The 112782-nt window shown below is 67.8% G+C and carries 99 protein-coding genes, 2 tRNA genes and 2 rRNA genes (2 of these 103 running past the window's edge); 64 read left to right on the forward strand and 39 right to left on the reverse strand.

Annotation, left to right across the window (positions count from 1 at the left end; genetic code table 11):
• The 3 genes from RSD66_RS01785 to RSD66_RS01795 all read left to right on the forward strand — a co-directional run.
• A 23S ribosomal RNA gene (locus tag RSD66_RS01785) occupies positions 1–1652 on the forward strand (it extends 1129 nt beyond the left edge of the window).
• Positions 1653–1728: 76 nt separating this feature from the next.
• Positions 1729–1843 (forward strand): 5S ribosomal RNA (rrf, locus tag RSD66_RS01790).
• Between the two features lie 57 nt (positions 1844–1900).
• A tRNA-Met gene (locus RSD66_RS01795) sits at positions 1901–1977 on the forward strand.
• Positions 1978–2207: 230 nt separating this feature from the next.
• Here the strand turns inward: RSD66_RS01795 and RSD66_RS01800 are convergent.
• Positions 2208–3548 (reverse strand): sigma-54-dependent transcriptional regulator, encoded by a 1341-nt coding sequence (locus RSD66_RS01800; RefSeq protein WP_415288772.1) that lies wholly within the window; start codon positions 3546–3548, stop codon positions 2208–2210.
• A gap of 14 nt (positions 3549–3562) precedes the next feature.
• The gene (locus RSD66_RS01805) at positions 3563–5383 is read right to left on the reverse strand and encodes a sensor histidine kinase (protein WP_415288773.1); all 1821 of its coding nucleotides are present in this window, start codon (positions 5381–5383) and stop codon (positions 3563–3565) included.
• A gap of 250 nt (positions 5384–5633) precedes the next feature.
• Here RSD66_RS01805 and RSD66_RS01810 point away from each other — a divergent pair, with 250 nt between their 5' ends.
• From RSD66_RS01810 to RSD66_RS01850, 9 genes are all read left to right on the forward strand, one after another.
• Complete coding sequence (locus tag RSD66_RS01810) at positions 5634–6989, forward strand: dicarboxylate/amino acid:cation symporter (RefSeq protein ID WP_346525453.1); 1356 nt, start codon at positions 5634–5636, stop codon at positions 6987–6989.
• Positions 6990–7045: 56 nt separating this feature from the next.
• Entirely contained in the window at positions 7046–10081 is a 3036-nt protein-coding gene (locus RSD66_RS01815; RefSeq protein ID WP_415288774.1) for a TonB-dependent receptor domain-containing protein, read from the forward strand.
• An 18-nt stretch (positions 10082–10099) separates the two neighbouring features.
• Positions 10100–11422, forward strand: coding sequence for a hypothetical protein (locus tag RSD66_RS01820; RefSeq protein ID WP_415288775.1), 1323 nt, complete (start codon positions 10100–10102; stop codon positions 11420–11422).
• Between the two features lie 124 nt (positions 11423–11546).
• Entirely contained in the window at positions 11547–12788 is a 1242-nt protein-coding gene (locus RSD66_RS01825) for a putative DNA modification/repair radical SAM protein (protein ID WP_415288776.1), read from the forward strand.
• On the forward strand, positions 12788–14215 hold the full coding sequence (locus tag RSD66_RS01830; RefSeq protein WP_415288777.1) for a UdgX family uracil-DNA binding protein: 1428 nt from the start codon (positions 12788–12790) through the stop codon (positions 14213–14215). Before RSD66_RS01825 ends, RSD66_RS01830 begins: the two co-directional genes overlap by 1 nt.
• A 73-nt stretch (positions 14216–14288) precedes the next feature.
• Positions 14289–15317: an Ldh family oxidoreductase gene (locus RSD66_RS01835; RefSeq protein WP_415288778.1), complete on the forward strand. Its 1029-nt coding sequence runs from the start codon at positions 14289–14291 to the stop codon at positions 15315–15317.
• A 131-nt stretch (positions 15318–15448) separates the two neighbouring features.
• The gene (locus RSD66_RS01840; protein WP_119412495.1) at positions 15449–16378 is read left to right on the forward strand and encodes a dihydrodipicolinate synthase family protein; all 930 of its coding nucleotides are present in this window, start codon (positions 15449–15451) and stop codon (positions 16376–16378) included.
• A 12-nt stretch (positions 16379–16390) separates the two neighbouring features.
• Complete coding sequence (locus RSD66_RS01845; RefSeq protein ID WP_415288779.1) at positions 16391–17389, forward strand: 4-hydroxyproline epimerase; 999 nt, start codon at positions 16391–16393, stop codon at positions 17387–17389.
• An 84-nt stretch (positions 17390–17473) separates the two neighbouring features.
• A complete protein-coding gene (locus RSD66_RS01850) occupies positions 17474–18142 on the forward strand; it encodes a GntR family transcriptional regulator (protein WP_035303194.1) in 669 nt (222 codons plus the stop codon).
• A gap of 39 nt (positions 18143–18181) precedes the next feature.
• Here RSD66_RS01850 and RSD66_RS01855 read toward each other — a convergent pair whose 3' ends face one another.
• Positions 18182–19060 carry a TSUP family transporter gene (locus tag RSD66_RS01855; RefSeq protein ID WP_415288780.1) on the reverse strand — a complete coding sequence of 293 codons (879 nt, stop codon included), beginning with the start codon at positions 19058–19060 and terminating at the stop codon, positions 18182–18184.
• Between the two features lie 98 nt (positions 19061–19158).
• On the opposite strand from RSD66_RS01855, the gene RSD66_RS01860 reads away from it, so the two are divergent.
• From RSD66_RS01860 to ligD, 3 genes are all read left to right on the forward strand, one after another.
• Complete coding sequence (locus RSD66_RS01860) at positions 19159–20328, forward strand: M24 family metallopeptidase (protein WP_415288781.1); 1170 nt, start codon at positions 19159–19161, stop codon at positions 20326–20328.
• The gene (locus RSD66_RS01865; protein WP_415288782.1) at positions 20325–21575 is read left to right on the forward strand and encodes an NAD(P)/FAD-dependent oxidoreductase; all 1251 of its coding nucleotides are present in this window, start codon (positions 20325–20327) and stop codon (positions 21573–21575) included. The genes RSD66_RS01860 and RSD66_RS01865 overlap by 4 nt, the downstream gene beginning before the upstream one ends.
• A 63-nt stretch (positions 21576–21638) precedes the next feature.
• The gene (ligD, locus tag RSD66_RS01870; protein ID WP_415288783.1) at positions 21639–24173 is read left to right on the forward strand and encodes a DNA ligase D; all 2535 of its coding nucleotides are present in this window, start codon (positions 21639–21641) and stop codon (positions 24171–24173) included.
• Positions 24174–24176: 3 nt separating this feature from the next.
• Here the strand turns inward: ligD and RSD66_RS01875 are convergent, their stop codons facing one another.
• Complete coding sequence (locus tag RSD66_RS01875) at positions 24177–25022, reverse strand: Ku protein (RefSeq protein ID WP_415288784.1); 846 nt, start codon at positions 25020–25022, stop codon at positions 24177–24179.
• Positions 25023–25232: 210 nt separating this feature from the next.
• Here RSD66_RS01875 and RSD66_RS01880 point away from each other — a divergent pair, with 210 nt between their 5' ends.
• The 8 genes from RSD66_RS01880 to mnhG all read left to right on the forward strand — a co-directional run bounded on the left by RSD66_RS01880 (position 25233) and on the right by mnhG (position 35730).
• Positions 25233–27755: a TonB-dependent receptor gene (locus RSD66_RS01880; protein WP_415288785.1), complete on the forward strand. Its 2523-nt coding sequence runs from the start codon at positions 25233–25235 to the stop codon at positions 27753–27755.
• Positions 27756–27766: 11 nt separating this feature from the next.
• Positions 27767–29446, forward strand: a complete 1680-nt coding sequence (locus tag RSD66_RS01885) for an alkaline phosphatase D family protein (protein WP_415288786.1) — start codon at positions 27767–27769, stop codon at positions 29444–29446.
• 196 nt (positions 29447–29642) lie between these two features.
• The gene (locus RSD66_RS01890; protein ID WP_415288787.1) at positions 29643–32597 is read left to right on the forward strand and encodes a monovalent cation/H+ antiporter subunit A; all 2955 of its coding nucleotides are present in this window, start codon (positions 29643–29645) and stop codon (positions 32595–32597) included.
• Complete coding sequence (locus RSD66_RS01895; RefSeq protein WP_003169848.1) at positions 32594–32938, forward strand: Na+/H+ antiporter subunit C; 345 nt, start codon at positions 32594–32596, stop codon at positions 32936–32938. Before RSD66_RS01890 ends, RSD66_RS01895 begins: the two co-directional genes overlap by 4 nt.
• The gene (locus tag RSD66_RS01900; RefSeq protein WP_415288788.1) at positions 32935–34530 is read left to right on the forward strand and encodes a monovalent cation/H+ antiporter subunit D; all 1596 of its coding nucleotides are present in this window, start codon (positions 32935–32937) and stop codon (positions 34528–34530) included. The genes RSD66_RS01895 and RSD66_RS01900 overlap by 4 nt, the downstream gene beginning before the upstream one ends.
• A complete protein-coding gene (locus RSD66_RS01905; protein ID WP_029673695.1) occupies positions 34527–35024 on the forward strand; it encodes a Na+/H+ antiporter subunit E in 498 nt (165 codons plus the stop codon). The genes RSD66_RS01900 and RSD66_RS01905 overlap by 4 nt, the downstream gene beginning before the upstream one ends.
• On the forward strand, positions 35021–35302 hold the full coding sequence (locus RSD66_RS01910) for a K+/H+ antiporter subunit F (RefSeq protein WP_003169845.1): 282 nt from the start codon (positions 35021–35023) through the stop codon (positions 35300–35302). Before RSD66_RS01905 ends, RSD66_RS01910 begins: the two co-directional genes overlap by 4 nt.
• On the forward strand, positions 35299–35730 hold the full coding sequence (gene mnhG, locus RSD66_RS01915) for a monovalent cation/H(+) antiporter subunit G (protein WP_415288789.1): 432 nt from the start codon (positions 35299–35301) through the stop codon (positions 35728–35730). Before RSD66_RS01910 ends, mnhG begins: the two co-directional genes overlap by 4 nt.
• On the opposite strand, the gene RSD66_RS01920 is transcribed toward mnhG, so the two are convergent.
• From RSD66_RS01920 to RSD66_RS01940, 5 genes are all read right to left on the reverse strand, one after another.
• On the reverse strand, positions 35690–35986 hold the full coding sequence (locus RSD66_RS01920; protein ID WP_415288790.1) for an HPr family phosphocarrier protein: 297 nt from the start codon (positions 35984–35986) through the stop codon (positions 35690–35692). The genes mnhG and RSD66_RS01920 overlap by 41 nt on opposite strands.
• On the reverse strand, positions 35983–36387 hold the full coding sequence (locus RSD66_RS01925) for a PTS sugar transporter subunit IIA (RefSeq protein ID WP_024355210.1): 405 nt from the start codon (positions 36385–36387) through the stop codon (positions 35983–35985). Before RSD66_RS01925 ends, RSD66_RS01920 begins: the two co-directional genes overlap by 4 nt.
• A 77-nt stretch (positions 36388–36464) precedes the next feature.
• Positions 36465–36920, reverse strand: coding sequence for an HPr kinase/phosphorylase (locus RSD66_RS01930; protein ID WP_415288791.1), 456 nt, complete (start codon positions 36918–36920; stop codon positions 36465–36467).
• The gene (locus RSD66_RS01935) at positions 36917–38527 is read right to left on the reverse strand and encodes an ATP-binding protein (RefSeq protein WP_415288792.1); all 1611 of its coding nucleotides are present in this window, start codon (positions 38525–38527) and stop codon (positions 36917–36919) included. Before RSD66_RS01935 ends, RSD66_RS01930 begins: the two co-directional genes overlap by 4 nt.
• Positions 38496–39203 (reverse strand): response regulator transcription factor, encoded by a 708-nt coding sequence (locus RSD66_RS01940; protein WP_415288793.1) that lies wholly within the window; start codon positions 39201–39203, stop codon positions 38496–38498. The genes RSD66_RS01935 and RSD66_RS01940 overlap by 32 nt, the downstream gene beginning before the upstream one ends.
• A 209-nt stretch (positions 39204–39412) precedes the next feature.
• On the opposite strand from RSD66_RS01940, the gene RSD66_RS01945 reads away from it, so the two are divergent.
• A complete protein-coding gene (locus RSD66_RS01945; RefSeq protein ID WP_415288794.1) occupies positions 39413–41137 on the forward strand; it encodes a hypothetical protein in 1725 nt (574 codons plus the stop codon).
• A 12-nt stretch (positions 41138–41149) separates the two neighbouring features.
• Here the strand turns inward: RSD66_RS01945 and RSD66_RS01950 are convergent, their stop codons facing one another.
• The 9 genes from RSD66_RS01950 to RSD66_RS01990 form a co-directional block, all read right to left on the reverse strand.
• Positions 41150–42373: an NAD(P)/FAD-dependent oxidoreductase gene (locus tag RSD66_RS01950; protein ID WP_415288795.1), complete on the reverse strand. Its 1224-nt coding sequence runs from the start codon at positions 42371–42373 to the stop codon at positions 41150–41152.
• Positions 42374–42411: 38 nt separating this feature from the next.
• Positions 42412–42720: a GNAT family N-acetyltransferase gene (locus tag RSD66_RS01955; RefSeq protein WP_119412510.1), complete on the reverse strand. Its 309-nt coding sequence runs from the start codon at positions 42718–42720 to the stop codon at positions 42412–42414.
• A gap of 27 nt (positions 42721–42747) precedes the next feature.
• Complete coding sequence (gene polA, locus RSD66_RS01960; RefSeq protein WP_415288796.1) at positions 42748–45642, reverse strand: DNA polymerase I; 2895 nt, start codon at positions 45640–45642, stop codon at positions 42748–42750.
• 51 nt (positions 45643–45693) lie between these two features.
• Entirely contained in the window at positions 45694–46749 is a 1056-nt protein-coding gene (gene obgE / locus RSD66_RS01965) for a GTPase ObgE (RefSeq protein ID WP_119412512.1), read from the reverse strand.
• 60 nt (positions 46750–46809) lie between these two features.
• On the reverse strand, positions 46810–47928 hold the full coding sequence (gene ald / locus RSD66_RS01970; RefSeq protein WP_415288797.1) for an alanine dehydrogenase: 1119 nt from the start codon (positions 47926–47928) through the stop codon (positions 46810–46812).
• Between the two features lie 142 nt (positions 47929–48070).
• Positions 48071–48208, reverse strand: coding sequence for an entericidin A/B family lipoprotein (locus RSD66_RS01975; RefSeq protein WP_024355200.1), 138 nt, complete (start codon positions 48206–48208; stop codon positions 48071–48073).
• Between the two features lie 47 nt (positions 48209–48255).
• Complete coding sequence (locus tag RSD66_RS01980; RefSeq protein ID WP_415288798.1) at positions 48256–49941, reverse strand: sensor histidine kinase; 1686 nt, start codon at positions 49939–49941, stop codon at positions 48256–48258.
• Positions 49942–50021: 80 nt separating this feature from the next.
• On the reverse strand, positions 50022–50630 hold the full coding sequence (locus tag RSD66_RS01985) for a sigma-70 family RNA polymerase sigma factor (RefSeq protein ID WP_003169827.1): 609 nt from the start codon (positions 50628–50630) through the stop codon (positions 50022–50024).
• Entirely contained in the window at positions 50627–50833 is a 207-nt protein-coding gene (locus RSD66_RS01990; RefSeq protein ID WP_024355198.1) for a NepR family anti-sigma factor, read from the reverse strand. Before RSD66_RS01990 ends, RSD66_RS01985 begins: the two co-directional genes overlap by 4 nt.
• 196 nt (positions 50834–51029) lie before the next feature.
• On the opposite strand from RSD66_RS01990, the gene RSD66_RS01995 reads away from it, so the two are divergent.
• Entirely contained in the window at positions 51030–51821 is a 792-nt protein-coding gene (locus RSD66_RS01995) for a response regulator (protein WP_415288799.1), read from the forward strand.
• 71 nt (positions 51822–51892) lie between these two features.
• Here RSD66_RS01995 and RSD66_RS02000 read toward each other — a convergent pair whose 3' ends face one another.
• Complete coding sequence (locus RSD66_RS02000) at positions 51893–52198, reverse strand: hypothetical protein (protein WP_415288800.1); 306 nt, start codon at positions 52196–52198, stop codon at positions 51893–51895.
• Between the two features lie 348 nt (positions 52199–52546).
• Here RSD66_RS02000 and RSD66_RS02005 point away from each other — a divergent pair, with 348 nt between their 5' ends.
• Together RSD66_RS02005 and RSD66_RS02010 are read left to right on the forward strand one after the other, a co-directional pair.
• Positions 52547–53569 carry an NADP-dependent oxidoreductase gene (locus tag RSD66_RS02005; protein WP_415288801.1) on the forward strand — a complete coding sequence of 341 codons (1023 nt, stop codon included), beginning with the start codon at positions 52547–52549 and terminating at the stop codon, positions 53567–53569.
• Between the two features lie 17 nt (positions 53570–53586).
• Positions 53587–53994, forward strand: a complete 408-nt coding sequence (locus RSD66_RS02010; RefSeq protein ID WP_024355194.1) for a MaoC family dehydratase — start codon at positions 53587–53589, stop codon at positions 53992–53994.
• Positions 53995–54151: 157 nt separating this feature from the next.
• Here RSD66_RS02010 and RSD66_RS02015 read toward each other — a convergent pair whose 3' ends face one another.
• Positions 54152–54940: a SapC family protein gene (locus RSD66_RS02015; protein ID WP_415288802.1), complete on the reverse strand. Its 789-nt coding sequence runs from the start codon at positions 54938–54940 to the stop codon at positions 54152–54154.
• A gap of 152 nt (positions 54941–55092) precedes the next feature.
• Here RSD66_RS02015 and RSD66_RS02020 point away from each other — a divergent pair, with 152 nt between their 5' ends.
• From RSD66_RS02020 to RSD66_RS02030, 3 genes are read left to right on the forward strand one after another with little or no spacing between them, the layout of a single operon-like run.
• A complete protein-coding gene (locus RSD66_RS02020) occupies positions 55093–55587 on the forward strand; it encodes a Fur family transcriptional regulator (protein WP_024355192.1) in 495 nt (164 codons plus the stop codon).
• A 5-nt stretch (positions 55588–55592) separates the two neighbouring features.
• Entirely contained in the window at positions 55593–56480 is an 888-nt protein-coding gene (locus tag RSD66_RS02025; protein WP_415289556.1) for an alpha/beta hydrolase, read from the forward strand.
• A 34-nt stretch (positions 56481–56514) separates the two neighbouring features.
• Positions 56515–57339: a hypothetical protein gene (locus RSD66_RS02030; RefSeq protein ID WP_415288803.1), complete on the forward strand. Its 825-nt coding sequence runs from the start codon at positions 56515–56517 to the stop codon at positions 57337–57339.
• 3 nt (positions 57340–57342) lie between these two features.
• Here the strand turns inward: RSD66_RS02030 and RSD66_RS02035 are convergent, their stop codons facing one another.
• Together RSD66_RS02035 and secA are read right to left on the reverse strand one after the other, a co-directional pair.
• A complete protein-coding gene (locus RSD66_RS02035) occupies positions 57343–58506 on the reverse strand; it encodes a class V aminotransferase (protein WP_415288804.1) in 1164 nt (387 codons plus the stop codon).
• Between the two features lie 151 nt (positions 58507–58657).
• Complete coding sequence (secA, locus tag RSD66_RS02040; RefSeq protein ID WP_119412521.1) at positions 58658–61510, reverse strand: preprotein translocase subunit SecA; 2853 nt, start codon at positions 61508–61510, stop codon at positions 58658–58660.
• A gap of 276 nt (positions 61511–61786) precedes the next feature.
• Between secA and RSD66_RS02045 the strand changes: the two genes are divergently transcribed.
• Genes RSD66_RS02045 through RSD66_RS02060 form a run of 4 tightly spaced genes read left to right on the forward strand, consistent with a single transcriptional unit; the run spans position 61787 to position 64720 of the window.
• On the forward strand, positions 61787–62719 hold the full coding sequence (locus RSD66_RS02045) for a peptidyl-prolyl cis-trans isomerase (RefSeq protein ID WP_415288805.1): 933 nt from the start codon (positions 61787–61789) through the stop codon (positions 62717–62719).
• Complete coding sequence (gene argJ, locus RSD66_RS02050; RefSeq protein ID WP_415288806.1) at positions 62716–64104, forward strand: bifunctional glutamate N-acetyltransferase/amino-acid acetyltransferase ArgJ; 1389 nt, start codon at positions 62716–62718, stop codon at positions 64102–64104. The genes RSD66_RS02045 and argJ overlap by 4 nt, the downstream gene beginning before the upstream one ends.
• Complete coding sequence (locus RSD66_RS02055) at positions 64101–64517, forward strand: (deoxy)nucleoside triphosphate pyrophosphohydrolase (protein ID WP_003168254.1); 417 nt, start codon at positions 64101–64103, stop codon at positions 64515–64517. The genes argJ and RSD66_RS02055 overlap by 4 nt, the downstream gene beginning before the upstream one ends.
• Positions 64518–64543: 26 nt before the next feature.
• On the forward strand, positions 64544–64720 hold the full coding sequence (locus RSD66_RS02060; RefSeq protein WP_024355184.1) for a Flp family type IVb pilin: 177 nt from the start codon (positions 64544–64546) through the stop codon (positions 64718–64720).
• A gap of 3 nt (positions 64721–64723) precedes the next feature.
• On the opposite strand, the gene RSD66_RS02065 is transcribed toward RSD66_RS02060, so the two are convergent.
• Positions 64724–65620, reverse strand: coding sequence for a methyltransferase domain-containing protein (locus RSD66_RS02065; protein WP_415288807.1), 897 nt, complete (start codon positions 65618–65620; stop codon positions 64724–64726).
• Here RSD66_RS02065 and RSD66_RS02070 point away from each other — a divergent pair.
• The 7 genes from RSD66_RS02070 to RSD66_RS02100 are packed head-to-tail and all read left to right on the forward strand — an operon-like array spanning position 65619 to position 69822.
• Positions 65619–66425, forward strand: coding sequence for a ComF family protein (locus RSD66_RS02070; RefSeq protein ID WP_415288808.1), 807 nt, complete (start codon positions 65619–65621; stop codon positions 66423–66425). The two genes, RSD66_RS02065 and RSD66_RS02070, sit on opposite strands and share 2 nt — an antisense overlap.
• A gap of 36 nt (positions 66426–66461) precedes the next feature.
• Complete coding sequence (grxC, locus tag RSD66_RS02075; protein ID WP_024355181.1) at positions 66462–66719, forward strand: glutaredoxin 3; 258 nt, start codon at positions 66462–66464, stop codon at positions 66717–66719.
• A complete protein-coding gene (locus RSD66_RS02080) occupies positions 66720–67559 on the forward strand; it encodes a carbon-nitrogen hydrolase family protein (RefSeq protein ID WP_415288809.1) in 840 nt (279 codons plus the stop codon).
• On the forward strand, positions 67556–68005 hold the full coding sequence (locus RSD66_RS02085) for a DUF1178 family protein (protein WP_415288810.1): 450 nt from the start codon (positions 67556–67558) through the stop codon (positions 68003–68005). Before RSD66_RS02080 ends, RSD66_RS02085 begins: the two co-directional genes overlap by 4 nt.
• A 6-nt stretch (positions 68006–68011) precedes the next feature.
• Positions 68012–68821, forward strand: coding sequence for an AraC family transcriptional regulator (locus RSD66_RS02090; protein WP_415288811.1), 810 nt, complete (start codon positions 68012–68014; stop codon positions 68819–68821).
• A gap of 42 nt (positions 68822–68863) precedes the next feature.
• Positions 68864–69334, forward strand: coding sequence for a DUF6265 family protein (locus tag RSD66_RS02095; RefSeq protein WP_119412529.1), 471 nt, complete (start codon positions 68864–68866; stop codon positions 69332–69334).
• Positions 69289–69822 carry a GNAT family N-acetyltransferase gene (locus RSD66_RS02100; protein WP_415288812.1) on the forward strand — a complete coding sequence of 178 codons (534 nt, stop codon included), beginning with the start codon at positions 69289–69291 and terminating at the stop codon, positions 69820–69822. Before RSD66_RS02095 ends, RSD66_RS02100 begins: the two co-directional genes overlap by 46 nt.
• Here the strand turns inward: RSD66_RS02100 and RSD66_RS02105 are convergent.
• Together RSD66_RS02105 and ubiG are read right to left on the reverse strand one after the other, a co-directional pair.
• Entirely contained in the window at positions 69809–70354 is a 546-nt protein-coding gene (locus RSD66_RS02105; RefSeq protein WP_415288813.1) for an AAA family ATPase, read from the reverse strand. The genes RSD66_RS02100 and RSD66_RS02105 overlap by 14 nt on opposite strands.
• Positions 70351–71181, reverse strand: coding sequence for a bifunctional 2-polyprenyl-6-hydroxyphenol methylase/3-demethylubiquinol 3-O-methyltransferase UbiG (ubiG, locus tag RSD66_RS02110; RefSeq protein WP_415288814.1), 831 nt, complete (start codon positions 71179–71181; stop codon positions 70351–70353). The genes RSD66_RS02105 and ubiG overlap by 4 nt, the downstream gene beginning before the upstream one ends.
• A 45-nt stretch (positions 71182–71226) precedes the next feature.
• Between ubiG and RSD66_RS02115 the strand changes: the two genes are divergently transcribed.
• The 6 genes from RSD66_RS02115 (at position 71227) to RSD66_RS02140 (ending at position 78240) form a co-directional block, all read left to right on the forward strand.
• Positions 71227–72516 carry an aspartate kinase gene (locus RSD66_RS02115; protein WP_024355173.1) on the forward strand — a complete coding sequence of 430 codons (1290 nt, stop codon included), beginning with the start codon at positions 71227–71229 and terminating at the stop codon, positions 72514–72516.
• Between the two features lie 62 nt (positions 72517–72578).
• Positions 72579–74858: a phosphoenolpyruvate--protein phosphotransferase gene (gene ptsP / locus RSD66_RS02120; RefSeq protein ID WP_415288815.1), complete on the forward strand. Its 2280-nt coding sequence runs from the start codon at positions 72579–72581 to the stop codon at positions 74856–74858.
• A gap of 98 nt (positions 74859–74956) precedes the next feature.
• Positions 74957–76087, forward strand: a complete 1131-nt coding sequence (locus RSD66_RS02125) for a helix-turn-helix domain-containing protein (protein WP_415288816.1) — start codon at positions 74957–74959, stop codon at positions 76085–76087.
• Between the two features lie 80 nt (positions 76088–76167).
• Entirely contained in the window at positions 76168–77304 is a 1137-nt protein-coding gene (gene ispG / locus RSD66_RS02130) for a flavodoxin-dependent (E)-4-hydroxy-3-methylbut-2-enyl-diphosphate synthase (protein ID WP_415288817.1), read from the forward strand.
• A gap of 20 nt (positions 77305–77324) precedes the next feature.
• On the forward strand, positions 77325–77627 hold the full coding sequence (locus RSD66_RS02135; protein WP_415288818.1) for a DUF333 domain-containing protein: 303 nt from the start codon (positions 77325–77327) through the stop codon (positions 77625–77627).
• Positions 77628–77643: 16 nt separating this feature from the next.
• Positions 77644–78240, forward strand: a complete 597-nt coding sequence (locus RSD66_RS02140) for a glutathione S-transferase N-terminal domain-containing protein (RefSeq protein WP_119412535.1) — start codon at positions 77644–77646, stop codon at positions 78238–78240.
• Between the two features lie 3 nt (positions 78241–78243).
• Here the strand turns inward: RSD66_RS02140 and RSD66_RS02145 are convergent, their stop codons facing one another.
• The 3 genes from RSD66_RS02145 to RSD66_RS02155 form a co-directional block, all read right to left on the reverse strand.
• A complete protein-coding gene (locus tag RSD66_RS02145; RefSeq protein ID WP_415288819.1) occupies positions 78244–78936 on the reverse strand; it encodes a hypothetical protein in 693 nt (230 codons plus the stop codon).
• Positions 78937–79001: 65 nt separating this feature from the next.
• Complete coding sequence (locus RSD66_RS02150) at positions 79002–79772, reverse strand: sulfite exporter TauE/SafE family protein (protein WP_024355168.1); 771 nt, start codon at positions 79770–79772, stop codon at positions 79002–79004.
• Positions 79773–79860: 88 nt separating this feature from the next.
• Positions 79861–80478, reverse strand: a complete 618-nt coding sequence (locus tag RSD66_RS02155; protein ID WP_415288820.1) for a response regulator — start codon at positions 80476–80478, stop codon at positions 79861–79863.
• Between the two features lie 198 nt (positions 80479–80676).
• Here RSD66_RS02155 and prfA point away from each other — a divergent pair, with 198 nt between their 5' ends.
• Positions 80677–81744, forward strand: coding sequence for a peptide chain release factor 1 (gene prfA / locus RSD66_RS02160; RefSeq protein WP_415288821.1), 1068 nt, complete (start codon positions 80677–80679; stop codon positions 81742–81744).
• Between the two features lie 10 nt (positions 81745–81754).
• Here prfA and RSD66_RS02165 read toward each other — a convergent pair whose 3' ends face one another.
• Positions 81755–83023, reverse strand: a complete 1269-nt coding sequence (locus RSD66_RS02165) for a YihY/virulence factor BrkB family protein (protein ID WP_415288822.1) — start codon at positions 83021–83023, stop codon at positions 81755–81757.
• A 78-nt stretch (positions 83024–83101) separates the two neighbouring features.
• Between RSD66_RS02165 and prmC the strand changes: the two genes are divergently transcribed.
• The 5 genes from prmC to RSD66_RS02190 all read left to right on the forward strand — a co-directional run bounded on the left by prmC (position 83102) and on the right by RSD66_RS02190 (position 87911).
• Entirely contained in the window at positions 83102–84010 is a 909-nt protein-coding gene (gene prmC, locus RSD66_RS02170) for a peptide chain release factor N(5)-glutamine methyltransferase (RefSeq protein ID WP_415288823.1), read from the forward strand.
• A gap of 271 nt (positions 84011–84281) precedes the next feature.
• The gene (locus RSD66_RS02175; RefSeq protein WP_415288824.1) at positions 84282–85172 is read left to right on the forward strand and encodes a DUF4167 domain-containing protein; all 891 of its coding nucleotides are present in this window, start codon (positions 84282–84284) and stop codon (positions 85170–85172) included.
• A gap of 81 nt (positions 85173–85253) precedes the next feature.
• Complete coding sequence (locus tag RSD66_RS02180) at positions 85254–86600, forward strand: ATP-binding protein (RefSeq protein ID WP_415288825.1); 1347 nt, start codon at positions 85254–85256, stop codon at positions 86598–86600.
• Between the two features lie 85 nt (positions 86601–86685).
• Positions 86686–87423 (forward strand): DUF4893 domain-containing protein, encoded by a 738-nt coding sequence (locus RSD66_RS02185; protein WP_415288826.1) that lies wholly within the window; start codon positions 86686–86688, stop codon positions 87421–87423.
• Positions 87424–87506: 83 nt separating this feature from the next.
• Complete coding sequence (locus tag RSD66_RS02190) at positions 87507–87911, forward strand: hypothetical protein (protein ID WP_119412544.1); 405 nt, start codon at positions 87507–87509, stop codon at positions 87909–87911.
• 61 nt (positions 87912–87972) lie between these two features.
• Here the strand turns inward: RSD66_RS02190 and RSD66_RS02195 are convergent, their stop codons facing one another.
• The 3 genes from RSD66_RS02195 to RSD66_RS02205 all read right to left on the reverse strand — a co-directional run bounded on the left by RSD66_RS02195 (position 87973) and on the right by RSD66_RS02205 (position 92664).
• Positions 87973–89625, reverse strand: coding sequence for a serine hydrolase (locus RSD66_RS02195; protein WP_415288827.1), 1653 nt, complete (start codon positions 89623–89625; stop codon positions 87973–87975).
• 70 nt (positions 89626–89695) lie between these two features.
• Complete coding sequence (locus tag RSD66_RS02200; protein WP_346524131.1) at positions 89696–91606, reverse strand: BCCT family transporter; 1911 nt, start codon at positions 91604–91606, stop codon at positions 89696–89698.
• Positions 91607–91788: 182 nt separating this feature from the next.
• A complete protein-coding gene (locus RSD66_RS02205; RefSeq protein ID WP_415288828.1) occupies positions 91789–92664 on the reverse strand; it encodes an isoaspartyl peptidase/L-asparaginase family protein in 876 nt (291 codons plus the stop codon).
• A 109-nt stretch (positions 92665–92773) separates the two neighbouring features.
• Here RSD66_RS02205 and RSD66_RS02210 point away from each other — a divergent pair, with 109 nt between their 5' ends.
• Complete coding sequence (locus RSD66_RS02210) at positions 92774–93775, forward strand: NADPH:quinone oxidoreductase family protein (RefSeq protein WP_415288829.1); 1002 nt, start codon at positions 92774–92776, stop codon at positions 93773–93775.
• A 169-nt stretch (positions 93776–93944) separates the two neighbouring features.
• Here the strand turns inward: RSD66_RS02210 and RSD66_RS02215 are convergent, their stop codons facing one another.
• Complete coding sequence (locus RSD66_RS02215) at positions 93945–94349, reverse strand: YkvA family protein (RefSeq protein WP_415288830.1); 405 nt, start codon at positions 94347–94349, stop codon at positions 93945–93947.
• Between the two features lie 54 nt (positions 94350–94403).
• On the opposite strand from RSD66_RS02215, the gene RSD66_RS02220 reads away from it, so the two are divergent.
• The 7 genes from RSD66_RS02220 (at position 94404) to RSD66_RS02250 (ending at position 102971) form a co-directional block, all read left to right on the forward strand.
• Positions 94404–95186, forward strand: a complete 783-nt coding sequence (locus RSD66_RS02220; RefSeq protein ID WP_415288831.1) for an SDR family oxidoreductase — start codon at positions 94404–94406, stop codon at positions 95184–95186.
• 269 nt (positions 95187–95455) lie between these two features.
• Positions 95456–95530 (forward strand) — tRNA-Gly (locus tag RSD66_RS02225).
• Between the two features lie 116 nt (positions 95531–95646).
• Entirely contained in the window at positions 95647–96222 is a 576-nt protein-coding gene (locus RSD66_RS02230; RefSeq protein ID WP_147399881.1) for a hypothetical protein, read from the forward strand.
• Positions 96223–96412: 190 nt separating this feature from the next.
• Positions 96413–99250 (forward strand): TonB-dependent receptor, encoded by a 2838-nt coding sequence (locus RSD66_RS02235; protein WP_415288832.1) that lies wholly within the window; start codon positions 96413–96415, stop codon positions 99248–99250.
• A 189-nt stretch (positions 99251–99439) separates the two neighbouring features.
• Positions 99440–100852: a dihydrolipoyl dehydrogenase gene (gene lpdA, locus RSD66_RS02240; protein ID WP_415288833.1), complete on the forward strand. Its 1413-nt coding sequence runs from the start codon at positions 99440–99442 to the stop codon at positions 100850–100852.
• 137 nt (positions 100853–100989) lie between these two features.
• Complete coding sequence (locus RSD66_RS02245; RefSeq protein WP_415288834.1) at positions 100990–102078, forward strand: DUF5694 domain-containing protein; 1089 nt, start codon at positions 100990–100992, stop codon at positions 102076–102078.
• A 101-nt stretch (positions 102079–102179) separates the two neighbouring features.
• A complete protein-coding gene (locus tag RSD66_RS02250; protein WP_415288835.1) occupies positions 102180–102971 on the forward strand; it encodes an SDR family oxidoreductase in 792 nt (263 codons plus the stop codon).
• On the opposite strand, the gene RSD66_RS02255 is transcribed toward RSD66_RS02250, so the two are convergent.
• The 4 genes from RSD66_RS02255 to fsa all read right to left on the reverse strand — a co-directional run bounded on the left by RSD66_RS02255 (position 102958) and on the right by fsa (position 106383).
• On the reverse strand, positions 102958–104007 hold the full coding sequence (locus RSD66_RS02255) for a pepsin/retropepsin-like aspartic protease family protein (protein WP_415288836.1): 1050 nt from the start codon (positions 104005–104007) through the stop codon (positions 102958–102960). The two genes, RSD66_RS02250 and RSD66_RS02255, sit on opposite strands and share 14 nt — an antisense overlap.
• Positions 104008–104091: 84 nt before the next feature.
• Positions 104092–105021, reverse strand: coding sequence for a tyrosine recombinase XerC (locus RSD66_RS02260; protein ID WP_415288837.1), 930 nt, complete (start codon positions 105019–105021; stop codon positions 104092–104094).
• Positions 105003–105704, reverse strand: a complete 702-nt coding sequence (locus RSD66_RS02265) for a DUF484 family protein (protein ID WP_415288838.1) — start codon at positions 105702–105704, stop codon at positions 105003–105005. Before RSD66_RS02265 ends, RSD66_RS02260 begins: the two co-directional genes overlap by 19 nt.
• Positions 105705–105729: 25 nt before the next feature.
• Positions 105730–106383, reverse strand: a complete 654-nt coding sequence (fsa, locus tag RSD66_RS02270) for a fructose-6-phosphate aldolase (RefSeq protein WP_415288839.1) — start codon at positions 106381–106383, stop codon at positions 105730–105732.
• Between the two features lie 159 nt (positions 106384–106542).
• On the opposite strand from fsa, the gene RSD66_RS02275 reads away from it, so the two are divergent.
• The gene (locus RSD66_RS02275) at positions 106543–108723 is read left to right on the forward strand and encodes a primosomal protein N' (RefSeq protein ID WP_415288840.1); all 2181 of its coding nucleotides are present in this window, start codon (positions 106543–106545) and stop codon (positions 108721–108723) included.
• Positions 108724–108897: 174 nt separating this feature from the next.
• Here RSD66_RS02275 and RSD66_RS02280 read toward each other — a convergent pair whose 3' ends face one another.
• A complete protein-coding gene (locus tag RSD66_RS02280) occupies positions 108898–109686 on the reverse strand; it encodes a glutaminyl-peptide cyclotransferase (protein ID WP_415289557.1) in 789 nt (262 codons plus the stop codon).
• Between the two features lie 26 nt (positions 109687–109712).
• Positions 109713–110540, reverse strand: a complete 828-nt coding sequence (locus tag RSD66_RS02285) for a TerC family protein (protein ID WP_415288841.1) — start codon at positions 110538–110540, stop codon at positions 109713–109715.
• A 332-nt stretch (positions 110541–110872) separates the two neighbouring features.
• Between RSD66_RS02285 and RSD66_RS02290 the strand changes: the two genes are divergently transcribed.
• Positions 110873–111427: a F0F1 ATP synthase subunit delta gene (locus RSD66_RS02290; protein WP_119412558.1), complete on the forward strand. Its 555-nt coding sequence runs from the start codon at positions 110873–110875 to the stop codon at positions 111425–111427.
• 67 nt (positions 111428–111494) lie between these two features.
• On the forward strand, positions 111495–112782 hold the 5' portion of the coding sequence (gene atpA, locus RSD66_RS02295) for a F0F1 ATP synthase subunit alpha (RefSeq protein WP_025976884.1). The gene runs 245 nt beyond the window's last position; 1288 of the gene's 1533 nt are visible here — the first part of the coding sequence; its start codon is at positions 111495–111497; its stop codon lies off the right edge, out of view.

The raw sequence follows: 112782 nt of genomic DNA on the forward strand, positions 1-112782 counted from the left end.
ACTGATCAAGCGATCCTGCGCGGAAAATGTAACGGGGCTAAAGCCATGCGCCGAAGATATGGGTTTGCAGTTTACTGCAAGCGGTAGCGGAGCGTTCCGTAAGCCTGTGAAGGTCAACCGTGAGGTTGGCTGGAGGTATCGGAAGTGAGAATGCTGACATGAGTAACGATAAACAGTGTGAGAAACACTGTCGCCGAAAGACCAAGGGTTCCTGCGTAAAGCTAATCTGCGCAGGGTTAGTCGGCCCCTAAGGCGAGGCTGAAAAGCGTAGTCGATGGGAAGCAGGTAAATATTCCTGCACCAGCTGGAAGTGACGGATGGCATAAGTCGTCGGGGCTTATTGGATTGTTCCCGGCGGTGGCGTTGTCCCTGGAAATAACTCCAGCAGAGACCGTACCCGAAACCGACACAGGTGGTCAGGTAGAGTATACCAAGGCGCTTGAGAGAACTGTGCTGAAGGAACTCGGCAAATTGCACGCGTAACTTCGGAATAAGCGTGACTCACCCTGGGCAACCAGGACTGAGTGGCACAAGCCAGGGGGTAGCGACTGTTTAGCAAAAACATAGGGCTCTGCGAAGCATCAATGCGACGTATAGGGTCTGACGCCTGCCCGGTGCCTGAAGGTTAAAGGGAGGAGTGAAAGCTCCGAACTGAAGCCCAGGTAAACGGCGGCCGTAACTATAACGGTCCTAAGGTAGCGAAATTCCTTGTCGGGTAAGTTCCGACCTGCACGAATGGCGTAACGACTTCCCCACTGTCTCCAGCACAGGCTCAGTGAAATTGAATTCCCCGTGAAGATGCGGGGTTCCCGCGGTCAGACGGAAAGACCCTATGAACCTTTACTATAGCTTCGCCTTGGCGTTAGCGACCGTATGTGTAGGATAGGTGGGAGGCTATGAAACCGGGGCGCCAGCTCTGGTGGAGCCATCCTTGAAATACCACCCTTACTGTCGTTGACGTCTAACCGAGGGCCGTTATCCGGTCCCGGGACATGGCGTGGTGGGTAGTTTGACTGGGGCGGTCGCCTCCCAAAGTGTAACGGAGGCGCGCGATGGTTAGCTCAGACCGGTCGGAAATCGGTCGTCGAGTGCAATGGCATAAGCTAGCCTGACTGCGAGACTGACAAGTCGAGCAGAGACGAAAGTCGGCCATAGTGATCCGGTGGTCCCGCGTGGAAGGGCCATCGCTCAACGGATAAAAGGTACTCTAGGGATAACAGGCTGATTTTGCCCAAGAGTCCATATCGACGGCAAAGTTTGGCACCTCGATGTCGGCTCATCACATCCTGGGGCTGGAGCAGGTCCCAAGGGTACGGCTGTTCGCCGTTTAAAGTGGTACGTGAGCTGGGTTCAGAACGTCGTGAGACAGTTTGGTCCCTATCTGCCGTGGGTGTTCGAAGCTTGAGAGGATCTGTCCCTAGTACGAGAGGACCGGGATGGACATACCTCTGGTGGACCTGTCATGGCGCCAGCCGTGCAGCAGGGTAGCTAAGTATGGAATAGATAACCGCTGAAAGCATCTAAGCGGGAAACTAACCTCAAAACAAGGCTTCGCTGAGGATCGTGGAAGACTACCACGTTGATAGGCCAGGTGTGGAAGCGCGGTGACGTGTGAAGCTTACTGGTACTAATAATCCGATCGGCTTGATCGTTTCTCAGCAAAACTCATTCGGTTTTTACTTGCCGAAATCAAAGACAATATCTTCTCATTCATGTGTGTCGGGTTGACCCGGTGGCTCTGTCGGAGGTTCCCCACCCGATCCCATTCCGAACTCGGTCGTTAAGCCCTCCAGAGCCGATGGTACTTCGTCTTAAGGCGCGGGAGAGTAGGTCGTCGCCGGGTCTACCCGACACACATGAATGATATCTCGAACCCTTCTTCCTTTACTCACCGCCTTGCCGCGGGATGGAGCAGCCCGGTAGCTCGTCAGGCTCATAACCTGAAGGTCGCAGGTTCAAATCCTGCTCCCGCACCCAAGAACAACTAAACCCCCGTAGCGTAAGCTGCGGGGGTTTTCTGCTGTTGGGTTCCGCTCAGAAGCGCCGAGTTGCCTTGCTACGATCTACGCAAGGCGTCAGCGGCGCCTGACGGATGCAAAATTCCTGACCTGGAAATCGTTGTTCTTTAATAGGTGGCTTCGAATGAGGCGCGGTAACGCAGAGGCCAAGTCTGTCGCGGGCGGGCGCGAACCGATGGTGCAGCCTGCTCAGCTTCTGCGAAAATCGGCCGGCTTCAGGTTGTGACGTTTCAGCTTGTCGTAGAGGGTCTTGCGGGGAATCCTCAGTTGCGCCAACGCCTCGCTGACGTTGCCGCCCAGGGCTTCAAGCGTGTCCTGCAGTATGCGTTTTTCGAAATCAGCGATGCGGTCGACAAGGCCGCGCGCGGCCCCGGCGGCTTGGTCTTCGCGGCCTTCAAGGCCAAGGGCGAAGCGTTGGGCGAAGTGTGACAACTCTCGGATGTTGCCCGGCCAGGGGTGTTCCAGCAGGCGGGAGCGGACTGCGTCCGTGATGACGGGCGGTTCAGCATCGGGGCCCACCGGGGCGCGCGCCACCAAGCTGGCGAACAGCAGGGGGATGTCGTCGCGGCGCTCGCGCAGAGGCGGCACGCGCAGGCGCACGACATTCAGCCGATAGTAAAGTTCTTCGCGAAGTCGACCGCTGACGAGGGCCTGATCGAGGTCCCCCGTCGCAGAGGCCAACACGCGAATGTCGACGGCGCGGGGTTCCGACGCGCCGATCGGGTGGATTTCGCGCTCTTCCAGCACGCGCAGCATCTTGACCTGAGCAGCGGTCGGCATGCTTTCGACGGCGTCCAGAAACAGCGACCCGCCGTGTGCGCGCTCGACGTGGCCGACGCGGCGACGCAAGGCCCCGGCGAAGGCGCCCAGCTCATGACCGAACAGCTCGCTCTCGATCAGTCCGTCCGGCAGGGCGCCGCAGTTGACCGCCACGAAGGGATGCAGTCGGCGGCGGCCGCCGTTGTGCAGGGCGCGGGCCACAGCCTCCTTGCCCACGCCGGTCTCGCCCTCGATCAGCACGTCCATGCGGGCGTCGGCGATCTGGGCGATGGTGGCGCGCAGCGAGCGGATCGCCGGGCTGTCGCCCAGCAGCGGCAACTCCAGCCCCGCCTCGGACGACAGGGCGACAAGGCGTCGGTTGTCCAGCACCAGGGCGCGCTTTTCCAGCGCGCGCGTCAGGCTTTCGGACAGGCGCTCAAAGGCGAACGGCTTGGCGACGAAGTCATAGGCCCCGCCGTGCATGGCGGCGACCGCCTCGGCCACGTCGCCGTGCCCGGTGATCAGGATGACGGGCAGGGCGGGATCAAGGGCCTGAAGCCGGTTGAGCGCCTGGCGGCCGTCCAGCCCCGGCATCCGCAGGTCGGTCACCACCACGCCGGGGAAATCGGCGTCGATCTCTGTCAGCGCCGCCTCGGCGGAACGATAGGCGCGCACGCTCAGGCCTTCGACCTCCATCCTTTCGGTCAGGGCGTTGCGGAAGTCGTCGTCGTCCTCGATCAGGGCGACGGTCTCAAGACGCGGGAACTCCATGACGCGCGCCTCCATCACGCGGCTTTCAGGCTGATGACGAAGGCGGCGCCGAGGGTGGCCGGACGCAGGTCCAGCTCGCCCCCGAACCCGGCCACGATGTCGCGGCAGATGACCAGACCCAGCCCCAGACCATTGGCCTTGCTGGTCACAAAGGGGGTGAAGAGCTGGTCGCGGATGTCGTCGGCCACGCCGGGGCCGTTGTCGGCGACGCGCAGTTCGACATGGTCTGCGACCCGCTCCATCGTCAGGGTGATCTGGCCGTCGGCCCGGCCCTCCAGCGCCTCGGCGGCGTTCTGCATCAGATTGACGATGACCTGCTCCAGGCGGAAGCGGTCGGCGACGACCAGCAGATTCGCGCCGCGCGGACGCGTCAGGCGGACGCCGCCCTGGCGCAGTCGTCCGCCCAGCAGCAGCAGGGCGCCGTCAATCGCGTCGTTCAGCGACACCGTGCCCAATTGCGGCTCGGCCTTGCGTGAGAAGGCCCGCAACTCCTGTGTGATGGCGCCGATGCGGGCGGTCAGATCGCCGATGCGGCCCAGAGCCCGCGCGGCCTTGGCGCCCTGCTCACGCTGCAGATAGGCTGAGGCGGTCTCGGCCTGGGTGCGGATGGCGGCGACGGGCTGGTTGATCTCATGAGCCACGCCGGCGGCGATCTGGCCCAGAGCCGCCAGCTTGCCCGCCTGCACCAGTTCGTCGCGCAGCGCCTCGCGGCTGGCTTCGGCGCGCATCCGTTCTTCGATCTGGCGGTTCAGGGCGGTGTTGGCCTGGCGCAGGTCGTGGGTCCGCTCTTCGATGCGGCGCTCCAGTTCCAGCCGAGCCGCCTCAGCGGCGCGCTGCCGCGCTGCGGCCTGCTGGCGACGACGCAGCAGCACAGCGGCGACGCCGAAAAGGAGCGTGGCGATCAGGGCGGCCAGGGTCCGGGCGTTGGCGACGTTCGTCTCTATGACGCCCCGGTCGGGGGTCAGCAGGTGCAGCGTCCAGCCCGGCGTCATGGTGTCGATGCGGGCGTGCATCCACTGGCGATCGGCGCCGTCCAGTGGCGCCTCGACCAGTCGAGTGGCCCCATCCTGCGGCGTGGAGAAAGGCAGGGGCGTCAAGGCGCCGTCGGCCAGGGTCTGGTCCGCCAGCGTCAGGCGGCGGCTTTCGGCGTCCATCGGCCGCAGGGTCCGGAACCGCCAGCTCGGGATGCTGGTGATCAGCACCACCCCGCCCGGATCGACCACATAGGCGGGCTCGCCCGAGGCGCGCCATTCGGCCTCAAGGGCGTCGAACTCGACCTTGACCACCACGACCCCGATCGGGAGGCCCGCATTGACGACGCGCCGCGCCAGGAACAGGCCGGGTTTGCCGCTGACCGTGCCTAAGGCGAAGAACTCGGCCGAGCCGTCGCGCATCGCCTTGATGAAATAGGGACGAAAACTGTAGTCGGCGCCCACGAAGCTGACCGGATGGTTCCAGTTGCTGGCGGCGCGGGTCACGCCGTCCGCGCCGATGACGTAAATGGCCGAGGCGCGGATCTGATCGGACAGCGCCTCCAGCCGCTCATTCAGCGGTTTTGCGTCGAAATGCGGGGTCGTCAGCAGCCGGGCGACATCGGCGTCGGTCGCCATGGCCGGGGCCAGGGCGCGGTATTTCTCCAGTTCGCTGCGCAGGACGGCGGCGTGCAGGGCGGCTGCGGCTTCGGACTGACGAGCCAGCTCGGCCGAAGCCTCCGTCCGCGCGGTTTCGCCCAGCCCATAGGCGCCCGCTGTCGCCGCGATCAGCCAGCCGAGCGTCAGGGCGACCCACAGTCCGATCTGTCGCCGGTCAGGTCGATCATCGGGAGCAGGCGGCATGGTGCGGTTCATGCCTTAAATGTGCGATATTCCGCACTTTTGAGCCAGGGATCAGGGCGATAAATCGCACATATTGGTCCCGTCCAGATCGTGTTTCTGTAGTAAGTTTATAAAAAACAATAGATTATATTGCGTAGGGGCGGGCATTTTCTCTCGTCTATGTCGTGGCCACACTGAGGTCGAAGCGTGGCGAAGATCGCGCCGAGAGGAAATCCGCGAGCCGTATGCTCGCCATCAGGAGCGACCTTCTTTGTCCCCCATCGCGTCACAGACGGCGGCGGTCGTTCGCCGCCCCTTCTATCAGCATCTCTATTTCCAGGTGCTGGTCGCCATCGTGCTGGGCGGCGCCATCGGCCACTTCTGGCCGAACGTAGGCGAAAGCCTGAAGCCGCTGGGCGACGCCTTCATCAAGCTGGTGAAGATGGTGATCGCGCCGGTGATCTTCCTGACCATCGTTACCGGCATCGCCGGGATGCGCGACATCGGCCGCGTCGGCCGGGTGGCGGCCAAGGCCTTTGGCTATTTCCTGGTCTTCTCGACCCTGGCGCTGATCGTCGGCCTGATCATCGCCAACGTCGTGCGTCCGGGCCACGGCCTGAACATCGATCCGGCCACCCTGGATAAGGGCGCGGTGGCTCAATACGCCCAGGCGGCGCATGAAAGCACCATCGTCGGCTTCCTGACGGGCATCATTCCCGACACCGTGGTCAGCGCCTTCTCGACCGGCAATATCCTGCAGGTCCTGTTCGTCTCCATCCTGTTCGGCATCGCCCTGGCCATGATCGGCGATCTGGGCAAGCCGGTGATGACCTTCCTGGAGTCGGTCAGCGCGGCCTTCTTCAAACTGGTCGCCATTCTGATGAAGGCCGCACCGATCGGCGCCTTCGGGGCCTTCGCCTTCACCATCGGCGCCTACGGCATCGCCTCGGTCGCGAACCTGTTCGCCCTGATCGCCACCTTTTACCTGACGTCCGCCATCTTCGTGGTCGGGGTGCTGGGCCTGGTCGCCATCGCCAACGGCTTCAACATCCTGAAGCTGATCCGCTATCTGAAAGAAGAGTTGCTGCTGGTGCTGGGCACCTCCAGTTCCGAGGCCGCCCTGCCCAGCCTGATCTCCAAGATGGAGCGGGCGGGCGCCGCCAAGTCGGTGGTCGGCCTGGTCGTGCCGACCGGCTATTCGTTCAATCTGGACGGCACCAACATCTATATGACGATGGCGGCCCTGTTCATCGCCCAGGCGCTGAACATCGACCTGAGCCTGCAGGATCAGATCCTGTTGCTGTTGGTGGCCATGCTGTCGTCCAAGGGGGCGGCGGGCATTACGGGGGCGGGCTTCATCACCCTGGCGGCCACCCTGTCGGTGGTGCCTTCGGTGCCGGTGGCGGGCATGGCCCTGATCCTGGGCATCGACCGCTTCATGAGCGAATGCCGCGCCCTGACCAACTTCATCGGCAACGCGGTGGCCACCATCGTCGTCGCCCGCTGGGAAGGCGAACTGGACCGCGATGCGCTGAAGGCCGCGCTGGACGGCGGGCCTCAACCTCTGGCCGCCGCCCCTGATCCCGCCGCCGGACCGGGCGACGACCTGGTGCTGGCCGACGACTGACCCTGAACCACGACCTCAACGACATGATCGCCGCACACGGCGACTGGGAGAGAGACATGAGAAACCCATCCAAGATCGCCCTGATGGCGACGACCGCATCGACCGTCCTGTTCGCCGGGGCCGCTTTGGCCCAGGAGGCCCTGCCCGCCGAGCCCACCCAGGTGGAGGACATCGTCGTCGTCGGCACCAACATCCGCGGCGCGCGCACCACGGCGGCCCTGCCGGTGGTGGTGGCTGACCGCGAGCAGATCGAGGCCACTGGCGCCACGACCGGCGACGAGCTGATGCGCACCATCCCTCAGATGGGCGACGTCCTCTTCGATTCCGCCAACAACCCCCAGACCTCGAACTCGGCGCGCGGCGATGTGAACTCGGTCAACCTGCGCTCGCTGGGCGTGGGCAACACCCTGGTGCTGCTGAACGGCCGCCGCCTGGTCCAGCACCCGACCAGTCAGGGCACGTCGGACACCGGCACGGTGCCGGTGCTGAGCTACAACTCCAACGCCATCCCTGTGTCGGGTCTGGAGCGGCTGGAAGTCCTGCTGGACGGCGCCGCCGCCATCTATGGCGCGGACGCGGTGGCGGGCGTGGTCAACACCGTGCTGCGCGACAACATCGACGGCCTGACGGTCAGCGCCCGCTATGGCGGGGCCGAAGGCACACAGATGCGCGACACCGAGTTCAACCTGTTCACGGGCAAGAACTTCGATCGCGGCAACGTCTCCCTGTTCGCAAACTACGCCCAGCGCACCGCCCTGTGGGCGTCGGATCAGGACTTCACCCGCTCGGATGATCTGCGTCCTCTGTTCGCCGACCATCCCGATTTCGCTGACGTCCAGTCGCTGGACGGCCGCTCGTCGCACACGCCGTGGGCGCGCCTGTCGGTCGGCTCGCGCCCGGTGATCCGCTCGAACGGCGTGGCGGTGACCAACACCGCCGGAGCCTTCCGCTTCCAGCCGTCCAGCTTCGGCTGCGGCGTGGACATGGGCGGCGACATCTGCCTGTCCAGCGGCAACCACAACTTCAACACGACCAACCGCGACATGCGGTACGACACCCGGCATGAGACGACGGTCCGTCCGTCGGTCGAGCGGCTGAACCTGTTCCTGACGGGACGTTACGACCTGACCGACAGCGTCGAGGCCTTCGGCGAGGTCGGCTATTACAGCGCTCACAGCCGCGCCGTGCAGCCGCCGGTGGTCAACCTGAACCAGATCTGGATTCCGGCCAGCAACTACTACAACCCGTTCGGCCCCATGACCTTCGCCGACGGCACGCTTAATCCGAACCGCCTGCCGGGTCTGACCGGGGTTCCGGCTGAGGGCCTGCCGGTTCTGATGACCAACTACCGCTTCGTCGACACCGGCTTCCAGGTGGTGAAGGTCGACAACTATCAGGCCCGCCTGCTGGGCGGCCTGCGCGGCGAGTGGCGCGGCTTCAACTGGGAGACGGCGGTCGTCTACTCCGAGGCCGAGGCCAAGGACGTCTCGCCCAACGTCAATATGACGGCCCTGCAGAAGCAGTTGGCCCTGTCGACGCCCGACGCCTACAACCCCTTCAGCGGGGGCTGCGTCGCCACCACCAGCTACGGCGACTGCTCGCCCAGTTCGCAGGCGGCGATCGACGCCATCGTCTTCGACCTGCGCCGGGTGTCGCGCACTACCCTGACCATGGCGGACTTCAAGCTGTCGCGCGGCGATCTGTTCCAACTGCCGGGCGGGCCGGTCGGCATGGCCTTCGGCGGCGAGGCGCGCCGCGAGACCCAGAAGGACGACCGCGACGCCAATCTGGATGGGACCTTTACCTTCACCGACATGGTCAGCGGCGAGACCAACCTGTCCAACGTTTCGGCCGTCAGCCCCAACCCCGACACCTCGGGCAGCCGCGAGGTCTTCTCGACCTATGTCGAGTTCGCCGTGCCGGTGGTCTCGCCCGAGATGAACATTCCTCTGGTCTATCAGCTGGATGTGCAGCTGGCGGGCCGTTACGAGCACTATTCCGACTTCGGCTCGGTGGCCAAGCCGAAGATCGCCGCAGCCTGGGACGTGGTTCCGGGCGTGCGGGTCCGCGGCTCCTATTCGCAGGGCTTCCGCGCGCCGAACCTGGAGCAGACCCACGCCACGGAATACGCCCGCCTGGCCAGCGGCACGGACTATGTCCGCTGCGAGGCTGACCTGCGCGCCGGCCGTATCAGCAACTTCTCCCAGTGCGCGCAGAACACCTCGGGCGCCTCTCTGCTGGTGGCGGGCAACCCGGACCTGGAGCCGGAAGAGAGCACCAACACCTCCTACGGCCTGGTGCTGCAACCGTCCTTCATCCCCGAGCGTTTCGGCGCCTTCACCTTCACCATCGACAAGTGGCGGATCGAGCAGGAGAAGATCGTCGGCCTGCTGGGCGCCCAGACGGCGCTGGCGCTCGACTATCTGAACCGCGTCGAGGGCGGCTCCAATCCGCTGGTCAACCGTCGCGCGCCGACGCCTGAGGACATCCTGCTGTTCCAGGGCACGGGCCTGACCCCGGTGGGCGAGGTGGTCTCGATCAACGACCGCTTCATCAACCTTCAACCCCAGACCGTCAGCGGCCTGGATCTGGCCATGAACTGGTCGCTGCGTCGCACCAAGTACGGCACCTTCATCGTCAATGTGAACGCCAGCAAACTGGACGAATTCACGCGCGATCCGGGCGACATCGTCAATGAGCTGTACGCCGCCCGCGAAGCCGGAACGATCAATGCGGGCACGACCCTGCCGGACTCCTCTCAACTGGTGGGGCAGAACGGCCGTCCCGAATGGCGCCTCAACGCCAGCCTGACGTGGCGCAAGGGCCCCTGGCGCGCAGGGATGACGACCCAGTACATCAGCGACTTCCAGCAGCCCGGCCTGCTGGGCGCCTCGGGCGATCCGTGGGTCGTTGACGCCCGCCAGACGGTCAACGCCTATGTGGATTATGAATTCCCGGCCGAGACCCGCGTGCGTCTGGGCGTGCGGGATCTGACGGACACAGGTCCGTCGCTGGCCGACAACGGCTATCGCGGCACGGTGCACAGCCCGTGGGGCCGTTACTGGTACGTCACGGCGACCAAGTCGTTCTGATCTGAGGAGGCGAGAGGGATGCGTCTGTTTTCGATGCTGGCGGCGGCTTCCGCCGTCACGCTGACCGGCGCGCCCTTCGCCGCCGCCCAGGATGCGCCGGCGACCCCGTCGCCGGCGCCCGTCCCGGCCGTCTGTCCCGATTTTCTTCCTCAGCAGGCGCACTGCTGGTCGGGGCGGGCGGCCAAGGGCGGTTACTACTGGATCGCCGTGCCGGAGAACTGGAACGGTTCGCTGATCGTCCACGCCCACGGCGGGCCGCGCACGGCCGCCCCCAAGGCCGATGATCCGCTGGAAGATCTGGAGCGCTTCTCCATGACGGTGAAGGAGGGCTTCGCCTGGGCGGGGTCGACCTATCGCCGGGGCGGCTACGGCGTGCGCATGGCGGCCGAGGACACCGACGACCTGCGCCAGATCTTCTGGGACGCCTTCGGTCGGCCCCGCCGCACCATTCTTCACGGCCAGTCCTGGGGCGGCAATGTCGCAGCCAAGGCGGCCGAACTCTATGCGCGCGACGCCGAAGGCCAGGTGGTCTGGGACGGCGTGGTCCTGACCAGCGGGGTGCTGGCGGGCGGGACCGAGGCCTACAGGTTCCGCGCCGATCTGCGTGCGGTATATCAGTATTACTGCCAGAACCATCCGGCGCCCGACGAGGCGCAGTACCCGGTCTGGCAGGGTCTGCCCGAGGGCGCTCGCCTGACCCGCGCCCAGCTGGCGCAGCGGGTCAAGACCTGCACCGGCGTCGGCCTGCCCGAGGCGGAGCGCTCGCCCGAGCAGAAGCAGCGTCTGGCCGACATTCTCAACGTCGTGGGGATCGGCGAGGGACAACTGGTGTCGCATCTGGCCTGGGGCACCTTCCTGTTTCAGGACCTGGTGCAGAAGCGCCTGGACGGCCTCAACCCGTTCGACAACAGCCGGACGGTCTATCAGGGCTCGCACGACGATGCGGCGCTGAACGCGGGGGTCGAGCGGTTCGCCGCCGATCCGATGGCGGTGGCGCGTCTGGCCTATGATGCGGACCTGTCAGGCATGATCGTCGCCCCGACCGTCACTATCCACGGCAAGGACGATCCCACAGCCTTCGTCTGGCACCAGGACGCCTATCGCGACCGTGTGGCGGCGGCGGGCCGTGCCGACCTGCTGGTCCAGACCTTCACCGATGAAGCCGAACACAGCGCCCTCAGCCCGCCGGAATATGTCGCGGTTTTCGAGGCCTTGATGGGCTGGATCGACCACGGGGTGAAACCGGACGCCCGTTCTGTCGCCGCCCTGTGCGAAGCGGCGCGTCCCCGATACGACGCTGTCTGCCTGTTTGATGAGCATAGGTTGAGCGGAAACGACTGAGCCCTCCGACGGCCGAGCGCAGATGCGCCGGCCGTCCCTGCCTCGCCGGTTATGTCCTGTCGCCGCTGCGAAAAGCCTTTCGGCCAAGCTGGACCTGTTCTGCAACGGAACATATCATGAACGAATGGCTCAGATCGATCTTCGACGAAAGCTGGCGGTTCTGGCGGACGCAGCGAAATATGACGCCTCCTGCGCCTCGTCCGGCACGACGAAGCGGGATTCAATGGGCGGGCGCGGGATCGGCTCGACCGAGGGCATGGGCATCTGCCACGCCTATACGCCGGACGGTCGGTGCGTCAGCCTGCTGAAGATCCTGCTGACCAACTTCTGCATCTACGACTGCGCCTATTGCATCAACCGGGTGTCGTCCAACGTCGAACGGGCGCGCTTCACGGTGCAGGAGGTCGTCGATTTGACCCTGGCCTTCTATAAGCGGAACTACATTGAGGGGCTGTTCCTGTCGTCGGGCGTGATCCGCAACGGCGACTATACGATGGAGCAGTTGGTCGAGGTCGCGCGGCGCCTGCGCGAGGATCACGACTTTCGCGGCTATATCCACCTGAAGCTGATCCCGGAGGCGGATGCGCGGCTGGTGGAGCTGGCGGGTCTCTATGCCGACCGGCTGTCCGCCAATATCGAACTGCCCCGCGACGAGGCTCTGGGCCGTCTCGCTCCGGAAAAGGACGCGCGGACCATCCGTAGGGCGATGGGGCAGGTGCGGCTGAAACTGGAAGAGGCCAAGCCCGAAAAGCGCGCCCGCAAGCGCCCGCCCGCCTTCGCCCCGGCCGGTCAGTCGACCCAGTTGATCGTCGGCGCCGACGGCGCGCCGGACACGGAGATCATGGCCCGCAGCGCCGCCCTTTACGGCGGCTATGGCCTGCGTCGGGTCTATTATTCCGCCTTCAGCCCGATACCTGACGGCTCCAGCCTGCTGCCGCCGACCAAGCCGCCGCTGATGCGCGAACACAGGCTCTATCAGGCCGACTGGCTGATGCGGTTCTACGGCTTCACCGCGCCCGAGATCAGCGAGGGGACCGACGACGGCATGCTGGATCTGGCCGTCGATCCGAAGCTGGCCTGGGCTCTGCGGCGCCGCGAGGCCTTCCCCGTCGACGTCAACCGGGCGGCGCGCGAGACCCTGCTGAGGGTGCCGGGCCTGGGGGTGAAGGCGGTGGACCGTATCCTGTCCGTGCGGCGGCATCGCACCTTGCGGCTGGAGGATGTCGGTCGGCTGACGCGGTCGATCGAGGCCGTGCGGCCGTGGATCACGGCGCTGGACTGGACGCCCGGCGGCCTGACCGATGCGGTCGATCTGCGCGCGCGCCTGGCGCCCCAGCGCAAGCCTGAGCAGTTGAGCCTGTTCTGATGCGCACAGCGGTCCTGTCCGACCCGCTGGATTTCGACGGCTGGCGCAAGGCGGCGCGGCGCCTGCGGCTGGCGGGCGAGGAGCCCGGCCGGGTGAAGTTCGTCGTGGGCGCGACTGCGGGCGGCCTGTTCGATGAGGGCGGCGCCCTGCCAGAGGTCGAAGGCGCGTTCACCGCGCCGCGCGCCTTTCTGGACGCGGCGGCGCAACTGATCCAGCACCGGTCCGAGGATCGCTTCGACCTGATGTATCGCCTGCTGTGGCGGTTGAAGGATCAGCCGAACCTGATGGCCGTCCTGTCCGACCGCGACGTGGCCGAGGCGGCGGGTCGGGTGAAGGCGGTGCGCCGCGCCGCCCACAAGATGAAGGCCTTCGTTCGCTTTCGACAGACGCAAGACGAAGCGGGCGAGCGCTGGGTGGCGTGGTTCGAGCCGGCGCATCGGGTGCTGCAGGCGACGGCCCCCTTCTTCGCGCGCCGGTTCAGCGCCATGCGGTGGTCGATCCTGACGCCGGACGGGGCGGCGCATTGGGACGGAACGCTCCTGACCTTCGGCCCGCCCGCCGATCAATCGCAGGCGCCCGCCAAGGACGCGGTGGAGGATTTCTGGCGCACCTATTACGCCTCGACCTTCAATCCGGCGCGGCTGCGGCCTCAGGCGATGCGGTCGGAAATGCCCAAGCGTTACTGGAAAAACCTGCCGGAGGCCGGGCTGATCCCGGAACTGACCGCCGCCGCGTCGGTTCGCACGGATGCCATGGTGAACCAGCCTACGCCCACGCCCAATGACAGGTTCCAGCGTGTTCGCGCGCCGGTGGTGGATCGCGCGGCGACGGATGATCTGGTCCCCGACAGTCTGGACGAGCTGGCGCGCGGCGTTCAGGGCTGCCGCCGCTGCCCATTGTGGCGCGACGCCACCCAGGGCGTCTGCGGCGAGGGGCCGAAGCGTGCGGCCCTGATGGTGGTGGGCGAACAGCCGGGCGATCAGGAGGACCTGGCCGGTCGGCCCTTCGTCGGCCCCGCCGGGCGTCTTCTGGATGCGGCGTTTGAAGAGGCGGGGCTGGATCGTCGCGACCTCTACCTCACCAATGCGGTCAAGCATTTCAAGCACGAGCCGCGCGGCAAGCGCCGTCTGCACAAGACGCCCAATGCGGGCGAAGCCCAGGCCTGCCGTTGGTGGCTGGACCATGAACGGCGCCTCGTCAGGCCGCAGCTGATCCTGGCTCTGGGCGCGACGGCGGGGCTGGCGGTGCTGGGACGAAAGCCCGCCGTTCAGGCCGAACGCGGTCGCGTTCTCACAACCAAGGACGGCGCGCGCGTGCTGCTGACGGTTCACCCGTCCTACCTGCTGCGCCTGCCCGATGCGGCGCGACGCGCCGAGGAGCGGACCCGTTTCCTGACTGATCTGACCGTGGCCCGCGACGCGCTCTAAAAAACGGACGCCAAACGGCTTGAAGTTTTCGCCTGCGTCCATATCGTATACGATTGTGCTGCGGGAGAGCGATATGAGCGTGTTTGAGGCCCAGGAAACGGTCGCCTTGTCGATCGACGAGGTGTTCGCCCTGTCGCGACGGGTGCTGACGGGGGCGGGACTGTCCGTTCCGCACGCCGAGGCGGTGGCGCGGGCCATCACGGCGGGCGAGCGGGACGAGTGCGCCTCGCACGGGCTTTATCGTCTCCCGGGCTGTGTGATGACCATCCGCTCGGCCAAGATGTCGTTGGACGCCGAGCCGGTCATCACCGACGCCTCGCCCGCCCTGGTGCGCGCCGACGCCCGTTACGCCTATTCCCTGTTGGCCTTTGAGCGGGCGGCGCCCTTGCTGGCGCAGAAGGCCAAGGAGGTCGGGGTGGCTGCGCTGGTCATCAACAACTGCTTCCATTTCTCGGCCCTGTGGCCCGAGATCGAACAACTGACCAGTATGGGCGTGGCGGCCCTGGCCATGACCCCCAGCCATTCGTGGGTGGCGCCGGCGGGCGGTCGGCGGGGCCTGTTGGGCACCAATCCGATCGCCTTCGGCTGGCCGCGTCCGGGGCCGCACCCCTATGTCTTCGACTTCGCCACCAGCGCCATCGCGCGCGGGGACATGGCGTTGCACGACATCGCCGGCAAGCCGATCCCCGAGGGCTGGGGCGTCGACGCCGAGGGGCGGCCGACGACGAATGCGCGCGCCGCTCTGGACGGCGCCATGCTGACCTTCGGCGGGCATAAGGGCTCGGCCCTGTCGACCATGATTGAACTGATGGCGGGCCCGTTGATAGGCGATCTGACCAGCCGCGAATCGATGGCCTTTGATGACGGCGCCAAGGCGGCGCCCATGCATGGCGAACTGATCCTGGCCTTCGATCCCGGCCTGATGGGCGGCGGCGACGCGGAGGTGAACGCTACGCGGGCCGAGGCCCTGTTCGCCGCCTTCGCCGACCAGGGCGCGCGCCTGCCGTCCCAGCGCCGTTATGAAGCCCGTGCGCGCAGTCTGGCCAACGGCGTGCGCACCCCCAAGGTCCTGTACGACCAGATCATGGCCCTTGGATTCTGACGCGAGGCGGCCAAGCCGAACAGCAGGCGTGGGAGCGGATTTTTAAAGGTCCTTCAGGGCCTTGATCGGTCATCGCTTCCGGCCTAATCATATAACGTATACGAAATTAGCCAGCTCGGGAGGAGCAGCAAATGGCGGGAATGAAGTTGGATTGGACCGGGGTGATCCCGGCGGCCACCACGCAGTTCAACGAGAGCCTGGGGGTCGATTTCGACTCCACCCAGAAGGTTCTGGACGGCCTGATCCGTGATGGCGTCGACGCCATCATCGTCATGGGCACGGTCGGCGAGAACAACTCGCTGGAGCCGGAAGAAAAGCGCGCTGTCCTCAAGGCGGCGGTCGAAGTCGTCGATAATCGCGTGCCGATCATCACCGGCGTCAGCGAACTGACCACGGCGCGCGCCGAGGCCTATGCCAAGGACGCCGAGGACATCGGCGTGGACGCCCTGATGGTGCTTCCGGCCATGGTCTATGTGCCCACCGCGGCGGAGCTCGAAGCGCACTTCCGCGCCGTGGCGGCCGCCAGCGGCCTGCCGAACATGCTGTACAACAACCCGCTGATGTATCGTCAGACGCTGAACAACGACGATCTGCGCCGTCTGTCGGACGTGCCGAACATCGTGGCCCTGAAGGAAAGCGCCCCGGATTCGCGTCGCATCACCGACATCTTCAACGAGCTGGGCGACCGCTATTCGGTCATGGTCGGCCTGGACGATGTGGCGCTGGAAGGCATGATTCTGGGCGCCAAGGGCTGGGTCTCGGGTCTGACCAACGCCTTCCCGGAAGAGTCGGTGGCCCTGGTCAAGGCGGTCCAAGCCGGCGACATCGCCCGCGCCCTTGAGATCTATCGCTGGTTCATGCCGCTGCTTCACCTGGATTCGGTTGCGGATCTGGTGCAGTCGATCAAACTGTCCGAGATGATCATGGGTCGCGGCAACGAACGGGTCCGGATGCCGCGCATGCCGCTGGCCGGCGCCCGCCGCGCCGAGGTCATCGCCATGGTCGAAAAGGCGGCGGAAACGCGCCCGATCGGCTCGGGCAAGGCCATCAAGATCACCTGATCCGGAGCCCAGATGCGCGACGTCTTTTTCTGCATCGACGGTCATACCGCCGGCAACCCGGTTCGCCTGGTCGCCGGCGGCGCGCCCCTGTTGTCAGGGGCCAGCATGGCCGAGCGTCGGCTCGACTTCCTGAGCCGTTACGACTGGATCCGCACCTCCTTGTGTTTCGAGCCGCGCGGCCACGACATGATGAGCGGCGGCTTCCTGTATCCGCCGACCCTGCCGGATGCGGACGCGGGCATCCTGTTCATTGAGACCAGCGGCTGCCTGCCCATGTGCGGCCACGGGACGATCGGCATGATCACCTTCGGGCTGGAGCACGGCCTGATCCGGCCACGCACGCCGGGTCGGTTGAAGATCGAGGTCCCTGCGGGCGTTCTGGACATCGCCTATGAGACTGAGGGCGACAAGGTGACCTCGGTGCGCATCCGCAATGTCCCCGCCTATTTGGCGGCGGAAGGCATCGAGATCGACGTGCCGGGCCTTGGCCCGCTGAGCGTCGACGTGTCCTACGGCGGCAACTACTACGCCATCGTCGAACCGCAGGGCGCCTACACGGGCCTGGACGATCTGGGCGCCAGCCGCATCATCGAACTGAGCGGTCTGGTGCGCGAACGGGTGCGGGCGGCCTTCCACCCGGTGCACCCGGACGAACCCTCGATCAACGGGGTCAGCCACGTGCTGTGGGCCGACAAGCCCAAGGGTGAGGGCGCCGACGGCCGCAACGCCGTCTTCTATGGCGACAAGGCCATCGACCGCAGCCCCTGCGGCACCGGCACCTCGGCGCGGCTGGCTCATCTGCACGCCAAGGGGCGGCTGAAGGTCGGCGACGCCTTCGTCCACGAAAGCTACATCTGCAGCCGGTTCATCGGCCGCGTCGAAGCCGAGACCACGGTGGGCGACCACAAGGCGATCGTGCCCTCGATCGAGGGTTCGGCCGTCGCCACCGGCTTCAACACCATCTGGGTGGACCGCAAGGATCCCTTCTGGGCGGGCTTCCAGGTCGTCTGAGCGACTTGCGCGTCGTAATTGCGTTCGGCGCGCGTTATGGCTGGGTCGGGCGACCGGCCCAGCCTTTTCGACTCGATGAACCGCATGGCCGCATCTCCGCTTGAAGTCCGCACCCTGTCCGACCGCCTGATGGAGGTGGTGCGGGACATGATCCTGTCAGGCGCGATCGCGCCGGACGTGCCGATCCGTCAGGACGCCCTGGCGGCGGACCTGAACGTCTCAAAGATTCCCCTGCGTGAAGCCCTTGTGCGGCTGGAGCAGGACGGGCTGGTGGTGTCACACGCCAACCGTGGCTTCTTCGTGCGCGGCATGAGCGCGGCCGAGGCCGAGGAAATTTACGAACTGCGCCTCAAGCTGGAGCCGGAGGCGGCGGCCGAGGCCTGCCTTGTCGCTGATGAGGCCCGGCAGGACGAGGCCCGGCGGGTGCTGGCGCAGCTGAATGCGGCGGCGGCTGGCGGCATGCCGACGGTCGGCCCCCTGAACCGCGCTTTCCACATAGCCCTGGTGCAGCCGGGCAAGCGCGCCCTGACGACAGAAATTACGACCCGCCTTCATGTCATGGCCGACCGCTATGTGCGCAAGCACCTTGAGCACAAGGGACGCCATCTGACGGCCGAGGCCGAGCATCAGGACATCCTGCAGGCGTGGCTGGCCCGTGACGCCGCTACGGTGCGCCGTCTGGTGGCCGACCACCTGCAGCACACCCTGTCCGATCTACGTGAGGAGTTCGCACAGGGCGACGGGCAAGGCTGATCGCCAGCCTTGCCTCCAGTCTTAGTCTTGCCCGAAACCTCAGCCCTGTTCGGCCGGAACGGGCGCCTGACGGGCCTTCAGGGCGGTCATCAACAGATTGACGGCGGCGTAGAGCACCACCACCACCACGCCCCAGCGCAGGACGGTCAGCGGCAGGGAGGTGATGACGAAGGCGGCCAGCAGCACTGCCGGTATCCCCCCGATGGCCATGCCCAGCACCAGCCGCAGATCGATGCGCTGGCTCTTGATGAAGCGCAGGCTCGACACCGGCATCAGGAAGGCGCAGGCGCCCATCATGATCGGGAAGGCCGCCGTGGGGTTCATGCCCATCAGGCTGAGCATGATCAGCGAAGGCGCATAAAGCCCGATGCCGAAGCTCATCAGGGCGCCCATGAGCACATGGGCCGCGACGGCGATCAGGAACATGTTTCCGTCCAGGGAGAGCGCTTCGCCCCCTGCGGGCATCAGGTTCAGATTGGTCATGGCGTAAAGGGCGGCTGCGATCAGCAGGGCCGCGCCGACCACCATCTGAACGGCGCGCACCGGCAGGCGCAACACGATGGGCGCGCCGATCACCGCGCCCAGGATGGAGGCGCCGATACAGGCGATCAGCAGCACCGGGTCGACCTGGATCAGCTTCATGAAGACCAGCCCCTGCATGACCGTCGGCAGGCAGTGTCCGGCGTTCAGCACCCCCGGAAGAAAGCTGTCCGGCACCAGTTTACGGAACCGCAGCCAGGCCGTGGTCGGGGCAAAGGAGCCGATGCCCAGCGCATCGAAGAAGTTGGCGACCGCGCCGATGGCTATGCCTTCGGCCTTGGGCTTCAGCGCGCCGCGCGCCTTGGCGGTGCGGACCAGTTGGACGGCGTAAAAGGCAGCCAGCAGCGCCAGCGCCGTCAACAGAACGGCTATAATCATAATGTTTCCCTCCCCCGAGGTCCTCGCCGCCCTTTACGAGCGATCCGAGGGATGAAAGAAAACATGACTAGAAATCAGATACAATATACATTCGTTCCATGACCTTTCTTCCGCCCAGCGCCCCGCCCATCACCGTCGCCGAAAGGCAGGACCGCGTCGCCGCCCTGGCCGAGGGATTGAGAGACAATGGGCTGGCGGCCCTGCTGGTCGGGCCCACGGCGTCGTTGCGCTATTATACGGGTCTGGACTGGCATCCGTCCGAGCGGCTGACGGGCGCGCTGATCCATGCCGATGGCCGGGTCCAGTACATCTGTCCCCGATTTGAGCTGGACAAGGTGGCCGGGCTGACGGCGGACGCGGTCGCGGGCGACATCCTGACCTGGGAAGAGGAAGAAAGCCCCTATGCGCTGGCGGCGGCCAGCCTGCCCGAAGGCGGCGTGCTGGCGATCGACGATCAAGCGGCGGCCTTCATCTGGCTGGGCCTCAGCCGCGTTCTGGGCGCCGATCGCGTCACGGACGGCGGCCCGCTGATCGTCGCCCAGCGCAGCATCAAATCGGCGGCCGAGATCGCTCTTCTGACCCGCGCCAAGGCCATCACTCTGGAAGTCCAGCGCCGCACCCGCCACTGGCTGAAAGCGGGCGTCCTGACGTCCGAGGTCAAGGCCTTCATCGACGCCGAACATCGCGCGCTTGGCGGTGAGGGCGGGTCCTGGTTCTGCCTGGTTTCCTTCGGCGACGACACCTGCCTGCCGCACGGGGGCGAGGGCGACCGCGCCCTGGCGGTGGATGATGTGGTGCTGATCGACACCGGGACCCTGGTGGACGGCTATCACTCGGACATCACGCGCACCTATGTCTTCGGCCAGCCGACGGAGGACTTCCGCCGCGTCTGGACGCATGAGAAGGAGGCGCAAGGCCGCGCCTTCGCCGCAGCCGCCGTGGGAGCAACCTGCGCCAGCGTAGACGCCGCCGCGCGCGATTATCTGACCGGCCTCGGCTATGGCCCTGATTACCGGCTGCCGGGCCTGCCCCACCGCACCGGCCACGGCATCGGCCTGGACATTCACGAAGCGCCCAATCTGGTGCGCGGCGATGTTACGCCGCTGGCGCCCGGCATGTGCTTCTCGAACGAGCCGATGCTGGTCATTCCCGGCCGGTATGGCGTGCGCCTCGAAGACCATTTCTACATGACCGAGGCCGGGCCGGTCTGGTTCACCGAGCCGTCGTACAGTCTGGACGACCCGTTCGCAGAGGGCGCGGCGGCATGACGGCAGCCCGGCGCTGGGCCGTCGTCGGCGGGGGACTGGTCGGGGCGGCGACGGCGCTTCGGCTTCAGGCGGCGGGTTTTGAGACCGCGCTGATCGACCGGGGCGACCCGCGACTCGGCGCCTCCTTCGGCAACATCGGCCATATCGCCGCCGAGCAATGCGAGCCCATGCCCTCGCCCGCGACCCTTAGGGGCGCCCTGGGGCGGCTGTTCGCCTTTGGCGGACCGCTGGACTTTCGTGCGCGCGATGCGTCGCTGTGGGGGCCATGGGCGCTGCGGTTTCTGGCGGCGTCCCGCCCGGCGGCGGTCGCTCACGGCGCCGAGGTTCTGGCGCATCTGCTGGATGATCCGGTCGGCGCCTGGATGCGTCTGGCCGCCCTGGCCGAGGCGCCAGACGGACTGATCCGGGCGACCGGCCATTCTGTGGTCTGGTCCACGCCTGAAGCGGCCCGGCGCGGGCTGGCCGGCTGGAGCGCCGCGCGCACGGGCGGGGCGCGCTTCCGCGTGATGGAGGCTGAGGAACTGGCCGCCTATGACGCCGTCCTGCGTCAACGCCCGGCAGGCGGAATCCGGTTCACCGGCACCGGCCAGGTCAGCGAACCGCAGGCGGTGCGCGACGCCCTGCTGGCCGCCTTCTCCGACAAAGGCGGGCAGACGATCCACGCCGATGCGACCGCCGTCCGGCCGGTGGCCGACGCCGCCGAGGTCGCCTTGTCGGACGGAACAGTCATCGGCGCTGATCGCGTCGTCGTCGCGGCCGGGGCGTGGTCGGAGCATCTGATGGCGCCGCTGGGTGTCCGCGTCCCCTTGATCGGCGAGCGAGGCTATTCTGTGCAGTCGGCTCAGCATGACTGGCCTGACGACCTGCCTCTGACCGTGTTCGAGGACCGGGCCCTGGCGGTCGCCCGATTCGACGGGGGCCTGCGCGCCTCCAGCCATGTCGAGTTCGGCGCCCCTTCAGCCCGGCCTGATCCGCGAAAATGGCGCAGCATCGAGGCGCATCTGCGCGAGCTGGGCGTGGCCTTTTCGGCGCAGCCTGACCGGTGGTGCGGTCCCCGGCCGACCCTGCCGGACTATCTGCCCGCCATCGGACGGCTGAACGCTCACCCTCAGGTGCATTACGCCTTCGGCCACCAGCACCTGGGCCTGACGACGGCGGCGCGAACGGCGGAAATCATCGAGCAGATAGCGCTGGGCCGGCCTGCTCCCGACTGGACCGACGCCCTGCGGATCGAACGTTTCGGCTGACGTCAGGCCGGGTGCGGCCGCTGTCGCATCGCAACGGTTTTCACGCGGACGGATTAAGCGTCCATGCGCGGTGAACTGAAGACCTATCAGGCCAAGCGGCGTTTCGAGCAGACGCCGGAACCCAAGGCCGCTCGGCGAACCGGGAACAAGGACGCGCGGCGTTTCGTTATCCAGCGCCATGCGGCGACGCGGCTGCACTACGACTTCCGTATCGAGGCGGACGGTGTGCTGAAGTCCTGGGCCGTGACCAAGGCCCCGTCGCGCGACCCGGCGGTCAAGCGTCTGGCCGTTGAGGTCGAGGATCATCCGCTGGACTACGGCGATTTCGAGGGGACCATCCCGGCGGGCAACTACGGCGCGGGCACGGTGCAACTGTGGGATGTCGGAACCTGGGAGCCGCAGGAGCCGGACCTTGAGGCGGCCTGGGCGCGCGGCCAGATCAAGATGATCCTTCATGGCGAGCGGCTGAAAGGCAAATGGGCGCTGATCCGGCTGAAGAGCGACCGAGGCAAGCCGTCCAAGCGCAACAACTGGCTGCTGCTGAAGGAGAAGGACGAGCACGCCGTCGCCGGCGAAGGCGACGCCCTCGCGCAGATCGACGCCTCGGTGACAAGCGGCCGCTCACTGGCTCAGATCGCTGAGGGCGACGCGCAATGGATCTCCTCCAAGCCGACCCGCCGCAAGGCGCCGCCGAAGCCTGCGCCGTCCAGGGCGGCGTCCAAGGCGAAGCAGCCGCACGCCTTTGTCCCGATTCAGCTGTGCAAGGCGGTCGACCATCCGCCCTCGGCGGCGGGCTGGGCGCATGAGATCAAGTTCGACGGCTATCGGTTGCAGATCGGGGTCGGCGGCGGCCAGGCGGTGCTGCGGACCCGCAAGGGCTTGGACTGGACCGATCGTTTCCCTGAGCTGGCGGCGGATGCGGCAGGCTGGCCCGATGCGGTGATCGATGGCGAACTATGCGCGCTCGATGATGATCATATGCCGGACTTCAGCGCCCTTCAGGCGGCGATATCGGAGGGAGAGACGGGCCGGCTCATCTACTTCGCCTTCGACCTGTTGTTCGAGGGGGCGGAGGATCTGCGCAGGCTGCCGCTGTCGCACCGCAAGGCGCGGCTGCAGGCCTACATCGACCGCATCGGCGCGAAGGGCGCCGCGCGTCTCCGCTACGTCGAGCATTTCGCCTCGACGGGGCAGGCGGTGCTGGAAAGCGCCTGCCGGATGCATCTGGAAGGCGTCATCTCCAAGAAGCTGGACGGGCCCTATCACGCGGGCCGGTCGTCAAGCTGGGTGAAATCCAAATGCCGGGGCCGCGATGAGGTCGTCATCGGCGGCTGGTCGTCGGAAGGCGGCAGCCGGTTCCGCTCGCTGCTGGTCGGGGTGCGCGAGAAGGGCGGGCTTAAATACCTCGGCCGGGTCGGGACGGGTTTCGGCGAGACGGTCACGCGGCTGCTCATGCCCGCACTGAAGGCCGAGGCGGCGGACAAGAGCCCCTTCGTCGGCCCCGGCGCGCCCAAGGGCGGCAAGGATATCCATTGGGTGAAGCCGAGGCTGGTCGCCGAGATCGAGCACGGCGGCTACACCGAGTCCGGCGCCTTGCGGCAGGCGGCGTTCAAGGGCTTGCGCGACGACAAGGCCGCCGAGGACGTCACGGACGCGCCGCAGGCGCCTGCCGCGTCGCAGGCGCCGCGCAAGAGCGGCAAGGTCACGGTGGCGGGCGTCGCCATCTCCAGCCCAGACAAGGTGCTGTGGCCCGGCGCTGATGGGCGCCCGCCGATCACCAAGGCCGAGCTGGCGCGCTATTACGAGGCGGCGGCCGAGCGGCTGCTGGCCCATGTGGCGGACCGGCCCGTCTCCATCATCCGCGCCCCGGACGGCATAGAGGGCGAGACCTTCTTCCAGCGTCACGCCATGGCTGGGTCGAACCCGCGGCTCAAGCTGATCGACGTCAAGGCGCGCACGCCCTATGTCGCCGTCGTCGATGTCGGCGGTTTGGCGGCCATCGCCCAATCCGGCGGGCTGGAGCTGCATCCCTGGGGCTGCAAGCCGGGCGATCCGGAGACGCCTGACCAGATCACCTTCGATCTGGACCCCGACGTGGGGCTGGACTTCGACGACGTGATCGCCGCTTCTCTCGTGGTGAGGGCGAAGCTGGAGGCGCTGGGCCTCAATCCCTTCGTCAAGACGACGGGCGGCAAGGGGCTGCATCTGGTCGTCCCGATCCGCGCCGACGGGCGTTCGAGGGTGAGCTGGGATCAGAACAAGGCCTTCGCCAAGGCCGTGTCCGAGGCCATCAAGTCCGAGGCGCCGGACCGTTTCACCACCACCCTGGCCAAGAAGGCGCGGGGCGGAAAGATCTTCATCGACTATCTGCGCAACGGCCGGATGGCGACCGCCGTGGCGCCCTGGTCGCCGCGCGCCCGGCCGGGGGCGGGGATCGCCTTTCCCCTGTCGTGGGATCAGGTGAAGCCGGGGCTGAACCCGGCCGACTACAATCTGTGGGTCTGGCCCGAGTTGCTTGAGCGGCCCGACGCATGGGCCGATTTCCGCGACGGCGCCGTCAGCTTGAGGCCGGCCCTGCGAAAGATGGGCGTGGACTGACCCTCAGGCGGTCTTCTTGCGCGGCGCCGACTTGGCGGCGGGCTTCTTCGCGGCCGGTTTGCGCGCGCCGCCGGCCGAACCCTTCAGACTGTTCTTCAGCGCCGCCATCAGGTCGATGACGTTGGTGTCGTCCGGCTCGGCCACGTCGACCAGACCCTTGCCGCCCCTGGTCTTGGACTTGATCATCTCGCGCAGGGCGTCGTCATAGCGATCCTTGAAGGCGGTGGGGTCGAAGTCGGCTTCCTTCTGGGCGATGATGCGGGCGGCGATCTCGACCATGTCGGCGTCGGCCTTCACCTTGGGGATGTCGTCGAAATAGTCGTCGGCGTCGCGCACCTCGTCATGGGCGCGCAGGGTGTAGGCCAGCAGGCCCTTGCCGCGCACCTCCAGCGCCAGCTGGCGCTCCTTGCCGCGCAGGACAAGCTGGCCCAGCGCCACCTTGCCCTGCTTCTGCATCGCGTCGCGGATCACGGCGAAGGCCTCGACGCCCGCGCCCTTTTCCGGGACGACGAAGAAGGGATCGTCCCAGTACAGACGGTCGATGTCGGCCTCGTCCACGAACTTGTCGATGGCGATGGTCTTGGTGCTGTCCAGCCGCACCTTGTCGAAGTCGGCGTCGTCGAACAGCACGTATTCGTCCTTCGACACCTCATAGCCGCGCACCAGATGGCTGCGCTCCACCGGCCCGGCGTCGGGGTCGGTCGGCACCATGCGGATGCGGTTGTGGGTGTCCGGATTGATCAGGTGAAAGCGCACGTCGGCGGCGCTGGTCGTCGCGGTGTAGAGCGCCACCGGACAGGTGACGAGCGACAGTTTCAGATGTCCTTGCCAGGTCGGGCGAGCGGCCATGTCATCCTCCATTGTCAGATGGAATGCGCGGCGACGACTTGCGTTCGCCCGAGGCTGCGGATCGCCGGGCGATCGGACGGCGGGAATAGGCCGTGGGGCGAAGGAGTTTCGCCTAACCGCCGCCGCAGCTTCATCGCGCCGTGACGGCGCCGTCGCGTCTACGACATTGCGCGCCTCTAGGTCTGTCCCGCTTTCTCAAGGGGTAGGATCATGAAGCCGATCAGTCTCAAGCGGGGATTTCTGGCGGGCGTCGCCGTCGCTGGTTTGATGGCGGCTGGGGTCGCGCACGCCCAGACCGCCTCGCCTGCCGAAGCGACGACCGCCGTGGACGACATCGTCGTGACCGCCCAGCTGCGCGCCCAGGATCCGATCGAGGTGCCCTTCGCCCTGACGGCCTACAGCGGTTCCTTCCTGGAAAGCCTGGGCGTGCAGGAGTTCGATCAGTTGTCGGCCTTCGTGCCGGGCTTCCTGGTGCAGAACCAGTCGCCGAACAATCCGGGCTTTGTGATGCGCGGCATCACCTCGGACTCGGGCGCCGCCACGGCCGAGCCGCGCGTGTCGGTCTATCAGGACGGGGTGTCGATTTCGAAGTCGCGCGGTTCCTATGTCGAACTGTTCGACATGGAGCGTATCGAGGTGGCCAAGGGGCCGCAGTCGACCCTGTATGGTCGCGGCGCCCTGATCGGCGCGGTGAATCTGGTGCAGAATCGCGCCCGCCCCGGCCAGTACGGCGCCGCCGCCCGCATCGAGGCGGGGGACATGGATTATCGTTCGGTCGAGGGCTTTGTGAACGCCCCGCTGGGCGAGACGGGCGCCCTGCGTCTGGCCACGCGGATGAAGACGCGCGACGGCACGGTCGAGAACCTGCTGGGCGGCGAGAACTACAACTCCATCGAGACGAAGGCCGTGCGCCTGTCAGGCGCCTGGGCGCCGACAGAAGACCTGTCGTTCGACCTGATCGCCAACTATCAGGTCGATGACGCCTCGGCGACGTCATTCAAGTCCATCGCCTATAACCCGGCCGACCCGAACACCGGCGCCGTGCTGGGCGGACGTGATCCGTGGGAGGGCGCGGCCCTGACGCCGGGCGCCGACTTCGACGGCGGCGTGGGTCTGGGGCTGGACCGGGAAGTCTGGGGCGTGACGGGGCTGGCCAAGTGGCGGCTGTCGCCGTCGCTGACGCTGAACTCGACCACGGCTTACCGCACCTTCGACTCGACCGAGGTTTTTGACCCGGACGGCCTGTCGCTGCCGCTGCTGACGGCGGCCGAGCACGCCCACGGCAAGCAGTGGAGCCAGGAACTGCGCCTGAACTACGACAACGGCGGGCGCGTCAGCGGCTTCGTCGGCGCCGGCTGGTTCCGCGAGGAAGGCTTCCAGCGGATGCCGACCCAGTTCGACGAACGTCTGGCGCTGGTGCAACTGGCCGGGCTGCTGGACGGGAGCCCGACGGACGTGGGGCGCAACACCCTGCCGATGGCGGCCTATCCGACGCTGGCGCGGCTGGCTCTGGCGCAGATGCTGACGCCGCTGGGCGGAGGCGCTTTGGCCGGCCCGATCGCCGATAATCTGAAGTCGGCTCATATCGAGACCTCGACCAACTTCGGCGAACTGACCTCGTGGGACGTGTTCGGGGATGTGACGATGCAGGTCACGGACCGGCTGGAGGTCGCGGGCGGCCTGCGCTGGACCACCGACGACAAGACGACGGGCTATTCCGCCGCCGTGCTGAACGGGCGCTCGACGCTGGGCGGCCTGCTGGCCGTGGCGCAGGGGGCCGTGCCGCCCGCACAGGTTCCGGCCCTGCTGGCGGCGCTGGCCAACCCGATGTACGGCCAACTGCCCGAGACGATGGTTCCTCTGTTCGGCATCACCAGCCAGCCGACGGCGGGCAATGGCAGCCGCATCGACGCGGATCACAAGGACGACGGCTTCACCTGGCGGCTGAACGCCCGTTACGCCCTGTCGGAAGACGCCAGCCTGTACGCCAACTATGCGCGCGGCCGTCGCCCGGAGGTGCTGGAAGTGCGCGGCCCCTCGGCTCCGCTGGGCGCGCCCCAGTTCGAGGTGGTCGCGGCCGAAACGGTCGACAGCTTCGAGGTCGGCTATAAGACGGCGCTGATGGATCGGCGCCTGCGTCTGGATGCGGCGGTCTTCCACTACGCCTATGACAACTTCCAGACGACCGAGCAGGACGGAACCCGCTTCGTCACCATCAATGCGGGCGAGGCCAGCGCCTATGGCTTTGAAGGTCAGGCGGCCTTCGCCGTAGCGCCGACGTTCGACCTGTTCGCCACCTATGGCTACAACCACTCGCGCTTCGACAGCGGTGCGCGCAAGGGCAACCGCTTCCGCCTGTCGCCGGATCACATGGCTTCGATCGGTGCGACCTGGCGCCTGCCGGTCGAAGGCGGGGCGTTCGAGGTCCAGCCGACCTATACGTGGCAGTCCAAGGTCTTCTTCGACGACGACAACGACCGCCCGGACCTGCAGACCGGCAACTTCGTACCTGACCTGATCCAGGACGAGTATCAGGACGGTTATGGCCTGCTGAACCTGCGGGTGCGCTACGCCCCGTCGAGCGGGAACTGGGGCGTCGAGGCCTTCGGCGACAACATCCTGGATGAGAAATACATCAAGGATGCAGGCAATACCGGCGATGCGCTGGGTCTGCCGACCTTCATCGCCGGGCGCGGGGCCAGCTATGGCGTCGCCTTCACCCTGCGCTACTGAGGGCCGCGAAGATGAGCATGAACCGTCGCGGCCTGCTGGGCCTGTTCGGGGCGGGGGCGGCGGCCGGTTGCGCCACGCTTCCCTCGGGCGCAGACGTCGCCGTCGCCTTCGTCCACGGCGTCGCATCGGGCGATCCGGCGACGGATCGGGTCATCCTGTGGACGCGGGTGACGCCCGAGATCGGACAGGCCGGGCCGGTGTCGGTCGTCTGGCGCGTGCTGGAAGGCGAGGGCGACCGCGTGGTCGCCACGGGCCGCGTCATGACGGGGCCGGAACGCGACTATACGGTCAAGGTGGATGCGGCCGGGCTGAAGTCGGGCCGGGATTATCGTTACGATTTCGCTGTCGGCGAGACGCAGTCGCCTTTGGGCCGGACCCGGACGCTGGCGGCGGACGGCGTGGCGCCAGTCAATCTGGCGGTGGCGTCATGTCAACTGCACCCCGGCGGACTGTTCAACGCCTATGAGGCCATCGCCGCCCTGCCGTCATTGGACGCCGTGGTCCATCTGGGCGACTACATCTATGAATATGGGGCAGAAGACGACGCCTATGGCATGGCGACGGGGGCGAAGCTGGGTCGCGAGCCGCAGCCGCCGCATGAGATCGTCACCTTGGCCGACTATCGGCTGCGTCACGCCCAGTACAAGACCGACCCCGACCTTCAGGCCGCTCACGCCCGCGCCCCTTTCATCTGCGTCTGGGACGATCACGAGACGGCCAATGACGCCTGGATGCACGGCGCGGAGAACCATCAGCCCGAGACCGAAGGCGACTTCGCACAGCGCAAGGCGGCGGCGCTGAAGGCCTATTACGAGTGGATGCCGATCCGCGAGGCTGAGCCCGGCGCGCTGAAGGAGGCGATCCACCGCAGCTTCCACTTCGGCGACCTGGCCAGCCTGATGATGGTCGAGACGCGGCTGACCGGCCGCACCGAGCCGCTGGACTACGCCAAGGATCTGACGGCCATGGAGGGACCGGACGGCGAGCCGGTGCTGGACCTGGACGCCTTTCGCGCCAAGCTGAACGATCCCGTGCGCGATCTGATGGGCGCCGAGCAGCGCGACTGGCTCAAGCGCGAACTGTCCGCGTCAAAGGCCAGGGGGCGGCCGTGGCAGGTGCTGGGCAATCAGGTCGTCATGGCGCGCGTGGCCGGGCCCGACGTGTCGCGCACCCTGACCGAGGCCGAGGTTCAGGGCCTGATGGCCCGGATTCCCGAGGCTTACCGCGACCAGTTCGAACAGGCCCTGTTCCTGTTCAAGATGGGGTTGCCGTTCAACCTCGACGCCTGGGACGGCTATCCGGCCGGCCGCGAGCGCCTCTACGCGGCCTTCGCCGAGGCGGGGGTGCAGCCCATCGTCCTGTCCGGCGACAGCCACGCCTTCTGGGTCAATGAACTGAAGGACGCGGGCGGCGCGCGTCGTGCGATCGAGTTCGGGACCAGCGCGATCTCCAGCCCCTCGATCGGCGACGCCATCGGCGGCTTCCCTCTCGGCGCGGCCCTGATGCAGGCCAATGACGAGGTGCGCTTCTGCGACCAGTCGGCCAAGGGCTTCATTCTGCTGACCCTGACCGAGGATCGGGCCGAGGCGGCGCTGATGCAGGTCTCGACCCTGTTCGCCAAGCCGTTCGAGGTCAGCGCGCTGAAGCAGGTCGTGGTGATTCGCGCAGACGGGGCGATAACAGGCGTCTGATCGTCAGGGCAGGGCAGGGGCGCGGCCGAAGGGGCGGCGCTCCGGTTCGGCGGGGGCTAAACCGTTCCTGCTACGGTCACAATCGCGCCAACTCGTCGCTTTGACGCAAGGGCGTCATTTCCCTTAGGAAAAAGTCTGGCAGAACGGTGAGGCGCGTGGGGCGTCCTCCGCAGCGCCGTCCCACAACCTATCGGAGATGATCGACACGCCCGTGCCCGCCAGCTTCCTCCTGCTAATTATACTCGTCCTGCCCTTCGTCGGGGCCATGATCGCCTCGGGGCTGCCGCGTCACGCGCGGACCTCTGCGGCTGCTCTGTCGTGGATCATCGCCCTGATCAGCGTCGGCTGTCTGGCGGTGCTCTGGCCCCGATTCCAGGACGGCGAGGTGTTGAAGCTGACGCTGGCGTGGCTGCCGTCCCTGGGGGTGAATTTCACCATTCGGCTGGACGGCCTGTCCTGGGTGTTCAGCGCGCTGATCCTGGGGATCGGCGCCCTCGTGGTGCTGTATGCGCGCTACTACATGTCGCCGAAGGATCCGGTGCCGCGCTTCTTTTCCTTCCTGCTGGCCTTTATGGGCGCCATGCAGGGCGTGGTGCTGTCGGGCAATCTGATCCAACTGGTTGTCTTCTGGGAACTGACCAGCCTCTTTTCCTTCCTGTTGATCGGCTACTGGCACCAGAACGCCTCGGCGCGCGAGGGCGCGCGCATGGCGCTGACCATCACCGCCACGGGCGGGGTGGCCCTGCTGGTCGGCATGATCCTGATCGGCCGCATCGTCGGCAGCTATGAGCTGGACGCCGTCATCGCCGCGCGCGACGTCATCCTGGCCAGCCCCCTCTATCCGGTCGCCCTGGGTCTGATCCTGATCGGGGCCCTGACCAAGAGCGCCCAGTTCCCCTTCCATATCTGGCTGCCGCGCGCGATGGCGGCGCCGACGCCGGTCAGCGCTTATCTGCACTCGGCGACGATGGTGAAGGCGGGCGTCTTCCTGCTGATGCGGTTCTGGCCCGTCTTCGGCGAGACCGAGATGTGGTATTTCGTGGTCGGCGGCTTGGGCCTGACGACCCTGCTGGTCGGCGCCTGGTGCGCCATCTTCCAGCACGACCTGAAGGGCCTGCTGGCCTATTCGACCATCAGCCACTTGGGCCTGATTTGTCTGCTGCTGGGGCTGGGGTCGGACCTGGGGGCCATCGCCGCCATCTTCCACACCATCAACCACGCCACCTTCAAGGCCTCGCTGTTCATGGCGGCGGGCATCATCGACCACGAGGCCGGCTCGCGCGACATGCGCAAGCTCAGCGGTTTGATCCGCTTCATGCCGATCACCGCCACCCTGGCCATGGTCGCCGCCGCCGCCATGGCGGGCGTGCCCCTGCTGAACGGTTTCCTGTCCAAGGAGATGTTCCTGGCCGAGGCCCTGGCCAGTACCCAGACCTCGGCGTTGAACCAGGCCCTGCCGGTGCTGGCGACACTGGCGAGCGCTTTCAGCGTCCTGTATTCGCTCCGCTTCATCCACACGACCTTCTTCGGTCCGCCGCCGACCGAGCTGGACCGCGTTCCGCACGAGCCGCCCGGCTGGATGCGGCGCCCGGTCGAGGTGCTGGTGGCCCTGTGTCTGCTGGTCGGGGTCTTCCCGGCGGTCACCGTGGGGCCCTTTCTGCGCAGCGCGGCCGTGACCATGCTCGGCTTCGACCTGCCCTATTACAGCCTGGCCCTGTGGCACGGCTTCAATCTGCCGCTGCTGCTCAGCGTCATCGCCATGGCGGGCGGGATCGGCCTCTATGTCGTCTTCGGCAAGGCGCTGAACGCCAATCCGCGCGGCGGACCCTGGGGCATGAAGCGGCTCAACGGCGGCTATCTGTTCGAGCGCTCCCAGGTCATGCTGATGGACCTGTCGCAGTGGATCGTGCGCCACCTGGGCGCGCAGCGCCTGCAGCCGCAGCTGCGGCTGATCCTGCTGACAGCCCTGCTTTCGGCGGCTGTGGCGGCGGCGGGCGGTTTCGTCCTCACCTGGCCCGAGTTCCGCGTACCCCAGGCGCACAACCTGGCCTTCGCCGCCCTGTGGCTGGCGGGGGGAGCCTGCGCCCTGGCCGCGGCCTGGCAGGCCAAATACCATCGCCTCGCCGCTGTTATTCTGATGGGCGGGGCGGGGCTGGCCAGTTGTCTGACCTTCGTCTGGCTGTCGGCGCCGGATCTGGCCCTGACCCAGCTGGTGGTCGAGGTGGTGACCACGGTGCTGCTGCTGCTGGGCCTGCGCTGGCTGCCCAAGCGGCTGGCTGAGATCCATGTGCCCGAGTCCGAGAAGCGCCGTGCGCGCTGGCGTCGTCGGCTGGATCGAGGCATCGCCATCTTCGCCGGGGCGGGCGTGGCTCTGATCTCCTGGGCCGTCATGGTGCGGCCGCCGGTCGAGGGGGTGTCGCGCTTCTTCGTCGAGAAGGCCTATGGGGAGGCGGGCGGCCGCAACGTCGTCAATGTCATCCTGGTGGACTTCCGGGCCTTTGACACCTTTGGCGAGATCACCGTCCTGGGCGTCGTCGGCCTGACGGTGCTGGCCCTGCTGCGCCGCTTCCGCCCGGCCAGCGACAGCCTGTCCCAGCCGATGCAGAAACGCGTCCAGGATGCGTCTGACCGCGCCCGCGAAGGCCGCAGCGAGGGCGACACCCTCAGCGACACCATGCTGATCCCCGGCGTGGTGATGCGCTGGCTCTTCCCCTTCATCATTCTGTTGGCCGTGCATCTGTTTCTGCGCGGGCACGACCTGCCGGGCGGGGGCTTCGCTGCAGGGGTTGCGCTGTCGATCGCCTTCATCCTGCAATATATGGCGTCTGGCGCCCGCTGGGTGGAGGAGCGGCTTGAGATCCGCCCGATCATCTGGATCGGCGTCGGTCTGTTGATCGCCGCGATCAGCGGCGCCGTGGGCTGGATTTTCGACCAGCCGTTCCTGACCTCCTATTTCCAATACGCCGACCTGCCGCTGCTGGGCCGCGTGCCGCTGGCCAGCGCCGTGCTGTTCGACCTGGGCGTGGTGGTGCTGGTGGTCGGCGCTACCGTTCTGGTGCTGGTCGCCCTGGCTCACCAGTCACTGCGCCGCGCGCGCATCGAGGAAGCCGAGGCTGAGGCAGAGGCCGAGCAGAAGGGAGGGGCGCAATGACCCAGATCGTCCTGGCCCTGGCCATCGGCGTGCTGACCGCCTCAGGGGTGTGGCTGATGCTGCGCCCGCGCACCTTTCAGGTCGTCATCGGCCTGTCGCTGGTCTCCTATGCAGTCAACCTGTTCATCTTCTCCATGGGGCGGCTGCGTTCGGGCGCGGCGGCCTTCACCAGCAAGGGCGCCGAGGATCCGGCCCTCTACGCCGACCCGACGCCTCAGGCTCTGGTGCTGACGGCCATCGTCATCAGCTTCGCCCTGACGGCCCTGTTCCTGGTCGTGCTGCTGGCCTCGCGCGGCGAGACGGGCAGCGACCACGTCGACGGACAGGAGACGCCCGAATGACCGATTGGCAGGAACATCTGATCATCGGGCCGATCGTTCTGCCCATGGTCATCGCCGCGGCCATGCTGCTGTTTGACGAGCGGCGCCGTCTGTTGAAAGGCGGCCTTAGCCTGTTCGCCATGGCCGCCATCCTGGTCATGGCCCTGGCCCTGCTGCATGAAAGCGCGACCGGCGCGGCGGGCGGCGGCGACACCGCCCGCGTCTATCAACTGGGCGACTGGCCGGCGCCGTTCGGCATCGTCCTGGTGGCGGATCGTCTGTCGACGCTGATGGTGGCCCTGACCAGCGTGCTAGGCGCCTGTTCAATGATTTTCGCCCTGGCGCGATGGGACCGGGCCGGGCCGCGTTTCCACGCCCTGTTCCTGTTGCTGGTCATGGGCGTCAACGGCGCCTTCCTGACGGGCGACCTGTTCAACCTCTTCGTCTTCTTCGAGATCATGCTGGCGGCTTCCTACGGCCTGGCCCTGCATGGTTCGGGCGAGGCGCGGATTCGCGCCGGGCTGGCCTATATCGCCGTCAACCTGACGGCTTCCATGCTGTTCCTGATCGGGGTCAGCCTGATCTACGGCGTGACCGGCACCCTCAACATGGCTGATCTGGCTGTGCGCATCCCCCAGATCGCTGCGGCGGACCGGGGCCTGTTCCACGTCGGGGCGGCCGTGCTGGGCGTGGCCTTCCTGACCAAATGCGCCATGTGGCCGCTCGGCTTCTGGCTGACCACCACCTATTCGGCGGCCAGCGCGCCGGCGGCGGCCGTCTTCGCCATCCTGTCCAAGGTCGGCGCCTATGTGATCATCCGTCTCAGCTTCCTGCTGTTCGCGCCCGACAGCGGCGCCTCGGCCGGGTTCGGCCAGTTGTGGATCCTGCTGGGCGGGCTGGCGACCATCGGCTTCGGCACGGCAGGCATGATCGCGGCGCGCGACCTGTCGATCGCGGCGGCCTACGCCGTCATCGTCTCTTCGGGCACGGTGCTGGCGGCGGTCGGGACCGGTAACGCCGACGTCTTGGGGGGAGCGGTTTTCTATCTGGTCGGCTCGACCCTGGCCTGCGGCGCTCTTTTCATGCTGGCCGAGGTGCTGAACAGAGGCCAGGACCTGGGCGCCCGCTCGGGCCGCGCCGTCTTCGACGATGAATATTTCGATCCCTTTGACGACGAAGAACGCAATGAGCCGGGTCTGGTCATTCCCGCGGCGGTGGCGGCTTTGGGCGGAGCCTTCCTGATCTCGACCCTGATGATCGCCGGCCTGCCGCCCCTGGCGGGCTTCATCGGCAAACTGGCCATGATGGAGGCCCTGTCGGGTCTCGGCGGCTGGGCCGGTTACGGAGTGATCGCGGCCCTGTCCTTGGCCTCTCTGGGCGCGCTGATTGGTCTGACGCGGCTGGGCATGGCGGCGCTGTGGGCGCGCGATGACGACGCTGAGCCGGCGATCGTCGTCGGCGCCGCCGAGGGCGTGGCCATTGCGGGCCTGCTGGCGGCCTGCCTGTTCCTGGCGGTTTTCGGCGAGGCGGGCTTTACCTACGCCGACCACACCGCCGATTGGCTGGTGCGGCCTGACGCCTATATCCGCGCAGTGCTGGGAGGCGGCGCATGATCCGGGCGGTTCTGCCTCACCCCATACTGTCACTGGGACTGTTCGGGGCCTCGCTGCTGCTCAGCGGCTCGACGGCGCCGCCGTCCCTGGCTCTGGCCCTGCTGATGGCTCTGGCGGCGCCTCAGATCATGCGCGTGCTGGATGTCGAGCCGGTGCGGCTAAGAAAGCCGCTGACTTTGCTGAGCTTCGCCGTGGTCGTCACGCGCGACATCATCCGTTCCAACTGGGAGGTGGCGCTGGTCGTACTGGGTCTGAACCCGTCGGGCGACAAACGCGTCTCGGGCTTTGTTCACATTCCGCTGGAGATGCGTGATCGCTATGGCTTGGCGGTCCTGGCGGTGGTCATCACCAGCACCCCGGGCACGATCTGGGTGGAGTATGAGGACGCGACCGGCGTGCTCCTGCTTCACATCCTCGACCTTCAGGATGGGGACGACTGGGCGGAGCGCATCAAGAATCGTTATGAGCGCCGTCTGATGGAGATTTTCGAATGAGCGGCGCCGTCTTCTACTGGGCGCTGGTCGTGGCGCAGCTGTTTCTGGCGGGCGCGGCCCTGATCGGGGTGTGGCGCATCGCCAAGGGTCCGCGCGCCCAGGACCGCATCCTGGGACTGGACACCCTTTATCAGGCCGGGATGCTGCTGATCGTCGCCTTTGGCGTGCGGACGGGAACCCAGCAGTATTTCTATGCGGCCGTGATCATCGGCATGCTGGGCTTCACCTCTTCGGTCGCTCTGGCCAAATTTCTGATGCGCGGCGAGGTGATCGAATGAGCGGCTTTCCGGCCAATGTCCCGGCCTGGGCGGCCCTGCTGGCGGCGGGGCTGGTGCTGTTCGGCGCCGGGCTGACCTTCATCGGCGCGCTTGGTCTTGTGCGGCTGCAGACCTTCTATGAGCGGGTTCATGCCCCGACTCTGGGGGCGACGCTGGGCATGTTCGCGGTCTTGTGCGGCTCGGTCGTCTATTTCACCGGGGCCGAGGGGCAGTTCATGCCGGTGGAACTGCTCGCGGCGGTCTTCTTCACGGCGACGACGCCGGTGACGCTGATCATTCTGGCCCGTGCGGCTCTGTTCCGCGACCGCACGGATCGGTCAGGCGACGGCGTCAGGGTGCCGCTGGAAGGCGAGTGCGCGGGCGTGGTCCGGACGCCGCCGGACGTGATTACTGATCCTCGTCGAAGCGACGCGCCACAAGATCGGTAAGTGCGGCCACGGCCTCCGGGGCGTCGCGCCCCTCTGCCTTCACCTCCACGTCGCAACCGATCCCCGCCCCCAGCATCAACAGGCCCATGATCGAGCGGGCGTCCACGCTCACCCCGTCGCGCGTGACCTGAATCTCGGATTCGAATTCCGAGGCCAGCTTGACGAATTTGGCCGAGGCGCGGGCGTGCAGACCGCGCTGGTTGCAGATGTTCAGGGTCGCCGTCGCGCGGGAGGCTGGATCGGCCGTGTCGGTCATTTTTCGCCCGCCAGGACCCAGGAGGCGACCGAGATATATTTGCGCCCGGCGTCCTGAGCATGGGCCACGCAGGCCTCAAGGCTTTCGCGGCCGCGTACGCTGGCCAGTTTGATCAGCATGGGCAGGTTCAGCCCGGCGATCACCTCGGCGCCGGTCTGCTCCATCACGGAGATGGCCAGATTGGACGGGGTGCCGCCGAACATGTCGGTCAGCAGGATCACGCCCTCGCCCTCGTCGACGGCGGCGGCGGCGTCGACTATGTCGCGGCGGCGCCGCTCCATGTCGTCTTCGGGGCCGATGCAGATGGCGGCGACGCCGCGCTGCGGCCCCACCACATGCTCCATCGCCGACAGGAATTCAGAGGCCAGGCCCCCGTGGGTGACGATCACCAGCCCGATCATATAGGCTTCACCAAAGACATCCCCTGCTCGCCTGCGCGAGCGACAAGCCTCATTTCATAGGGCAATCGCGGCGCGGATCAAAGAGCGGGCGGCGCCATCGCGGAAACGGCGTGAAGGGCGGCCGTTGCGACGGCCGCCGCCGAGGCCGGTCGCGGGTCCAGATCAAGCTGAGGCAGGGACACGCCCTCTATGGTCCGCCAGGTCGGCTGCGGCAGACGCTCGACCGGCTCTCGCGTCAGGCGCAGGGCGAGGGCCAGGCGCGTCGAGGGGCGGAAAGGCCGGGTGATGATGCCGACGCCGCGCACCTCCATCCGGCCTGCGATGGTGTCGGGCACGGCGGCGTACAGGGCGCCGCGACAGGCGAAGATATCCACCCAGTCGTCGCCGACCAGCCGCCACCCGTCCTGCATCAGCCGCAGCGCCAGGTCGCTCTTGCCTGCGCCGGACGGTCCCTGAATCAGCACGCCGCGCCACCCCTGCGACGTGCGGGCGGCGACGACGCTGGCGTGGACGGGCTGGCGGGCGGGGGTCATGCGCGCTTGCCGACGGCGGGCAGGCTGACTTCGAAGCGGGCCCCCAGCACGGCGCCGTCTTCGCCCTTGCGGTTCTCGGCGCGGACCCGGCCGCCGTGGGCGTCGACGATCTGGCGCACGATGGACAGGCCCAGCCCCGAGTTGGCGCCGAAGGCCGTGCCCTTGGGCCGCGAGGTGTAGAAGCGCTCGAACACCGTCTCCAGATTCTCGGCGGGAACGCCGGGGCCGTCGTCGTCGATGCGGATACGCAGCGGCAGATCGGGCTGGCTGTCGTCGCGAGACAGGCTGACGCGCACCTCGCCGTCAGCCGGGCTGAACGAGCGGGCGTTGTCGATCAGATTGCGGAACACCTGACCCAGCGGCACGTCGCGGCCCATGACGCGGGCGTTGTCGGTCGCTGCCGTAAAGCGAACGGTCGGCTCATCGGGTTTTCGACCGGCCTCATAGACGCCGATGATGTCGCCCAGCAGTTCGTTCAGGTCGATGGCGCGTGGTCGGTCGCGCGACAGTTCGGCGTCCAGGCGCGAGGCGTTGGAGATGTCGGTGATCAGACGGTCCAGACGTCGGACGTCCTGTTGCAGCAGATTGGTCAGGCGCGCGCGCTGCTCCTCGGTCTTGACCAGAGGCAGGGTCTCCAGCGCCGAACGGATCGACGTCAGCGGGTTCTTGATTTCGTGCGACACATCGGCGGCGAAGCGTTCGATGGCGTCCATCCGCGTCGACAGGGTGTCGGTCATCGATTCCAACGCGCGGGCCAGGTCGCCGATTTCGTCCTTGCGGTCTTCCAGGTCGGGCAGGGAGATGGCGCGGGCGCGTTGCAGACGCACCTGATCCGCCGCCGCCGACAGCCGCATGACCGGCCGGGCCACGAACAGGTGCAGCACCAGGGACGCCAGCAGGTTCACCGCCAGGGCGACCAGGGCGAACGGCATTAGGGCGCGCCGCTGGGCGTCCAGGGTGGCGTTGACGTCCCCGGCCTCCAGCGTCAGCACGCCCAGAACCTGCTGCACATGGCGCACCGGCAGGGAGACGGAGACGACGCGCTCGCCTTCCTCATTGCGACGCAGGGAAGCCTGGGGGGCGCCCGTAAGCGCGCGCTCCACCTCGGCCGACAGTTCAGCGTTGGCGCGGGCCAGGCGCGCTTTCTCGCGCGGCGAGGGCTCTGTTGGAGCCAGAGCCGTTCCGGCGGGCTGGGCCGGGGGCAGGGGGGCGCCCGGAATGGTGTCGCTGACCCGGTAGGAGTCGGACACCTCGATCCCGTCCATGTCGAACAGGCGGGCGCGCTGGCCGGCGGGGATGAAGTTGTCGCGCAGCCACAATGCGGCCGCCCGATCATCCAGCATGGGGTAGGGATCGCCCTGGGTGATGCCCAGTTCGCCAAGGACGTTGGACAGAAGCTCGGCCTGGACGCCGAGGGATTCCTGACGAGCCTCGATCAGCCCTCGCCGCCATTCGTTCAGCAGCAGGGCGCCGCCGAACAGGATCAGCAGGCTGAGAAGATTGAGGGCCAGGATGAATCCGCCCAGGCGCGATCCGCCGAAGCGGAATCGGCGCCGCGTCCGGACGGTTTCAGGTTCAGCTCTCGCGGTAGCGGTATCCGACGCCATACAGGGTCTCGATAGCGTCGAACTCAGGGTCGACCATGCGGAACTTCTTTCGCATCCGTTTCACATGGCTGTCGATGGTGCGGTCGTCGACATAGACCTGATCGTCATAGGCGGCGTCCATCAGGTTGTCGCGGCTCTTCACGAAACCGGGGCGCTGGGCCAGGGCCTGAAGCAGCAGGAACTCGGTGACGGTCAGCTTCACCGGCTTGCCGTCCCAGGTGGATTCGTGACGCGCCGGATCCATCGACAGCTTGCCGCGCTTGATCGCCTTGCCGGCTTCGGCGGCGGCCGGGTCGACGGGATCCAGACCTTCCACGCCGGCGCGGCGCAGCAGGGCCTTCACCCGCTCGATCAGCAGACGCTGGCTGAAGGGTTTGTGTATATAGTCGTCGGCGCCGAGGTTGAAGCCGAGGATCTCGTCGATCTCCTCGTCCTTCGACGTCAGCATGATGACCGGCAGGGCGGAGGTCTGGCGCAGGCGGCGCAGCACTTCCATGCCGTCCATGCGCGGCATCTTCACGTCCAGGATCGCCAGGTCAGGCGGGGTCGTCTCCAGCGCTTCCAGGCCCGAGGCGCCGTCGTGATAGGCGGTCACCGTGTGGCCGTGGCTTTCCAGAGCCAGGGAGACGGAGGCGACGATGTTCTCGTCGTCATCGACCAGAGTGATGTTGGCCAAGGGCTTCTCCTTAGTGCGGGCGGGGAACGTCCGGTCCGCCGTCGTCTGCACAACGCACGGCAAGCGTAACTGTTCTACTCGATCGTGGTGACTTTACGTTCACACAAAATGGAGCGCGTCGTCGCGGCTTTCAACCACCGGAGTCAAAAGCGAAACCCGACCTTAAGCTTGGGGCCGCAGGATAGGCGTCTGTGCTTGCGAAGGGCGTCATGGCCGGTCCTGTTCATTACGAAATCTACATCCGCCGCACAGCGCCGGCCGACTGGTCCCTGTATCAGGCGGTGGAGGATCGTCGTCAGGCCGTCGACGCCGCCGAGGACCTGCTGCGGGATCGCGAGGCGGTCGCCGTGCGCGTCACCAAGGAGACGCTGGACCCCGAGACGATGGAGTTCGCCAGCGTCATCATCCTGACGCGCGGCGCGCCGGAACTGTCGCGCAAGCGCCCGCCCGCCGTCGATCAGCGCGGCCCGGCCTGTCGCGGCGTCGGCGACCTGTACGCCCCTCATGCGCGCGAGACCATCGGCCGGGTGCTGGAGGACTGGCTCAACCGTCAGGGCGCGACGGCGTTCGAACTGCTGCACCGCCCCGATCTGGCCGAGCGGCTGGAGGCGTCCGGCGTCGAGCTTCAGCACGCGATTCAGAAGATCGCCGTGCCCGAGGCGCAGGCCACCCCGGGCCAGTCGGTGCACGACCTGATGCGCCACTATCAGCGCCTGGCCGAACAGGCGATCGAGCGGCTGCTGACCACCGGGCGCAAGAAGCAATTTCCCAGCTTTGAGGATCGGCCGGTCGCGGCGACGGCCCTGGCGCTTCAGGGCGCGGCGGACCGGGCCTTTATCATGGGCGGAGCGGTGGCGGGCGCCCTGCGCGGCCTGCCCGGCGCGCGGGCGCGGGTCGAGCGGCTGATGGACATCTGCGATCAGGCTCCGGCCGAAGGCGCTCCGCGCGCCCTGGTGCTGGTGCCGGTGGAGCAGATTCTGTGCGAGCTTCTGGGCTCCCGTCACGGCCTGGCCCAGGTGCTGGGGCCGGGGTTGGATCAAGGCGCCAGCCTGGCGGCGGTGGTGCGCATGGCCGCCCCGCGCGAAGTGGACGCCGTCCTGGCGCAGGACGCGCGCCTCAGCCTTCTGGCCCCGCCGATCGAGGGGCCGGTGCGGCGTCTGGGCGAACGACTGGCGGCGGGCGAGTTTCCCCTGCTGGCCGCCTCTCTGGCGCGCATGGTGCTGCGCGAACTGATGAGCCAGCGCCGCCTGCGGCCCGGCGACGCGGTCGGCGAGATCGAGATCCTGCGCGTCCTGGCGATGGCGCTGACGGCCACGGCGGGGCGTCTGCTGACGCTGGAAGAGGTGCAGACCGCCTTCATCGAGCGGTCGAAAGGGCTGGTCGCGGCCGATTTCGTCGCCGCCTATGTCAAGGATTGCGCCAGCGTCCTGTCGGAAGCCGAGCGGCTGACGCGCCTGTGTGAAAACGTCACCGGCGGCGCCAATAAGCGGGCGGCCGCGCGCTGGCTGGACGCCTGCGTCGCCTCCCTGCGTTTCGAGACGGAAATGCGGGCCCGGACGCCCGGCGCGACGCCGCCGGGACAGCGGCTGATGGCTCTGGCCGAGCTTCAGCGCGGCGTGCGCAAGGCCGGACTGTTCGAGCGCGAGACGCAGGGCGTGGTGGAGGCCCTCGGGGCCGTCGGAGGTTCGATCGAGGCCGATGCCCGGCTCACGGCTCAACTGGCCCGCGCGCCTGCTCCGGTCCCGCAAAAGCTGGCGGTCCTTCTGCGTCTGGCGGCGGGGGAGACGGGGCCGAGCGGACCGGTCGCGGAGCGCGCCCGCGCCGAGGCGCTGCGCCTGATGCGCGCCCCCGACGTCCGCGCCGCCCTCAGCGCCGAGCCGCAGGCGGTTCAGGCCCTGCGTCCCCTGATGCAGGCGGCCGGACTGGCGGCCTGAGGCCTTACTCGATCAGCAGTGTTGGCCCGCCGCCCAGCCCGACGACCAGGCCCACTGGAAGTTGTAGCCGCCCAGCCAGCCGGTCACGTCCGCGACCTCGCCGATGAAGAACAGGCCGGGGACCGTCTTGGCCTCCATCGTCTGTTGATCGAGGGCGGCGGTGTCGACCCCGCCCAGCGTCACCTCGGCGGTGCGATAGCCTTCCGAGCCGACCGGCTTGACTGTCCAGGCGTTGAGCGCCTCGGCCAGGGCCCGCAGCTTCTTGTCGCCGACTTCCGCCAGTTTGCCCGACAGGTTTTCGCGCACACACAGGGCTTCGGCCAGACGGCGCGGCACGACGCGGCCGACGGCGGTGTGCACGGCCTGCTTGCCGTTCTCGCTCTTGGCGGCCAGAATTTCGGCCGCTGCGTCGCGGTCGGGGGCCAGATCGACGGTGATCGCCTCGCCCTCGCGCCAGTAGGAGCTGATCTGCAGGATCGACGGCCCCGACAGGCCGCGATGGGTGAACAGCAGGCCCTCGCGGAAGACGGTCTCCCTGGCCGGGCGGCCCGCACCCGCCTCCTTGGGCGCCTTGTGGCGGACCACGGCGTCCACCGACACGCCCGCTAGCGGCTTGAGTTGCTCCAGCAGCCCCGGCTCGAACGTCAGTGGAACCAGCGCGGGGCGAGTGTCGGTGACGCGCAGGCCGAAGCGCCGTGCGACCTCATAGCCCCAGCCGGAGGCCCCCATCTTGGGAATGGACTTGCCGCCGCTGGCCACGACCAGAGAGGTCGCCGTCACGCGCGACCCGTCGTCCAAATCGACCTGAAACCGCTCGCCCGCGCGCTCGACCCTCTTGACGCCGAGGCCCAACGACAGGGTCACGCCCGCCGCCTTCATCTCATCCGTCAGCATACGGATGATCAGCTTGGCGCTGTCGTCGCAGAACAGCTGGCCCAGGGTTTTCTCATGCCAGGCGACGCCGTGGCGATCGACCATCTTGATGAAGTCGTGCTGGGTGAAACGCCGCAGGGCCGACAGGGCGAAACGCGGGTTCTCGCCCAGGAAGTTGGCGCCGCTCGTCCCCAGATTGGTGAAGTTGCAGCGTCCGCCGCCCGAGATGCGGATTTTCTCGCCGGGCGCGCGGGCGTGGTCGATCACGCGCACGCGGCGGCCGCGCTTGCCCGCCTCGATGGCGCACATCATGCCGGCCGCGCCGGCGCCGACGATCAGGACGTCGATATCTGAAGACTTCATCGCCTCGCCCTAGCAGGGGAAGGCGCGCGAAGCGACCGTCAGAGGCCCAGCATGGCCCGATAGGTGGGATGCACCTGATCGGCGTATTCCGGGTGCTTCTTCAGATAGCTGGAGAAGAAGGTGCACGTCGGCAGGATCAGCAGGCCCTTGTCCTTCAGATCGGCCAGGACGTGTTTGGCCATGCGGCTGGCGATGCCGCGCCCTTCCAGCGGGACCGGCACGAGGGTTTCGGTGATCAGGCGGCCGCCCGCGACGGGGTTGTAGATGACCACCGCGGTCTCGCCGTCGATGTCCAACTCGTAACGCTTGGCTTCTTCGTTGTCGCGGATTTCGGGGTCCAGGCTCATGTCGTGATCCTTGCTTGAAGAAGGGGTTTAGTGCGCGCCGTCCCAGTTCGGGGCCGCCTTGGCCTCGACGTCCAGCGGCACGCTGAGATCGACGACAGGCAGGGCGGCGCCTTCCATGATGCGGCGGATGATGGCGATGGCGCGTTCGGCCTCGGCCTCGGGGGCTTCGAACACCAGTTCGTCGTGGACCTGCAGCAGCATGCGGGTTTGCAAACCGGCATCAGCCAGAGCGCCGGGCATACGGATCATGGCGCGGCGGATGATGTCGGCGGCCGCGCCCTGGATCGGGGCGTTGATGGCCGCGCGCTCGCCGAACTGGCGTTCGGCGCCGGACTTGGAGTGGATGGCCGGGATGTGGATGCGCCGCCCGAAGACGGTGGTGACGAAGCCCTGCTCCTTCACCAGCGCCTTGGTCCTGTCCATATAGGCGCGGATGCCGGGGAAGCGCTCGAAATAGGTCTTGATGTAGGCTCCGGCCTCGCCCTGATCGATGCCCAGCTGGGCGGCCAGGCCGAAGGCGCTGATGCCGTAGATGATGCCGAAGTTGATGGCCTTGGCGCGGCGGCGCGTCTCGCTGGGCATGCCCTCGACCGGGACGCCGAACATTTCGGATGCGGTCGCCGCGTGGATGTCCAGACCGCTCTTGAAGGCGCGCTTCAGCTCGGGAATGTCGCCGATGTGGGCCAGCAGGCGCAGCTCGATCTGGCTGTAGTCGGCGCTGATCAGCACATGGCCCGGCGAAGCGATGAAGGCCTGGCGGATCTGGCGGCCGGTCTCGGTGCGGATCGGGATGTTCTGCAGGTTGGGGTCGGATGAGGCCAGACGCCCCGTCGTCGCCGCCGCCAGCTGATAGGAAGTGTGGACCCGGTTCGTCTGCGGGTCCATCGCCGCCACCAGGGCGTCGGTATAGGTGCCCTTCAGCTTGGAAAGCTGGCGCCAGTCCAGGATGGTGCGGGGCAGGGGTTGCGTCTGAGCCAGCTCCTCCAGCACGCTGGCGTCGGTGCCCCACTGGCCGCTGGCGGTCTTCTTGCCGCCGGGCAGGTTCATCTCGCCGAACAGGATCTCGCCGATCTGGCGCGGGCTGCCGACGTTGAACGGGCGACCGGCCAGCTTGTGCGCCTCCTGCTCCAGCTCGGCCATGCGCTGGCCGAAGGTCGAGGACAGGGAGCGCAGCCGGTCCGGGTCGACGCGAACGCCGGCCCGCTCCATGTCGGCCAGGACGGCGGGCATGCCGCGCTCCAGCGTCTCATAGACGCTCGACAAGCCCTCGGCGGCCAGACGCGGCTTCAGCAGGCGGTGCAGGCGCAGGGTCACGTCAGCGTCCTCGGCGGCGTAGCAGACGGCCGACTTCAGCTCGACGTGCTTGAAGCTTTTCTGGCTCTTGCCGGTCCCGGCTACGCTCTTGAAGGTCATCGGTTCGTGGCCGAGGTGCAGGCGCGCCAGTTCGTCCATGCCGTGGCCGTGCAGACCGCCTTCCAGCACGTAGGAGATCAGCATCACGTCGTCGATCGGGCTGACACGCACGCCGCGCCGGGCCATGACAGCGAGGTCGTATTTGATGTTCTGGCCGACCTTCAGCACCGACGGGTCTTCCAGCAGCGTCTTCAGCCGCGCCAGGGCTGTCGGCTTGTCGATCTGTTGCAGGGGTGGGCGGGCGTCCCCGCCGTCGCCGAAGTCCAGACCGCCGTCGCCGGTCGGCTCGTGCTCATGCGTCAGGGGGATGTAGCAGGCGTCGTTCGGCCCGACCGCCAGCGACACGCCGCACAGCCCGGCGTGGGTCGAGGACAGGGCGTCGGTCTCGGTGTCGAAGCCGACCACGCCCGCCGCGCGGGCGCGCGCGATCCAGCGGTCCAGCTCCTCCAGCGTCTGCACGCACTCATAGCGGTCGTGGTCGATGGCGTGGATTTCGGCCGGGGCCGCAACTTCGGTCTGGCCATAGCGCGGCGTGGCGACCGGCGCGGTCGGCTGGCGCGTGAAGGCGGAGCCTTCCTTCTGCGGCGCCTTGCCGTCGCCGACGCGGCGGGCCAGCGAGCGGAACTCCATCATCTCCAGGAAGGCCGACAGTGTTTCGGGGTCCGGGTCGCGGATGATGAAGTCGTCGATCGGTTCGGGGATCGGCGCCTCGCAGTCCAGCTTGACCAGTTCACGCGACAGGCGGATCTGATCGGCGAAATTGACCAGCGTCTCGCGGCGCTTGGGCTGTTTGATCTCGCCCGCGCGGGCCAGCAGGGTGTCCAGATCGCCGTATTCGTGGATCAGCTGGGCCGCCGTCTTGGGGCCGATGCCGGGGGCGCCGGGCACGTTGTCGACGCTGTCGCCGATCAGGGCCTGGACCTCGACCACCTTGTCGGGCGTGACGCCGAACTTCTCGAACACGGCCTCTTCTTCGAGGCGGCGGTCCTTCATCGGGTCATACATGACCACGCCGTCGCCGATCAGCTGCATCAGGTCCTTGTCGGAACTGACGATCACCGCCTCACCGCCCGCGTCGCGCGCCTTGCAGGCATAGGTGGCGATCAGGTCGTCGGCTTCGTATCCGACCATCTCGACGCAGTGGACGCCGAAGGCCTTGGTCGCCTCGCGCACCAGCGGGAACTGCGGCACCAGATCTTCGGGCGCCGGGGGACGGTGGGCCTTGTACTGGTCGTAAAGGTCGTTGCGGAAGGTCTTCTCCGAATGATCGAAGACGGCGACCAGGTGCGTCGGGCCGTCCTCGCCCTTCATGTCCTTCAGCAGCTTCCACAGCATGTTGCAGTAGCCCTGCACCGCCCCCACGGGCAGACCGTCCGACTTACGCGTCAGCGGCGGCAGGGCGTGGTAGGCGCGGAAGATGTAGGCCGAGGCGTCGATCATCCACAGCCGCAGGGGCGGCCCGTCTTGAGTGAGGGGGCGGGCGGGGATTTCGGCGGGCGCGTCGGTCATGGCGCGAACATAGGGGGCGGCGACGCCCCCGTCATCCGGCCATGTGACGGATTAGGGCTGCCAGCCGCCCGGCGTTTCGGGAATGACGTCCTCGCCCTCATCGGTGACCTCGCCGCGGGTCAGCTTGACCTCCGCCCAGGCGGCGCGCAGCAGGTCGGTGACGCCCTCGCCCGAGACGCCGGACACCAGCATGGGGCGTCGGCCCGCGACCGCCTCCAGCGCCGCCGCCTTTTCCTCGCGGGCTTCGGGCGTCAGGGCGTCGATCTTGTTCAGGGCCAGAATCTCGGTCTTGTCGGCCAGACCCTCGCCATAGGCCTCCAACTCGCCGCGGATGATGCGATAGGCCTCGACCACATCGTCCTGCGTGCCGTCGATCAGGTGGATCAGGCTGGCCGAGCGCTCGACGTGGCCCAGGAAGCGCGTGCCCAGCCCCGCGCCCTCGCTGGCGCCTTCGATCAGGCCGGGGATGTCGGCGATGACGAAGCGTTCCGACGGGCTCAGGTCCACCATGCCCAGGTTCGGCGTCAGGGTGGTGAAGGGATAGTCCGCCACCTTGGGCCGCGCCGCCGAGACGGCCGACAGGAAGGTCGACTTGCCGGCGTTTGGCAGGCCCGCCAGACCAATGTCGGCGATCAGCTTCAGCCGCAGCCAGATCCAGCGCTCCTGGCCGTCCTGGCCGGGGTTGGCGTGACGCGGCGCCTGGTTGACCGGCCCCTTGAAGCGGGTGTTGCCCCAGCCGCCGTTGCCGCCGGACAGCAGCTTCACCTTCATGCCCGCCTCATCAAGGTCGACGAGCACCGTCTCCTTGTCCTCGTCCAGCACCTGGGTGCCGACGGGGACGCGCAGGACCACGTCCTCGCCCTTGGCGCCGTGCATCTGGCGGCCCTGGCCGTGGTGGCCGGTCTGGGCCTTGAAATGCTGTTGGTAGCGGAAGTCGATCAGGGTGTTCAGCCCGTCGGCCGCTTCGACCCAGACGTCGCCGCCCTTGCCGCCGTCGCCGCCGTCCGGCCCGCCGTTGGGAATGAACTTTTCGCGGCGGAACGAGACGGAGCCCGCGCCGCCGTTGCCGGAGCGAATATAGATCTTGGCCTGATCGAGGAACTTCATGGGCGCCTTATGGCCCAGAAGCGCGACGAATTACAGGCGGGTGCGATCTTAGCTGTGTCTTCAGCCTTTGGCCCAGACGCCGAAGGGGTCGCTCCACGCCATTCCCAGCGCCTTGCCGACGGCAGGGTGGGTGATCTGGCCCTTCAGCACGTTCAGGCCGTGGGCCAGATGCGGATCGGCGCGCAGAGCGTCCAGCCCCTGATCGGCCAGGGCCAGGCCATAGGGCAGGGTGGCGTTGTTCAGGGCTTCGGAGCTGGTGCGCGGCACGGCGCCGGGCATATTGCCGACGCAGTAGTGGATGACGCCGTCGACCACATAGGTCGGATCATCGTGGGTCGTCGGGCGCGAGGTCTCGAAACAGCCGCCTTGATCGATGGCGACGTCGATCAGGACGCTGTCCTTCTTCATCGACGCCAGCTGGTCGCGGCGCACCAGGGTCGGGGCCTCTGCGCCCGGCGTCAGAACGGCGCCGATCACCACATCGGCCTTGGGCAGTTCCTCCTCGATGGCGTGCAGCGAGGAATAGCGGGTGATGACGCGCCCGCCGGTCACTTCGTCGATATGCCGCATCCGGGGGATCGAGCGTTCCAGCACCACGACCTCGGCGCCCAGACCCACGGCCATGCGCGCGGCGTTCAGCCCCACGACGCCGCCGCCCAGCACCAGCACCCGCGCGGGAGCCACGCCCGGCACGCCGCAGAACAGCAGGCCCATGCCGCCCTTGTGCTTCAGCAGGGTTTCAGCCGCCGAGAAGACGCCGATGCGCCCCGCCACCTCGGACATGGGCGCCAGCAGCGGCAGGCCGCCGTTGCGGTCGGTCACCGTCTCATAGGCGATGGCGGCGCAGCCCGAGGCCAGCAGGGCCTTCGTCTGTTCGGGATCGGGCGCCAGGTGCAGATAGGTGAAAAGGATGTGTTCCGGCTTCAGCAGGGCGAACTCGGCGGGCTGAAGCTCCTTGACCTTCACGATCATGTCGCTGTCGGCGAAGACGGCGGCGGCGTCGGGGGCGATGCGCGCGCCTGCCTTGATGTAGTCGTCGTCGGTGAAGCCCGCGCCCAGACCGGCGCCCGTCTCGATCAGGACGGCATGGCCGTGGGCGACGTATTCGCCGGCGGCGGCCGGCGTCAGGCCGACGCGGTGTTCATTGGTCTTGGTTTCTCGGGGGGAGCCGACGCGCATTTTTCTTTCAGTGTCCTAGCCCCAACGTGGGGCGGGCGGACGCTAAACAAGCGGGCCATGCTGCACCAGCGAAAAATAAAACCCCGCGGACGGAAACGTCCGCGGGGCTGAAAAAGGGTTCGCCCGATCCGGGCGGGGACCTTTAGTTCTTGGCGTCGCGAGCAGCGCCTTCGACCGCCTGGCCGGCGGCCTGGGTGTCTTTGCCGACGCCCTGAATGGTGTTGCAGGCGGCGGTGGTCAAAGCTGCAGCAGCGACGGCCAGAATGATGAGTTTGCGCATAGGAGGCTCCTGTTGGTTCGGGCTCCGCGCCCGTCCTCCATACAACGCTACGCTTGGGGTGCGGTTCCGCTGAGACGGAAGGCTGCGACCTCTCGCACATGGGCGGCTTCGCGGGCTTCGGGGGTGACGAAGGTCAGCCGTGCGATCGAGCCGCCGCCGGGCGCGGGAACGATCCGGGCCTCGCCGCGCAGTTGTTTGGCGAAGGCCATCATCAGGGTGCGGCCGACGCCCGCCTCAATGGCGTCATCCAGGCCGGGGCCGTCATCCTCAACTTCTAATACGCTAGTGTCGCCATTGACTTTGAAGCGCACCTTCAGTTCGCCGCCACGGCCGGCGAAGGCGTGTTTCTGGGCGTTAGAAACGGCCTCGACCAGCCACAGGGCCAGGGGCGCCAGCTTGTCGGGGTCGATGATCAGCGGATCGGCCTCGATGGAGGTGGTCACCAGCGGGCCGCGCACCGCCTCGCCTGCGATCAACTGACCGACCAACTCGCGCAGGAAGGTGTCGGCGTCGGCCTCGCGGATATCCTCGCTCTGATAGAGGACGCGATAGATCTGGGCCAGGGCGGTGATGCGCTGTCGCGTGTCGCCCAGGGCTGAGCGTGCTCCGGGGTCGGTCACCGCCCGCTGCTGCATCGACAGCAGGGACGAGATGATCTGCAGATTGTTTTTCACCCGGTGGTGGATTTCGCGCAGCAGGGCGTCCTTCTCCTCCAGCGCGTCCAGAATGTCCTTGTCGCGACGGGTGATGGTCTCGCCCAGATGGCCCAGGGTGCGGGCCAGGGTGCGGATTTCGGCCGGGGCGTGCTCGGCCTGGACCGGGCGAATGGAGAAACGACCCCGCGCATAGATGGCGGCCACCCGCTCCAGATAGTCGAGCCAGCGCACCACGATCCGCTCGGACAGCAACATGACGGCCGCAAACGCGGTCAGCCATGCCGCCAGAGGCAGCAACAGGGTGCCGAACGGGTTCAGCCGCGCCCAGGACAGCAGTCCCGGCGCCGGAGCCGACAGCAGGACGAAGACGTCCTGTCCAGCCAGGGGCGCGCCTCCATAGACATGGCGTCGTCCCTGGGCGTCGCGCGCTTCGAACATGACGGCGGCGCCGTCGCGCGCCCGTTCGGTCCAGCCTTCAGCCTGGCGCGCGCGTTTCAAGGCGAAGGGCGCGGGGTCGGTGGCGATCAGAATGTTTCCGGCTCCATCCGTCAGCGCCGCCTGAGAACCGGGGGGCAAGGCGGGGTCGCGGATGTCCGGCTGGAGCACGCGGAAGGGAACTCTCGCCGCCAGCGCGCCTTGAAAGGCGCCCATCGGGCGCTCCCAACGGACGGCGACGATCAGGGATTCTCCGTCGGCCGAGCGCTGCATCACAACGTCCTCACCCTCGCTCAGGCGCTGATGCCAGACCTGACCCAGGACGCTTTCGTTCTCTTGCGCCTGACCGGCGTTGCGTGACGCGCAGACGGGAGCGCCTGTCGCGCTGTAGCGCGCCAAGCTTGTAATTCCGTCCATCCGGGCGGCGAGGGCGGTCAGGCGCGCTTCGCAGAAGAAGCCGACCCCTTCAGGCGTCAGGGCCTGAAGCAGCACGACGGTTGAGTTGATCCGGGCCTTGGCGTCGGAGGCGCTGCGTTCGGCCGCCAGCTGCAGGTCGATGCGCCGTTCCTGCTCCTGTTTGCGGAACTCCGCCTCGGTCTGGATCACGCCGAGCAGCAGGATGGGCAGCAGACCCAGCGCCATGGCCAGGCCCAGGCGGAATCGGATGCCCTGGACGCTGCGGCGCCCGAGCTTTCGGCCCAGGACCCGGCCGACCCGCACCGCTATTTGCGCCCGGCGCCGCTTAGTCTGTCCGCGTCGGCCAGAATCGAGCGCATGGCGTCGCCCGCCGATTGGCCGTCACGCGCATAGCCGCCGCGCTCCAGCGTGGCCTGCAGCGCCTTGCGCGCGCGCGACACCCGGCTCTTCACCGTGCCGACGGCGCACTGGCAGATTTCAGCGGCTTCTTCATAGGCGAAGCCCCCGGCGCCCACCAGGATCAGGGCTTCGCGCTGCTCTTCCGGCAGGGATTTCAGCGCCTGACGCAGTTCGTCCAGGGCCACGGGCGCTTCGGGGTCGTCGACGGCGATCAGGGTGCGCTCCGCGGCTTCCTGGTCCAGTTGGGTCTGGCGCCACGAGCGGCGCTTTTCAGAATAGAACTGGTTGCGCAGGATCATGAAGGTCCAGGCCTTCATATTGGTGCCCATCTGATAGCTGGCGCGGGCGTCCCATGCCTTCATCATGGCTTCCTGAGCCAGGTCGTCAGCGGCCGTCGGGTCGCCGGTCAGGGTCCGGGCGAAGGCCCGCAGGTGGGGGATCAGGGTGACGAGTTCAGCTTTGAACGCGTTGTCGTCTGATGACGAGGGCCGGGCGGCGGGGGTCGTGGTGGTCACTGCCCCTCCTTGGCGGATGCGCCCTGATCGGCGCGGCGAAGGATTTCCAGAAATTCGTCCGGCACCGGCTCGTTGACGACTTCGTCGAACATATGGCGCAGCTTCACGCCGATGGCTTGCTGACGCAGACGGACCTCTTCGAGATCGCGTTCGTTCGAGGTTGACCCGCTTTTACGCGCGGGGTTGTCCTTAGGTTCGATCATGGAGTGTCGGCCGCCGCCCAAGCCTTATGAAGTCGTTCATAGAGACGCAGAACGCCGCCTCGCCAATAGAGTTCCTACGCCGTTGCGGTTTTATGCTCAAGCTGGACGACGCTCACGGAACCGTGGCGTGTCTGGTACGTTGTCGTCCTCTAAGCCTGTCTCATCAGTGGAGACGGGCGTCGTCGGGGAAATACATATGAGTCTTCTGGCCAGACTTGCGCCGCATCTGCCCTATGTTCGCCGTTACGCTCGCGCCCTGACGGGCGATCAGAGCACGGGCGATAACTATGTCCGCGTCGCGCTTGAGGCGCTGGCGGCGGGCGAGCGGCAATTGCCCGCCGACATGACGCCGCGGGTGGCGCTCTATCACGTCTTTCACACCATCTGGTCCAGCACGGGGGCCCAGCTGGAAAGCGGCGGAGCGTCCGAAGGCGATGACGCATCGCGTCGCTTGCTGCGCATTGCGCCTCAGTCGCGTCAGGCCTTCCTGCTGACGGCGCTGGAGGGCTTTACGCCGTCCGAGGCCGCCCAGATCCTGGCCGTCGATCCGCGCACGGTCGAGCGCCTGATCTCCGAGGCCCAGTCCGACATCGACGCCGAACTGGCCACCGACGTGCTGATCATCGAAGACGAGGCGATCATCTCGGCCGACATCGAAAGCCTGGTGAAGGAGCTGGGCCACCGCGTCACCGGCACCGCCACCACTCACGATGAGGCCGTGGACGCGGTTTCGCGGCATGCGCCGGGGCTGGTTCTGGCCGATATCCAACTGGCGGACGGGTCTTCGGGCATCGACGCGGTCAAGGATATCCTGCGCAAGTTCGACGTGCCGGTCATCTTCATCACCGCCTTCCCTGAGCGGCTGCTGACCGGCGAAAGGCCCGAGCCGACCTTCCTGATCACCAAGCCGTTCCAGCCGGACACGGTGAAGGCGGCGATCAGCCAGGCGCTCTTCTTCCATCCCTCGCGCCAGAAGGCGGCCGCCTGAGCCAGGGCGGCGCCCCCCGACCCCTTTGAAGGGCTCCGCTGCGGCGGGGCCCTTTTTTGCCGGGCGGAAGCTCAGGCGGCGGGAGAAGCGTCGACCGGCGGCGGCGTCGCCTCCGGGCCGGCGCTGCGGGCGGCCCGGTCGGTGTCCACGACGGGCGGCGCCTCAGGCGTCATGCTGGCTTCCTCGGCGGTTTGACTCAGGCTGGCGTTGTTCACCGCCCAGAGGCCGAGCAGCAACACAGCGGCCGCCCCCGCCGATATGATCAGCAGCATGAGGATGCGCCGTCCGCCCCGGCCCTGGCGTACATACTGGGCCTCGACGGCGTGATGAGTTTCCACGGCGTCAGCGGAGTGGGAGTGCGGGTCTTGATGCGTCATCGGCTCGCGTCCTTGTCTATTCGTCTTATCGGCGGTGTCCCAAGGCGAACGTCGCGGGCGCCCGGCCGTTCCGCTCCAATCCAATCCGGCGGGTTCAGGCGGATTCGACGACGGGAACTGACTCGCCTGCGCGCCGTTATCTGATCGCCGAGGGCGATTCCCCCGCCGACCGCATGGTCGGTCTTTGCTCTCGCCTCATTCTCGATGATGCGACTCCTGGCGGATCCTCAAAAAAGGGTCCGCCTTCTTTTTTGCCTGATGATCAGGCGTCGCCGTTCGCCGGCTTGCTCTGCGGGCGAGAGGCGCCACTATGGGTTCTGAAAGAAAACCCTGATGGGAGACAGACTGATGAGCTTGCGCAACCGACAGTGGATCCTGCGTCGCCGACCGCATGGGCTGATTCAGGACGGTGATCTGGAACTGGCCGAAAGCGTCGTGCCCGACCTGAAGGACGGAGAGGTCCTGGTCCGCACGATCTATCTGTCGATCGACCCGACGAACCGCACGTGGATGAATGATTCCGAAGGCTATCTGCCGCCGGTGGGGTTGGGCGACGTCATGCGCGGGCTGACGCTGGGGGTGGTCGAGCAGTCACGCGGCGAGCGGTTCAAGGAAGGCGATCTGGTCACGCCTCTGTCCGGCGCCTGGGCCGATTACGCCGTCGTGCCCGAGGCGGGGCTGCGCCCGGTCCACCGCGCGCCGGGCCTGCCGCTGACGGCCAATCTCTCCGTCCTGGGGATGACCGGCATGACGGCCTATTTCGGCGTCACCGACGTGCTGAAAGCCAAGGCGGGCGAGACCCTGGTCATCTCGGCGGCGGCGGGCGCGGTCGGCTCCATCGCCGGACAGGTGGCCAAGCAGCGCGGCTGCCGCGTCATCGGCATCGCCGGCGGCGCCGAGAAATGCCGCTGGCTGACCGAAGAGCTCGGTTTCGACGGCGCCGTCGATTACAAGAACGAGGACGTCGGCGACGCCCTGGACCGCCTGGCGCCCGACGGGATCGACCTCAATTTCGAGAACGTCGGCGGCGACATCATGATCGCCGTGTGGAACCGGCTGAAGGTGCACGGCCGCATGGCCGTCTGCGGCCTGATCTCGGCCTATAACGCCACGCGGATGCCGCCTTCGCCCAATTTCTCGCGCATCATCACCCACCGTCTGGACGTGCAGGGTTTCCTGGTCCTCGACTACGCCCACCGCGCCAAGGAAATGGTCGCCGAAATGGGCCCGTGGCTGGCCGACGGCAAGGTCCAGTGGAAGGTGCACGTCGACGACGGCCTGGAAGGGGCGATTGGTTCGCTGAATCGCTTGTTCACCGGCGACCATGACGGCAAGCTGATGGTCCGGGTGTCGGAGGAGCCGGCGGCCTGAGCGAGGAAGAACCGCGCATGACCGAACCGTTGCACGTCCATTTCGAGGATCTCGAGATCGGCCAGGTCATTCCGCTGGGCGCCTGCGCCGTCGATGCGGCGGCGCTGGACCTGTTCGCCGAACGCTTCCTGCCGGGGTGGGACGTCGCCTATGGCGCGCCCGAGGCGATGGTCTACGCCCTGTGGAGCCGCCTGTCCGCCGACCGCATGGGCGGCTGGGCGGGGTCCAAGACCCTGGCGGTGGATGGCCTGCGCTTCCTGCGCAATCCTCCGGCGGGCGAGTTGCTGCGCGGACGGCTGACGGTGATGGGCAAGGACCCGGTCGGCGACGAAAAGGGCGTGGTCATCGCTCAGCAGGACATTCTGGACGAGGCGGGCCGACTGGTCTTCTCCTGCCTGACCCGCGCCCTCGTGGCCCGCCGCTAAACCCCTCCTCCATGTGGCATGGACGAAAAACGCCCCGCCAGCAGCCTGGCGGGGCGTCTTCATTTCATCGCTTTATCCGGGCCTCAAGCAGCGCGAATGCGCGTTAGGCCCGCTTCAAAGAAGCCTCAAGCAGCGCGAACGCGCGTTAGGCTCTTAATCAAGCGTTGGCGGCGGCCGGCTGCGAGGCGGAGCGGGTCAGGGCCATGGCGATCAGACGGTCCCAGCCCAGCAGCGACACCAGATGGGCGTAGATCTGGCCCAGGGCGCCGTTGTCGCGCAGTTCGGCCAGCTTCTCGACCGGCAGGGCCTTCAGCTTGTCTTCCGACACGGCGAAGTATTCGGCGATCTTTTGAGGCGCGCCGGGCGAGCCGTCGGCGTTGCGCGGGGTGAAGGTGGCTTCACGCACCTCGAACAGGTCCAGTTCCTTCAGAAGGTTGACGAAGGACTCGGTGCGTGCGCGCTCCTGCTCGAAGTTGTTGCAGAACTCCATGCCGAAGTTGACGTAGCCGCTGGGCTGGCCGTTTTCGAACAGGGGCGTCTCGCCGCCTTCGACCACGAAGGGGGCGGCGCGGTCGATGCACAGCACCATGCGCTTCTGCTCTTCGTCATTGGCGAAGACGAAGGGGTAGCGGCGGACATAGGCCGGGATATAGGCGTCGGGGCGGAAGTCGCCGTTCTCGATGAACAGGTTCTCGGCCTGGTTCAGGCCCATGGCGGCGACCGGCTGCTTGGCGTCGCCGACGAAGATGATCGGATAGGACAGGGCGGCCGGGGCGAACTCCGTCACCGTCAGCGGCACGACGTGGGTCTGGGCCACGAAGGCGTAGGGCTTGTCCGCGGGCGTCACGCCCAGCTTGCCGTGCACGTCAGCCGACAGCGGCTCGGGCTGGGAATAGAACAGGACAGTGCCCGACAGGGGGCTGTTCGCTTGGGTCGCGTCGGTCATGAAATAGGGTCTTCTGAACAGAAAGGACGGTTCTTCTAGCCCAAGGCCGGGGCCGCCGCAAACGCCGCTGTTTGGCCACAATGAGCCCCGATCGAGCCTGCGGCGCGCGGTCCCGGTTGCGGCGCGGCTCAGGACCCCCTAGCTCTTAGCTCATGGGCGACGCCTGCGATCATGATCATATCGACAGCCGACCCGGCGCCGCCGAGGTCGAACGGGCGATCGCCGCCGTCGAGGCGCGGTTTTCGGCCGATGGCGACCGTATGACCGCCCCGCGCCGCCGCGTGCTTGAACTGCTGCTGTCGGCCGCCGAGCCGGTCAAGGCCTATGACCTGATCGCCCGCTATGGCGTCGATGGTCAGGCGGCCAAGCCGCCGACCGTCTATCGCGCCCTTGAGTTCCTTGAGAAGCGAGGTCTGGCCCACCGCATCGCCTCCATCAGCGCCTACGTCGCCTGCACGGCCGACGCCTGCGCGCCAGGCGGCCATGCGGCGGCCTTCCTGATCTGCGACTGCTGCGGCGCCACCGAAGAGGTGGCGGTCCCCGGCGCCGATGTGATCGCCCAGGCGGCCGCGAAGGCGGGCTATGCGATCGAGCGCACCACGATCGAAGGCCACGGCCGGTGCGGCGCCTGCCGCGTGGCGGCCTGAACGCGATGGACGCCTTGGCCCTGTCGGCGCCGCGCCGGATCAGCGTGCCGATCGACAATCGCTGGGGCGCGGGCGACATGGCCGTGCTGGACTTCGGCGATCCCAAGCGGCCGGTCGACCTGATCTTCGTCCACGCCAACGGCTTCAACGCCCTGACATACCGCTCCCTGCTGCAGCCGCTGTCGGGCGCGCTGCGCATCTGGGCGCCGGATCTGCGCGGTCACGGCCGGACGCGTCTGCCCGCTCTTCCCGACGGCCGCCGCAGCTGGAAGGATCATCGCGACGACCTGATCTGCCTTCTGGAGGCGATCGACGGCCCGCCCGTCGCCCTGGCCGGCCATTCCATCGGCGGGACCAGCGGCCTGATGGCCGCCGCCGAGCGCCCGGATCGGGTCTCGCGTCTGTTGCTGCTCGATCCTGTCGTCTGGCGTCGCGAGATGGTGTGGGCGATGAACCTGCCGCTCGCCGGTCTGCTGTCCCAGCGCTTCCCCATCGTCGCCAACACCCTGCGCCGCCGCGCCCTGTTCGACAGTCGCGAGCAGGCGATGAGCGCCTATCGTGGACGCGGCGCTTTCAAGGGCTGGCCGGACATGATGCTGGCCGACTATCTGGCCGACGGTCTCGTCGAGACGGATCGCGGGCTGGGGCTGGCCTGCGACCCGGCCTGGGAGGCGTCCAACTACGCCGCACAGGCGCACGATCCCTGGCGGGCTCTGGCGAGCTATCCGGGCTCCGTGCGGATTCTCAAGGCTGAGACAGGGGCCTTGTGCGCCGTTGCGCCGTCGTCGCGCCGCCCGAATGTCGAGGTCGAGACCGTGGCGGGCGGCGGCCACCTGTTCCCCATGACCCATGTCGAGCTGACGCGCGACGCCCTGCTGGATCTGGCGGTCTGACAGCCGCGCCATTCGGTGCTAGGCCTTGGCGGCGATGACCTCCGCCGCCCTGAACCCATCTTCTCATACGGACTGGCCGCGCCTGCTGCTCGGGACGCTGATCGGCGTCGTGCTGGGTCTGCTGTTGCTCGGCGTGGTTCTGGCGGCCTGGTGGCTGGGCGTGGCGCGGCACGATCTTCAGCGCCTGACGCCGCCTGAAGGGCTGGAGGCGCGGCTGGAGCAGGCGGCGGGTCCGGCGGCCTTCGGCCTGACACCCGTCTATGTCTACGACCCGGACGGCGCGGGGCGGGGCTGGCTGGCGCAGACGGCGCCGCTATGGGAGGCGCAGGGGCATGAGGTCCGCGCCATCCCGGCCGCCGCCGATGAGGCGTTGGAGAAGGATCTGGCCCGCTTGGCGGAGCGCTGGGCCGAGCCGCCGCGCCGACCGCTGATCCTGTGGCGCGAGGGCGAGGATCTGGTTCTGTGCCGTTGCGACAGCCCCCGCGCGCGAACCCAGGCGCGTCAGGCGCTTGAGGCCCCGTCGCTTGAGGCCCCGTCGTCTGACGCGGAAGCCGTGCTGACGGCCCCGGCTGCGCCGCCGCCCGCGCGCCGCCCGCGCCTGCCGCCTGCGCCGAAATATCCGACGCTGGGCCCGCCGCCGAAAGCCGAGGCGAGCGCGCCGCCGCCGCCAGCAGCCGCCGCGCCGACCCCACGCGCGACCCCGACGCCACGACTGCCGGGCGACCCGGCGCCGACAGCGACCGCACAGCCTGCGCGGGCGACGCCGCCTGCCTCAGCCCCGGCGCCCCGCCGCGAGCGTCAGCCGCGCCGTACCGATCCGCCCGAGGCTCGCCGCGACGCCGACAGCCTGTTCTTCTAAGATTTAGTCCAGCCGGGCGCAGGCGTGGATCAGCCGCTCCACGTCTTCCTCGCTCTGATACAGGCTGAAGCCGAAGCGGATGACGTCGTCGCGCACATCAGCGATGACGTTCATCTCCTGCAGGGCCGTCTTCCAGCGCGGAGCGTCGGCGTGGCGAAGGGCCAGGAAGCGGGCGCGGGGAGCCTCGCCGTCGACCGGATTCAGGATGTCGGCTTGTGACAGGCCGCCCGCTTCTCCGCTTTCAATCGCCGCCTGGAACCGCGCCTGAAGGCCGCGCGCGTGGTGGGCGATCATCGCTGTGGTCAGGCCGTGCTCATCCAGCATCGCGCGCACGGCGTTGAAACGGTAAAGTGCGCTGGCGTCGAAGGTGGCGCCCCAGAACCGGCCGCCGTCGGTGCGGTACTGAACCCCGCCGGGCGGGCCTTCCAGATGGCCGAACTCGGCGAACCAGCCGGTCACGACAGGGCGCGGCCCGAAGCCGGGCGGGGCGTGCAGGAAGCAGGCGCCTTCACCCGCCATGGCGTATTTATAGCCGCCCGCCAGATAGAAGATCTTGTCCGCCACAGTCGACAGGTCGGTCGGCGTCGCCATGAAGCCGTGATAGCCGTCCACGACGACCCACGGCCCCGCCGGGTCGGCCAGTTCCGCCAGTTCGGCGATGCGATCGAACAGGCCGCCGGTACGGAAGAAGACCTGGCTGACGAAGATCAGATCGTGCCCGCCCGCCTGCGCCGCCGCGACGAAACGCTCGGCGAACGTCTCGAACGGGGCCAGGGGCACGCGGGTGACGACGGCCTGACCGGCCTCTTCCCAGCGTTCCGACTGGCGGCGGAAGGAGTGGAACTCGCCGTCGGTGGCCAGGATGCGCATGGGCGCCTTGTCGACCGCTGAGACGATGCGCAGCAGGATCTCATGGGTGTTTGGTGCGAAAATCAGGCTGTCGGGAGAGGGCAGGCTTAGCTCGCGCGCGACGTGTCCCTGAGCCTCGGGGATGACCTCGCCGAAGATCAGGTCCCATTTGCGATCGGCGAAACGGTTGGCCTCGGCCCAGGCCCGGACCTGGCCGTCGAAACTGGCGTCAGGCCACAGATGGTGGCTGTGGGCGGCGAAATGCAGGCGCTCGGGATCAAGACCGAGCGCGCGCGAGAACAGGGGCTTGTAGTTCATGAGGGCAGGCTAACGCGCATGACGGGCCGCGTCACCGGCCAAAGAAAAAGGCGGGCCGCCTGCGCGAACCCGCCTCTCTCAACTCAGCCTTCGGCGCTCAAGCAGCGAGCGACCGCGTCGCGAGCGTAGCGCTGCGCGCGTCAGCGCGCCCTTAAATCAAACTGCCGTGGCAGTGCTTGAACTTGCGGCCCGAGCCGCAGGGACAGTCGGCGTTGCGGCTGGTGCGCTCCCAGTCGGCGGGCAGGGCCTCGACCGGCAGTTTCGAACGATCATCGCCGGTCAGCATGCCTTCCGGGTTCTGGGCCATCGGGTTGGCCATTTCGTTCTCGCCGGTGCCGGGATTCAGGTGGATTTCCTGGAACTCGGGCATTTCCATCGCCGGCGGCGCCTGGAACTGGAACTCGACCGTCATCAGCCAGCGCGTGACGTTGTGGCGCAGGTCGTGCAGCAGCGTCTCGAACAGGTTGAAGGCTTCGGTCTTGTATTCGTTCAGCGGGTCGCGCTGGCCGTAACCGCGCAGGCCGATGACGCCGCGCAGGTGATCCAGATGGACTAGGTGCTCGCGCCACTGCATGTCGATCATCTGCAGCATGAACTGCTTTTCGAGACCGCGCGTCTGATCGGCGCCGATCAGCTCCAGACGCTCGGCGGCGCGGGCGTCGGCGGCGACGGTGATGCGCTCTTCGATCTCTTCGTTCGAAACGCCTTCTTCGGCGGCCCAGTCATGCAGGGGCAGTTCCAGGCCCAGCGTTGAGCGGACCTTTTCGTCCAGACCGTCGATGTCCCACTGCTCGGCATAGGCCTTGGGCGGCATGTACCGTTCGACCAGGTCGTTGATCACGTCGCTGCGGAAATCGGCGACCAGTTCCGACAGGTCGGTGGAGTCCATGAACTCCTGGCGCTGTTCGAACACGGCCTTGCGCTGGTCGTTCACGACGTCGTCGTACTTCAGCACGTTCTTGCGCATGTCGTAGTTGCGGGCTTCGACGCGCTTCTGGGCCGTCTCGACGGCGCGGTTCAGCCAGGGGTGGCTGATGGCCTCGCCCTCGGCCACGCCGAACTGGCGCATGATGGCGTCCAGGCGGTCGCCGGCGAAGATGCGCAGCAGGTCGTCTTCACACGACAGGTAGAATTTCGAGGTGCCGGGGTCGCCCTGACGGCCGGTCCGGCCGCGCAGCTGGTTGTCGATGCGGCGGCTTTCGTGGCGCTCGGTGCCCAGGACGAACAGGCCCCCGGCGAGCAGGGCCTTTTCCCGGGCGGCGGCGATCTCGGCCTTAAACTCGGTTTCCTTGTCGGCCAGCGCCTCGGGCGGGACCTCCATCGCCATGTTGCGCTGTTCCTGGACCCAGCGCTGGATACGCATGTCCAGGTTGCCGCCCAGCTGGATGTCGGTGCCGCGGCCGGCCATGTTGGTGGCGATGGTCACCGCGTGCGGCAGGCCCGCTTCAGCGACGATGTAGGCTTCCTGCTCGTGCTGGCGCGCGTTCAGGACGTTGTGCGGGATGCCGCGGCCGGTGACGTATTCGACGTCATAGGCCAGGTCGCCGACCTTCTGGGCTTCCTTCTCGCGGCCTTCGTATTCGGGCTTCACCTTGCGCGAAACCTCGACCTGATAGTCGTAGGTTTTCAGCAGGTCGGACAGTTCTTCGGACTTCTCGATCGACACCGTGCCGACCAGGATCGGCTGGCCGCGGACATAGCAGTCGGCGATCTGGGCGGCGATGGCGCGGTTCTTCTCGGCGAAGGTGCGGTAGACCTCGTCGTCGTAGTCCTTGCGCAAGATCGGACGGTTGGTCGGCACTTCCAGGACGTCCATCTTGTAGATGTCGAGGAATTCCTGGGCCTCGGTCGCGGCGGTGCCGGTCATGCCGGACAGCTTTTCGTAGAGGCGGAAATAATTCTGGATGGTCACCGAGGCCAGGGTCTGGTTCTCGGGCATGATCTTGACGTCTTCCTTGGCCTCGATGGCCTGGTGAAGACCTTCGGACAGACGACGGCCGGTCATCATGCGGCCGGTGAATTCGTCGATCAGGACGATCTCGCCGTCCTTGATGATGTAGTCCTTGTCGCGCTGATACAGGGTGTTGGCGCGCAGGGCCTGGTTGACGTGGTGGACCAGGCTGACGTTGGCCGGGTCGTACAGATCGACGGTGTCCTCGGCGAAGTGACCGCCTTCCTCCAGCACCTGCTCCATGCGTTCCGAGCCCAGCTCGGTCAGCAGGGCCTGGCGCTGCTTCTCGTCGAGGTCGTAGGTGTCCTTGTCCTTGACCAGTTCCTTCACCAGGGCGTCGACGATCTTGTACAGGTCCGAGCGGTCCTCGGTCGGGCCCGAGATGATCAGCGGCGTGCGCGCCTCGTCGATCAGGATGGAGTCCACTTCGTCGACGATGGCGAAGTGGTGGCCGCGCTGCACCATCTCGCGACGGTCGTAAACCAGGTTGTCGCGCAGATAGTCGAAGCCGAACTCGTTATTGGTGCCGTAGGTGATGTCGGCCTGATAGGCCATCTGGCGCTGACCCTGCGACAGGCCGTTGACGATGACGCCGACCTCAAGGCCCAGGAAGCGGTAGACCTTGCCCATGGTCTCGGCGTCGCGCCGGGCCAGGTAGTCGTTGACGGTGACGACGTGGACGCCCTTGCCCGCCAGGGCGTTCAGATAGACCGGGGCCACGGCCACCAGGGTCTTGCCTTCGCCGGTCCGCATCTCGGCGATGCCGCCTTCGTGCAGGATCATGCCGCCGGCCATCTGCACGTCGTACTGACGCTGGCCCAGAACGCGCTTGGAGGCTTCGCGCACGACGGCGAAGGCCTCGTTCTGCAGCTTGTCCAGGCTTTCGCCGGCTTCGACGCGATCCCGGAAAGTCTGCGTCATCATGCGCAGTTCGTCGTCAGAGAAGGCCTCGAACTTGGGTTCAAGGGCGTTGATCTTCTGGACCTGGGCCTGGAAGGCCTTGACCTTGCGGTCGTTGGAGGAACCGAGAAGTTTCTTGGCGAAGCCGAGCATGGGCGATCCGGGTCAGGCGGTCGAGCGGCTGAAGGCTCTGAGAAAGACAGGTTTCGCCCGGTCGGGAGGCCGCGATCACGCCAGCCCCAGGCCTTCCCTGCAGTCAGGGCGCGCGAAGGGCCGCGCATACGATCGAAAATCCCTCGACTTGGGCGCAGGCGGGACTTAAGCACCGCCCTTACCCCTGTCAACGCGAGGGCCTTTTTAAGGCGGCGCCGCGCAGGCGCGAACGGTCGCCCCTGCGACCTGTCCCCAGACCCTTGCCCGGAGCGTCCGATGCGAGCGCGGCGTCCCCTCACAAGCCTGTTTCTGATCGCCGCCATCGGGCTGGCGATGGGCGTGGCCGCCTGCGGGCGCGGCGGCGACGAGGCTGCGCCGGAAAAGAACGACCGGGTGGTGGCCAAGGTCAACGACCGCGCCGTCTGGGCCTCGGACGTACGGCGCGAGGCGGTGGCGCAAGGGCTGATCGGCGAGGACGATCCTCTCGATGTCTCCTCCGAACTGTTCCGCCGGGTGATGGACGAGGTGGTGGATCAGAAGCTTCTGGCCGCCGAGGCCGAGCGTCGCGGACTGGATTCCAGCCCGGCCGCCCAGCGTCGCCTGCAGGCCGTGCGCGAACGCATTCTGGGCGACATGCTGGTGGAAAAGGTGGTCTCCGGCGCTGTTTCGGAACAGGCGGTCGAACGCCTCTACGCCGAGCAGCAGCGTCTGGCGCGCGCCACCGAAGAAGTCCGCGTGCGGCTGATCCTGGCGCCGACCAAGGAGCAGGCCGACGCCGTTCTGGGCGTGCTGGGGCAGGGGGCGGCGTTCGAGGCCGTGGCCGCTCAACGCTCCATCGACGACGCCACACGCTATTCCGGCGGCGATCTGGGCTATTCGACGCTGGACGTTCTGCCGGGGGCCTATGCGACGGCCCTGCAGGGCAAGACGCCGGGTCAGGTGGTCGGCCCGATCCAGACCGAGACCGGCTGGGCCGTGCTCAAGGTCGAGGACCGACGCGTCGAGACGCCGCCGACGCTGGAGCAGGCCCGGCCGCAGATTGTCCGATATCTGACCTATGAAGGCGTGCGCCAGTTGCTGGAGCAACTTCGCGGCAAGGCCGAGGTCGAAATCAGCCTGAATGACGCGAAGGCGCCGCCGCCCGCCGTCGCCGTCGCTGCGCCCGTCGATAAAGTCACCGTTCCTCCCCCCGCCGGAAACGCCCCATGAGCCAGCCGCCGTCCAAGTCCGCCTCGACCGGCAAGAAGATCGAAACCGCCATCGAAAAGGCGCTGGACCCGTTGGCCTCGGCCCTGAAGCGTGCGGCCCAGTCGGCCGGCTCGACGCCGGCCAAGGCCTCGGCGCCGGGCAAGCCGGGCCTGATGATCTCGCCGCTGGCCGTGCCCTTTCCGACCATTGCGCCGATCGGCGGGGTCGAGATCGCGACCGCGCGCGCGGGCTTCTACAAGCATGAGCGCGACGATCTGGTGGTCTTTCACTTTCCCGCAGGCGCGTCGTGCGCGGGCGTCTTCACCCGGCACAAGGTCGGCTCGGCTCCGGTCGACTGGTGCAAGCGCCAGCTGGACGCCGACAAGGGCGGCGAAGAGGTTCGGGCGCTGATCGTCAACGCCGGCTGCGCCAACGCCTTCACCGGCAAGGCGGGCGCCGATGCGGCGCGTCGCACGGCGTCGGAGTTCGCCAAACGCTTCGGTTGCCGCCAGCGGGACGTCATGCTGGCCTCGACCGGCGTCATCGGCGTGGTGCTGGACGACAAGAAGATCACCGCTCGCCTGCCTGAGGTTCAGGCCGGTCTTAAAGCCGACAACTGGGCCAGGGCCGGTCTGGGCATCATGACCACGGACACCTTCCCCAAGGGCTCCTACGCGGAATGTGAGATCGAGGGCGTCAAGGTCCGCATCGCCGGTATCGCCAAGGGCTCGGGCATGATCGCGCCGGACATGGCGACCATGCTGGCCTTCATCGTCACCGACGCCGACATCGCCCCGCCGGTGCTGAAGGCGCTGTTGAACCTGCACGTCCGCACCACCTTCAACAGCGTGACGGTAGACGGCGACACCTCCACCAATGACACGGCCCTGCTGTTCGCCACGGGCGCGTCCGGCGCGCCGCGCATCGGCCGCGTCGGCGACCGCCGCCTGAAGGAATTCTCGGCCGCGCTGGACGCAGTCATGCTCGATCTGGCTCACCAGCTGGTCAAGGACGGCGAGGGCGCGACCAAGTTCGTCAAGGTGACGGTCGAGGGCGCCGCTTCGCCCGCCTCGGCGCGCAAACTGGCCAAGTCGATCGCCGACAGCCCGCTGGTCAAGACCGCCATCGCGGGCGAGGACGCCAACTGGGGCCGCATCGTCATGGCTGTGGGCAAGACGGAGGAGGCGGTCGACCGCGACCGTCTGGCCATCCGCTTCGGTCCCCACGTCGCCGCCGTCGACGGCGCCCCGTCGCCTGACTACGACGAGGCGGTCATGAGCGCCTATATGAAGAACGACGAGATCGACATCACCGTCAACGTCGCCTCGGGCCGCGCCTCGGCCACCGTCTGGACCTGCGACCTGACCAAACGCTACATCGAGATCAACGGAGACTACCGCTCGTGAGCGAGACGCCCGCCGTTCCCACCGTCCTCGTCGTCGCCGTCGCCCTGATTGATCCAGACGGCCGGGTGCTGATCGCCAAACGCCCCGAGGGCAAGCAGTTGGCGGGTCTGTGGGAATTCCCCGGCGGCAAGGTCGAGCCGGGCGAACGGCCCGAGACGGCCCTGATCCGCGAGCTGAAGGAAGAACTGGGCATCGACGTGAAGGAGGCCTGCCTGGCCCCCTTCGTGTTTACCAGTCACGCTTACGAATCGTTTCACCTGTTGATGCCACTGTATCTGTGCCGGCGCTGGTCCGGCGTGGTCGAGGCGCGCGAGCATGCGGGCCTGGCCTGGGTGAAGCCGGACAAGCTGTCGGCCTATCCCATGCCTCCGGCCGATGAACCGCTGATTGCCTGGTTGCGCGATCTGCTCTGACGGGCCGACGACAGGGGAGGCCGGGCGTGAAGGGTTTCATCCACCGGCTGCTCCGCGACGAAGGCGGCGCCACCGCTGTCGAATACGGCCTGATCTGCGGCCTGATCGGCATGGTGGTTCTGGCCGCGCTCGGCGCCTTCTCCGGGCGGATGGAAGTGATTTACGGCAAGGTCAGCCAGTTCGTGCTCGCCGCCGGAAGCTGACGGTCAGCCTTCCTCGCCGGTTTGCTCCCTGACGCCCAACGCATCGGCCAGACGCGTCTTTGCCGAGCCGCGCCTGGCGGGCTTCTGTTGGCTCTCGTGCGGCGCCCACCCGGCCAGGTGAACCATTTCGAAGGTGGCGGGGATGCGTCCGTCCGCCTCGGCGTGGCGCTCGGTGTAGAGCTGGGCCGCGCGAGCCAGCACGGCGCGGCTCAGCGGTCGAATGGGCCCGGCCAGCACATTGGTCTCGCCCATCGCCCGCAGGTCGCGCATCAGGGCGAAGGGGTCGCCATAGCGCACGGTCACCCGGTCCACGTCCGTCACCGGCAGGGCGAACCCGGCCCGTTGCAGCAGGGCCGCCCCGTCGAAGCCGTCGGCGAAGGGCGAGACGCGCGCCTGGGCGCCGCCGTTGACCTCCAGCTCCGCCTCGGTCAGCACGCCGCGCAACTCCTTCAGCGTCGCCGCCCCGAACAGGCTGGCGACGAACAGACCGTCCGGCTTCAGCGCACGGCGGATCTGGCTCAGCGCGCCGGGCAGGTCGTTGGCCCAGTGCAGGCCCAGAAGATTGATGATCAGATCGGTTGATCCGTCCTCCAGCCCCAGCGGCCCCGCGCCGGGCGCGGCGCGTTCGGCCGTCGAGCCGACAGCGCGGACCTCAGCCACCCGTTCGCGCGCCGGGCTGTCGGCCAGGGCGCGGGCGAAGACGCCGGGGTGGGGTGACAGGTCGACGGGCGTTTGAAACTCGCGCAGGATCACTTCGAGGCTGTTCACCGCATTGTCGGCGGCGCGCAGATGCAGGAAATCGGCGTCGGGGAAGCGTCGCTCGGCGCGGCTCAGACGCGCGGCGCGGCGGGCGGCGTCGAAGATGATCGGGGGACCGGAGGAGGGAGAGGGGGCGCTCATGTCGGTTCAGGATGGGGGCTGGCGAGGTCGATTGAAAGGCGTCGGGAGGCCTTTAGCATCCGGCGCGCGCGATGCGGGTCGGGGTCTGCTGGATATTTTGCTGCCGCCGCTCGCTCACGACAGCCGCGAGGCGGCGGCGTCGGCGGGCCTGTCGCCCGACGCCTGGAGCCGGGTGGGTTTTCTGGAGGCGCCGGTCTGCGACGGCTGCGGCGCGGCGTTCGAATATGACGGCGGCGACTTCGCGGCGGACCGGTGCGCGGCCTGCGCGGTCAGCCCCTACGCCTTTAACCGGGCGCGGGCGGCCTGCGTCTATGACGAGGCTTCGCGCGGGATCATCCTGAAGTTCAAGCACGGCGACCAGCAGCAGTTCGCCCCCCTGTTCGCTCGCTGGATCAGCCGCGCGGCGGCGCCCCTGATCGAGACGGCGGACGCCGTGGTCCCCGTGCCCCTGCACCGCGCCCGCCTGTTGTCGCGCCGCTTCAATCAGGCCGCCGAGATCGCCCGGCCGCTGGCCCGCGCGGCGCGGCTCGACTATCTGCCTGACGCCCTAATCCGCCCCCTGCCGACCGCCAGCCAGGGCGGCAAGTCCGCGCGCGGACGGCAGCTGAACGTCAAGGCGGCCTTCGCCGTGACCGAGGCCGGGCGGCGACGCATCAAGGGGCGGCGCCTGCTTCTGATCGACGACGTGCTGACCACGGGCGCCACGGCCGAGGCCTGCGCGCGGGTCTTGCTGGAGGCGGGAGCGCGCGCCGTGGACCTGGCCGTCATCGCGAGGGTGAAAAACGCGCGCGAACCGCTTAAGTGAAGGGAAGTCTTCCCCTCAGCCTTCAGGAGCTCCCCCTTGGCCGAAGTCGTTCTCTACACCAAACCCGGCTGCCCCTACTGCATCCGCGCCATGGCCCTGCTGGACCGCAAGGGCGCGGCCTATACCAACATCGTCGCCTCCAACGACCCGGAGAAGAAGGCCGAGATGGTCGAGCGCTCGGGCGGCGCCGCCACCTTCCCGCAGATCTTCATCGACGGAAAACACGTCGGCGGCTCGGACGACATCCACGCCCTGGACCGCAAGGGCGAGCTGGACGCCCTGCTGGCGGCTTAAATGACCGACACGCTCGACATGGCGCTGATCCAGACGCGGACGCCGGCGACGGCGGCCGCGGGGCTGGCGCATGTCGAGCCCCTGATCCGTCAGGCGGCGGCCGGGGACGCGCAACTGATCCTGACGCCCGAGGGGACCAATTTCCTCGAACAGCGCCGGGCTTTGCGCGACGCCGCCCTGTCGGACGAGGGCGCCGATCCCGCCGTCCTGGGGCTTCAGGCTCTGGCCGCAGAACTCGGCGTCTGGCTGCTGGTCGGCTCGGCCATTGTGCGCTCTGGCGTGGAAGGCGACCCGCGCGCCGCCAACCGGTCACTGCTGATCGACCCCGGCGGGGCGATCACGGCGCGCTATGACAAGCTGCATGTCTTCGACGTCGACCTGCCGGGCGGCGAGACCTATCGCGAAAGCGCCTCGATCAGGCCGGGCGAGGCGGCGGTGGTCGCCGATACCCCTTGGGGCGGTCTGGGCCTGACCATCTGCTACGATCTGCGGTTCCCGCACCTGCACCGCGCCCTGGCCAAGGCGGGCGCGAGCCTGATCGCTGTTCCCGCCGCCTTCACCCGCCCGACCGGCGAGGCGCACTGGGAGACCTTGCTGCGCGCGCGCGCCATCGAGACAGGCGCCTTCGTGCTGGCGCCAGCCCAGGGCGGGACGCATGAGGACGGCCGCCAGACCTGGGGCCGCTCCTTGGTCGTCGGCCCGTGGGGCGAGGTCATCGCCCGCCTCGACCACGATGAACCGGGCGTCCTGCACGCCCGGCTGGACCTTCAGGCCGTGGAGAAGGCGCGCGCCAGCGTGCCCGCCCTGCGCCACGACCGCGACTTCGACCTGCCCCTATGATCCGTTACGCCCTCTCCTGTGACCAAGACCACGGCTTCGAGGCCTGGTTCGGCTCCTCGTCCGACTACGACGATCAGGCGGCGCGCGGCCTGGTCGAATGCCCCTTTTGCGGCTCGACGGCCGTCAGAAAACAAATCATGGCCCCGGCCGTCTCCGGCACGAAGAAGACCGCGCCGTCGCCCGACGCCCTGAAACCTGAAGCTCTGAAGCAGATGCAGTCGATGATGATGCAGGCCGCCCGCGAGGTGCGCGCCCATGTCGAGCAGAACTTCGACTACGTCGGCGACGCCTTCGCCCGCGAGGCCCGCGACATCCACGAAGGCCGCTCTGAAAAGCGCGAAATCTACGGCGAGGCCACCCCCGCCGAGGTGAAGAAGCTGAAGGACGACGGCGTGCCCTGCGCCCCGCTGCCCAGCCTGCCGCCCGACCCCAAGAAGGCGAACTGACCGCAGATGGGGGAGGGGGAGCGTTACAAGGAATTCGCCCCGCCCGACGCCTTGAGGCCTTTCGTGCGTCTGCTGTGGACCTACGCCGCGCCGCGCCCCAGCGGCGGGGTGCAGCGTATCGCGCCGGACGGCTGTCCCGAGCTGGTGGTCGATCTGGCCGCCCCCTATGAGGAACAGGACGCCGACGGCGTTTTCCGCCTTCAGCCGTCGGTGATCTTCGCCGGTCAGATGACCCGGCCCATGGCCATTCGTCCGGTGGGGCCGGTCGAGATCGTCGCCGCCAAGTTCGAGCCGGACGGCGCGCGGGAGTTTCTCGGCCGCCCCCTGATCGAGGCGACCGACCAACGGCTGGACCTCGTGGCCCGGCTGGACGGTTTCACGGCGCCGCCGGGCGATCCGGCGGGGCAGGCCGCCGCCCTGGGCGCCTGGCTGGAGAATCAGCGCGGAGCGAGCGATTGGCGCATTGACCCTGCCGTTCGCGCCCAGGTCGCCGCCGCCGAGAGCGATCTTGAGGGGCCGCCTTTGAGTCCCGCCGAGCGCCGCGCCCTGCAACGCCGGTTCCGCGATCGCGTCGGCGTGGCGCCGCGCACCCTGCGCTCGGTCTTCCGTTTCCGCCGCATCTTCGATCATGCGATGGGCGAGGAGGCCGACGCCGCGTCCTGGCTGGAGGCGGGTCTGGCCGCAGGCTATTTCGACCAGCCGCAGATGGCGCGCGACTTCCGTCGCTTCCTGGGCTGCACCGCCACTGCCTGGGCGCGCGAACAGGCAGAGTTGGCGCGACGGCTGGCGTCGCATTCCTACAAGCCTGCGCCGTGAGGGCGGCGTAACCTTCCTCCGTCCTTGTGGAGGGAAGAACCCATGTCCGTTTCCAGCCTGCTGGCCGCCGCCCTGTTGCAGACCGCCGCGCCTGCGCCCGACCTGTCGTGGCTGGCGGGCTATTGGCTGGACTGCTCCGGCGGGCGCGAGGCGTCCGAGACCTGGAGCGACCCGCGCGCGGGGCTGATCGTCGGCCACTCGGTGACTGTGCGCAATGGCCGCAGCGGCTTCGAGAGCGCGCGTATCGCCCCCATGAAGGACGGCGGTCTGGCCTATTTCGCCCAGCCCGATGGCGCGCCCGCAACAGCCTTCCGCCTGATCGACAGCGGCCCGCAGCGGGCGGTTTTCGCCAATCCGGACAACGACTTTCCGCACCGCATCATCTATGAACGCCCCGACGGCCCTTTGGGGGAGATATTGACCGCCCGGATCGAAGGGGCGGACGACGACGAGAACCGGAGCGTGCAATGGCGATTCAACAGGGCGGAGCTGAACGCCCGCTGTCCCCTCTGACCTGGCGGGCCATGACGCCGGACGACCTCGACGGCGTGGTCGCGGTGGCCCAGCTGTCCTTCCCCGACCATCCGGAAGACCGCGCCTGCTTCGCCAACCGTCTGCAGTTGTACCCCGAGGGCTGCTTCGTGCTCGCCGCCGATGACGGATCGATCATGGGCTATCTGGTGGCCTATCCGTGGGTGCTGAACGCCGCCCCGGCGCTGAACGTGCTGATCGACGCCATCCCCGCCGAGGCCGAGGTGGTTTATCTGCACGATCTGGCCCTGCACCCCGACACGCGCGGCGGCGGCCACACCCGGCCCGTGGTCGAACGTCTGGCCGAACAGGCTAGAGCGGCGGGCTGGCCGTCGGTGGCGCTGGTCGCGGTCAACGACGCATCAAGCTTCTGGGCGCGCAACGGCTTCAAGATCCAGAACCCGCCAGGCATGGCCGAGAAGCTGGCCAGCTACGGCGACGACGCCCGCTATATGGTCAGGCCGCTGTAAGCGACTTCAGCACGAAGGCCAGGCGCTCTGCGACGGGCGCTCTGGGCAGCTCAATCAGTTGATAGCCGAAGCGCGGATAGGTCTCGGCCATGGCGTCGAAGGTGCGGCGGGCTTCGTCCAGATCCTGTTTGCGCTCGGCGTCCTGGCCGAAGATCTCGGGCCAGACCGGGGCGATGAAGACACGCCGGTCATAGCGGATGTCTTGCGCGGCCCGCTCCATATGGGCCGGCATCGGCCGGCCGCACAGGGTCAGATAGCCGACCACGTCCGGCACGCCGCGATCGAAGAAGACGGGCCCGTCTGCGCCCCCTACGCGGGCGTGGGCCTCAAGCTCCCGGTCCAGCATCAGCTCGGCGAACAGGGCCTGATCCTTCCACGGCAGGGCCTCGCCGTCGATGGCCTGCTGGCGGCGGATGATGGCGCGCCCGGCCTCTGGCATAGTCGCATGGCCCGACGCCGCCAGCGCCTCCAGCAAGGTTGTCTTGCCCGAGCCGGGACCGCCGGTCAGGACGATGCGGCGCGGGCCGATCATGCGTCGCGGGTCGCCATCATCATGTAGTTGATGCCCACGTCGTCGCCCTCGCTCCAGCGATCATTCAGCGGATCATAGGCCAGACCATAGGGACCGGTGACGGTCAGGGGTTCGCCGTCCAGCATGGCGCGCAGTTCATCGGGCTTGAGGAACTGGCGCCAGTCGTGGGTGCCCGCCGGGACCCAGCGCAGCACATATTCCGCCGCGACCTTGCCCAGCAGCAGCCCCTTCAGCGTGCGGTTCAGGGTGGCGACGATCATCATGCCGCCCGGCTTGATGAGTTTCGAGCAGGCGCGAATGAAGGCCTCTGGATCGGCGACGTGCTCGATGACTTCCATGGTCAGCACCACGTCGAACGGCCCGGCGCCCGCTTCGACCATCTGCTCCACCGTGGCGGCGCGATAGGCGATGTCCAAGCCGACCTGTTCGGCGTGGGCGCGGGCGGTGCCGATGTTCTCGGACGAGGCGTCGATGGCCGTGACCTCAAAGCCCATGCGCCGCATCGGCTCGGCGATCAGGCCGCCGCCGCAGCCGATGTCGATCAGGCTGAGGCCGTCGAACGGCGCGCGCGCCTTTACGTCGCGGTCGAAATGCTCGGCGACCCGGTCGCGCACGAATTTCAGCCGCGCCGGATTGAAGCGATGCAGGGGCGCGAAGGGGCCTTTGGGGTCCCACCACTCCGCCGCCTGGGCCGAAAAGCGCGCAACATCGGCAGGATCAATGCTCGGCCCTTCGGCACGATCGGTAGCAAAGGGTGAAAAACCCTCTTCGCTTTGGGGTTTGCGCGGATCGAGGCTGTCGTTAGAAGCGGGCATGGGCTCAGGCATGGACCGCCTTCGCCCGCCATGCAAGCAGGGGGATCAGGCGCAGGAATGACGCGGGCCGACACGAACCGGTTGGTGATGAAGTTCGGCGGCACGTCCATGGCCGACCTTGAACGCATCCGTCGCGCGGCGCGCATCGTCGCCGCCGAGGCCTCCAGGGGCAAGGGCGTGGCTGTGGTCGTTTCGGCCATGGCGGGCAAGACCAATGAGCTGGTCGCCTGGACCGACGGCGTGGGCGCGGCGGCGCCGGGCCTGTACGGCGACGGGGCCCTGTCTGACGACGAATATGACGTGGTGGTCGCCTCGGGCGAGCAGGTGACCTCGGGCCTTCTGGCCCTGACCCTGCGCAACATGGGCTTCAAGGCGCGCAGCTGGATGGGCTGGCAGATTCCGATCCTGACCGACGACGCCCACGGCCGCGCGCGCATCGAGGACGTGCCGGGCGATGTGCTGGGCTCCGCCATCGACGCGGGCGAGATCGCCATCGTGCCGGGTTTTCAGGGGGTGACCCGCGACGGGCGCATCACCACCCTGGGCCGGGGCGGCTCGGACACGTCGGCCGTAGCGGTGGCGGCGGCGCTCGGCGCGCCGTGCGACATCTACACCGACGTGGACGGCGTCTATACGACCGATCCGCGCATCCAGAGCCGCGCGCGGCGTCTGGAGAAGGTGTCCTACGAAGAAATGCTGGAGATGGCGTCTTTGGGCGCCAAGGTGCTGCAGACCCGCTCGGTCGAGCTGGCCATGCACAAGCGCGTGCCGGTGCGCGTCCTGTCCAGCTTCATTGAACCGGATGAAAACGGAAACCTGCCGCAACACGCCGGCACCCTGATTTGCGACGAGGATGAGATCGTGGAAAAGCGCATCGTTTCCGGCGTGACCATGAGCCGGGACGAAGCCCGGATCACGCTGTTGGGCCTGTCGGACCGGACGGACGCCCCGGCCGACGTCTTCACCCGCCTGGCCGAGGCCGAGGTTAATGTCGACATGATCGTGCAGAGCCAGGCCCGCACCGAAGGCGCGGTCAACCTGACCTTCACGACCGGCCGTCGCGACGCGCGCCGCGCCGCCGACCTGATGATGGCGGCCAAGGCCGATATCGGCTTTGAGGAGCTGCGCGTCGATGACGACGTGGCCAAGGTCTCAGTTATCGGCGTCGGCATGCGAAGCCACGCAGGCGTGGCACAGACCATGTTCCGCGCCCTGGCCGACAAGGGCGTGAAGTTCCAGGCTATCTCGACCTCGGAAATCAAGATCAGCGTTCTCATCGATTCGGACTATGCAGAGCTGGCGGTCCGGGCGCTGCACGCCGCCTACGGACTGGACGCGGAAGACTAGGATAACGGAAGGGCCGTCCTATCTGGGAACTGAAGCCAGAGGGCGGCTAGGCGGGAGAGACTATGGTCAAGGGCGCAGCAGTGACGGCGAGGGGGCCACGGCTCCTGTTGCGCCAGATCCGCGAGGCCCTGGCCGGGCCGGGGGGCGGCGCGCCCGCCCAGAACCGGCTGAACATGGTGGTGCGGATCATCGCCCGCTCTATGGTGGCCGAGGTCTGCTCTATCTATCTGCGGCGCGCCTCGGGCGAGCTGGAACTGTTCGCCACCGAGGGGCTGAACCCCGAGGCCGTCCACAATACCCGTCTGCGTCCCGGCGAGGGTCTGGTCGGCGAGGTGGCCCGCACGGCCGAACCGCTGAGCCTGTCGGACGCCCAGTCGCACCCCAGCTTCTCCTATCGGCCGGAGACGGGCGAAGACCCCTATCACGCCTTCCTCGGCGCGCCCCTGCTGCGCGGCGGCCGGGCCATCGGCGTCCTGGTCGTCCAGAACCGCGTCGCCCGTCGCTATGACGAGGAAGAGATCGAGGACATCCAGACCATCGCCATGGTCCTGGCCGAGACGGTGGCCTCGGGCGAATTGCTGGCGCTGGAGGAGCTCCGCGACGTCGAGGTGGCGCCCCATCGGCCCGAACGGCTGCGGGGACAGAAGTTCGCCGAAGGCCTGTCGTTCGGCCGGGCCGTGCTGCACGAGGCGCCGATCGCGCCCGAACAGCTTCTGGCCGACGATCCGGTCGCCGAGGAAGTCCGGCTCAAGGCGGCGCTGGACGGTTTGCGCACCAGCATCGACGCCCTGCTGGAAGGCAGTCAGGGCAAGCTGGGCGGAACCCCCTATGAGGTGCTGGAGACCTATCGGATGTTCGCCGACGACCGGGGCTGGAACCGGTCGCTGGAAGAGGCGGTGCGTTCTGGCCTGACCGCGGAGGCCGCCGTCGACCGCGTCCGCAACGAACACCGCGCCCGCTTCGCCAACGCCCGCGATCCCTATATCCGCGAGCGGCTGCACGACTTCGAGGACCTGGCCAACCGCCTGCTGCGGCTGATGGCGGGCGACCATCCGGGCCAGCGCGACCTGCCCGACGACGCCATTCTGGTGGCCAGGAATTTGGGGCCGGCGGACCTGCTGGAATACCCGCGCGACAAGCTGCGCGGTCTGCTGCTGGAAGAAGGCTCGGCCGCCGCTCACGCGGCCATCGTCGCCCGCGCCCTGCAAATTCCCTGCGTCGGCCGCCTGCAGGGCCTGCGCGACCGCCTGACCGAGGGCGATCAGGTCATCGTCGACGGCGAGACGGGCGAGGCTTACCTGCGCCCCCGTCCGGACATGCTGGCGGCGGTCGAGAGCCGGATGGCCGTGCGCGCCCAGCAACGCGCCGAGTTCGATCAGCTGCGCGACACCCCCGCGGTGACCAAGGACGGCAAGCGCATCATGCTGCTGACCAACGCCGGTCTGGCGGTGGATCTGGAGAATCTGGACGCGACGGGCGCCGAGGGCATCGGACTGTTCCGCACTGAGTTCCAGTTCATGGTCTCGGACGAACTGCCGCGCCTGGACTCGCAGACGGCGCTCTACAAGCTGGTGCTGGATGCAGCGGGCGACCGGCCGGTCACCTTCCGCACCCTCGATATCGGCGGCGACAAGGTGCTGCCCTATCTGGACAATGAGCGCGAGGAGAACCCGGCGCTGGGGCGGCGCGCCATCCGTCTGGGGCTGGATCGTCCGGCTCTGCTGAGGATGCAGCTGCGCGCCCTGCTGACCGCCGCCGCCGGGCGCGAACTGCGCGTCATGTTCCCGATGATCGCCACGGTGGACGAGTTCAGGGCCGCGCGCGAACTGGTCGACATCGAATGCGACTGGGCGCGGCGTCGCGGCCGCCCGCTGCCGTCCCTGCTGCGCGTCGGGGCCATGATCGAATGCCCCAGCCTGCTGTGGCACCTGGACGCCCTGCTGCCGCTGACCGACTTCGTCTCGATCGGCACCAATGACCTGATGCAGTATATGTTCGCCGCCGATCGGACGAACCCGCGGGTGTCCGAACGCTATGACGCCCTGTCGCCGCCCTTCCTGCGCGCCCTGGCCGAGATTCAACAGAAATGCGCCGACAGCGCCACGCCGGTCTCCGTCTGCGGCGAGCTGGCGGGACGCCCGCTGGAGGCCTTCGCCCTGATCACCCTGGGCTACAACCGCCTGTCCGCCCCGGCGGGCGGGGTGGGGCCGGTCAAGCGCATGATCCTGTCGGCGGATCTCAACGCGGCGCGACGCGGGATGAACATCCTGCTCGGCTCTTCAGCCGGATCAGTGCGCGGCGAGATCGAGGCGCTGGCGCGCAAGCTGAACGTGGAAGTCTAGGAAAGCTGCGCCGCTTTCCCGCGTTGCCCGCGCTCCTCGCCTCGTCTAAGCGGGGATGACGGGCGCACGGGCGCCTGGCGTGACGGAACCCCGACCCTATGGACCAGGATCGGCAAGCCGCGTTCGACTTCGACGCCGACGCGACGCTGGATCAGACCCCTGAGCCGACGCCCCCGCCGGCGCCGGAAGATCCCTCGGATGATTCCCTGGGCGCCTCCCTGCGCGCCGCGCGCCTGGCGTCGGGCCTGTCGATGGCCCAGCTGTCGACCATGACGCGGGTGCATCCGCGTTTCCTGACAGCGCTGGAGCAGGCCGAGTACGCCGCCCTGCCGTCGCGCATCTTCTCGATGGGCTATGTGCGCGCCTACGCCGGCGCCCTGGGACTGGACGAGCTGAACGCGGTCGAGCGGTTCAAGCAGGAATATCCCGATGCGGCCGTGCCGCTGCAGCCGCCGACGGGCGCCGCCCTGCAGCAGATGCGTCAGAACTCGCCCAAGATCCTGGGCGTCATCGGCGCCTTTCTGGCGGTGGTGATCGGCTGGAATGTGTTTCAGCGCCTGAACCGCATCGAGGCGCCGCACCCGTCGGATCTGGTCGCCGTGCCCAAGGACTGGGCTCAGCAGGCCGACCGCCAGCGCGACCGCGCCCTCTACCTCGGCGCGCCCCGAGCCGCTCCGCCGGATCAGACCACGCCGGCCATGTACATCACGCCGGGGCTGGAGGCCCAGTTGACCGGGATCGACCCGGACGACCCCAACGCCGCCCCGCCGCCCGCCCCGCCGGTGCAGGCCGCCTTCAACCCGCGCGGCGCCATCTACGGCGCCTCGGCCACGGTTTCGCAGGTCACGCTTCAGGCCCGCAAGCCCGCCATCCTGGTCATCCGTCAGGGCGACGGCCGCATCCTGTTCGCGCGCCAGTTGGCGGCGGGCGAGGCCTGGCGGGCGCCGCCCGGCCTGTCGGCGACCATCGACACGCCCGATCCGGAGGCGTTCGACATCTATCTGAACGGCGAGCATGGCGGCGTCCTGCCCGCGCCCCAGTCGCCGCTGGGCACGCTGAACAATCGCGCTCAGGCGGCCGCGCGTGAATCCGAGGCGCGCGCCGCCGCCGCCGTCGAGGCGCGCGCCCGCGCCGCCCAGGCCGCTGCAGCGGCGGCCGCAACGACGTCGCCGGGACCGCAGCCGTATCAGCCTGGCGCCGCGCCGGCCGCCCAGCCGCCCGCTGCCTGATCTGATCCTTTGACTACGACGACGATCTTTCGTCCTCTGTCGTGGTTTTGCCGTCCTTCCTGTCCTATGTGTACGGCGTCATGAGCGACCACAGTTCCGAACTCGGCCACGTCCGCCCCTGGCGCCACATCGAGCGCCGCAAGAGCCGCCAGATCATGGTCGGCTCCGTTCCCGTCGGCGGGGGCGCGCCGATCAGCGTCCAGTCGATGACCAATACGCCGACCGCCGATGCGGCGGCGACGCTGGAACAGATCCGCCAGCTGGAAGAAGCCGGGGCCGACATCGTCCGCGTCTCCTGCCCGGACGAAGAGTCGACGGCGGCCTTCAGCACCATTGCGCGCGAGGCCCGCCTGCCGCTGGTGGCGGATATCCATTTCCATTACCGCCGAGGGATAGAAGCGGCTCAGGCGGGCGCCGCCTGCCTGCGCATCAACCCCGGAAACATCGGCTCGATCGACCGGGTCAAGGAGGTCGTTCAGGCCGCCCGCGACCACGGCTGCTCCATGCGGATCGGCGTCAACGCCGGGTCGCTGGAGAAGGACCTGCTGGAAAAATACGGCGAGCCCTGTCCGGATGCGATGGTGGAAAGCGCCCTGAACCACGCCCGCATCCTGCAGGACCTCGACTTCCACGAGTTCAAGATTTCGGTGAAAGCGTCCGACCCCTTCCTGACGGTCGCCGCCTATCAGCAGCTGGCCGACGCCATCGACTGCCCCCTGCACCTGGGCGTGACTGAGGCGGGCCCGCTGCGCACCGGCACGATTAAATCCGCCATCGGCATGGGGAACATGCTTTGGTCGGGCATCGGCGACACCATCCGCGTCTCCCTGGCCGCCGATCCGGTCGAGGAGATCAAGGTCGGCTTCGACATCCTGAAGTCGCTGGGCCTGCGCCATCGGGGCGTGAACATCATCGCCTGCCCGTCCTGCGCGCGTCAGGGCTTCAACGTCATCGAGACGGTGGGGATCCTGGAAGAACGACTGGCGCACATCTCGACGGCCATGTCGCTGTCGATCATCGGCTGCGTCGTCAACGGGCCGGGCGAGGCTCTCTATACCGACGTCGGTTTCACCGGCGGCGGCAAGGGGGCGGGCATGGTCTATCTGAACGGCAAGATCGCCCACAAACAGGCCAACGACGGCATGATCGACGAGATCGTCGCCCAGGTCGAAGCCAAGGCGGCCGAATTGGACGCGGCTCGCAAGGCGGCGGAATAGGGCGCACGGGAGGGGAGAGGATGATGCTGAAAACGACAGTTCTGAAGAGCGTGATCGGGGCGGCGATCCTGCTGACGACGGCGGCCTGTGATCCGGTGAACACAGCCGGTCCTTCGAAGCCCCAGGCCATAGGCATGGCCAATCCCGCCTCTGTCCATTGCCGCAGCGAAGGCGGGAGGCTGGATATCCGCCGCAACGCCGAGGGCGGCGAATACGGAGTCTGCGTCTTTGACGACGGTCGCCAGTGTGAGGAATGGGCCCTCTTCCGCGACAAGCGCTGCGTGGCGCCTCCATCTACGCCGATGGCGGACCGAAATTCCTGATCTCGACGGCTGAAGCATGAAGCTCTACATCACCACTCCCTCGCCCTTCGCCCGCAAGGTGCGCATCGTCGCCCGTGAGAAGGGTCTGGCTGACCGCATCGAGGAGATCGTCGTCGATCCCTATGGCAATGCGCCGGAGCTGCTGTCGACCAATCCGGTGGTTCAGGTCCCGACCCTGATCGCCGAGGACGGCCTGCCGCTGAACGACAGCCCGGTGATCGCCGAATATCTGGACATGATGGGCTCCGGATTGCGCCTGCTGCCCGCCGAGGGCGCGGAGCGTCTGCGCGTGAAACGGCTGGAGACGCTGGGCAACGCGGCGCTGGAGATGGGCGTCAAACTGGTGCTGGAGAAGCGCCGGCCGGAACAGGAGCGCTCGGCGTCCTGGATCGAGCGCTGGACCGTCAACATGGGTCGCGCCCTCGATGCGCTGGAAGCCGCCGCGCCGGACGCCGGGGCGCTGGACATGGGCGTGTTGACGGCGGGCGTCGCCGTCACCTGGATCGGCTTCCGCCACCCGGACTATGACTGGAAGACCGGGCGCCCGAACCTGGTCGCCCTGCAGGCGGCTCTGGAGACGCGGCCCAGCTTCATCGACACCTATCCGGTCTGAGGTTCAGTCGTCCGCGTCGAACGGGGCGAGAAGACGGTAGCGCAGACGAGTGTTGTCGGCTTCCAGAACCTCCAGCCGCGCGCCGCGAAAGCCGATCACCGCGCTGTCGCCCAGGTCGTAGTCTATGGTCTGGGTCTGGTCCGCGCCTTCTCCGGTTGTCTCGCGATAAAGGAAGCGCACCTTGCCTTCGGCGCGGCCGTGGTAGATCAGCTCGCGTCGCCGCGCGCCCTCGTCGGTCTCCTCAATACGGATGTCGCGTACCTGAGGCGTCGCGTTCCAGGTCAGGACGCACTGGCCCGGCGTGATGAAGCCGCGCACCGGGCCTGAGCCGTCCTTGGCGCGGCACAGCCAGCCGGAGGCGTAGGGCGCCGTTCCGAATAGCGGATCGCGGGCCGTCATTCGGTCTGAGAAATAATAGATGTGGCGCGCGTCGCTCTGGCGGCCAGCCAGCCGACCGGGCGCGACGGTGAAGCGCTTTCGCAGCACCCCATCGCCCCAGCTCAGCTCATTGGCCAGCGCCAGACCCGGCAGGCTGCGACGCCGTCCTGTCGCGACCGCCGCCTCGCCCAGTTCGATGTCGACGACGGCGCCGAGGGCGGGCCGGTCGATCTGTTCGATGTGCGGAGGGATCGTCTGGGTCGAGGCGCAGCCGCACACTAGCGTTCCCGCGAAGATGATCATCAATCCAGCACGCATTCGTCGCCCCCGACCTGTCGAGGGGGCAGTCGGCCAGCCGCGCGACCCGCTGTCAATGATCGGCGTTAGGTCAGCAGGTGGTAGCCCTGGAAGGCCGCCAGCAGGATCAGCAACCCGCCGACGGCATAGGTCAGCACCTTGCGCGGCACCTTCTTGACGATCAGGCCGGCGAAGGGCGCGGCGATCAGCCCGCCGACGACCAGCCCGCCCACGGCGGCGGCGTGATTGCGCAGGGCGCCCGCCTCTTCCCAATGGCCGGTAACCAGGGCCCAGACGAAGGTGGCCGAGATGGCGACGGTCAGGAAGAACTCGGCCGTGTTGACCGTGCCGATGGCCTTGCGCGGCTCGTGCCCGGCGCCGACCAGGGTCGAGGAGACGGTCGGCCCCCAGCCTCCGCCGCCGATCGCGTCCAGAAAGCCGCCCACCAGTCCCAGCGGCCCGGTGATCCAGGCCGGCAGGCGGCGGTGGGGAATATCGTGCCCGGCCCGCCACAGAATCCACACACCGATCAGGGCCAGATAGGCGACGATGAAGGGCTTGATCACGGCCGCTTCCAGCCCGGTCAGCACATAGGCGCCCAGCACTCCGCCGATCACCCCGGCGACGGCCAGCGGCGCCATCAGCCGCCATTCGACGTTCTTGTGCCAGGCGTGGCTGCCAGCCGAGGCGGCGGTGGTGAAGACTTCGGCGGCGTGAACGCTGGCCGATGCCGTGGCCGGGGGCACCCCCAGCGCCAGAAGTACGGATGACGAGATGACGCCATAGGCCATGCCGAGCGCCCCATCGACCGCCTGGGCCAGGACGCCGACCAGCAGAAACAGGAAGAAGGTTTCCATTCAGCGCCTCAGCCGGGGATTACGGACCATCAGGCGCAGGTCGCGGCCGGTCTGGCAATGGCCTGCGCGAAGGCGCCCCTTTCGGGCGTCAGGCGCCCTCCAGCCGGGCGATGGCGTCCAGCACGTCGCGCCCGCTGTAGGGTTTGATCACCATGGCGGCGGCCAGCTCGGCGTTCCGGGCCGCCGCGGTGACGTCGCCCGACAGGAAGATGACCGGCATGCCCCACCGCGATTTCAGCTTGCGCGCCAGGTCGACTCCCGTCGCCTCGCCCGACAGATTGATGTCCAGCAGGGCCAGGTCGATGGCGTGCAGGGCGGTCGCCGCCTCAGCCGCTTCGGCGCTGTGGAAAGGGCCGATCACGCGATGTCCGGCGGCGTCCAGCGCCTCGGTCAGGTCGGCGGCGGCGTCGGCGTCGTCCTCAACCAACAGGACGGTGCGGGGCTCGACCGGCGCGGAGGACGCCGTTGTTTCCGGCGGCGCCTGCCGCACCAGGACTGCGCGGACATAGGGCCACAGTTCGGCGGCGGGCCGCTCGGCGTCCAGATCGAAGATCTTGGCCAGGGCCTTCAATTCCTGTTCGGCGGCGGGGCTTATGGAAGGGCCGTCCGGCGTCAGCAGCCCGTCGTAGAGCGCGCACAGGCGCGCGACATCGGCGCCCGGCGTAATGCCCGTCGAAAGCCCTTCGGGAGGCTTCTGATGTGTCATGCCCTGTCTCCAATTCCGTTTCAGCCCGATAAATCCAAGGTGGAGCTAGGGTGTTTGCAGGTGCGAAGAAACCGGGCTGACGGGCTTGTGACGGCTGTTCACAATCGCTCCATAAGCGCGTGTAGAGGCGTTTTTATCGACAGGGCGCGGCGTCGCGGGTAAGGCTCCGCCCTCGCTTTTCTCTGCAAGGACACGCCGTTGCGACTGCCCCAGGCCCGGCTCGATCAGGTGCTCGACCGCTTCCATCAGGTAGAGGCCCGCATGGGCGCCGCCACGGACGGCGCCGAGATCGTGCGCCTGTCCAAAGAGCACGCCGAGCTCAAGCCGGTGGCCGATGCGGTTCAGGCCCTGGCCCGCGCCCGCGCCGAGGTCGAGGACCTGAAGGCCATGGCCGCCGACCCGGAAATGGCCGCCCTGGCCGCCGATGAACTGGACGCCCTGGTCGAGCGCCTGCCGGAGCTGGAGCGCGAGGTCGCCCTGCTGCTGGCGCCGCGCGACGCCGATGAAAACGCTTCGGCCGTGCTGGAAGTTCGCGCCGGCACGGGCGGGGACGAGGCGGCCCTGTTCGCGGGCGACCTGTTCCGCATGTATTCGCGCTACGCCTCCACGCGGGGCTGGCGGGTCGAGATCGACAGCGCGACCGAGGGCGACGCGGGCGGCTTCAAGGAAATCATCGCCACCGTCAGCGGCGAGGGCGTCTTCGGCCGCCTGAAGTTCGAAAGCGGGGTCCACCGCGTCCAGCGCGTGCCGACGACCGAGGCGGGCGGTCGCATTCACACTTCGGCGGCGACGGTCGCCGTCCTGCCCGAGGTCGAGGACGTCGAGATCGAGATTCTCGACAAGGATATCCGCATCGACACCTTCCGCGCGTCCGGCTCGGGCGGCCAGCACGTCAATAAGACCGACTCGGCGGTGCGCATCACCCACCTGCCCACCGGCATTGTCGCCACCTCGTCGGAGAAGTCGCAGCACGTCAACCGCGACAAGGCGATGAAGAACCTGCGCATCCGCCTGTACGACATGCAACGTCAGGCCAAGGACGCCGCCCGTTCCGACGCGCGCAAGTCCCAGGTCGGCTCGGGCGACCGGTCCGAGCGCATCCGCACCTACAACTTCCCGCAAGGACGCGTGACCGATCACCGCATCGGCCTGACCCTGCACAGCCTGCCGCAGATTCTGGAAGGCGACCTCGCCCCTTTGCTGGACGCCCTGATCGCCGAGGATCAGGCCGCTCGCCTGGCCGATCTGGAAGCCGAGTTCGCTTAAGGCGCCGACTTCAGCGCCGTTTCTTGCGGGCGCCTCGCTTCAGCACCCGGTCGCCCAGGCTCTCGGCGTATTTCAGCGTATAGGTCAGGGCGGCGGGGTTGCCGCGCCGGGCGCCGACGGAATCGGCCATCACCGCCCCTCGCTCGCCGATGGGCAGCGAAGCGCCGATGGTGGTGTCCTGAGCCGTCTGATGTTCGATCTCGGCGTTCAGGCGCGCGCCCATCAGGATCACCTGCACAGAGAACCAGGTCCACAGCAGAAAACCCATAGCCGCCGCCAGCGGGCCGTAGGAATCGGTGCGCACGAAGTTCGTCAGGAACCAGCTGAACAGGAAGGAGACCAGCAGGCTCATGATCGCCGCGAACAGGGCGCCCGGCGTCAGCCAGCGCCAGCGCGCCCGCGCCCGGCTCGGCCCCAGCCGATAGATCAGGGCCAGCGCCCCCACATAGCCGAAGAACAGCAGGGGCCAGCGCAGCGGCGCCAGATAGGCCCATTCGTCCTGAAGCCCGAAGACCGCCAGCACCACCGGCACGCCGACCACCAGGGCCGAGCTCAGCAGCACGGCCGCCATCGCCGAGACGGTGAAGCCCATGCACATCAGGTTGTAGACTACGATGTTGCGCCGCTCGACCTCATGATAGGCGAGGTTCAATCCGTAGAAGAGCGTCTTGACGCCCCCGTTGGCCGCCCACAGCGTCAGCAGCAGGGTCCAGACCAGGGTGAAGGTCAACTGGCCGGTCGAATTGCCCGCCAGCCGCGTCATCTCAGCGCCCAGGAACTGGGCCACATTGGCGGGCAGCACCTCATAGAGGAAGCTGAGCTGCCTCCAGGCGTCGGCCGGATCGGCGAACAGGCCATAGATGGTGACGAAGGCGCCTAGCGTCGGGAACAGGGCCAGCAGCATGAAGAAGGTCACGCCCCCGGCGACGAAGCCGACGCGGTCGCCGAAATAGCCCATGACCGTGCGCCACAGAATATCGACCCAGCCCTTGTGTGGAATCTGCGACGGCCGCTGGGCCAGACGCCCGCGTCCCGGCTCCTTGGCGTCATAGTCCTCGGGCGTTGGATCGGGCGGGGGCAGGGCTTCCGGGCGCGGCGGCCGCAGCTCAAGGCCGAAGCGATAGCCCTGCGTATAGAGCAGGTGGGCCGCGGTCGCCCCGGTCGCCAGTCCGCCGGCCGCAGCGGCCAGGTAGCGCAACAGTCCGCCAGCGCCCTTCGCCGAGGGGCGGGACGGGCGCCGTCCGGAACGGCGGCGGTTCGATTTGAGCAGGTCGTTCATCCCCATTCGCCCCTCAACGGCTACGCTGCCATGCCGTTCCGTCTTGAAATCACGCGCCGCAGACCCCAATCACCGGGAATGCCCGATCAGAACACCCAACCGACCCTGCTGACCGCCTGGAAGGGCGCGCAGGCCCGCCTCAAGGCCGCCGGCGTCGACAGCCCCTCCATCGACGCCCGCCTGCTGCTGGAAGCAGCCACTGGGGCGGGGCGCGTCGACATCCTGAACGATCCCTATCGCGTCCTCAGCGAAGAGCAAACCCACGCGCTGGACGCCATGGTCGACCGCCGCCTGCGCCGCGAGCCGGTGTCGCGCATCCTGGGCCGCAAGGGGTTCTGGAAGATCATGCTGAACGTCACCCCCGACGTGCTCAGCCCGCGCCCAGACACCGAGACGGTGGTGGACGTCATCGTCCGCGCCTTCCCGCCCTATGCGGCGTTTGAAATGGCCGACCTGGGCACGGGGTCGGGCGCCATCCTGCTGGCGGCGCTGGCCGAGCGGCGCGGCGCGCGCGGCGTCGGCACCGACATCTCGACCGAGGCCATCGCCGTGGCGCGTGAGAACGCGGCCAATCTGGACCTGAACAACCGCTGCACCTTCATGCGCACGGACTGGGCGGCGGGCTTCGCCGACGCCAGCTTCGATCTGGTGGTGTCCAACCCGCCCTATATCCCGACCGGCGACATCGCCGCCCTGGACCCTGAAGTGCGCGAGCACGACCCGCATCTGGCGCTGGACGGCGGTCCGGACGGGCTGCAGCCCTATCGCGACCTGGCGCCCGAGATCGCCCGCATCCTGCGCCCGGAAGGGGTCTTCGCCGTCGAGATCGGCTGGGATCAGGGCGAGGCGGTCAAGGCCCTGTTCGAGGCGGCGGGCTTCGCTGACGTCAAGATCGTCAAGGACCTGGCGGACCGCGACCGCGTGGTGACCAACGGCCCCGACCCGCGCGTCGGCCCCATCCCCGAGGTCGAAGGCCCGGTTCAGTAGGGCGCGGCAATAAAAACCCTTGGAAAGCGGCGCGCCGCGCGCTAAGTCCGTGTTGTTCCCATCCAAACGCATCCTTTTCGGGCAGGTTTGCTCGCTTAAGCGCGTCTGGGTCCAGTGACGGTCGCGCCCCTCAGACGGACGCGGCGGACCACGGGGGACGCACGGTTTTCCGAACAGCTCGCACCGGGGATAGGCCCCGAACGAACGGAACGACGAACAGGGTCCCGCCCGTCTTCTTCGACGGCGGCCCGCACCAGCACGGTAAGCTCCGATGAGAGATTTCAAGGGCATGAAGCGTCAGCGCGGACGCAACAGAAAGCCCGGCGGCGGCAATAACGCCAACGCCACCAATCCGAACCGTTCATGGGATTCGCAAGGTCCCGAGAACATCAAGGTCCGGGGCAACGCCCAGACCGTCTACGAACGCTATATGCAGCTGGCGCGCGACGCCGCGGCCGCGGGCGACCGCGTTCTAGCCGAGAACTACACCCAGCACGCCGAACACTATTTCCGCGTCCTGCGCGCGCTTCAGCCGCAGCGCCCGGTCAGCGAGATCGCCCAGCGCGAACTGGCTGGCCAGGGGTTCGACATCGATTTCGAGGACGAATCGGGCGCTCAGGCCGCCGCGATCATCGCCGCTCAGCAAGCCGAGGAGCGCCGTGTAGAAGATGAGGCGCGCCGCCAGGCGGAGCGAGCCGAGCGCGAGGCCAACCGCGACCGTGACCGCGAAGGATCAGACAACGGGGCTGACGGCGAAAGCCGCGAGGGCGGCCGCCGCGAAACGCGCCGGGAGCGCTGGGAGCGCCGGCGTGAGGAGCGCAACCGCCGCTTTGAGAACAATGAAGGCGAAGGCGACGCCGCAGCTTCTGGCGAAGATTCGGCCCCGGGCGACGACCAGCCGATAGAGAGCGCCGACGCGCCTGCCGTGGTTGAAGAAGCGCCGGTCGAGCGCGCCCCCCGCGCGCCTCGCGCTCCGCGACGTGCGCGTGCGGCCGAGGACGATGCGGCTCAACCGACCGATGACGCCGCCGCCCTGCCGGGCTTTCTGACGCGGCCGATCACGGCCGAAGAAGCGGCCTCCGCCGAGGATGAATCGGCCCCCGCGCCCAAGCGTCGCACCCGCCGCAAGGCCGATGCAGTCGCCCCGGACGAAGAAGGCTGAGGCTGTTTCACCCGTTAGGGTTGCGCCTACAGACAAATACAACCTTTAATGGCCACTCTTCCCGCTCTGGGAGGAAGGCTGATGGAATTATTCGTCTTTGTAGTCGCCCTCTGTCTGGCGACAGGCGTCGCCGGGGTCCGGCTGTCTTTCCGGGCGCATCGACGCATCGGCGCGGTCCAGCGTCTTCATGACGGCCAGCTGGACGGCGCCCGTCGCCGCGTCGCCGAGCTCGAGGCCGCTCTGACGCAGTCCGATGCGGCGCGCCTGCGCGCCGAGGAAGACGCCTTTCAGGGCCGTCGTCGACATGCCGATCTGATCCGCGTCGTCAGTCGTCAGATGCGCACGCCGCTGGAGGGCGTGCTGGGCTTTTCGGATCTGCTGCGGCTGAACGCAGGGGGCGAGCCGCTCAGCCATCGCCAACGGCAGGCGGCCGAGCGCATCGGCGAAGCGGCGACGCGCCTGCTGACGCTGGTGGAGGGCATGAGCGCACTGGCCGAGGCCGAACGGCCGGCGACGGGCCAGCTTCAACGCGTCGATCCCCTGCTGCTGGCGCACCGCGCCTGTCTGCCCCTGCTGCAGGATGCAGAGGCGGCCAAGGTGTCGCTGGTCCTGCCGGAGCCTCAGGCCGGGCTGACCGCGATGGCGGATCCTGAACGCCTGATGCGCGTCTTCGCCGATGTGATCGCGGGCGCGGTACGCCGCAGCGACCCCGGCGGCTCTGTGGCGATCCAGGCGCGCCGTCTTGGCGGCGAGCTCCAGGTGACGGTTCGCGATAACGGTCCCGGTCTATCGTCGGCTCAGCTTGAAACCCTGTTCCAGCCGCTCGCCGCCCACGCCATCGCCGTCGCGGGCGAAGAGGGGACCCGCGCGCCGTGGCCCGGACTGGCCCCTGCCCGGAGACGGCTCCAAGCCATGCAGGGACGCCTTGAAGCGCTCAGCGCCGAGGGGCGGGGCGCCGCCTTCGTCATCAGCCTGCCTTCCGCCGAAGGGGCTTCGGCGGATACGGCGCCGAATGCGGATCGGCTGTTGCCGGAACTGGCGCGTCTGCCGCACGGCGTCATCCTCTATGTGGCGAAGGACAAGGCCGCCGTCGCCCTGATGCGGCGTCTGGTGCAGGATTTCGGCGGATTGCAGCTTCATGTCGCCGGCTGCGCCGCCGAGGGCGTCGCGATGGCGCGCGACCTGCGCCCGGATGCCGTCGTGCTTGATCTGGATATGGCGGCTGACGCGGGCGCGGCATTTCTGGAGGAACTGGGCAGGGACCGGACGACGTCTTGCATCCCTGTGCTGGCGGTCAGTTCGGACTGCGGCGTTTCCAGGCTCGCTGGCGTGGCCGAGGTGCTGCACCGCCCGGTCTCGGTGGCGGGGTTGGCGCAGGCGTTGACGCGCACCCTCGGCGGAACGCACGCGATGCGCGCCGCGTCATAAGTCGCGGCTCAGGGTTGACGCGGAGGGCCGCGACGGCTTCCTAGAGAAATGGGGCTTTCGATCCCGTTCGTAAGGGAAACCCGCTATGCAGCGCTCGCCGATCCGTTTCTGCCGGCCAGCCCATGTCCGCACCGGCTTGATCACGCTGTCGCTGTCGGCTGTGCTCGCCGCCTGCGCCACGACCCCGCCGCCGCCGCCGCCTCCCCCGCCGCCGCCCCCTTCCATTCCGGCCGCGCCGGATGCGCCGACGGGCGCCGTTCTGGCGGACTGGCGCGGCGTCATCACCGCCGCCGATCGTGATCGTTATCAACGCCGGGTCGCCGCCTGGTCGTTGGCTTTGGAACAGTCCAGGCGTCAGACGGGTTCGGGCGACCTGGCGTCGCTGGGCGATCTGATCGACCCCGCCGCGACGCGGGCGGGCGTGACTCCGCCTGAGGGCGCCTATCGCTGCCGGACGGTCAAGCTGGGCTCTCAGGGCGGCGATGGCGGTCTGGGTTATGTCGTCTACGGCTGGTTCGCCTGCCGTATCGAGAACACCGCCCTGGGGCTGAAGCTGACCAAGCTCAGCGGCTCGCAACGCCAGGCGGGCCTGCTGTTCCCTGAAAATGATCGTGAAATGGTCTTCCTCGGCTCGATGGCCCTGGCGTCGGAACCGGCCGCGCGCACTTATGGCCAGCGGCCTGAACGCGACATGGTCTCGGTGCTGGAGCGAATCGGCGAAAGCCGCTGGCGGCTGGTGACGCCCTGGCCGGCCAATGAATCCAATCTCGACATTCTGGAGCTGGTTCCGGCCCCTGCCGCAACGCCGACGCGCCGACGCTGATCGGCGTCGTCATGATGCTTGACCGCAGGCGGCTCTCGCCGCCACCTTGCGCGTCTCTTTTGCTTTAGCTTCAGGACAAGCCCATGCGCGGCGTCGGCCTCACCCTTGGATCCATCGTCGGCATCGTCGCCGTCCTGGCGATCGTGCTGATCGGCTTTCCGACCTACAACGTCTATTCCAAGCAGATGGCCGGCCGCGCGGCCTATGAGGAGGCGGTGCAGAACCGCCGCATCCGCGTGCTGGAGGCCCAGGCCGCTCTGGACTCGGCCAAGCTGACCGCCGCCGCCGAGATCGAACGCGCCAAGGGCGCCAATGAGGCCAACCGCATCATGGCTGAGGCGCTTGGCGGGCCGGAGGCCTATCTGCGCTGGTCCTATATCAACATGCTGCAGGAGACGGCCGGCAAGGACGGCCGCCAGACCATCTACATCCCCACCGAAGCCGGAATGCCGATCCTGGAAGCCGGCCAGCGTCCGCCGGCGCGCTGATCCGGTTGTAGCGATGAAATGAAGAAGGGGCGGCCTGTCGGGGCCGCCCCTTTTGCTTTCCTCAAACCCGCGTCAGCCGCAGGTCCTGATAGTCGTAGCTGAAATCGATATCGGGCGAGACGCCCTTGACCGTGGCGGTGGCGGGCTTGGCCGTGGCGATGCTGAAGGTGACGAAGGCGTCTTCTTCGCGCTTGTCAGGGAAGCGGGTGCGGAAGGTCTCGCCGTCATAGGGCTCCAGCCAGCCCTGCAGCGCCGGGGTGTGGGTGAAGCGCAACCACAGGCCGGACTTGCGGTTGCGGCCGCGCCCCTCGGTCTTCGGCTCGATGACGATGTCGCCGTACCAAGGATCGCGCCAGGTTCCGGCATAGGCCTCCAGCGGCATGGAGGGCGGCGCGCCTGCCGCCTGTTTGGCGTCGATCTCGACGGCGGCTTTCAGCGATTTCTCGACCCCCTCGGCCTCGATGCGTTTGGAATCGGCGATCCAGTCGATGTCGATCTTGTTTATGGCGATGTCGGACAGGCCGGAGCGCAGGGCGCGTAAGAGGAAGCTTTCTTCGGCGTTGGTGAAGACGGAAAAGCCGATCTTGCGGCCGGGGATCAGCACCGTGGCCGAGATGCCGCCGGGCGAGCCGCCGCCGTGCGTCGCCAGCCGCTCGCCGCGATAGTCCTGAACCTGCAACCCCATGGCGTAGGTCGAGGCCACGGCCCGATTGGGCAGGGCCGCCGTCGGTCCGTTGGACGAGGAGACCACGATGTTTGGCTTGTACATCTCCCGCGCGGCGGCTTCGGAGAACAGGCGCGAGCCGTCGGCCAGCTTGCCGTCGTTCAGGCGCACGGCGATCCATTTGGCCCAGTCATGGGCGCTGGCGCAGATGCCGCCCGCCGCCGCCGCCGAATCCCAGTTCCACACCTCGACGATGGAATCCGCGATCTGGGTCATCGGCCCCTGATAGCGCAGGGGCGGCCCGACGCGGCCGTGGGGCAGGGCGGACTTCGCCGGATCGGCCAGGCGGGCCAGGGGCACGCTCTCGCTCATGCCGACCTTGTCGAAGATGCGGGTCTGGACGAAGTCCTCCCACGACAGGCCCGACACCTTTTCGATCACGGCGCCCGCGACCACGAACATCAGGTTGCAGTAGTTATAGCCTTCGCGAAAGCCGTCCTTGATCGGCACGAAGGCGGCCTGGGCCAACACCTGCGCGCGCGTCCGGTCGCTGTTGGGCCAGAACAGCAGGTCGCCGGCGCCCAGGCCGAAACCGGCGCGATGGCTCAGCGTGTCGCGCACGGTGATCTGCTCGCTCACCAGCGGGTCGGACAGGGTGAAGCCCGGCAGATAGGTGCGGATCGGCTCGTCCCACTTCACCTTGCCCTCGTCGACCAGAATGGCCAGGCAGGCGGCGGTGACGTTCTTGGAGTTGGAGGCGATGGCGAACAGGGTGTGTTCGTCGGCCGGTTCGGCCTTGCCCTGACGGCGCACGCCGTAACCCTTGGCCAGCACCGTCCTGCCGTCCCGGACCAGAGCCAGCGACACGGCGGGCTGCTCCGGCCAGGCGGCCATGCAGCGCTGCACCCAGGCGTCGGCGGCGGCGGCGATCTCCTCGTCGGAGCGCGTATCGGCGCTGGTCTGGGCCCAGCCGCTCGCAGGCAGGGCCGCGCCCGTGGCGGCGACGGCGGAAGAGATCAGCGCCGCTCGGCGCGACAGGCGGATGGACATCAAGAACGCTCCCGAAGACTGAACGGCGACGCTAACGCCGCCGGTCGGCCGGGCCAAGGGGGAGTCTGACCTAGGCGGCCAGTCGCCACCTTTGCAGGTGCTCCAGCACGTCCGCCACGATCTGGGCGCGGGTGAAGCCGGTCACGTCGCGCGGGCGCGTGCCGTCGCCGGTCACGGCGCTGAGCCGCCATTCCAGGGCGCGGCGGCTTTCGGGCGCCTCCAGCGCGGTTAGGGCTGGACGAGGTCGCGACCGGGCGCCCAGTCGATACAGGAAGTCCCGCCCGTTGGCGTGCTCGACCCTCAGCCAGACGCCGTTGTCGTCGCTCTGCACTTCGCTGTTCTCCAGTCCCTCGGCAGCCACGGCGGCGCGCACCTCTTCCAGCGCCGGGGCGCCGTGGCGGGCGATCTGGCGATCGATATCGCGGCGGCTGGCGGGGGCCAGGATACGCTTGAGCTGTTCGCGCAGCGGCGCCGCTTCGGTCTCGACGGCCTCGCCCCTCAGGTCGGCGGTCATCTGCCGCGCCAGGCCGAAACAGGCCAGGATCATGATGACGGCGAAGGGTAGGGCCGCCACCAGTGTCGCCGCCTGCAGGGCGCCGAGCCCGCCGGCCAGCAGCAGCAGGGCGGCCGCCAGCCCCTGCAGCACGCACCAGTAGATGCGTTGCCAACGCGGGGTGTCCTCGGCCCCGCCCGAGGCCAGGGTGTCGATCACCAGAGAGCCTGAATCCGCCGACGTGACGAAGAAGACGGCGACCAGGGCGATGGCCAGAACCGATGTGATCGCCGTGCCTGGCAGATACTCAAGGAAGCGGAACAGGGCCGTCGACAGGTCCGCCTGAACGGCGTCCGAGATCGCCCCCGCCGCCCCGCCCAGATCCAGGCTCATGGCGGTGTTGCCGAAAACCGTCATCCACAGGAAGGTGAAGGCCGACGGCACCAGCAGCACGCCGATCAGGAATTCCCGAACGGTCCGCCCGCGCGAGATACGGGCGATGAACATGCCCACGAACGGCGACCAGGCGATCCACCAGGCCCAGTAGAACAGGGTCCAGTCCGCCATCCAGGCGCGCGGCTCATAGGCGTAGAGGGTGAAGGTGCGGACGAAGAAATGATCCAGATAGAGGCCGAAATTCTGCACATAGGCCCGCAGAAGGAACAGCGTCGGCCCCGTGACCAGCACGAACAGCATCAGGCAGATGGCCAGCACCAGGTTCAACTCCGACAGGCGCCGCACGCCCTTGTCTACGCCTGTCAGCACTGAAATCGTCGCTGCGCCCATGACCACTGCGATCAGGGAGACCTGCATCACCACAGTGCTGGACACCCCGAAGACGTAGTTGAGACCTGAGTTCATCTGGGCGACGCCCAGCCCCAGGGAGGTGGCGATGCCGAACAGAGTGCCGCAGATGGCGAAGATGTCGACTGCATCGCCCAGCCAACCATTCACCCGCTTGCCCAATAGGGGATAGAGACTTGACCGCATGGTCAGGGGCAGACCCTTCCGGTGCGCGAAATAGCCCAGGCTGAGGCCGACCACGGCGTAGATGGCCCAGGCATGCACGCCCCAGTGGGTATAGGTGATGACCATGGCCTCGCGCGCGGCGTTCAGCGTGCCGGGCTGGGCCTCGGGCGGGGCGATGTAGTGCTGAACCGGCTCGGCCACGGCGAAATACATCAGGCCGATGCCCATGCCCGCCGCGAACAGCATGGCCAGCCAGGAGACATAGGGAAAGTCCGGTTCGGCATCGTCCGGCCCCAGCTTCAGCCGTCCGGTCGGCCCGACCGCCAGCACCGTCACAAACAGCAGGAAGCCCGCCACCGAGGCCACGTAGAACCAGCCGAAGGTGTCGATGACCCAGGCCTGGGCGCGCCCGAACAGAAGGTCGGACGTAGCGGGCGCCATCAGGGCGAGCAGCAGAAGCCCTCCCGCGATGGCGCTGGCTCCCCAGAAGACGCGCGGGTTCATCTTGGTTGTCAGCATGGGGGCCAAGCGCCCGGCAAAGCTTATGGTTCCCAAGGAGACGGCGCCTGTCATCTCCGCCCATGCAGTCCTCCTCATCGCCTCACAAACGAAGCGGTTTGGGAACGTCAGGACGCTGACGTCTGCGCCTATAGCCAGGGCGAGACGTCAGCTTCTGTTGAAGATGGGCGGAAGCAGGCTGTTTATCCCCCGAACACCTCGACGCCGATCGCGCCGTCGGTCGTCAGCCAGGCGCGCTTCATGCCCTGGCTGTTGTAGGGGGCGGCGATGTTGCCCTCGCGGTCCAGGGCGATCAGGCCGCCGTCGCCGCCCAGGGCGCCGATGCGGTCGACCACGCTCTGAGAGGCCTTGGCCAGCGACTGACCGGCGGCGACGCCGAAGGCGGTGCGTGCGGCGGCGGCGACGCGGATGAAATACTCGCCCTGGCCGGTGCAGGAGACGGCGGCGTGCTCGTCGGCCCAGGTTCCGGCGGCGGGAATGGGAGTGTCGCCGACGCGGCCCGGCATCTTGCCGAACACGCCCGCCGTCGAGGTGGCGGCGGCCAGGCGGCCTTGGCTGTCCAGCACACAGCAGCCGACGGTGCCGTGGCTCAACATGCTGGGCGGGTGGTTGTCCTCGCCCTTGCCGGCGCCGGTGAACCAGGCGGCGGGGTCCTCCACGCGCGTCAGGCCCTGTTCGGCGGCGAAGCGGGCGGCGCCGTTCCCGGCCAGCATGACGTGGGGCGTGCGATCCATCACCGCGCGGGCGGCGACGACCGGGTTGCGGAATCCCTGCAGGGCGGCGACGGCCCCGGCCTTGCCGGTCGCGCCGTCCATCAGGCTGGCGTCCAGCTCATATTCGCCCGCCAGATTGGGCGAGGCCCCGCGCCCGGCGACATAGAGGCCGGAATCTTCCAGCATGACGACCGCCTCGACGGCTGCGTCCAGCGCCGAGGCTCCGGCGTCCAGCCGCGCCTTCATCGCCTCGACCACCTCGCGCATGTTGGCGACCTCGGCGTCGTAGTTGCGTTCGCGTCGGGCGCCGGCGCCGCCGTGAAGGATGAGGGCGGGTTTCGCCATGATCGTCTCCTCAGAACCCATTGGGCCTCTTTGCATCGGGCCGCAGGCTGATTAGCGTCACCGGCGTGTCGGCGCCACGGTCGACGGGGGATAGCTGAAAAGAGTTCCTATGCGCGCAGTCCTGTCCAAGGCCCCCGGCGGCCCGGAAACGCTCGTCGTCGAGGAGGTCATGGACCCCACGCCCGGACCGGGCGAGGTGGTGATCGAGGTCAAGGCCGTGGGCGTCAACTATCCCGACGCCCTGATCATCGCCGACAAATACCAGTTCAGGCCCGAGCGTCCCTTCGCGCCGGGGGCCGAGGTCGCGGGCGTGGTCGACGCCGTCGGCGAGGGGGTGAAGGGCGTGTTCCGGGGCGACCGCGTCGTCGCCGTGCCCGGCTGGGGCGGCATGGTCGAGCGGCTGAAGGTCAGGGCCGAGACCCTGATCCCCATTCCCGACAGCATGGACTATGAGACCGCCGCCGCCTTCATTATGACCTACGGCACCAGCTACTACGCCCTGAAGGACCGGGCGCAGCTGCAGCCGGGCGAGACCCTGCTGGTGCTGGGCGCGGCAGGGGGCGTCGGCGCCGCCGCCGTCGAGCTGGGCAAGGCGATGGGCGCGCGCGTGGTCGCCGCCGCCTCGACCAACGACAAGGTCGAGTTCGCGCTGGAGCTGGGGGCCGACAACGGCCTGATCTACCCTTCCGGCCCGATAGACAAGGCGGCCCAGAAGGCGCTGTCGGGCGAGTTCAAGCTGTCCACCGGCCGCGACGGCGCCGATGTGGTGTTCGATGGCGTCGGCGGCGACTACGCCGAACCGGCCCTGCGCGCGATGGACTGGAACGGCCGCTATCTGGTGGTGGGCTTCCCGGCGGGGATTCCGTCGCTACCGCTGAACCTGACCTTGCTGAAGTCGGTGTCGGTGGTCGGCGTCTTCTGGGGCGCGGCCGTCGCCCGCGATCCCAAGGCTCATGCCGCGAACATGGCCGAACTGATGCAGCTCTACGCCGAGGGCAAGATCAAACCGCGCGTCAGCCGCACCTTCCCGCTGGAACGCGCCCATGAGGCCATTCAGGCGCTCAGCGACCGCACGGCTGTCGGCAAGGTCGTGGTGAAGGTCGGGGATTGAGGCGCCAACGCTCTCCCTCCCCTTCATGGGGAGGGTGGCTGAGGCCGTCAGGCCGAAGCCGGGTGGGGGCGGCGGGGCGCATCAAGCGCGCGTTCCGTATCACCGAGCCCTCCCCACCCGGTCGCTACGCGACCACCCTCCCCATGAAGGGGAGGGAGAAGGAAGCGGTCTATTCTTCGTCCTCTCGCAGCCGTTTCAGCGCCTGCGCCGCCTGATCGTGGTGGCGCGGCTTCAGATGGGCGCTGAGCGTCGCTAGCACCGCCGCGATCACCGCAGCGTCGTCGGTGAAGCCGATGCCGACGAAGACGTCGGGAATGGCGTCCACCGGCATGACGAAATAGGCCAGCGCGCCCAGGATCAGACCCTTGGCCGCCAGCGGTGTCTTTGGATCCTGGGCCGCGTACCAGGCGGCGACCGCCTGCTGGGCGAAGGGGATGCGGGCGGCGGTGCGCCGCATCTTGGGCCAGAAGCCCTTGCGCACGCGCATCTCGTTCACCTTCTGCACGGCGGGAACCAAGGCTTTCTCAGGATTGATGGCGTCATTGGGCGACACCCCGTTGGTCTTTGCGGTCATGGCCGCTAAATCCTCGCACGAGCACTCGGTTCAATCGAATATAGGACGACTTCCATGAAACTCGACGCTTCGATCGCGGCGGTGGTGACGGGCGGGGCTTCGGGCCTCGGCGAAGGTACGGCGCGGGCCCTGGCGGCCAAGGGCGTCAAGGTCGCCCTGTTCGACCTGAACGAAGAGCGCGGCGAGGTCATCGCCCAGGAGATCGGCGGCGTCTTCTGCAAGGTCGACGTGACCTCCGACGACAGCGTCAAGGCCGGGTTCGAGAAGGCCCGCGCCGCTCACGGACAGGAGCGTCTGACTGTCAACTGCGCCGGCGTCGCCACGGGCCAGAAGACCGTCAGCCGCCAGCGCGACACCGGCGAGATCCGCGCCCACGACATGGCCCAGTTCGAGCGCACCGTCTCGATCAACCTGTTCGGGACCTTCCGCGTCCTGTCGCAGTCGGCGGCGGGCATGGTCACGCTGGAGCCGATGGAAGACGGCGAGCGCGGCCTGATCGTCAACACCGCCTCGGTCGCGGCCCAGGACGGCCAGATCGGCCAGGCGGCCTATTCGGCGTCCAAGGGCGGCGTCTACGCCATGACCCTGCCGATCGCGCGCGACCTGATGAACGAGGGCGTGCGGGTCAACACCATCCTGCCGGGCATCATGTGGACGCCGATGATGGCGGGCATGGATCAGAAGGTGCAGGACGCCCTGGCCGCCATGATCCCCTTCCCCAAGCGTCTGGGCACGCCGGCCGACTACGCGGCCCTGGCCCTGCATCTGGCCGAGAACACCTACATCAACGGCGAGTGCATTCGTCTGGACGGGGCTATACGCCTCGCCCCTCGCTAAGCGAGGCGCTGAAGGCCGCTAACGCTCGCTGCGCGGCGGCTCGCTGCTTGAGCGGGCTGGGCGCATAAGGGGCTGACGGCTCTGTTTTGAAGCGGCCTCCGGGGCGTCCATGCGGGCGTTTCGGGGGCCGTTTTCGTGTGAAGTTTCAGGGCTATTCGAAAAATATCGACGGATTGAGCGAAAATCGAAAAAGGGGCTTGCGCGATCCGAAGCCGGTCCGCTATACGCCCCTTCCTCGACGGGGAGCAGCACATCGCTCCCAACGGAGTGCGGGCGTAGCTCAGGGGTAGAGCATCACCTTGCCAAGGTGAGGGTCGGGCGTTCGAATCGCCTCGCCCGCTCCAGTCGAGTATGAAATCCGGGGCCAGCGGGAAGACCGCCGGCCCCGATTTTCGTTTTGGCGGTCATTGATCTTTCCGGCGCCCTGGTCGACGTTGGCATCCTTTAAAAGGGGCAGGCGGTGAATCTTGAGAATATCCCCGTTCATTTGATCAAGCTGGGCGTGACGGGTTTTATTCTGAGCGCCATCGGTTTGAGCGCCTGGGGTTTCAGATTGCTTCGTCGCGTGCGCCCAGGTGAAATCCGGGGATCGTCTCAAGTTTTTGGCCTTGGCGTTGTCAGCATAGCCTTTGGTTCTTTCATTCTGTCGTTGGGTGCATTCGGGAGCGACTTGTCCGCGAACGGGCAGTTGGCTTGGTGGCTTGCTCTCGTCGTGTGTTTCCTTGGATCCGGCGTGCTGCTCGTCGGAACTCAGATAGGGGTGCTGGCCCGCTTCGACGAGTTCGGAGTGTCTGTACGGTGGATCACGGGACGCGTGGAGCGGATGGTATGGTCTGACTTCCGTCGCGTCAGGCAGGGCCGTTTCTTCTGGTCAGGCGCTGTCTTTGAACGAGGAAAGGGACGGCCCTTTCTGTTGTCTAGCGACGCTGGCGGCGCAGACGCCTTAATGCTGGCGGCTCAGGCGGCGGGAGTGGCGGGAGTAGACGCCTTCAATCTCCCGCCCTTGGGGGAGGCGGTCAGCAGTCATAAGGACTGACCGCCGTCGCTGACGCGATTTGGCGACGACTGATAGAGAATGGTCCGGACCGGGATCAACTGTCGCGGTTCCGTATTCCGCGCGCAGATTCCTTTTCGTCAAACCGTCGCTGCCGCGTCGCCGCTGCGCATTAGCCCTCCCCGCCAGAACCGGAGCGCCAGATGCGGCGCCGGGCGTCGGGGACAAGCACATGAAGCTCGGACTTCTTCTCAGCGCGGCGAGCCTGCCGCTTATTTTCGCCGTGACCGCTCAGGCTGCTGATGTGGCGGCTGATGTCGACGCGGCCCCGGTCGCCGTGGCGGCTGTGGCGGGCGACGGTCTGATCGGGCGCGTCGTCAGCGCCGACGGCTCGCCGCTGCCGGGCGTCGAGATCATCGATCGCGCCAGCGGACGCCGCGCGGTCAGCAACAGCCAGGGCGAGTTCAATCTGGGCGGGGTTTCCGGTCAGGTGACGCTGGAGGCGCGCTACATCGGCCTGCCGACCGCGACGCAGACCGTCGCCGCCGCGCCGGGCCGCCTGACCTCGGTCACCGTCATGATGGGATCCGGCGATGCGGTCGCTGTGGCCGACGTCGTGGTCAACGGCGTCATCACCGACGGCGTGGCTCGCTCGCTGAACCAGCAGAAGAACGCCGACGGCACGGTCAACGTCCTGTCGGCCGACGCCATCGGCCGCTATCCCGATCCGAACGTGGCGGAATCGCTGCAGCGGGTGCAGGGCGTCGCCATTCAGCGCGACCAGGGCGAGGGCCGCTATATCAACGTGCGCGGGGCGCCGTCTTCCTTTACGGCCGTGTCCGTCGACGGCGTCGCCATTCCGGCGGTCAGCCCGACGACGCGCGCCGTCGACCTAGACACCCTGCCCAGCGACATCGTGTCGAGCGTCGAGGTCTCCAAGACCCTAATCCCGTCTCAGGACGCCGACTCCATCGCCGGGGCGGTCGAGATCAAGACCCGCTCCCCCTTCGACAAGCGCCGTCTGGCGGTCAGCGGATATGCGGGCGGCAGCTATAACGATTATGGCGGCTCGGACACGCGGGCGGGCGCGACGATCTCCGACGTTTTCGGCCCGGACCAGACCTTCGGCGCCCTGCTGTCGCTCAGCTATTCGGAGACCAACCGTCGCCCCGACAACGTGGAGAACGCCTGGGTCTATGACGAAGATTCCGGCCGTTATCTGATCGAAGAGACGCTGTTCAAGGACTATGAGACCAAACGCACGCGTCAGGCCCTGACCGGCGCCCTGGAATGGCGCCCCGGCGACAATCTGCGCGCCTGGGTGCGCGGTTCATACGCCGAGTTCGAGGACGATGAATACCGCGACACGCTGCGGTTCGGCTATTCGGACGGCAAGATCCAGGCGGGCGCGACCGATCATGCGGCGACCTTCACCGGCGCGCGCATCTACAAGGCGCTGCGTCACCGCACGCAGAACAACCAGATCACCACCCTGAACACCGGCGTCGAGCGCACCTTCGGCAACGGCGCCGTGTGGGATGCGGCCCTGTCGTGGGCCAAGAGCGAGCAGACCTATCCGCATCGTGACGAACTGGTCTTCCGCTCAGGATCGCAGACTCTGAGCTATGACACGAGCGACCATTATCAGCCGACCTATTCGGCCTTCGCCGACCCGAACGGCTATTATCTGAACGCCGCCAACTACAGCTTCCGCGAGAACAGCTTCCGCTCGAATGCGACGACGCAGGAAGATGTGGCTTTCAAGACGAACTATGAGCTGCCGGCCGTTATCGGCGGCCGCGAAGTCACGCTGAAGTTCGGCGCCAAATACAGCACCCGCGACGTGGCGGCCGACGAAGAGCGTTTCCGCGACCGCAACGCCGCTGTCAGCCCGGGAGACCTGGGCCCGCTGCTGTCGGGCCGCGAGTCGCAGAACTATGACTACCACCTCGGCTACAAGCTGGATCACGGTCAGATAGCGGATTATTTCGAGCGTGTTCGCGCGGCGTCGACCAATCCCGATCCGGCCGCGGACGTGCGCCGAATCCCCCAGTCGATCACGGCCGACTACACCGCCAATGAAGATGTGCTGGCGGCCTATGGTCAGGCGCGCTTTGACGTCGGCGCGACCAATGTCGTGGTCGGTCTGCGGGTCGAGAAAACGGACTTCGAGGGTTCGGCGCTCAACGTCCCGGCGTCAGGCGACCCGGTGAAGGTGACGGTTCAGCGCGACCAGACCGACTTCTTCCCCAACCTGACGCTGCGCCACAGCTTCAGCGAGCAGTTGGTCGGCCGCTTCGCCCTGACGCGGGCCATTTCGCGGCCGGACTATACCGACATCGTGCCGCGCGTTCTGGATACCACCGACAGCGGCCGCACCACCGTGTCGCGCGGCAATCCCGACCTGAAGCCGACCCTGTCGAACAACATCGACGCGGGACTGGAATACTATCTGCGGCCGCTGGGCGTGGTCTCGGCCAACGCCTTCTACAAGGACCTGTCGAACTACCGCTTCACTCTGGTGACCGACGGCGCGCCCTATGAGCCGTCGCCGACGGGAGTAGCGACCATCACGGAGGCGCTCAATGCGCCGGACGGCCACCTGATGGGCATTGAGTTCAACTGGCAGCAGACCTTCGACTTCCTGCCGGGCTGGGCGTCGGGCTTCGGCGTCTTCGCCAACTACACGCTGACGGACGCCGAGATCAAAACCAGCCGGACCTATGGCGGGCGCGACCGCTTCACCCTGCCGGGCCAGTCGGACGCCACCTATAATCTGGCCCTCTTCTATGAGCGCAGCGGCCTCAGCGCGCGGGTGTCCTACACCCATCGCGGCGACTATCTGGAAGCGATCGACGCTGAGAATCCCGGCATGGACCTGTGGGTCGAGGGGCGCGGCCAGCTGGACTTCACCGCCTCCTACGACTTCGGCAATGGGGTCGAGGTGTTCGGCGAGGCCAAGAACCTGACCGATACGGCGGGCGTCCGCTACTACAGCTCGCGCGAGCGGACCTATGAGTATGAGAAGTTCGGCTACAACGTCTTCATGGGCGTGCGCTTCAAATACTGATCGGTTCATTGCGGCTGAAAACGGAAGGCCGGGCGGCGACGCCCGGCCTTTTGCTTCTCTCGGCATGGCCCCCGCCGGGATCAGGGCCTATATGGACCGTGGCGGTTGACCCCGCCGGGGCCGGCGCTAGTGTCCGCGCCGCTTCTTTTTTCAGCGCCTGCCCGGCGCCCGAACAAGTCAGAGGACCTCATGGCCGACGCCGCTTCCCAGACCTACGACGTGGTGATCATCGGGGGCGGGCCGGGCGGCTACAACGCCGCCATCCGCGCCGGACAACTGGGCCTGAAGGCCGCCCTGGTCGAAAAGCGCTCCACGCTGGGCGGCACCTGCCTGAACGTCGGCTGCATGCCGTCGAAGGCCCTGCTGCACGCTTCGGAACTGTATGAGGCCGCCAACAACGAATTCGCCGGCATCGGCATCGAGGTGAAGCCCAAGCTGAACCTGGCCCAGATGCACAAGGCCAAGGACGACAGCGTCGAGGCCCTGACCAAGGGCATCGAATTCCTGATGAAGAAGAACAAGGTCGACGTGGTGAAGGGCTTCGGCCGCATCGCGGGTCAGGGCAAGGTCGAGGTCGAAGCCGAGGGCGGCGCCAAGACCACGCTGGACACCAAGAATATCATCATCGCCACCGGCTCCGAGCCGACCCCGCTGCCGGGCGTCGATTTCGAGGACGGCAAGGTCATCGACTCGACCGGCGCCCTGTTCCTGCCCAAGGTTCCCAAGCATCTGATCGTCATCGGCGCGGGCGTCATCGGCCTTGAGCTCGGCTCGGTCTGGCGTCGTCTGGGCGCCCAGGTCACGGTCGTGGAGTTCCTCGACAAGGTCGGCGCGGGCATGGACGGCGAAGTCGCCACCGCCTTCCAGCGCGGCCTGACCAAGCAGGGCATGACCTTCCGCATGGGCACCAAGGTCACCGGCGCCAAGACCTCCAAGGACGGCGTCGAGCTGACCCTCGAACCGGCCAAGGGCGGCGAGGCCGAAACCCTGAAGGGCGACGTGGTGCTGGTCGCCATCGGCCGCCGCCCCTACACCGCCGGTCTGGGGCTGGAGACGGTCGGCGTCACGCCGGATCAGCGCGGTTTCATCGCCAACGATCACTTCAAGACCTCGGCGCCGGGCGTCTGGGTCATCGGCGACGTGACGCACGGCCCGATGCTGGCTCACAAGGCCGAGGAAGACGCTGTGGCCGTGATCGAGCTGATCGCGGGCAAGCCGGGCCACGTCGACTATGACCTGGTGCCGTCGGTCATCTACACCGGCCCGGAAGTGGCCTGGGTCGGCAAGACCGAAGAGGCGCTGAAGGCCGCGGGGGTCAACTACAAGAAGGGCAAATTCCCCTTCGCAGCCAACAGCCGCGCCAAGATCAACCACGAGACCGAGGGCTTCGTGAAGGTTCTGGCCGAAGCCGCGACGGACAAGGTTCTTGGCGTCCACATCTATGGCCCGCAGGCGGGCGAACTGATCGGCGAAGCCTGCATGACGATGGCCTTCGGCGGCGCCTCGGAAGACGTGGCCCGCACCTGCCACCCGCACCCGACCCGCTCGGAAGCCTTCCGTCAGGCGGCCATGGGCGTCGAAGGCTGGACGATGCAGGCGTAAGCCTTTCCGGGTTTTCCGGCTGAAATCAGAACGGCGCGTCCTGCATGGGGCGCGCCGTTTTTCGTTGCTGAAACTTAACTTGTCGGCGCCTGAGCCTGCCTTCAGTTTTCCCGCGCAACAACGGGAGCGAAGGTGAAATGATGCGTCTGGCGATCGGATTGACGGCGGCGACCTGGGCGATGATCGGCTCTGTCGCCACGGCGCAGGACTATCGCCCCACCTTTCATCCGGACCAGTTGAAAGGCCCACCGGCGGGCGCCTTCAATGAGGTTTTGGTGCTGGGTTCGCCGCACCTGTCCGACCTGCCGGACAGCTTCCGCGCCGAACAGCTTCAGCCGCTGCTGACGCGGCTGGAGGCCTGGCGGCCGACCGCCATCGCCGTCGAAAACCTGTCGGGTCTGCAGTGCGACTTCATGCGCCGCTATCCGTCCCGCTATGCGGAATCGGTTGAGGACTACTGCTTTGATCCGTCCGCTGAGGGCCGGGCGCTGGGCATGGACGTGCCGACCGCCAACGCTGAGGTGGAGCGTCTGCTGGAGGCCTGGCCCGAGGCGCCGACGGCGGCCGATCGGCGACGTCTGGCGGCGCTCTTCCTCGCCGCGGGAGAGCCGGGTTCCGCCTCGGTGCAATGGCTTCGTCTGCCCGCTACGGAGCGGGTGGCGGGCGACAGCCTGACGGCGGAAATGGCGGCTGCCCTGGACCGCCGGATGACCCGGAAGAACGAGGTCGACCTGGTCGCGGCCGTATTGGCGGCGCGGCTGGGGCATGAGCGCCTGTGGGCGGTCGATGATCACACGGCGGACTCCGCAACCCGGCCTGATGAGGAAGAGGCGCAGGCCAAGGCGATCATGGCGGCGTGGGACAATCCCTATGTCCAGGCGCGCAGGGACGCAGACCAGCGGCTGTATGTCGACCTGGAGCGCCCGGACGGCGTGCTGAACATCTATCGCGACTACAACACGCCGGACACGCAGATGGTCGTCTATCGTTCGGATTTCGGCGCGACCCATGTGGAGCCCTCGCCGCAGGCGTTCGGGCGTCGCTATCTCGGCTACTGGGAGACGCGCAATCTGCGCATGGTCGCCAATATGCGCGACGTGCTGGGACGTTATCCAGGCACGCGGATGCTGACCATCGTCGGCGCTTCTCACAAGGGCTACTACGAAGCCTATCTGAATCAGATGCACGACGTGCGGCTGGTCAGCTCGGATGAGGTGCTGCGCTAGTTTCCTTCTCTCTCTCCCGCGACTTTGGTCGACGGGCCTCGCAATCGGCCGCGCCTGCGCCCATGTCAGCGGCCAAAGCTTCTTGAAGCAGGGGAAACAGCATGGACCTTCAACTCACCGGCAAGCGCGCCCTGATCTGCGGCGGCTCCAGCGGACTGGGCCGCGCGGTGGCGACGGCCCTTGTGGCCGAGGGCGCGCATGTGGCTCTCCTGTCGCGCGATGCGGTCAAGCTGCAGGCCGTGGCCGATGACCTGAACGCCATGGGGCCGGGCCGGGCGATCATCGCGCCCGCCGATCTGGCCGATCACGACGCCCTGCTCAAGGCGGTGGACGTCGCCGAGGAAGGACTGGGCGGGCCGATCCAGATCCTGCTGAACAACACCGGCGGGCCGCCGCCGTCGGGCGTGGCGGGGCTGGACCCGGCGCTGTGGCGCGAGCAGTTCGAGGCCATGGTGCTGTCGGTCTTCCGTCTGACCGATCGGGTGATGCCGGGGATGCGGTCGATGGGCTGGGGTCGGGTGCTGAACGTCGCCTCGACCAGCGTGATCGAGCCGATCGGGACGCTGGGCGTGTCCAACACCCTGCGCGCTTCCTTGGCGGCCTGGGCCAAGACGCTGGCGGGCGAGGTCGCGGCCAATGGGGTGACGGTCAACACCCTGCTGCCGGGCCGGATCGACACGCCGCGGATTGAGCGGCTGGACGCCGCCCGCGCCGCCGCCACCGGCGTCGAACCTGACGAGGTCCGCGCGGAATCGGTCAAGACCATCCCGGCCGGACGCATCGGCACAACTGAAGAGTTCGGCGCCGTCGCCGCCTTTCTGGCCAGCCCGCTGGCGGGCTATGTGACCGGCTCGCTGATCCGGGTGGACGGCGGAGCGGTCAGGGCGATCTGAGGCCGGGAACGGCGGCGGGCCGCCGCACCAGGCCGCCCAGGGTCACGGCACCGCGCCCATAATCCAGCGTCACCTGGCTGAACCGGGTCAGGATGTCTGCGCCCAGCAACAGGGCGGGGCGTTCGATCAGGTTCAGGATACGAAAAGCGTGCAGATCGCCGAACAGCAGGGGCGTCGGCCCCAGATCGCGCCGCGCCAGCCGCAGATCAGCCACTGCGCCGGACTGCACCAGCAAGGATTGGCCGATCACGCCATAGACGCGCAACAAGGGGCGCTCGACTCGGCCCAGCCGCGAATCCAGCGCCCGCATGAGCGCGTGATTGCCGATCGAATACTGGGCGCCGCTGTCGATGAAGGCGACGGCCGGAACGCCGTCAGCGGCGACCTGAGTCAGGATCAACTGGCTGAAACGTCCCGAGCGGACATCGGTGATGTCCTGGCCCACGCGGCTGGCCCGCCCGCCGAAGGACAGGCCGCGCCGCACGACGTCTGCGCCCGAGGCCGCCAGCATGACGCGCCGCCGCCGCAGGTCCAGCGTCAGCCGAAAGCGCGACAGCACGTCCAGTCCCAGAAGGCCGTCGGCGCCCAGCAGTCCAGAGGGAAAGACCGGCAGGACCAGGTCGGCGAAACGCCGCCCGGAAAAGGCCAGATGCGGCAGGCGTACGGTCGGCGTCATCTGGGCGGCGGTGATGCCGTGCACCAGGACGGGCGGGCCGGGGGAAAGGTCCAGCGCTTGCGCCAGCCGGTCGGAGACCGCGCTGCGTTCCGCGCCCGTGTCGATGACGAACAGCGCCTTGCGCCCGTTCAGATCGACCTCGACCCCGATGCGCGTCAGAAGGTTCGTCAGCAGACGCGCCTCGGCGTCGGGCGGAGGCGCCGGACCCGCCGCCTCCTGCGGCCAGGCGGGCGCGGCCAGCAGAAGCCCGGTCTGGGCTAGCAAGGTCTGGGCTAGCAAGGTCTGGGCCAGCAGGGTCAGGGCCGCTCGACGGCTGGACGTGAGGCGATCAGACTCGGGAACGAGAATCGGTCTGCGCACGCGCGTGAACTCCCGTTCCACGATCGATCCCCAAGGAGGAAACTGGCGCCTTTTCGAAGCGCTGAACAGTCCGCCTTCAGACGGTCACCCGCGCGGGTGGGCTTGGGCGTAGGCCGCCAGCAGGCGGGCGGCGTCGACCTGGGTGTATTTCTGCGTCGTCGACAGGCTGGCGTGGCCGAGCAGTTCCTGAATCGAACGCAGGTCGGCGCCCGCCCCCAGCAGATGGGTGGCGAAGCTGTGCCTCAGCGCATGAGGCGTGGCCGAGGCGGGCAGGCCCAGCCGTCCGCGCAGCCGTTGCACCGTCGCCTGCACATGGCGGGCGCTCAAGGGACCGCCGCGCCGTGCGCGGAACAGGGCCTGATCGGCGTCGATGACGAAGGGCTGCAGCGCCAGATAGGCGTCCGTCGCCTCGCGCACCTGCGGCAGGACGGGGACCATCCGCGTCTTGTCGCCCTTGCCGGTGATGCGAAGGCTGTCGGGCAGGGGGGCGTCAGACCGCTTCAGCGACAGGGCCTCCGAAATCCGCAGGCCGCAGCCGTAGAGCAGGGTCAGGACGGCGCGGTCGCGCGCGGCCTCCCACGGCTCCATGTCGGGATCAGCCTCGGGTTCGTGCAGCAGCCCTTTCGCCTGATCTTCGGTGACCGGGCGGGGCAGGGACGGCTTGACCTTGGGCCCGCGCACCAGAGCCAGTTGCGGCGTCGCCACGCCCAGGCGCCGGTCGAGAAAGGCATGAAAGCCCCGGATGGCGGCCAGCGTCTGACTGAGCGAGCGGGCGTTCAGCGGGCGATCCCCGCTGCGGCGCTCGGCCAGATGGGCGCGCGCCTCGGCCGCCGTGACCGAGCCGAGATCAGCCGCGCTCTGCGGCCCGCCGCGATGGCGCTCCAGAAAGGCCAGATACAGCCGTCCGATGTGGCCGTACGCCTCCAGCGTGCGCGGCGACAGGCGCCGCTCATGGGCCAGATGCTCCAGCCAGGCGGCCAGAGCGTCCTGCGAGGTCAGGCTTCCAGCGGCCATCGCTCGGCCATGCGTTCGACGACGCGAGCGACGAAGGCCACCAGTTCACAACCCATGGCGGGGGTGAAGCCGTCGTCCTCGCCCGAACCGAAGGCGCACAGGGCTGCGCGCGGCGCCTCATCGCCGGGGGCGTTCAGGCTCATCCGCACCAGCGCCACCGAGGCGACTTCGCCCTCGGAAGGGCCGAACAGGCTGAGGCCGGTGAAGTTGGGGCCGAGCCAGTGCAGGCCGTCCTCGCCCAGCAGGGCGTCGACGCGGCCCGGCTCCAGCGCCTTCCAGCCGAAGGGGACGGCGCCCGGCTTCTCGATCGCCACGGCGGCGCCCGCCAGACCGAACCGGCCCTGCGCCACGGCGTCCAGATGGCGCGCCAGTTCGGCGTGGGTCTGGGCCTCCATCAGGTCGAGGACGGCGACGTGGGTCTGGGTCTGGGCGGCGAAGTTGGCGCGGGCGATCTCTTCGATCAGCTTGCGCGCGCCCGCCTCGCGTTGGGCGACGGCCTCCAGCCGCGCCAGGGCGGCGCGGCCGAAGTCGACGACGTTGCGGCCGCTGGCGGTCAGGCCCAGCTCTTCCAGCAGGGCCCGGTCGTCCAGCAGGTGTTCGGCGTGATCTTCCAGCCAGGCGCGCACCTGCGGCCAGTGCAGGCTGCTCGCCGGTTCGGCAGAGAGGTCCAGGGAAGTGCTCAAGCGGGACCTCTCATCGGGTCAAAAATTACAAAATGGACTGACCGGTCTTGCCCCAGTCCGCCAGAAACGCATCCAACCCTTTGTCGGTTAACGGGTGCTTGACCAGGGCCTTGAAAACGTCAGCCGGGATGGTCGAGGCGTTGGCGCCGGCCAGCGCAGCGGCGGTCACATGGTCCGCATTACGCACCGAGGCGGCCAGGATTTCGGTGCTGAAGTCGTGGATGTCGTACAGGGTGCGGATGTCTTCCAGCAGGCCCACGCCATCGGCGCCGACATCGTCCAGACGACCGACGAAGGGCGAGATGAAGGTCGCGCCCGCCTTGGCCGCCAGCATGGCCTGGGCTGCTGAGAAGCACAGGGTGACGTTGGTCTTGATCCCTTTGTCGGCGAAGGCGCGGGTGGCGCGCAGGCCGTCCCAGGTCAGCGGCAGCTTGACCACGACGTTGGGGGCGATGGAGGCCAGCTTGTCGCCCTCCTTGACCATGGTCTCGAAATCGGTGGCCACGGCCTCGGCCGAGATCGGCCCCTCGACCAGGGCGCAGATTTCGGCGATGACCTCGGCGATGTTGCGACCCGACTTGGCGATCAGGCTAGGATTGGTGGTGACGCCGTCCACCATCCCGGTGGGCAGCAGGTCCTTGATGACGGCGACGTCGGCGGTGTCGAGAAAGAGTTTCATGGGGAAGAGTTCTAACCCTGACCAACGCGAAGGGCGACTCCGATTCTTCTCCTCCCCATTCCATGGGGAGGGGGACCGCGAAGCGGTGGAGGGGCTTACGGCGGAACCAAGCGACCCCTCCGTCTCGTCGGCTGCGCCTCCGATCCACCTCCCCATTGCATGGGGAGGAGAGGCTTGGTGAAAGTCGCCTCCGTCCTCATACCCCTGCCGGTGCCGGAAGCCTTCGACTACGAAGTCCCCGAGGCGCTGTCGGTCGCGCGCGGCGATCAGGTCGCCGTGCCTCTGGGCCCGCGCCTGATCCGGGGCGTGGTGGCCGAGGTGTTCGAGACGACCGGCTCCAATCGTCGGCTGAAGGCGGTCGAGCAGGTGCTGGACGATCCGCGCCTGCCGGAACGCACGCTGGACTTCGTCGAATGGGCGGCGCGTTGGACGCTCAGCCCGCCCGGCGAGATGGCGGCGACGGCGCTGAAGGGCCTCCGCGCGCCCCGGCCCCGGCCCGAGCGGCGGGTGCGGCGCGTCGAGGGGCGCAGTCCGGCACGTCCCACCGCCGCGCGCACGGCCGTGCTGGAGGCGCTAGGCGCGCGCTCCATGCCTGGCCCCGATCTGGCGCGGGCGGCGGGCGTCTCGTCCGGCGTGGTCAAGGGACTGGTCGATGAAGGCGTGCTGGAGGCGTTCGAGGTCGAGGCCGTCGCCGCCTTCGATCCGCCCGACCCCGACCATGCGCCCGCGACCCTGAATCCGGATCAGGCGGCTTCGGCAGCGGCCATCGCCGAGGCCGTGGCGGCGGGCGGCTTCGCGCCCTTCCTGCTGGACGGGGTGACGGGCTCGGGCAAGACGGAGGCCTATCTGGAGGCGGCGGCGCAGGCGCTGCGGGCCGATCCGACGGCGCAGGTGTTGATCCTGTTGCCCGAGATCGCCCTGACCCAGGCCGTGATCGAGCGCATCACCGCCCGTTTCGGCGTCGCCCCGGCCGAATGGCACTCCGGCGTCGCCCCGCCGCGTCGGCGTCAGGCGTGGGAGGCGGTGGTCGCCGGGCGCTGCAACATCGTGGTCGGCGCGCGCTCGGCCCTGTTCCTGCCCTACGCCAACCTGCGCCTGATCGTGGTGGACGAGGAGCACGACGGCTCGTTCAAGCAGGAAGAGGGGCTGGTCTATCACGGCCGCGACCTGGCCGTGGCGCGGGCGCGGATCGAGGGGGCGGCGGTGGTGCTGGCCTCGGCCACCCCGTCGCTGGAGACGCTGTGGAACGCCCATCAGGGGCGGTATCGCTGGCTGAAACTGGCGGCGCGACACGGCGCGGCCGTGCTGCCCGAGATCGGCCTGATCGACCTGCGCGAATGTCCGCCCGACCCGCAGACCTGGCTGTCTGCACCTTTACGCGAAGCCATCGGCGAGACGCTGGCGCGGGGCGAGCAGAGCTTGCTGTTCCTCAACCGGCGCGGTTATGCCCCGGTGGTGCTGTGCCGCGCCTGCGGGCATCGGCTGACGGCGCCGGACACGGATTCCTGGCTGGTCGAGCATCGCTACACCGGGCGGCTGGTCTGCCATTTGACCGGCTTCTCCATGCCCAAGCCCAAGGCATGCCCGTCATGCGCGGCCGAGGATTCCCTGGTGCCCGTCGGGCCGGGGGTCGAGCGGGTCGAGGAAGAGGTGCGCCAGCTCTTCCCTCAGGCGCGCACGGCCGTCTTCAGCTCGGACACGGTGCCGGACGGCAAATCCGCCCGCGCCCTGATACAATCCATGGCCGACGGCGAGATCGACATTCTGGTCGCCACACAGGCTGCGGCGAAAGGCCACAACTTCCCGCGCCTGACGCTGGTCGGGGTGGTGGACGCGGACTTAGGGCTTCGCGGCGGCGACCTGCGCGCGGCCGAGCGGACCTATCAACTGCTGGCCCAGGCCACAGGGCGGGCGGGGCGGGCGGATCGACCGGGGCGCGCCCTGCTGCAGACCTGGACGCCTGAGCATCCGGTGCTGCAGGCGCTGGCGGCGGGCGACCGCGACGCCTTCGTCGAGGCCGAGATGGCCGAGCGCGAGGCGGCGTCGCTGCCGCCGCACGGTCGGCTGGCGGCGCTGATCCTGTCCAGCGAGAACGCCATGGCGGTCGAGAAGGTCGCTCGCGACCTGGCCGAGGCCATCCCCAACGCTGAACGGCTGGAGGTCTATGGCCCCGCCGACGCGCCCCTGGCTCTGGTGCGGGGGCGTCGGCGCAAGCGGTTGCTGGTCCGGGCTGACCGCGACGTGAACCTGCAGGCCTTCCTGCGCGCCTGGCTGGCGCGGGTGAAGGTTCCGGCCTCGGTGCGGCTGACCGTGGACGTGGATCCTTATAGCTTTTTGTAGGGCGCCATCTTTAAGAGGCGCTATCGCTCGCCGCGCGGCGGCTCGCTGCTTGAGCGCGTTCTTTTAATCCGCTCACCCCGGCGGACGCCGGGGCCCAGTGAGAGCCTCAGGCGCGGTCGTTTGCAGCCAAGGACTGGATCCCGGCGTCCGCCGGGATGAGCGGGAAGAGGGAGCCTACCTCGGCCCGGTCAGCCTGATCTCGAACAGGCTGGGCCAGTTCTTGCCGGTGACGAACAGATGGCGGTTCTGCGCGTCCCAGGCGATGCCGTTCAGCACGTCGTCGAGCGGGTCCTTGATCTGGTCTCTCGGCAGCAGACCAGTCAGGTCGATGACGCCGACCACCTGGCCGGACGCCGGATCGATGCGGACGATGTAGTCGGTCTGCCAGACGTTGGCCCAGACCTCGCCGTCGATCCATTCCAGCTCGTTGAGCTTGCGCAGCGGGCGGCCGTTCAGAGTGACGGCGATACGCCCCGTCTCGGCCTGGGTGTCGAAGGCGAGGAAGCGCAGGGTCGCCGATCCGTCGGACAGGATCAGCCGCGTGCCGTCGTGGGTCAGCCCCCAGCCTTCCCCCGCATAGGCGAAGCGGGAGACGGGCTTCAGGTCGTCCGCAGCCCAGATGAAGCCGACGCCGTTGACCCAGGACAGGGAGAAGACGCGGCCGTCCTTCTCGGTCAGGCCTTCGCCGAAATACTCGGGATCGAGTTCGCGACTTTGAAGCACGACGCCGTCCTCCAGCCGCACGCGGCGCACGCTGGACGGATTGCGGCCGGTGCTCTCGATCAGCACGCCGTCGCGGATGACCAGGCCCTGGGTGAAGGCGGTCGGGTCGTGAGGGAAGGTCCGCACCACCTCATAGCCGTAGACCGGAACCGGCGCGGGCGCAGGGTGGGCGGAGGAAGAAGAGGGTGCCGGCCCCGGCGTCTGCGCCGCCGCGGACGCGGGAAGCGCCAGCAGAAGCATCGCCAGGACCGGCCCGATACGCACGTTTAGACGCCGGGCTCGGCGGTTTCAGCCTTGTTGAGGGCGGCTCTGGCGGCCTCCTCGGCCTGAGTCTTTCTGATCTTGGCGTTGCGCGACCACATGTTCAGACCCTCGACCAGGGCCGAGAAGGCCATGGCCGCATAGATATAGCCCTTGGGCACATGGACGCCGAAGCCGTCGGCGATCAGCACGGCGCCGATCATCAGCAGGAAGCCCAGGGCCAGCATGACCACGGTCGGGTTCTTGTCGATGAAGTCGGCCAGAGGATCGGCCGCCAGCAGCATGACGGTCACGGCGGCGATGACGGCCACCATCATGATCGGCACGTGCTCGGTCATGCCCACGGCCGTCAGGATGGAGTCGACCGAGAAAACCAGGTCCAGAATGATGATCTGGAAGATGGCTGCGCCGACGTTGTTGATGACGACGTCCTTCTTGTCCTTCTCCAGCAGGTCGTTCGACGGGGTGACGTCGACGGCGTGGTGGATCTCCTTGGTGGCCTTCCACAGCAGGAACAGGCCGCCAGCGATCAGGATCAGGTCGCGCCAGGAGAAGGAGGTGTCGAAGGTCTCGCCGTGGAAGCCCAGGTCGAACACGGGCGTGGTCAGGCCGACGATCCAGCCGATGGTGGCCAGCAGGCCCAGGCGCATGATCAGGGCCAGGCCGATGCCGATGCGCCGCGTGCGCTGGCGGTGCTCGGGCGGCAGTTTGTTCGACAGGATCGAAATGAAGATCAGGTTGTCGATCCCCAGCACCACCTCCATGACCACCAGGGTCACAAGGGCCGCCCAGGCGGCAGGATCGGTCAACAGCGGGGTTATGCTCTCAAGCATCGGGGTTCCTGATGGAGGTTAAGACTTTTCCGGTAACGGGAGCGTGAGCACGCATCAAGCGATCTGAAGCGTCGTCATCGTCGCAGGCTCGGTTGGCGGTTCCAGCTGGACCGGTTCATCTTCGACCAAAGAGAGCGCGGGTGCGGCGTTATCGTTCCGCGCCCCTTGGTTGCGGCTTGCGGCCTTGCATGGTATCAGCCGCGCGGCTTTAGCGAAGGGCGTATCGAAAGATGCGTCCCCAGCGTGCTTTCTTAAAGCATATCAGGCCCTTGGCTGGCGCAGGCGACTGCGGCCGGTCTTGCGACAATCGCTTCAGACGCGGACCAATATAAGTGGCGGACGATTTCAGGACGACGGAAGTCGGCGGACGGTATGCACAGGCGCTGTTCGACCTGGCGGATGAGACGGGGGCGCTGGACGCCGTGCGCGCCGATCTGGCTTCGCTCAAGGCGGCCTGGATCGACAGCGCCGACCTGCGCCGTCTGGCGACCTCGCCGCTGATCTCTTCGGATGATCAGGCCAAGGGTCTGGCGGCCATCGCCGACAAGGCGCAGTTCACGGCCACGACGCGCAACTTCCTGGGTCTGCTGGGTCAGAACGGCCGCGCGGCGGATCTGCCGGGCGTGATCGCCGCCTTCGAAGCGCTGTACGCCAAGAAGACGGGCGTGGTGGCCGCCGAGGTGGTCTCGGCCGTGGCCTTGAGCGCTGCACAGACCAAGAAGATTCAGAGCGAGCTGCGCGCCGCCCTGGGCCGCGACCCCGAACTGACCGCCCGCGTCGATCCGTCGATCCTGGGCGGCCTCAAGGTCAAGGTGGGCTCGAAGCTGTTCGATGCCTCGCTGAAGACCAAGCTCGACCAGATGACCTTTGCGCTGAAGCGCGCCTAAGCCCCGAATTCCAGTTTAAGCCGGGCCAGCGGGCCCGCACCGAAGACGAAAGCCGAAAGAGCCAATCATGGATATCCGCGCCGCCGAAATCTCGGCCATCCTCAAGTCGCAGATCGCCAACTTCGGCGTGGAAGCCGACGTTTCCGACGTCGGCCAGGTGCTGTCGGTCGGCGACGGCATCGCGCGCATCCACGGCCTGGACAACGTCCAGGCGGGTGAAATGGTCGAGTTCACCAAGGCCGGCGTGAAGGGCATGGCCCTGAACCTGGAGCGCGACAACGTCGGCGCCGTGATCTTCGGCGCGGACGCCGCCATCGCCGAGGGCGACGACGTGCGCCGCCTAGGCGAGATCGTGGACGTGCCGGTCGGCAAGGGCCTGCTGGGCCGCGTCGTCAACCCGCTGGGCGAGCCGATCGACGGCAAGGGTCCGATCCAGTTCACCGAGCGTCGTCGCGTCGACGTCAAGGCCCCCGGCATCATCCCGCGCAAGTCGGTTCACGAGCCGATGCAGACGGGCATGAAGGCGATCGACACCCTGATCCCCGTCGGTCGCGGCCAGCGCGAGCTGATCATCGGCGACCGTCAGGTCGGCAAGACCGCCGTCGCCATCGACACTATCCTGAACCAGAAGACGGTCAACAAGTCGGACGACGAGTCGGCCAAGCTGTACTGCATCTACGTCGCCATCGGCCAAAAGCGTTCGACCGTGGCCCAGATCGTCAAGACCCTCGAAGAGTCGGGCGCGCTGGAATACACCATCGTCGTGGCCGCCACGGCGTCGGAACCGGCCCCGCTGCAGTTCCTGGCCCCGTTCGCCGGCACCGCCATGGGCGAGTATTTCCGCGACAACGGCATGCACGGCCTGATCATCTATGACGACCTGTCCAAGCAGGCCGTGGCCTATCGCCAGATGTCGCTGCTGCTGCGCCGTCCGCCGGGCCGTGAAGCCTATCCGGGCGACGTCTTCTACCTGCACAGCCGCCTGCTGGAGCGTTCTGCCAAGCTGAACGAGGACTACGGTTCGGGCTCGCTGACCGCCCTGCCGATCATCGAAACCCAGGCCAACGACGTGTCGGCCTACATCCCGACCAATGTGATTTCGATCACCGACGGCCAGATCTTCCTGGAATCGGACCTGTTCTATCAGGGCATCCGTCCGGCCGTGAACGTCGGCATCTCGGTGTCGCGCGTCGGCTCCTCGGCTCAGATCAAGGCCATGAAGCAGGTCGCCGGTTCGATTAAGGGCGAGCTGGCCCAGTATCGTGAAATGGCCGCCTTCGCGAAGTTCGGCTCGGACCTCGACGTCTCGACCCAGCGCCTGCTGGCCCGCGGCGCCCGCCTGACCGAGTTGCTGA

It is taken from the genome of Brevundimonas sp. S1H14 (assembly GCF_047716865.1).
Taxonomy (GTDB): Bacteria; Pseudomonadota; Alphaproteobacteria; order Caulobacterales; family Caulobacteraceae; genus Brevundimonas; species Brevundimonas naejangsanensis.

Coding starts and splice junctions, on each gene's coding strand:
- RSD66_RS01800 (WP_415288772.1), bottom strand. CDS start 3,548: ATGGAGTTCCCGCGTCTTGAGACCGTCGCCCTGATCGAGGACGACGAC.
- RSD66_RS01805 (WP_415288773.1), bottom strand. CDS start 5,383: ATGCCGCCTGCTCCCGATGATCGACCTGACCGGCGACAGATCGGACTG.
- RSD66_RS01815 (WP_415288774.1), top strand. CDS start 7,046: ATGAGAAACCCATCCAAGATCGCCCTGATGGCGACGACCGCATCGACC.
- RSD66_RS01820 (WP_415288775.1), top strand. CDS start 10,100: ATGCGTCTGTTTTCGATGCTGGCGGCGGCTTCCGCCGTCACGCTGACC.
- RSD66_RS01825 (WP_415288776.1), top strand. CDS start 11,547: ATGGCTCAGATCGATCTTCGACGAAAGCTGGCGGTTCTGGCGGACGCA.
- RSD66_RS01830 (WP_415288777.1), top strand. CDS start 12,788: ATGCGCACAGCGGTCCTGTCCGACCCGCTGGATTTCGACGGCTGGCGC.
- RSD66_RS01835 (WP_415288778.1), top strand. CDS start 14,289: ATGAGCGTGTTTGAGGCCCAGGAAACGGTCGCCTTGTCGATCGACGAG.
- RSD66_RS01840 (WP_119412495.1), top strand. CDS start 15,449: ATGGCGGGAATGAAGTTGGATTGGACCGGGGTGATCCCGGCGGCCACC.
- RSD66_RS01845 (WP_415288779.1), top strand. CDS start 16,391: ATGCGCGACGTCTTTTTCTGCATCGACGGTCATACCGCCGGCAACCCG.
- RSD66_RS01850 (WP_035303194.1), top strand. CDS start 17,474: ATGGCCGCATCTCCGCTTGAAGTCCGCACCCTGTCCGACCGCCTGATG.
- RSD66_RS01855 (WP_415288780.1), bottom strand. CDS start 19,060: ATGATTATAGCCGTTCTGTTGACGGCGCTGGCGCTGCTGGCTGCCTTT.
- RSD66_RS01860 (WP_415288781.1), top strand. CDS start 19,159: ATGACCTTTCTTCCGCCCAGCGCCCCGCCCATCACCGTCGCCGAAAGG.
- RSD66_RS01865 (WP_415288782.1), top strand. CDS start 20,325: ATGACGGCAGCCCGGCGCTGGGCCGTCGTCGGCGGGGGACTGGTCGGG.
- ligD (WP_415288783.1), top strand. CDS start 21,639: ATGCGCGGTGAACTGAAGACCTATCAGGCCAAGCGGCGTTTCGAGCAG.
- RSD66_RS01875 (WP_415288784.1), bottom strand. CDS start 25,022: ATGGCCGCTCGCCCGACCTGGCAAGGACATCTGAAACTGTCGCTCGTC.
- RSD66_RS01880 (WP_415288785.1), top strand. CDS start 25,233: ATGAAGCCGATCAGTCTCAAGCGGGGATTTCTGGCGGGCGTCGCCGTC.
- RSD66_RS01885 (WP_415288786.1), top strand. CDS start 27,767: ATGAGCATGAACCGTCGCGGCCTGCTGGGCCTGTTCGGGGCGGGGGCG.
- RSD66_RS01890 (WP_415288787.1), top strand. CDS start 29,643: ATGATCGACACGCCCGTGCCCGCCAGCTTCCTCCTGCTAATTATACTC.
- RSD66_RS01895 (WP_003169848.1), top strand. CDS start 32,594: ATGACCCAGATCGTCCTGGCCCTGGCCATCGGCGTGCTGACCGCCTCA.
- RSD66_RS01900 (WP_415288788.1), top strand. CDS start 32,935: ATGACCGATTGGCAGGAACATCTGATCATCGGGCCGATCGTTCTGCCC.
- RSD66_RS01905 (WP_029673695.1), top strand. CDS start 34,527: ATGATCCGGGCGGTTCTGCCTCACCCCATACTGTCACTGGGACTGTTC.
- RSD66_RS01910 (WP_003169845.1), top strand. CDS start 35,021: ATGAGCGGCGCCGTCTTCTACTGGGCGCTGGTCGTGGCGCAGCTGTTT.
- mnhG (WP_415288789.1), top strand. CDS start 35,299: ATGAGCGGCTTTCCGGCCAATGTCCCGGCCTGGGCGGCCCTGCTGGCG.
- RSD66_RS01920 (WP_415288790.1), bottom strand. CDS start 35,986: ATGACCGACACGGCCGATCCAGCCTCCCGCGCGACGGCGACCCTGAAC.
- RSD66_RS01925 (WP_024355210.1), bottom strand. CDS start 36,387: ATGATCGGGCTGGTGATCGTCACCCACGGGGGCCTGGCCTCTGAATTC.
- RSD66_RS01930 (WP_415288791.1), bottom strand. CDS start 36,920: ATGACCCCCGCCCGCCAGCCCGTCCACGCCAGCGTCGTCGCCGCCCGC.
- RSD66_RS01935 (WP_415288792.1), bottom strand. CDS start 38,527: ATGGCGTCGGATACCGCTACCGCGAGAGCTGAACCTGAAACCGTCCGG.
- RSD66_RS01945 (WP_415288794.1), top strand. CDS start 39,413: ATGGCCGGTCCTGTTCATTACGAAATCTACATCCGCCGCACAGCGCCG.
- RSD66_RS01950 (WP_415288795.1), bottom strand. CDS start 42,373: ATGAAGTCTTCAGATATCGACGTCCTGATCGTCGGCGCCGGCGCGGCC.
- RSD66_RS01955 (WP_119412510.1), bottom strand. CDS start 42,720: ATGAGCCTGGACCCCGAAATCCGCGACAACGAAGAAGCCAAGCGTTAC.
- polA (WP_415288796.1), bottom strand. CDS start 45,642: ATGACCGACGCGCCCGCCGAAATCCCCGCCCGCCCCCTCACTCAAGAC.
- obgE (WP_119412512.1), bottom strand. CDS start 46,749: ATGAAGTTCCTCGATCAGGCCAAGATCTATATTCGCTCCGGCAACGGC.
- ald (WP_415288797.1), bottom strand. CDS start 47,928: ATGCGCGTCGGCTCCCCCCGAGAAACCAAGACCAATGAACACCGCGTC.
- RSD66_RS01975 (WP_024355200.1), bottom strand. CDS start 48,208: ATGCGCAAACTCATCATTCTGGCCGTCGCTGCTGCAGCTTTGACCACC.
- RSD66_RS01980 (WP_415288798.1), bottom strand. CDS start 49,941: ATGGCGCTGGGTCTGCTGCCCATCCTGCTGCTCGGCGTGATCCAGACC.
- RSD66_RS01990 (WP_024355198.1), bottom strand. CDS start 50,833: ATGATCGAACCTAAGGACAACCCCGCGCGTAAAAGCGGGTCAACCTCG.
- RSD66_RS01995 (WP_415288799.1), top strand. CDS start 51,030: ATGAGTCTTCTGGCCAGACTTGCGCCGCATCTGCCCTATGTTCGCCGT.
- RSD66_RS02000 (WP_415288800.1), bottom strand. CDS start 52,198: ATGACGCATCAAGACCCGCACTCCCACTCCGCTGACGCCGTGGAAACT.
- RSD66_RS02005 (WP_415288801.1), top strand. CDS start 52,547: ATGAGCTTGCGCAACCGACAGTGGATCCTGCGTCGCCGACCGCATGGG.
- RSD66_RS02010 (WP_024355194.1), top strand. CDS start 53,587: ATGACCGAACCGTTGCACGTCCATTTCGAGGATCTCGAGATCGGCCAG.
- RSD66_RS02015 (WP_415288802.1), bottom strand. CDS start 54,940: ATGACCGACGCGACCCAAGCGAACAGCCCCCTGTCGGGCACTGTCCTG.
- RSD66_RS02020 (WP_024355192.1), top strand. CDS start 55,093: ATGGGCGACGCCTGCGATCATGATCATATCGACAGCCGACCCGGCGCC.
- RSD66_RS02025 (WP_415289556.1), top strand. CDS start 55,593: ATGGACGCCTTGGCCCTGTCGGCGCCGCGCCGGATCAGCGTGCCGATC.
- RSD66_RS02030 (WP_415288803.1), top strand. CDS start 56,515: ATGACCTCCGCCGCCCTGAACCCATCTTCTCATACGGACTGGCCGCGC.
- RSD66_RS02035 (WP_415288804.1), bottom strand. CDS start 58,506: ATGAACTACAAGCCCCTGTTCTCGCGCGCGCTCGGTCTTGATCCCGAG.
- secA (WP_119412521.1), bottom strand. CDS start 61,510: ATGCTCGGCTTCGCCAAGAAACTTCTCGGTTCCTCCAACGACCGCAAG.
- RSD66_RS02045 (WP_415288805.1), top strand. CDS start 61,787: ATGCGAGCGCGGCGTCCCCTCACAAGCCTGTTTCTGATCGCCGCCATC.
- argJ (WP_415288806.1), top strand. CDS start 62,716: ATGAGCCAGCCGCCGTCCAAGTCCGCCTCGACCGGCAAGAAGATCGAA.
- RSD66_RS02070 (WP_415288808.1), top strand. CDS start 65,619: ATGTCGGTTCAGGATGGGGGCTGGCGAGGTCGATTGAAAGGCGTCGGG.
- RSD66_RS02065 (WP_415288807.1), bottom strand. CDS start 65,620: ATGAGCGCCCCCTCTCCCTCCTCCGGTCCCCCGATCATCTTCGACGCC.
- RSD66_RS02080 (WP_415288809.1), top strand. CDS start 66,720: ATGACCGACACGCTCGACATGGCGCTGATCCAGACGCGGACGCCGGCG.
- RSD66_RS02085 (WP_415288810.1), top strand. CDS start 67,556: ATGATCCGTTACGCCCTCTCCTGTGACCAAGACCACGGCTTCGAGGCC.
- RSD66_RS02090 (WP_415288811.1), top strand. CDS start 68,012: ATGGGGGAGGGGGAGCGTTACAAGGAATTCGCCCCGCCCGACGCCTTG.
- RSD66_RS02095 (WP_119412529.1), top strand. CDS start 68,864: ATGTCCGTTTCCAGCCTGCTGGCCGCCGCCCTGTTGCAGACCGCCGCG.
- RSD66_RS02100 (WP_415288812.1), top strand. CDS start 69,289: ATGGCGATTCAACAGGGCGGAGCTGAACGCCCGCTGTCCCCTCTGACC.
- RSD66_RS02105 (WP_415288813.1), bottom strand. CDS start 70,354: ATGATCGGCCCGCGCCGCATCGTCCTGACCGGCGGTCCCGGCTCGGGC.
- ubiG (WP_415288814.1), bottom strand. CDS start 71,181: ATGCCTGAGCCCATGCCCGCTTCTAACGACAGCCTCGATCCGCGCAAA.
- RSD66_RS02115 (WP_024355173.1), top strand. CDS start 71,227: ATGACGCGGGCCGACACGAACCGGTTGGTGATGAAGTTCGGCGGCACG.
- ptsP (WP_415288815.1), top strand. CDS start 72,579: ATGGTCAAGGGCGCAGCAGTGACGGCGAGGGGGCCACGGCTCCTGTTG.
- RSD66_RS02125 (WP_415288816.1), top strand. CDS start 74,957: ATGGACCAGGATCGGCAAGCCGCGTTCGACTTCGACGCCGACGCGACG.
- ispG (WP_415288817.1), top strand. CDS start 76,168: ATGAGCGACCACAGTTCCGAACTCGGCCACGTCCGCCCCTGGCGCCAC.
- RSD66_RS02135 (WP_415288818.1), top strand. CDS start 77,325: ATGATGCTGAAAACGACAGTTCTGAAGAGCGTGATCGGGGCGGCGATC.
- RSD66_RS02140 (WP_119412535.1), top strand. CDS start 77,644: ATGAAGCTCTACATCACCACTCCCTCGCCCTTCGCCCGCAAGGTGCGC.
- RSD66_RS02145 (WP_415288819.1), bottom strand. CDS start 78,936: ATGCGTGCTGGATTGATGATCATCTTCGCGGGAACGCTAGTGTGCGGC.
- RSD66_RS02150 (WP_024355168.1), bottom strand. CDS start 79,772: ATGGAAACCTTCTTCCTGTTTCTGCTGGTCGGCGTCCTGGCCCAGGCG.
- RSD66_RS02155 (WP_415288820.1), bottom strand. CDS start 80,478: ATGACACATCAGAAGCCTCCCGAAGGGCTTTCGACGGGCATTACGCCG.
- RSD66_RS02165 (WP_415288822.1), bottom strand. CDS start 83,023: ATGAACGACCTGCTCAAATCGAACCGCCGCCGTTCCGGACGGCGCCCG.
- prmC (WP_415288823.1), top strand. CDS start 83,102: ATGCCCGATCAGAACACCCAACCGACCCTGCTGACCGCCTGGAAGGGC.
- RSD66_RS02175 (WP_415288824.1), top strand. CDS start 84,282: ATGAGAGATTTCAAGGGCATGAAGCGTCAGCGCGGACGCAACAGAAAG.
- RSD66_RS02180 (WP_415288825.1), top strand. CDS start 85,254: ATGGAATTATTCGTCTTTGTAGTCGCCCTCTGTCTGGCGACAGGCGTC.
- RSD66_RS02185 (WP_415288826.1), top strand. CDS start 86,686: ATGCAGCGCTCGCCGATCCGTTTCTGCCGGCCAGCCCATGTCCGCACC.
- RSD66_RS02190 (WP_119412544.1), top strand. CDS start 87,507: ATGCGCGGCGTCGGCCTCACCCTTGGATCCATCGTCGGCATCGTCGCC.
- RSD66_RS02195 (WP_415288827.1), bottom strand. CDS start 89,625: ATGTCCATCCGCCTGTCGCGCCGAGCGGCGCTGATCTCTTCCGCCGTC.
- RSD66_RS02200 (WP_346524131.1), bottom strand. CDS start 91,606: ATGCTGACAACCAAGATGAACCCGCGCGTCTTCTGGGGAGCCAGCGCC.
- RSD66_RS02205 (WP_415288828.1), bottom strand. CDS start 92,664: ATGGCGAAACCCGCCCTCATCCTTCACGGCGGCGCCGGCGCCCGACGC.
- RSD66_RS02210 (WP_415288829.1), top strand. CDS start 92,774: ATGCGCGCAGTCCTGTCCAAGGCCCCCGGCGGCCCGGAAACGCTCGTC.
- RSD66_RS02215 (WP_415288830.1), bottom strand. CDS start 94,349: ATGACCGCAAAGACCAACGGGGTGTCGCCCAATGACGCCATCAATCCT.
- RSD66_RS02220 (WP_415288831.1), top strand. CDS start 94,404: ATGAAACTCGACGCTTCGATCGCGGCGGTGGTGACGGGCGGGGCTTCG.
- RSD66_RS02235 (WP_415288832.1), top strand. CDS start 96,413: ATGAAGCTCGGACTTCTTCTCAGCGCGGCGAGCCTGCCGCTTATTTTC.
- lpdA (WP_415288833.1), top strand. CDS start 99,440: ATGGCCGACGCCGCTTCCCAGACCTACGACGTGGTGATCATCGGGGGC.
- RSD66_RS02245 (WP_415288834.1), top strand. CDS start 100,990: ATGATGCGTCTGGCGATCGGATTGACGGCGGCGACCTGGGCGATGATC.
- RSD66_RS02250 (WP_415288835.1), top strand. CDS start 102,180: ATGGACCTTCAACTCACCGGCAAGCGCGCCCTGATCTGCGGCGGCTCC.
- RSD66_RS02260 (WP_415288837.1), bottom strand. CDS start 105,021: ATGGCCGCTGGAAGCCTGACCTCGCAGGACGCTCTGGCCGCCTGGCTG.
- fsa (WP_415288839.1), bottom strand. CDS start 106,383: ATGAAACTCTTTCTCGACACCGCCGACGTCGCCGTCATCAAGGACCTG.
- RSD66_RS02275 (WP_415288840.1), top strand. CDS start 106,543: ATGGGGAGGAGAGGCTTGGTGAAAGTCGCCTCCGTCCTCATACCCCTG.
- RSD66_RS02280 (WP_415289557.1), bottom strand. CDS start 109,686: ATGCTTCTGCTGGCGCTTCCCGCGTCCGCGGCGGCGCAGACGCCGGGG.
- RSD66_RS02285 (WP_415288841.1), bottom strand. CDS start 110,540: ATGCTTGAGAGCATAACCCCGCTGTTGACCGATCCTGCCGCCTGGGCG.